Origin of the sequence: Paenibacillus sp. FSL W8-0186 (assembly GCF_037969765.1) — a bacterium.
GTDB lineage: Bacteria > Bacillota > Bacilli > Paenibacillales > Paenibacillaceae > Fontibacillus > Fontibacillus woosongensis.
In genome coordinates this window covers 2,077,670-2,193,012 of the sequence record NZ_CP150207.1, presented here as the reverse complement: position 1 = coordinate 2,193,012, position 115,343 = coordinate 2,077,670, and the positions used below count along the sequence as shown (strand labels likewise).

General features: G+C 47.5%; 116 protein-coding genes, 2 tRNA genes, 1 other RNA gene, 2 pseudogenes and 1 other annotated feature (2 of these 122 running past the window's edge). Of the genes and pseudogenes, 43 read left to right on the top strand and 78 right to left on the bottom strand.

Annotated elements, in window-relative coordinates:
• From MKX50_RS09775 to MKX50_RS09740, 8 genes are all read right to left on the bottom strand, one after another.
• Positions 1–1,641, bottom strand: partial view of a 3-hydroxyacyl-CoA dehydrogenase NAD-binding domain-containing protein gene (locus MKX50_RS09775; RefSeq protein ID WP_339159392.1) — the 5' portion only. It extends 420 nt beyond the left edge of the window; the window shows 1,641 of its 2,061 coding nt (coding positions 1–1,641); its start codon is at positions 1,639–1,641; its stop codon lies beyond the left edge, outside the window.
• Positions 1,642–1,796: 155 nt separating this feature from the next.
• On the bottom strand, positions 1,797–3,356 hold the full coding sequence (locus MKX50_RS09770; RefSeq protein ID WP_339159391.1) for a carboxylesterase/lipase family protein: 1,560 nt from the start codon (positions 3,354–3,356) through the stop codon (positions 1,797–1,799).
• 214 nt (positions 3,357–3,570) lie between these two features.
• The gene (locus tag MKX50_RS09765; protein ID WP_339159389.1) at positions 3,571–3,981 is read right to left on the bottom strand and encodes a hypothetical protein; all 411 of its coding nucleotides are present in this window, start codon (positions 3,979–3,981) and stop codon (positions 3,571–3,573) included.
• Positions 3,982–4,003: 22 nt separating this feature from the next.
• Positions 4,004–5,563, bottom strand: a complete 1,560-nt coding sequence (locus tag MKX50_RS09760; RefSeq protein ID WP_339159387.1) for a class I adenylate-forming enzyme family protein — start codon at positions 5,561–5,563, stop codon at positions 4,004–4,006.
• Between the two features lie 168 nt (positions 5,564–5,731).
• The gene (locus MKX50_RS09755; protein ID WP_339159385.1) at positions 5,732–6,844 is read right to left on the bottom strand and encodes a CapA family protein; all 1,113 of its coding nucleotides are present in this window, start codon (positions 6,842–6,844) and stop codon (positions 5,732–5,734) included.
• 39 nt (positions 6,845–6,883) lie between these two features.
• Positions 6,884–7,993, bottom strand: coding sequence for a CapA family protein (locus MKX50_RS09750; protein ID WP_339159383.1), 1,110 nt, complete (start codon positions 7,991–7,993; stop codon positions 6,884–6,886).
• Between the two features lie 217 nt (positions 7,994–8,210).
• Complete coding sequence (locus MKX50_RS09745; RefSeq protein WP_339159380.1) at positions 8,211–8,618, bottom strand: thioesterase family protein; 408 nt, start codon at positions 8,616–8,618, stop codon at positions 8,211–8,213.
• A 15-nt stretch (positions 8,619–8,633) separates the two neighbouring features.
• On the bottom strand, positions 8,634–9,410 hold the full coding sequence (locus MKX50_RS09740; RefSeq protein ID WP_019636442.1) for an IclR family transcriptional regulator C-terminal domain-containing protein: 777 nt from the start codon (positions 9,408–9,410) through the stop codon (positions 8,634–8,636).
• A gap of 293 nt (positions 9,411–9,703) precedes the next feature.
• On the opposite strand from MKX50_RS09740, the gene MKX50_RS09735 reads away from it, so the two are divergent.
• The 3 genes from MKX50_RS09735 to MKX50_RS09725 are packed head-to-tail and all read left to right on the top strand — an operon-like array spanning position 9,704 to position 12,284.
• A complete protein-coding gene (locus MKX50_RS09735; RefSeq protein ID WP_339159378.1) occupies positions 9,704–10,639 on the top strand; it encodes a fumarylacetoacetate hydrolase family protein in 936 nt (311 codons plus the stop codon).
• A 12-nt stretch (positions 10,640–10,651) separates the two neighbouring features.
• Complete coding sequence (locus tag MKX50_RS09730) at positions 10,652–11,140, top strand: DinB family protein (protein WP_339159376.1); 489 nt, start codon at positions 10,652–10,654, stop codon at positions 11,138–11,140.
• A gap of 31 nt (positions 11,141–11,171) precedes the next feature.
• Positions 11,172–12,284 (top strand): cupin domain-containing protein, encoded by a 1,113-nt coding sequence (locus MKX50_RS09725; protein ID WP_339159374.1) that lies wholly within the window; start codon positions 11,172–11,174, stop codon positions 12,282–12,284.
• A 181-nt stretch (positions 12,285–12,465) separates the two neighbouring features.
• On the opposite strand, the gene MKX50_RS09720 is transcribed toward MKX50_RS09725, so the two are convergent.
• The 6 genes from MKX50_RS09720 to MKX50_RS09695 all read right to left on the bottom strand — a co-directional run bounded on the left by MKX50_RS09720 (position 12,466) and on the right by MKX50_RS09695 (position 15,993).
• Positions 12,466–12,870, bottom strand: a complete 405-nt coding sequence (locus MKX50_RS09720; RefSeq protein ID WP_339159372.1) for a DUF1259 domain-containing protein — start codon at positions 12,868–12,870, stop codon at positions 12,466–12,468.
• Between the two features lie 142 nt (positions 12,871–13,012).
• Positions 13,013–13,789 (bottom strand): alpha/beta hydrolase, encoded by a 777-nt coding sequence (locus MKX50_RS09715; protein WP_339160068.1) that lies wholly within the window; start codon positions 13,787–13,789, stop codon positions 13,013–13,015.
• Positions 13,790–13,831: 42 nt separating this feature from the next.
• Positions 13,832–14,389, bottom strand: a complete 558-nt coding sequence (locus tag MKX50_RS09710) for a GNAT family N-acetyltransferase (protein WP_339159370.1) — start codon at positions 14,387–14,389, stop codon at positions 13,832–13,834.
• Between the two features lie 18 nt (positions 14,390–14,407).
• Positions 14,408–14,815 (bottom strand): hypothetical protein, encoded by a 408-nt coding sequence (locus tag MKX50_RS09705; RefSeq protein WP_339159368.1) that lies wholly within the window; start codon positions 14,813–14,815, stop codon positions 14,408–14,410.
• Positions 14,816–15,210: 395 nt separating this feature from the next.
• A complete protein-coding gene (locus MKX50_RS09700) occupies positions 15,211–15,345 on the bottom strand; it encodes a hypothetical protein (protein WP_339160067.1) in 135 nt (44 codons plus the stop codon).
• 225 nt (positions 15,346–15,570) lie between these two features.
• Positions 15,571–15,993: a hypothetical protein gene (locus MKX50_RS09695; RefSeq protein WP_339159366.1), complete on the bottom strand. Its 423-nt coding sequence runs from the start codon at positions 15,991–15,993 to the stop codon at positions 15,571–15,573.
• Between the two features lie 690 nt (positions 15,994–16,683).
• Here MKX50_RS09695 and MKX50_RS09690 point away from each other — a divergent pair.
• Complete coding sequence (locus MKX50_RS09690; RefSeq protein WP_339159364.1) at positions 16,684–17,928, top strand: MFS transporter; 1,245 nt, start codon at positions 16,684–16,686, stop codon at positions 17,926–17,928.
• Between the two features lie 146 nt (positions 17,929–18,074).
• On the opposite strand, the gene MKX50_RS09685 is transcribed toward MKX50_RS09690, so the two are convergent.
• The 4 genes from MKX50_RS09685 to MKX50_RS09670 form a co-directional block, all read right to left on the bottom strand.
• Positions 18,075–18,308, bottom strand: a complete 234-nt coding sequence (locus MKX50_RS09685) for a hypothetical protein (protein WP_339159362.1) — start codon at positions 18,306–18,308, stop codon at positions 18,075–18,077.
• 32 nt (positions 18,309–18,340) lie between these two features.
• Positions 18,341–18,883, bottom strand: a complete 543-nt coding sequence (locus MKX50_RS09680) for an AAA family ATPase (protein ID WP_339159359.1) — start codon at positions 18,881–18,883, stop codon at positions 18,341–18,343.
• A gap of 185 nt (positions 18,884–19,068) precedes the next feature.
• Entirely contained in the window at positions 19,069–19,800 is a 732-nt protein-coding gene (locus MKX50_RS09675; RefSeq protein WP_339160065.1) for an MFS transporter, read from the bottom strand.
• Positions 19,801–19,838: 38 nt separating this feature from the next.
• Complete coding sequence (locus MKX50_RS09670) at positions 19,839–20,261, bottom strand: MFS transporter (protein ID WP_339159357.1); 423 nt, start codon at positions 20,259–20,261, stop codon at positions 19,839–19,841.
• A gap of 137 nt (positions 20,262–20,398) precedes the next feature.
• Here MKX50_RS09670 and MKX50_RS09665 point away from each other — a divergent pair.
• A pseudogene (locus MKX50_RS09665) lies at positions 20,399–20,765 on the top strand (helix-turn-helix domain-containing protein).
• A 255-nt stretch (positions 20,766–21,020) separates the two neighbouring features.
• Positions 21,021–21,782, top strand: coding sequence for a glucose 1-dehydrogenase (locus tag MKX50_RS09660; RefSeq protein WP_339159355.1), 762 nt, complete (start codon positions 21,021–21,023; stop codon positions 21,780–21,782).
• 180 nt (positions 21,783–21,962) lie between these two features.
• On the opposite strand, the pseudogene rfbF reads toward MKX50_RS09660, so the two are convergent.
• Positions 21,963–22,744: pseudogene (gene rfbF / locus MKX50_RS09655) on the bottom strand (glucose-1-phosphate cytidylyltransferase).
• Positions 22,745–22,894: 150 nt separating this feature from the next.
• Between rfbF and ytxJ the strand changes: the two are divergent.
• Both ytxJ and MKX50_RS09645 read left to right on the top strand, forming a co-directional pair.
• A complete protein-coding gene (gene ytxJ / locus MKX50_RS09650) occupies positions 22,895–23,233 on the top strand; it encodes a bacillithiol system redox-active protein YtxJ (RefSeq protein WP_339159353.1) in 339 nt (112 codons plus the stop codon).
• Positions 23,234–23,406: 173 nt separating this feature from the next.
• Complete coding sequence (locus tag MKX50_RS09645) at positions 23,407–23,892, top strand: hypothetical protein (protein ID WP_339159351.1); 486 nt, start codon at positions 23,407–23,409, stop codon at positions 23,890–23,892.
• Between the two features lie 193 nt (positions 23,893–24,085).
• On the opposite strand, the gene MKX50_RS09640 is transcribed toward MKX50_RS09645, so the two are convergent.
• Genes MKX50_RS09640 through MKX50_RS09610 form a run of 7 tightly spaced genes read right to left on the bottom strand, consistent with a single transcriptional unit; the run spans position 24,086 to position 30,860 of the window.
• Positions 24,086–25,120 carry a hypothetical protein gene (locus MKX50_RS09640; protein ID WP_339159349.1) on the bottom strand — a complete coding sequence of 345 codons (1,035 nt, stop codon included), beginning with the start codon at positions 25,118–25,120 and terminating at the stop codon, positions 24,086–24,088.
• Between the two features lie 8 nt (positions 25,121–25,128).
• Positions 25,129–26,364, bottom strand: a complete 1,236-nt coding sequence (locus tag MKX50_RS09635) for a decarboxylase (protein WP_339159347.1) — start codon at positions 26,362–26,364, stop codon at positions 25,129–25,131.
• 41 nt (positions 26,365–26,405) lie between these two features.
• Entirely contained in the window at positions 26,406–27,887 is a 1,482-nt protein-coding gene (locus MKX50_RS09630) for an AMP-binding protein (protein WP_339159345.1), read from the bottom strand.
• A gap of 36 nt (positions 27,888–27,923) precedes the next feature.
• On the bottom strand, positions 27,924–28,193 hold the full coding sequence (locus MKX50_RS09625; protein ID WP_339159343.1) for an acyl carrier protein: 270 nt from the start codon (positions 28,191–28,193) through the stop codon (positions 27,924–27,926).
• Between the two features lie 2 nt (positions 28,194–28,195).
• Positions 28,196–29,032 carry a histidinol-phosphatase HisJ gene (gene hisJ, locus MKX50_RS09620; RefSeq protein ID WP_339159341.1) on the bottom strand — a complete coding sequence of 279 codons (837 nt, stop codon included), beginning with the start codon at positions 29,030–29,032 and terminating at the stop codon, positions 28,196–28,198.
• Entirely contained in the window at positions 29,029–30,045 is a 1,017-nt protein-coding gene (locus MKX50_RS09615; protein ID WP_339159339.1) for an LLM class flavin-dependent oxidoreductase, read from the bottom strand. The genes hisJ and MKX50_RS09615 overlap by 4 nt, the downstream gene beginning before the upstream one ends.
• A 38-nt stretch (positions 30,046–30,083) precedes the next feature.
• Positions 30,084–30,860, bottom strand: a complete 777-nt coding sequence (locus MKX50_RS09610; protein WP_339159337.1) for a class I SAM-dependent methyltransferase — start codon at positions 30,858–30,860, stop codon at positions 30,084–30,086.
• A gap of 194 nt (positions 30,861–31,054) precedes the next feature.
• Between MKX50_RS09610 and MKX50_RS09605 the strand changes: the two genes are divergently transcribed.
• Genes MKX50_RS09605 through MKX50_RS09595 form a run of 3 tightly spaced genes read left to right on the top strand, consistent with a single transcriptional unit; the run spans position 31,055 to position 35,473 of the window.
• Positions 31,055–32,017, top strand: coding sequence for a hypothetical protein (locus MKX50_RS09605; protein ID WP_339159335.1), 963 nt, complete (start codon positions 31,055–31,057; stop codon positions 32,015–32,017).
• The gene (locus tag MKX50_RS09600; RefSeq protein ID WP_339159333.1) at positions 32,004–33,752 is read left to right on the top strand and encodes an ABC transporter ATP-binding protein; all 1,749 of its coding nucleotides are present in this window, start codon (positions 32,004–32,006) and stop codon (positions 33,750–33,752) included. Before MKX50_RS09605 ends, MKX50_RS09600 begins: the two co-directional genes overlap by 14 nt.
• A complete protein-coding gene (locus tag MKX50_RS09595) occupies positions 33,749–35,473 on the top strand; it encodes an ABC transporter ATP-binding protein (protein ID WP_339159331.1) in 1,725 nt (574 codons plus the stop codon). Before MKX50_RS09600 ends, MKX50_RS09595 begins: the two co-directional genes overlap by 4 nt.
• 42 nt (positions 35,474–35,515) lie before the next feature.
• On the opposite strand, the gene MKX50_RS09590 is transcribed toward MKX50_RS09595, so the two are convergent.
• The 5 genes from MKX50_RS09590 to MKX50_RS09570 form a co-directional block, all read right to left on the bottom strand.
• The gene (locus MKX50_RS09590; RefSeq protein ID WP_339159329.1) at positions 35,516–36,655 is read right to left on the bottom strand and encodes a VanZ family protein; all 1,140 of its coding nucleotides are present in this window, start codon (positions 36,653–36,655) and stop codon (positions 35,516–35,518) included.
• A 103-nt stretch (positions 36,656–36,758) separates the two neighbouring features.
• Positions 36,759–37,340, bottom strand: a complete 582-nt coding sequence (locus MKX50_RS09585; protein WP_339159327.1) for a TetR/AcrR family transcriptional regulator — start codon at positions 37,338–37,340, stop codon at positions 36,759–36,761.
• A 31-nt stretch (positions 37,341–37,371) separates the two neighbouring features.
• Entirely contained in the window at positions 37,372–37,686 is a 315-nt protein-coding gene (locus tag MKX50_RS09580) for a multidrug efflux SMR transporter (RefSeq protein WP_339159325.1), read from the bottom strand.
• 1 nt (position 37,687) lies between these two features.
• Entirely contained in the window at positions 37,688–38,041 is a 354-nt protein-coding gene (locus MKX50_RS09575) for a multidrug efflux SMR transporter (protein WP_339159323.1), read from the bottom strand.
• A gap of 554 nt (positions 38,042–38,595) precedes the next feature.
• Positions 38,596–41,277 (bottom strand): adenosylcobalamin-dependent ribonucleoside-diphosphate reductase, encoded by a 2,682-nt coding sequence (locus MKX50_RS09570; RefSeq protein WP_213588806.1) that lies wholly within the window; start codon positions 41,275–41,277, stop codon positions 38,596–38,598.
• 690 nt (positions 41,278–41,967) lie between these two features.
• Here MKX50_RS09570 and MKX50_RS09565 point away from each other — a divergent pair.
• From MKX50_RS09565 to MKX50_RS09555, 3 genes are all read left to right on the top strand, one after another.
• Positions 41,968–43,731: an SNF2-related protein gene (locus MKX50_RS09565; RefSeq protein ID WP_213589436.1), complete on the top strand. Its 1,764-nt coding sequence runs from the start codon at positions 41,968–41,970 to the stop codon at positions 43,729–43,731.
• Between the two features lie 6 nt (positions 43,732–43,737).
• Positions 43,738–44,673, top strand: a complete 936-nt coding sequence (locus tag MKX50_RS09560; RefSeq protein WP_213588807.1) for a YqhG family protein — start codon at positions 43,738–43,740, stop codon at positions 44,671–44,673.
• Positions 44,674–44,804: 131 nt separating this feature from the next.
• Positions 44,805–45,869 (top strand): hypothetical protein, encoded by a 1,065-nt coding sequence (locus MKX50_RS09555; protein ID WP_339159320.1) that lies wholly within the window; start codon positions 44,805–44,807, stop codon positions 45,867–45,869.
• 79 nt (positions 45,870–45,948) lie between these two features.
• Here MKX50_RS09555 and MKX50_RS09550 read toward each other — a convergent pair whose 3' ends face one another.
• Positions 45,949–46,164 (bottom strand): YqzE family protein, encoded by a 216-nt coding sequence (locus tag MKX50_RS09550; RefSeq protein WP_339159318.1) that lies wholly within the window; start codon positions 46,162–46,164, stop codon positions 45,949–45,951.
• A gap of 159 nt (positions 46,165–46,323) precedes the next feature.
• On the opposite strand from MKX50_RS09550, the gene MKX50_RS09545 reads away from it, so the two are divergent.
• Positions 46,324–47,007, top strand: coding sequence for an N-acetylmuramoyl-L-alanine amidase (locus tag MKX50_RS09545; RefSeq protein WP_339159316.1), 684 nt, complete (start codon positions 46,324–46,326; stop codon positions 47,005–47,007).
• Here MKX50_RS09545 and MKX50_RS09540 read toward each other — a convergent pair.
• The 8 genes from MKX50_RS09540 to MKX50_RS09505 form a co-directional block, all read right to left on the bottom strand.
• Entirely contained in the window at positions 46,994–47,884 is an 891-nt protein-coding gene (locus tag MKX50_RS09540; protein WP_244996313.1) for a divergent polysaccharide deacetylase family protein, read from the bottom strand. The two genes, MKX50_RS09545 and MKX50_RS09540, sit on opposite strands and share 14 nt — an antisense overlap.
• 276 nt (positions 47,885–48,160) lie before the next feature.
• Positions 48,161–48,247: transfer RNA gene (locus MKX50_RS09535), tRNA-Leu, on the bottom strand.
• Between the two features lie 141 nt (positions 48,248–48,388).
• Complete coding sequence (gene sstT, locus MKX50_RS09530; RefSeq protein WP_339159313.1) at positions 48,389–49,618, bottom strand: serine/threonine transporter SstT; 1,230 nt, start codon at positions 49,616–49,618, stop codon at positions 48,389–48,391.
• Positions 49,619–49,770: 152 nt separating this feature from the next.
• On the bottom strand, positions 49,771–50,892 hold the full coding sequence (locus tag MKX50_RS09525; RefSeq protein ID WP_213588812.1) for an FAD-dependent oxidoreductase: 1,122 nt from the start codon (positions 50,890–50,892) through the stop codon (positions 49,771–49,773).
• Positions 50,893–51,245: 353 nt separating this feature from the next.
• On the bottom strand, positions 51,246–52,331 hold the full coding sequence (gene asd / locus MKX50_RS09520; protein ID WP_213588813.1) for an aspartate-semialdehyde dehydrogenase: 1,086 nt from the start codon (positions 52,329–52,331) through the stop codon (positions 51,246–51,248).
• A 115-nt stretch (positions 52,332–52,446) separates the two neighbouring features.
• Positions 52,447–52,708 (bottom strand) — a binding site (T-box leader).
• 96 nt (positions 52,709–52,804) lie between these two features.
• A complete protein-coding gene (locus MKX50_RS09515) occupies positions 52,805–53,464 on the bottom strand; it encodes a GAP family protein (RefSeq protein WP_339159310.1) in 660 nt (219 codons plus the stop codon).
• The gene (locus MKX50_RS09510) at positions 53,461–54,246 is read right to left on the bottom strand and encodes a MerR family transcriptional regulator (protein WP_339159308.1); all 786 of its coding nucleotides are present in this window, start codon (positions 54,244–54,246) and stop codon (positions 53,461–53,463) included. The genes MKX50_RS09515 and MKX50_RS09510 overlap by 4 nt, the downstream gene beginning before the upstream one ends.
• Before the next feature lie 27 nt (positions 54,247–54,273).
• On the bottom strand, positions 54,274–54,423 hold the full coding sequence (locus MKX50_RS09505) for a hypothetical protein (protein WP_339159307.1): 150 nt from the start codon (positions 54,421–54,423) through the stop codon (positions 54,274–54,276).
• A 220-nt stretch (positions 54,424–54,643) separates the two neighbouring features.
• Here MKX50_RS09505 and MKX50_RS09500 point away from each other — a divergent pair, with 220 nt between their 5' ends.
• The 4 genes from MKX50_RS09500 to MKX50_RS09485 all read left to right on the top strand — a co-directional run bounded on the left by MKX50_RS09500 (position 54,644) and on the right by MKX50_RS09485 (position 57,657).
• Positions 54,644–55,237 carry a DUF4097 family beta strand repeat-containing protein gene (locus tag MKX50_RS09500; RefSeq protein ID WP_339159305.1) on the top strand — a complete coding sequence of 198 codons (594 nt, stop codon included), beginning with the start codon at positions 54,644–54,646 and terminating at the stop codon, positions 55,235–55,237.
• 154 nt (positions 55,238–55,391) lie between these two features.
• The gene (locus tag MKX50_RS09495) at positions 55,392–55,772 is read left to right on the top strand and encodes a BlaI/MecI/CopY family transcriptional regulator (protein ID WP_339159303.1); all 381 of its coding nucleotides are present in this window, start codon (positions 55,392–55,394) and stop codon (positions 55,770–55,772) included.
• Positions 55,769–57,052 carry a M56 family metallopeptidase gene (locus MKX50_RS09490; RefSeq protein WP_339159302.1) on the top strand — a complete coding sequence of 428 codons (1,284 nt, stop codon included), beginning with the start codon at positions 55,769–55,771 and terminating at the stop codon, positions 57,050–57,052. The genes MKX50_RS09495 and MKX50_RS09490 overlap by 4 nt, the downstream gene beginning before the upstream one ends.
• 17 nt (positions 57,053–57,069) lie before the next feature.
• Positions 57,070–57,657 (top strand): copper amine oxidase N-terminal domain-containing protein, encoded by a 588-nt coding sequence (locus MKX50_RS09485; protein ID WP_339159301.1) that lies wholly within the window; start codon positions 57,070–57,072, stop codon positions 57,655–57,657.
• Positions 57,658–57,802: 145 nt separating this feature from the next.
• Here the strand turns inward: MKX50_RS09485 and MKX50_RS09480 are convergent, their stop codons facing one another.
• The 3 genes from MKX50_RS09480 to MKX50_RS09470 all read right to left on the bottom strand — a co-directional run bounded on the left by MKX50_RS09480 (position 57,803) and on the right by MKX50_RS09470 (position 60,214).
• Complete coding sequence (locus MKX50_RS09480) at positions 57,803–58,576, bottom strand: hypothetical protein (RefSeq protein ID WP_339159300.1); 774 nt, start codon at positions 58,574–58,576, stop codon at positions 57,803–57,805.
• A gap of 89 nt (positions 58,577–58,665) precedes the next feature.
• Positions 58,666–59,673, bottom strand: coding sequence for a DUF4367 domain-containing protein (locus tag MKX50_RS09475; protein ID WP_339159299.1), 1,008 nt, complete (start codon positions 59,671–59,673; stop codon positions 58,666–58,668).
• The gene (locus MKX50_RS09470; protein WP_339159297.1) at positions 59,639–60,214 is read right to left on the bottom strand and encodes an RNA polymerase sigma factor; all 576 of its coding nucleotides are present in this window, start codon (positions 60,212–60,214) and stop codon (positions 59,639–59,641) included. Before MKX50_RS09470 ends, MKX50_RS09475 begins: the two co-directional genes overlap by 35 nt.
• A gap of 212 nt (positions 60,215–60,426) precedes the next feature.
• Here MKX50_RS09470 and MKX50_RS09465 point away from each other — a divergent pair, with 212 nt between their 5' ends.
• Positions 60,427–60,648 (top strand): hypothetical protein, encoded by a 222-nt coding sequence (locus MKX50_RS09465; RefSeq protein ID WP_339159296.1) that lies wholly within the window; start codon positions 60,427–60,429, stop codon positions 60,646–60,648.
• A gap of 91 nt (positions 60,649–60,739) precedes the next feature.
• Positions 60,740–61,780 (top strand): NADH:flavin oxidoreductase, encoded by a 1,041-nt coding sequence (locus MKX50_RS09460; protein ID WP_339159295.1) that lies wholly within the window; start codon positions 60,740–60,742, stop codon positions 61,778–61,780.
• A gap of 95 nt (positions 61,781–61,875) precedes the next feature.
• Here MKX50_RS09460 and MKX50_RS09455 read toward each other — a convergent pair whose 3' ends face one another.
• The 3 genes from MKX50_RS09455 to MKX50_RS09445 form a co-directional block, all read right to left on the bottom strand.
• Complete coding sequence (locus MKX50_RS09455; protein WP_213588828.1) at positions 61,876–62,574, bottom strand: stalk domain-containing protein; 699 nt, start codon at positions 62,572–62,574, stop codon at positions 61,876–61,878.
• A gap of 116 nt (positions 62,575–62,690) precedes the next feature.
• Complete coding sequence (locus MKX50_RS09450; RefSeq protein ID WP_213588829.1) at positions 62,691–62,927, bottom strand: DUF3977 family protein; 237 nt, start codon at positions 62,925–62,927, stop codon at positions 62,691–62,693.
• Between the two features lie 173 nt (positions 62,928–63,100).
• Positions 63,101–63,184 (bottom strand) — tRNA-Leu (locus MKX50_RS09445).
• A 214-nt stretch (positions 63,185–63,398) separates the two neighbouring features.
• On the opposite strand from MKX50_RS09445, the gene MKX50_RS09440 reads away from it, so the two are divergent.
• A complete protein-coding gene (locus MKX50_RS09440; protein ID WP_339159294.1) occupies positions 63,399–64,307 on the top strand; it encodes a hypothetical protein in 909 nt (302 codons plus the stop codon).
• Positions 64,308–64,422: 115 nt separating this feature from the next.
• On the opposite strand, the gene MKX50_RS09435 is transcribed toward MKX50_RS09440, so the two are convergent.
• From MKX50_RS09435 to MKX50_RS09420, 4 genes are all read right to left on the bottom strand, one after another.
• On the bottom strand, positions 64,423–64,770 hold the full coding sequence (locus MKX50_RS09435; protein ID WP_213588831.1) for a carboxymuconolactone decarboxylase family protein: 348 nt from the start codon (positions 64,768–64,770) through the stop codon (positions 64,423–64,425).
• 70 nt (positions 64,771–64,840) lie between these two features.
• Positions 64,841–65,056, bottom strand: coding sequence for a hypothetical protein (locus MKX50_RS09430; RefSeq protein WP_213588832.1), 216 nt, complete (start codon positions 65,054–65,056; stop codon positions 64,841–64,843).
• A gap of 201 nt (positions 65,057–65,257) precedes the next feature.
• The gene (locus MKX50_RS09425; RefSeq protein ID WP_155609087.1) at positions 65,258–65,596 is read right to left on the bottom strand and encodes a hypothetical protein; all 339 of its coding nucleotides are present in this window, start codon (positions 65,594–65,596) and stop codon (positions 65,258–65,260) included.
• Between the two features lie 84 nt (positions 65,597–65,680).
• Positions 65,681–66,253 (bottom strand): xanthine phosphoribosyltransferase, encoded by a 573-nt coding sequence (locus tag MKX50_RS09420; protein WP_283927911.1) that lies wholly within the window; start codon positions 66,251–66,253, stop codon positions 65,681–65,683.
• A gap of 159 nt (positions 66,254–66,412) precedes the next feature.
• Between MKX50_RS09420 and MKX50_RS09415 the strand changes: the two genes are divergently transcribed.
• The gene (locus MKX50_RS09415) at positions 66,413–67,450 is read left to right on the top strand and encodes a hypothetical protein (RefSeq protein WP_213588834.1); all 1,038 of its coding nucleotides are present in this window, start codon (positions 66,413–66,415) and stop codon (positions 67,448–67,450) included.
• Here the strand turns inward: MKX50_RS09415 and MKX50_RS09410 are convergent.
• Genes MKX50_RS09410 through MKX50_RS09400 form a run of 3 tightly spaced genes read right to left on the bottom strand, consistent with a single transcriptional unit; the run spans position 67,447 to position 73,211 of the window.
• Entirely contained in the window at positions 67,447–70,746 is a 3,300-nt protein-coding gene (locus MKX50_RS09410) for an AAA family ATPase (protein ID WP_339159292.1), read from the bottom strand. The genes MKX50_RS09415 and MKX50_RS09410 overlap by 4 nt on opposite strands.
• On the bottom strand, positions 70,743–72,071 hold the full coding sequence (locus tag MKX50_RS09405) for a DNA repair exonuclease (RefSeq protein WP_339159290.1): 1,329 nt from the start codon (positions 72,069–72,071) through the stop codon (positions 70,743–70,745). Before MKX50_RS09405 ends, MKX50_RS09410 begins: the two co-directional genes overlap by 4 nt.
• Before the next feature lie 6 nt (positions 72,072–72,077).
• Positions 72,078–73,211: a glycosyltransferase family 4 protein gene (locus MKX50_RS09400; protein ID WP_213588837.1), complete on the bottom strand. Its 1,134-nt coding sequence runs from the start codon at positions 73,209–73,211 to the stop codon at positions 72,078–72,080.
• 235 nt (positions 73,212–73,446) lie between these two features.
• Between MKX50_RS09400 and MKX50_RS09395 the strand changes: the two genes are divergently transcribed.
• On the top strand, positions 73,447–74,910 hold the full coding sequence (locus MKX50_RS09395) for an RsmB/NOP family class I SAM-dependent RNA methyltransferase (RefSeq protein WP_339159288.1): 1,464 nt from the start codon (positions 73,447–73,449) through the stop codon (positions 74,908–74,910).
• 1,091 nt (positions 74,911–76,001) lie between these two features.
• On the opposite strand, the gene MKX50_RS09390 is transcribed toward MKX50_RS09395, so the two are convergent.
• The 6 genes from MKX50_RS09390 to MKX50_RS09365 all read right to left on the bottom strand — a co-directional run bounded on the left by MKX50_RS09390 (position 76,002) and on the right by MKX50_RS09365 (position 81,763).
• Positions 76,002–76,817, bottom strand: coding sequence for a Cof-type HAD-IIB family hydrolase (locus MKX50_RS09390; RefSeq protein WP_339159286.1), 816 nt, complete (start codon positions 76,815–76,817; stop codon positions 76,002–76,004).
• 27 nt (positions 76,818–76,844) lie between these two features.
• Complete coding sequence (locus MKX50_RS09385) at positions 76,845–77,597, bottom strand: pseudouridine synthase (protein ID WP_339159284.1); 753 nt, start codon at positions 77,595–77,597, stop codon at positions 76,845–76,847.
• 5 nt (positions 77,598–77,602) lie between these two features.
• A complete protein-coding gene (locus MKX50_RS09380) occupies positions 77,603–79,192 on the bottom strand; it encodes an RsmB/NOP family class I SAM-dependent RNA methyltransferase (RefSeq protein WP_213588841.1) in 1,590 nt (529 codons plus the stop codon).
• 166 nt (positions 79,193–79,358) lie between these two features.
• Entirely contained in the window at positions 79,359–79,832 is a 474-nt protein-coding gene (locus tag MKX50_RS09375) for a DUF309 domain-containing protein (RefSeq protein WP_339159283.1), read from the bottom strand.
• Complete coding sequence (locus MKX50_RS09370) at positions 79,819–80,637, bottom strand: GTP pyrophosphokinase family protein (RefSeq protein ID WP_213588843.1); 819 nt, start codon at positions 80,635–80,637, stop codon at positions 79,819–79,821. Before MKX50_RS09370 ends, MKX50_RS09375 begins: the two co-directional genes overlap by 14 nt.
• Positions 80,638–80,668: 31 nt before the next feature.
• Positions 80,669–81,763 (bottom strand): quinone-dependent dihydroorotate dehydrogenase, encoded by a 1,095-nt coding sequence (locus MKX50_RS09365; RefSeq protein WP_339160061.1) that lies wholly within the window; start codon positions 81,761–81,763, stop codon positions 80,669–80,671.
• A gap of 198 nt (positions 81,764–81,961) precedes the next feature.
• Here MKX50_RS09365 and MKX50_RS09360 point away from each other — a divergent pair, with 198 nt between their 5' ends.
• Positions 81,962–82,093 (top strand): hypothetical protein, encoded by a 132-nt coding sequence (locus MKX50_RS09360; RefSeq protein ID WP_269058915.1) that lies wholly within the window; start codon positions 81,962–81,964, stop codon positions 82,091–82,093.
• A gap of 3 nt (positions 82,094–82,096) precedes the next feature.
• Here MKX50_RS09360 and MKX50_RS09355 read toward each other — a convergent pair whose 3' ends face one another.
• The 3 genes from MKX50_RS09355 to MKX50_RS09345 form a co-directional block, all read right to left on the bottom strand.
• Positions 82,097–83,530, bottom strand: coding sequence for a L,D-transpeptidase family protein (locus tag MKX50_RS09355; RefSeq protein WP_339159280.1), 1,434 nt, complete (start codon positions 83,528–83,530; stop codon positions 82,097–82,099).
• A gap of 256 nt (positions 83,531–83,786) precedes the next feature.
• Positions 83,787–84,029, bottom strand: a complete 243-nt coding sequence (locus tag MKX50_RS09350; protein ID WP_155609101.1) for a ferredoxin — start codon at positions 84,027–84,029, stop codon at positions 83,787–83,789.
• A gap of 119 nt (positions 84,030–84,148) precedes the next feature.
• Positions 84,149–85,435: a DNA polymerase IV gene (locus MKX50_RS09345; protein WP_213588845.1), complete on the bottom strand. Its 1,287-nt coding sequence runs from the start codon at positions 85,433–85,435 to the stop codon at positions 84,149–84,151.
• A gap of 220 nt (positions 85,436–85,655) precedes the next feature.
• Here MKX50_RS09345 and cimA point away from each other — a divergent pair, with 220 nt between their 5' ends.
• Positions 85,656–87,272 (top strand): citramalate synthase, encoded by a 1,617-nt coding sequence (gene cimA, locus MKX50_RS09340; protein ID WP_213588846.1) that lies wholly within the window; start codon positions 85,656–85,658, stop codon positions 87,270–87,272.
• A 105-nt stretch (positions 87,273–87,377) separates the two neighbouring features.
• Here the strand turns inward: cimA and MKX50_RS09335 are convergent, their stop codons facing one another.
• Positions 87,378–87,950, bottom strand: a complete 573-nt coding sequence (locus tag MKX50_RS09335) for a TlpA disulfide reductase family protein (RefSeq protein WP_213588847.1) — start codon at positions 87,948–87,950, stop codon at positions 87,378–87,380.
• A gap of 87 nt (positions 87,951–88,037) precedes the next feature.
• Here MKX50_RS09335 and MKX50_RS09330 point away from each other — a divergent pair, with 87 nt between their 5' ends.
• The 5 genes from MKX50_RS09330 (at position 88,038) to MKX50_RS09310 (ending at position 91,758) form a co-directional block, all read left to right on the top strand.
• Positions 88,038–88,553: a M67 family metallopeptidase gene (locus tag MKX50_RS09330; RefSeq protein WP_213588848.1), complete on the top strand. Its 516-nt coding sequence runs from the start codon at positions 88,038–88,040 to the stop codon at positions 88,551–88,553.
• Between the two features lie 52 nt (positions 88,554–88,605).
• A complete protein-coding gene (locus tag MKX50_RS09325) occupies positions 88,606–89,037 on the top strand; it encodes a MerR family transcriptional regulator (protein WP_213588849.1) in 432 nt (143 codons plus the stop codon).
• 39 nt (positions 89,038–89,076) lie between these two features.
• Entirely contained in the window at positions 89,077–89,757 is a 681-nt protein-coding gene (locus MKX50_RS09320) for a zinc metallopeptidase (protein WP_213588850.1), read from the top strand.
• Positions 89,758–89,919: 162 nt separating this feature from the next.
• Positions 89,920–90,645 (top strand): response regulator transcription factor, encoded by a 726-nt coding sequence (locus tag MKX50_RS09315; RefSeq protein ID WP_244996316.1) that lies wholly within the window; start codon positions 89,920–89,922, stop codon positions 90,643–90,645.
• 6 nt (positions 90,646–90,651) lie between these two features.
• Positions 90,652–91,758 carry a HAMP domain-containing sensor histidine kinase gene (locus MKX50_RS09310; RefSeq protein ID WP_339159277.1) on the top strand — a complete coding sequence of 369 codons (1,107 nt, stop codon included), beginning with the start codon at positions 90,652–90,654 and terminating at the stop codon, positions 91,756–91,758.
• 59 nt (positions 91,759–91,817) lie between these two features.
• Here MKX50_RS09310 and MKX50_RS09305 read toward each other — a convergent pair whose 3' ends face one another.
• The 5 genes from MKX50_RS09305 to MKX50_RS09285 all read right to left on the bottom strand — a co-directional run bounded on the left by MKX50_RS09305 (position 91,818) and on the right by MKX50_RS09285 (position 96,975).
• Positions 91,818–92,624 carry a DUF4097 family beta strand repeat-containing protein gene (locus MKX50_RS09305; RefSeq protein ID WP_339159276.1) on the bottom strand — a complete coding sequence of 269 codons (807 nt, stop codon included), beginning with the start codon at positions 92,622–92,624 and terminating at the stop codon, positions 91,818–91,820.
• The gene (locus MKX50_RS09300; protein WP_339159275.1) at positions 92,621–94,246 is read right to left on the bottom strand and encodes a hypothetical protein; all 1,626 of its coding nucleotides are present in this window, start codon (positions 94,244–94,246) and stop codon (positions 92,621–92,623) included. The genes MKX50_RS09305 and MKX50_RS09300 overlap by 4 nt, the downstream gene beginning before the upstream one ends.
• Complete coding sequence (locus MKX50_RS09295) at positions 94,243–95,118, bottom strand: ABC transporter ATP-binding protein (RefSeq protein WP_339159273.1); 876 nt, start codon at positions 95,116–95,118, stop codon at positions 94,243–94,245. Before MKX50_RS09295 ends, MKX50_RS09300 begins: the two co-directional genes overlap by 4 nt.
• A gap of 247 nt (positions 95,119–95,365) precedes the next feature.
• Complete coding sequence (locus tag MKX50_RS09290) at positions 95,366–96,274, bottom strand: LysR family transcriptional regulator (protein WP_213588854.1); 909 nt, start codon at positions 96,272–96,274, stop codon at positions 95,366–95,368.
• Positions 96,275–96,372: 98 nt separating this feature from the next.
• The gene (locus MKX50_RS09285) at positions 96,373–96,975 is read right to left on the bottom strand and encodes a rhomboid family intramembrane serine protease (RefSeq protein ID WP_339159271.1); all 603 of its coding nucleotides are present in this window, start codon (positions 96,973–96,975) and stop codon (positions 96,373–96,375) included.
• 101 nt (positions 96,976–97,076) lie between these two features.
• Here MKX50_RS09285 and tpx point away from each other — a divergent pair, with 101 nt between their 5' ends.
• Positions 97,077–97,595, top strand: coding sequence for a thiol peroxidase (tpx, locus tag MKX50_RS09280; protein WP_155609113.1), 519 nt, complete (start codon positions 97,077–97,079; stop codon positions 97,593–97,595).
• A gap of 71 nt (positions 97,596–97,666) precedes the next feature.
• On the opposite strand, the gene MKX50_RS09275 is transcribed toward tpx, so the two are convergent.
• From MKX50_RS09275 to MKX50_RS09265, 3 genes are all read right to left on the bottom strand, one after another.
• Entirely contained in the window at positions 97,667–98,059 is a 393-nt protein-coding gene (locus MKX50_RS09275) for a DUF1499 domain-containing protein (protein ID WP_213588856.1), read from the bottom strand.
• Positions 98,060–98,201: 142 nt separating this feature from the next.
• Positions 98,202–98,391, bottom strand: a non-coding RNA gene (gene ssrS, locus MKX50_RS09270) — 6S RNA.
• 71 nt (positions 98,392–98,462) lie between these two features.
• Positions 98,463–99,323 carry a DUF624 domain-containing protein gene (locus MKX50_RS09265; protein ID WP_213588857.1) on the bottom strand — a complete coding sequence of 287 codons (861 nt, stop codon included), beginning with the start codon at positions 99,321–99,323 and terminating at the stop codon, positions 98,463–98,465.
• A 175-nt stretch (positions 99,324–99,498) separates the two neighbouring features.
• Here MKX50_RS09265 and MKX50_RS09260 point away from each other — a divergent pair, with 175 nt between their 5' ends.
• Entirely contained in the window at positions 99,499–99,603 is a 105-nt protein-coding gene (locus MKX50_RS09260) for a sporulation protein YjcZ (RefSeq protein WP_213588858.1), read from the top strand.
• A 73-nt stretch (positions 99,604–99,676) separates the two neighbouring features.
• Here the strand turns inward: MKX50_RS09260 and MKX50_RS09255 are convergent, their stop codons facing one another.
• Positions 99,677–101,257 carry a DEAD/DEAH box helicase gene (locus tag MKX50_RS09255; RefSeq protein WP_213588859.1) on the bottom strand — a complete coding sequence of 527 codons (1,581 nt, stop codon included), beginning with the start codon at positions 101,255–101,257 and terminating at the stop codon, positions 99,677–99,679.
• Positions 101,258–101,545: 288 nt separating this feature from the next.
• On the opposite strand from MKX50_RS09255, the gene MKX50_RS09250 reads away from it, so the two are divergent.
• The 4 genes from MKX50_RS09250 to MKX50_RS09235 all read left to right on the top strand — a co-directional run bounded on the left by MKX50_RS09250 (position 101,546) and on the right by MKX50_RS09235 (position 105,654).
• A complete protein-coding gene (locus MKX50_RS09250; RefSeq protein WP_213588860.1) occupies positions 101,546–102,373 on the top strand; it encodes a YitT family protein in 828 nt (275 codons plus the stop codon).
• Between the two features lie 184 nt (positions 102,374–102,557).
• The gene (locus MKX50_RS09245) at positions 102,558–102,746 is read left to right on the top strand and encodes a hypothetical protein (RefSeq protein WP_244996318.1); all 189 of its coding nucleotides are present in this window, start codon (positions 102,558–102,560) and stop codon (positions 102,744–102,746) included.
• Positions 102,747–103,021: 275 nt separating this feature from the next.
• A complete protein-coding gene (locus MKX50_RS09240) occupies positions 103,022–104,215 on the top strand; it encodes a putative glycoside hydrolase (protein ID WP_339159269.1) in 1,194 nt (397 codons plus the stop codon).
• Between the two features lie 68 nt (positions 104,216–104,283).
• Complete coding sequence (locus MKX50_RS09235) at positions 104,284–105,654, top strand: MATE family efflux transporter (protein WP_213588863.1); 1,371 nt, start codon at positions 104,284–104,286, stop codon at positions 105,652–105,654.
• A 1,218-nt stretch (positions 105,655–106,872) separates the two neighbouring features.
• On the opposite strand, the gene pfkA is transcribed toward MKX50_RS09235, so the two are convergent.
• From pfkA to MKX50_RS09220, 3 genes are all read right to left on the bottom strand, one after another.
• Positions 106,873–107,844, bottom strand: coding sequence for a 6-phosphofructokinase (pfkA, locus tag MKX50_RS09230; RefSeq protein ID WP_213588864.1), 972 nt, complete (start codon positions 107,842–107,844; stop codon positions 106,873–106,875).
• A gap of 155 nt (positions 107,845–107,999) precedes the next feature.
• On the bottom strand, positions 108,000–109,082 hold the full coding sequence (locus MKX50_RS09225) for a tetraprenyl-beta-curcumene synthase family protein (protein ID WP_213588865.1): 1,083 nt from the start codon (positions 109,080–109,082) through the stop codon (positions 108,000–108,002).
• Between the two features lie 91 nt (positions 109,083–109,173).
• Positions 109,174–109,494: a hypothetical protein gene (locus MKX50_RS09220; protein WP_213588866.1), complete on the bottom strand. Its 321-nt coding sequence runs from the start codon at positions 109,492–109,494 to the stop codon at positions 109,174–109,176.
• Positions 109,495–109,658: 164 nt separating this feature from the next.
• Between MKX50_RS09220 and MKX50_RS09215 the strand changes: the two genes are divergently transcribed.
• Together MKX50_RS09215 and MKX50_RS09210 are read left to right on the top strand one after the other, a co-directional pair.
• Positions 109,659–110,858, top strand: coding sequence for an MFS transporter (locus tag MKX50_RS09215; protein WP_213588867.1), 1,200 nt, complete (start codon positions 109,659–109,661; stop codon positions 110,856–110,858).
• 104 nt (positions 110,859–110,962) lie between these two features.
• A complete protein-coding gene (locus MKX50_RS09210) occupies positions 110,963–111,610 on the top strand; it encodes a nitroreductase family protein (RefSeq protein WP_155609124.1) in 648 nt (215 codons plus the stop codon).
• Positions 111,611–111,680: 70 nt separating this feature from the next.
• Here the strand turns inward: MKX50_RS09210 and MKX50_RS09205 are convergent, their stop codons facing one another.
• Positions 111,681–112,577: a hypothetical protein gene (locus MKX50_RS09205; protein WP_339159267.1), complete on the bottom strand. Its 897-nt coding sequence runs from the start codon at positions 112,575–112,577 to the stop codon at positions 111,681–111,683.
• Positions 112,578–112,671: 94 nt separating this feature from the next.
• Entirely contained in the window at positions 112,672–113,022 is a 351-nt protein-coding gene (locus tag MKX50_RS09200; RefSeq protein ID WP_213588868.1) for a hypothetical protein, read from the bottom strand.
• A gap of 179 nt (positions 113,023–113,201) precedes the next feature.
• Here MKX50_RS09200 and MKX50_RS09195 point away from each other — a divergent pair, with 179 nt between their 5' ends.
• Positions 113,202–113,552, top strand: a complete 351-nt coding sequence (locus tag MKX50_RS09195) for a VOC family protein (protein ID WP_213588869.1) — start codon at positions 113,202–113,204, stop codon at positions 113,550–113,552.
• 186 nt (positions 113,553–113,738) lie between these two features.
• On the opposite strand, the gene MKX50_RS09190 is transcribed toward MKX50_RS09195, so the two are convergent.
• The gene (locus tag MKX50_RS09190; protein WP_009222768.1) at positions 113,739–113,936 is read right to left on the bottom strand and encodes a cold shock domain-containing protein; all 198 of its coding nucleotides are present in this window, start codon (positions 113,934–113,936) and stop codon (positions 113,739–113,741) included.
• Positions 113,937–114,149: 213 nt separating this feature from the next.
• Between MKX50_RS09190 and MKX50_RS09185 the strand changes: the two genes are divergently transcribed.
• The 3 genes from MKX50_RS09185 to pepF all read left to right on the top strand — a co-directional run.
• A complete protein-coding gene (locus tag MKX50_RS09185; protein WP_155609126.1) occupies positions 114,150–114,383 on the top strand; it encodes a hypothetical protein in 234 nt (77 codons plus the stop codon).
• A 41-nt stretch (positions 114,384–114,424) separates the two neighbouring features.
• Complete coding sequence (locus MKX50_RS09180) at positions 114,425–114,595, top strand: hypothetical protein (RefSeq protein WP_196427037.1); 171 nt, start codon at positions 114,425–114,427, stop codon at positions 114,593–114,595.
• A gap of 254 nt (positions 114,596–114,849) precedes the next feature.
• Positions 114,850–115,343, top strand: partial view of an oligoendopeptidase F gene (pepF, locus tag MKX50_RS09175; RefSeq protein WP_213589456.1) — the 5' end (the start) only. It continues 1,297 nt past the right edge of the window; only the first 494 of its 1,791 coding nucleotides appear in the window; the start codon lies at positions 114,850–114,852; its stop codon lies beyond the right edge, outside the window.

Here is a 115,343-nt window from a genome sequence, read left to right as displayed (position 1 = left end):
GCCAAGATCTTTTCCTGCTTTGGCAGACAGTTTTTTTCCGGTAAAGGTATAATATTTGGTTAACTCCTTGCCCACATGGCGGTTTGTTCGAAGCATGCCGCCTAAGCCCGGATAAATACCCAAGCCGCTTTCAGGAAAAGCCATAGAGCCTTGCGCAGTTGCTACAATCGCTTGACACGCTAAAGCCAATTCACTGCCGCCGCCAAGTGACAATCCATCCAGCACAGCAATGGTCAATTTGGGTGAGGTTTCCAATCTTCTAAACAGCTTGTGGCTTCTGCGCGTAAAGGCTACGTTCTCATCGATTTGATCGGTCTTGATGCATTCGATGAAATGCTTGATATCCGCACCGGCCACAAAAGCTTTACCCGCGCCCCGTATCGCAATGCCCTTCACTTGCGGATCCTTCTCTGCGTTATCAAAAGCGGCTTCCAGTTGATCTACAACAATAGGATTTAGAGCGTTCATGGCTTCTGGGCGATTAATCGTGATGTAAGCGACACTGTTCTTGATCTCCATATCAATGTATTGGAAAACAAAAGGTTTCCCAAGCTCTGCCTGCTTCCTTATCACTTCAGGTAGATGAAACCCTGGACGTTTGGCGTACAGTTCCTGCACCATCTTGAAGGCTTCGTCCACACCCACCTTATTCATTAGCTCAAAAGGTCCCAACTTCCAGCGCAGGCCAATTTTTGCCCCGCGGTCCGTATCCTCAATACTGGCTACGCCCTCATCAACTTGAGCCCCTGCGGCTCCAAACACGGCCGCGTAGATTTGGCGGATGATCTGTTCAAATTTGCTCTCATCCACCTCTCCGCCGAGGTCCCAATCCTGCTTTAGCGCCACTTGCTTACTCAACAAGTCTGCAGGAGCATAAAACTCACTAATTTCTTTCGCCATGTAAGTAGCCGCATGCTCAGCAATTGGAACGCCCGTAACATTCATAAGCTCAAACGGTCCCATTCCAATTTCAAACCCTTGTCTAGCGGCCGCGTCAATGGTAGGAATATTCGCTGCCCCTTCTTGCAATAAATGAACGGATTCATTGAGAAAGCAGACAAAGTATCTATTGACAGCAAAACCAGGTGCATCCTTCACCACAATGCTTGTCTTGTTATGCAGCTTACTGATCAGGAGCGTTTTTTCAACGGTCTCCGGGCTCGTACCGTCATGCGGAATAACTTCTACGAGTCTATTTTTTGCCGGATGATAGAAATAATGCATCCCGATCACGCGATCCGGACGAGTAGTGAATTTAGCAAGGTCCTTCACATACAAGCTTGAAGTATTGCTTGCCAGAATCGTCTTCTCGTCACAGATGGCATCCAGCTTTTTAAAAACCTCGCCTTTTACTTCCAGGTTTTCAAAAACCGCTTCAACGACCAAATCTGCTCCCTTCAGCGCTTCATAGGATGCTGTTCCATGAATGCGGCTTAATGTTTCTTCAACCTGCTCTTCCGTAAATATGCCTCGCTTGACTCCCTCTTCCATGGTTTTGCTAATTATGGAAAGGCCTTTTGCAACCTGCTCTTGGGTTACATCAACCAAGGTAACCTCCAAGCCCTCTTGCGCCATTTTTTGTGCAATACCAGAGCCCATGTTCCCTGCTCCCACAACACCTACTTTGAATTTGTTGGACATATCCATTCTCCTTAATCGTAATTGCTTTATGTTTATTCAATTGTAAAATCTGGAGTAGTAGAAAAGTACGTTCACCATGCAGGAAAATAAATATCGAAATTGCTCGAGTATAAGGAAAATCAGCGGACCATATTACAGCTCCACCGTTCACATCGTTATGAAATGAAAAGTTGATCCAACACCCGGCGACCTTCCCGTCTGGGGTCGTTCACGATATTACACTGCTTGTCAAAAACCATAGTCGGCCGTTCCTCCAAATTATAGGGGGGCCAGACTGGCAATCCATCATGGTTCGGATTGCCCGAACGGGCAAAGCCGATCCAAGCCTGGCTCATATTGGCAGCTAGATCAGAAAGTCCCGGGTCGTCTCCAATAAAATCCGGTGTAGATTTATGTAAATTATCAAAGACAAAGGGGATTTCGAGCCCATGCAAGGATTTCATTTTCCCGCCAAGAATGGGGGACTCATGCTCGAACCGATACATGTAAACAGGGGCTCCCTTTTGAGCAATTTTTCGCTCGGCAAGCACGATGGAATCCTTGATGGTAATCACATCACTAGAAACGGCAACCAGCAGGTCATTGGGTGATGCGTTCGGTTCATCCTTCAAATATGCAGCAATCACCCTGTCTACGTTCTGTTCGCCAACATAATGCTTAAGCCATTGCCGCATTCCCGCCTCATCCACCTGGCCTAGACTGGGCTCGGAAGCTAAGAAGATAGTGGATTCATCCTTTGTCGTCCCAATCATAATAGGAATGTGGGCCGATATTTCTGGTCCGGCCGGATCAAATGGATGATGGGGAAGATGCTTGCCATCTACTACAGGACCGACATTCATAACATTTCGTCCTTTTTCAGCAAATGCGATGGGATCCCATTTACAAATATGGTAATAAGCATCCCACAACTGCTTGGGATGAAGCTGATGAAGCCGCTCAAGCTGATCTTTTTTTAACCCTAAGTCTGCTAAAATACGCTCTGTTGTTTCTGCAGCCGCCGAACTCTCCACCATTCTCAGCCCGTATGCCCCTTGAATGACCGCCCGATGAAACAAACCCTTCGCTGCAGGCATTGCGAGCAATGTACTGACTTTACCACCGCCCCCGGAATGTCCGAAAATCGTTACGTTACCCGGATCTCCTCCAAAGGCTTCAATATTGTCACCAACCCATTTCAGCGCCGCCACGATATCGAGCATGCCGGCATTGCCTGAGGCTCCATAATCAGAACCGCCCAATTCCTTCAAATATAAAAATCCGAGCGGCCCCAGCCGATGATTGATTGTAACCACCACAACATCGCCGCGCCTCGCTAAACAAGTGCCATCATTCACCGAATTTGAACCCGAGCCAGCAAAGTAACCGCCGCCATGACACCAGAATAGAACGGGGCGTTTCTTTCCGTCCCGCGTGCCCGGAGACCATACATTAAGAACAAGGCAATTTTCTGATTGAAGCTCTTCTGATTTTCTTGGCGGTTGAGTTCGGGTTAGCTCATTATCTACATTGATGCCGCCTTTCGTTTGGAAGCAGGCAGGACCATAGTCGAATACATCGCGCACCCCCGTCCATGAAGCTGGCCGGGTTGGGGGCATAAATCTGGCGCTGCCATCGGTAGGACCTCCATATGGAATACCTTTGTACACATTAATTCCTTCGATATTTAGCCCTCTAACTTTTCCATAGCCGGTTTCTACAACATCACTGTACAAAGCAAATCATCCTTTCTATTGTGCTTGGCATGTATTTTGATCCGGAGTAGGATGACGGCGTTTTCAATCGGGCGGGTACGATATCCTAAAATAATTATAGTTTTTATACTCATTCCAAAATATGTTCACCGTGTATTAATTTTCATATTTCATTTTGGTTATGGTAACGAAAAAACAGCAGGCCAGAAACGGACTGCTGTTTGCATCATATTTGCTAATGTCTTTTGGCGAGCTTCCATTCTTTTTCGAAAGGGCCATTCTCGTTTCCCCCTCGTACCCCCATCACCAATTCCTTGCCCGGACGGGAGGTGTTAAAATATATTTCTTGAATTTCTGCCGATTTATGAATAAACGTTCTGAACACATGAGCATGCCCCTCTGCAGATTCCTGTTTCTCACCTATGTAGGCGCCATTTTCATGCCCCATTTGGGCTGGATATACAAACAGCTTTTCGTTCTTGGCCTCAAATCGAAAGGTTTCCCAGTAGACTGTCATGCCTGCTTCATTTGAAGCTTGCATATTGCCGAACATCAAGGTGTATACAGGCTCGGAAAAGTCTAGGATGAATCCTTCGCCCTGCCACGCCCCGCTTATATACGCCAGCTCTCTTAACGGATTGTGCATCTCCTTCACCTCTCGCAGCTAGTTATTTACCTAAGTCGTCGCTTTTCGCATGGATGATGAGTTCACGCAGCTTGGACTTTTGAACTTTTCCGCTTGCTGTAGAAGGCAGTTCATCCATAAAGAACACTCTTGAAGGCAGCTTATAAGTAGCGATCATGGATTTCAAGTAATCAATGAATTCCTCAGGGGCAGCTCTTTCTCCCGGGCGCAGCCTTATTACGGCACAGGCGATCTCCCCCATGACAGAGTCAGGCAAGCCTAAAACAGCCGCTTCCAGTACCTTCGGATGCTTTTGCAGCAGGCCTTCTACTTCCTGCGGATAAATGTTAAAACCGCCTCTAATGATGATTTCTTTCTTACGGCCTAAATAACGCACATAACCGTCACGATCCATTGTGCCTAAGTCGCCTGTATAGAACCAGCCGTCTGCATCAAGCACCGTTCGTGTCTGCTCTGGCTGTTGGTAATATCCCTTCATAACCCCAAAGCCTCGGCAGGCGATTTCGCCAACTTCACCGTAATTAACTTCCTCCCTTTGACTATTCACTATTTTCACTTCTGCGCCTTCGACTGCTTTACCTATCGTTTGGTAAATATGCTCTTCTGTATCATCATAATTTGTAATCGTCACTGTACAGGTTTCAGTAGCACCGTAGGAAATGCTTAGGACCATGCCTATTTCTTCTCGAACTGCACGAATAACTTCAGGCGGACAAGGAGATGCCCCTGTCATGCCTGCCCGCAGGCTGGAAAGATCATAGCGTTTGAAATTAGGATCTTTCAGCTCCAAATTCAGCATCGAGGGTACGGCATGCTGAATGGTAACCTTCTCTTCCTGTATAAGCTCTAATGCCTTGCTCGCTTTAAATTTATCCAGCAAGACCATCCTTGAAGCGAAATAAATAGCGGATAATAGATTACATCCCAGCCCGAAGACATGGAAAATCGGAGCTAGAATCAGGAACACATCCTGATCCGTACATTTCATGCTTTTTCCAATGGCAATGCCCGACTTCACTAAAGCTTGGTGCGTAATGAGCGCGCCCTTCGGCGCGCCTGTCGTTCCAGAGGTATAAAGAATACAATAGATATCCTCTGCCTCGATCTGCACCTCCGGCAATACAGCAGGTTCAAACTCAGCAATCAATGCCTCATATGACCGGAATGGAGGCTGGCTATAACGAACGGTGATGATCTCGTTCACCAGCGGCTGAACAACTTCATACTCCATATTTTCAAATTCCTCACATACAAAAACCAGCTTTGCCCCTGAGTTGCTCAGAATATGCTTCATCTCATGTGAACGATATTTGGGATTGAAGGGGACAAGCACGGCTCCAAGTCTTGCGATGGCTAGATATAAAATTACAGCTTCATTCCAGTTTGGGAGCGATACCCCTACTTTATCCCCGGCCTTGATCCCGAGTGACATAAGCAGGGCTGCTGCCAGTTCCGATTCATGTAAAAGTTGTTCGTAATTCATTCTCCGTACCAGATCATATACCGCTTCTTTATCGAAGTTGGCTTGCGCTGTCCTTTCAAATACATCCCAAACCGTGAAGTTGTTACTGGCTGCTTTCATTTATTCCCCTCCCACCGACTGATAACGCTTCCATTTTACTTGTCAAGTTTTTTGGTTACTTATCATTATAGAAGCATTGAAGGCCGGCCTTAATGTACATGGTGGACCAAATTCAATCCTTTGTTTAGTTATCAGTGTAGCAAGCAGTTTATATCCCTGTATCCCTCTTTATAATATAATCTGCACCTCTTCCTTAAGTATATTAAAGTTAACATTTAAGCCTTGAGAGCTTGATATATCCTTAACATATGCCGCAATGCCTTCAAAGTCCGGATCATCATGATTAACGATCCGCGGTACATCATCCGCATCAATTTGAACAGGAATAATAGACACGCCTTTGATCGCTTTATCTTCAATGACACCCTTTACAATCATCGTTTTGTAGGAATCCTCCGGCCAGCCTTTGCCTGTCTTCCATGTCGGATTGAGTGAAGCGACCTCCTTGTGCGACTTGCGTTTTTCCAGATCCTTGTGGAACTTGATCGGAGAATCAATCGCAAAGTTCCCAAGGCTGTAAAATATCGCTTTTCCTTTATATACTTCAATCCCTTTTAAAATATGGGCATGATGGCCAATGATCATATCTGCGCCCGCATCAATGGCAGCATAAGCCATTTCCTTCTGATAATCCGCCAGCACAGCGGGGATAAAGTGAATACCCGCATGCATGGAGACTATCACTAGATCTGCCCCGGCTTTGGCTTTTCGGATGTCTTCAACCATATGCTTCAAGTCCTGGCGATGAGCAAAGGTATGAATCCTGCATGGCGTGCCCGGCTGATCATGTTCAATTTGTTCATATAAAGTATGCGCTCTTAAAGGCACACAGCCCTGCCGATCCTCAGTAGCCCAATAATCTTGAGGGAGGATCGAATTGTAGGCTAAAAAGGCGATTCGCAGTCCATCTTGTTCATAGTATGCGGGCTTTCGCGCTTCTGAGATATTCCGTCCCACACCTATCACTTGCAGATCCTCCTGCTTAAGAACATCAATAGTATCCTGAAAGGCTTCTCTGCCCCAGTCCATACAGTGATTAGTCGCGAACGATACGATATGAAAGCCAGCCTTTTTAATGGCAGCTGCTGCATTGGGGTGACTTCTTGCGGCTAATCTTGCTTGCGGCAAAGGTGTTCCGCGTTCAGACAATACGGGCTCAAGCTGGCAAAAAGCGACATCCCCTGATTGGATTAATGGAGCCACTTGTTCAAAAATCGTATACGGAACCTCCCTTGTCGGTCCTACATCACCAACGGCATAGAAGACGGTCTCTTTTCCCATGAATCTACACCCTCCCCTGTGAGTACATTCAGCCCGTTCTCAGCCGGTCACAACAATTTCATCACCTGACCATGCATACTTCGCATTCATTCGCGCTTTTTGCGTGATCGCTTCCATATAATCAAAGACCTGCTGCCCCTGTTCATCGCGTTTAAGAATAATGGGTTTGCCACTCTTATTGATCAGGCAGGGCAGAAAGCTGTTACGAACAATTTTCGCATCTTCAATTTCAGTTTTAGCAATGATCGTATAAATGGCCTCTGGATGAAATGGATATGTCGGGTACTCCGGGTCTGGCGCAAATCCAAAAAATTCAATTCGTTTCATAGCCCATGAATCGGGATCTTTATCGTCAGATGGCGCGAGCAGCGGTACCCAGGTTACAAAATTACATAAACCATGGTAGATCGCTTTACCTTTGTAAAATTCGATGCCTCTTAAAATATGTGCGTGATGCGCCACGACCAAATCAGCGCCGGCATCGATCGCCGCATAGGACACCTGCTGCTCATATTGGGCAATCTTCGCAGGGGTATGTCCAATTCCTTTATGGAAAGCTACGACCAATACATCACATTGGGAGCGCAGTTGACGGATGTCCTCCTCCATTAGCTTCAAGGTAGGCTGGGTTGCCCAAGAATAGATCGTCGGCGGTCCTCCAGGAGTTTCATGCTCTAACTCGTAATGCGTAATGACCTCCAAATACGCATTCCCCGGCTTGTCTTTGGATGCCCATGTCGATTTTGGTCCTACACAGTTATAATTCAAGTAACCGATACGCGTACCGTCTTGCTCTAAGATCACAGGGCGCCTGGCTTCCTCCAAGTTCATTCCAGCCCCGACATAAGAGATGCCGTGCTGCTTCAGCCAGTCCATCGTGTCTTCAACCCCCTGGGAGCCTGCATCCATAAGATGATTCCCAGCCATCGTTACTAAATCAAAACCGTTCGAAGCAAGCGGGCTTAAGTTTTCGGGCAACCGGTCCAGTTCCACCGCTTTGGCATCACGAGCGGTATGGGTGACCTCCAGCTGTCCCACCACGAGATCCGCCTCCAGCAAGACAGACTTTACTTCCGAAAAATAGGATTCTGGATCAGGACCCAGAATGATATCGCCAACATTAAGCAAAGTAATGCCTTTCTTCCCCATTGTATTTCCTCCCTATATGTACACTTAGTTTCAGTTTAGTGTAGTGAACAAGGTTAAAACACTTCTATGATGAACAAATTGGCAGGATGAAATTAATACACCATGAACAATCCTCAGCCTCCATTAGAGACTTGAACCCTTAAGACAACGTCATGACTGGACGTAGAACGAAAAGAAGCACAACCCGGACTTGTTGGGCTGTACTTCTTTGATTAATTCATTTCATAAAAACTTGCCTTAAATCATCCGGAATGGCTTCTGCCTTCAGGTTCCCCTCTGCGAATGATACCCAAACCCTGGTTTCCTGCCCTTCAGCCACCACCTGCTGATCCTCTTTTTTAATGAAACGATGCTCAATCACGACGACTTTGTTTTTAACATCCTTCACCTTCGATATTACCTGAACTTCATCGTCAAATCGGAGTGAATGATAGAACTTGCACTGCGCCTCAACCAGAGGAAATCCCTTCTTAATCGACGATAGTATGGTGGTTGGATAACTAGTTTGCCGCAGCATTTCATGTGTAGACGAATCCATCCATTGATAGAAATTAGGATAGTATACAATCCCGGCCATATCCGTTTCTCCGAAACGCACTTTAAATTCCCAAGTTGACTCCATCATGAACTTCGCTCCCCTTTATTTCAATTTTCGTTTGATATTATAACCGAAGGCTTCAGAGATCTCGTTACGCATTTTGATCAGATACTGACTCATCATATCGTCCAGCTTGTCAGCAATCGTATTAGAAAAACCAACAACCACGACTACACCAAGCAACCGACCCTCAAAGTTCAATATAGGAAATGCTATAGACGAAATACTTGGAACGAGAGGCTCCCTTGCGAAAGCGATCCCGTTGGAACGAACGAATTGAATTTCCTGGTCAAAATACGCCTGCTGTGCTTCGTCCATCCGTTTGAGTTCTTCTGCCTTCCATTCATCCATTAAATTCTCCTCTAAAAAAGCTAAAAACACCTTGCCTGCAGCGGACATGGACGGCAGCACCGTACCCAGCTGGGCTCCGATATTCAACCCTTCTTGGGAATTAATCAATCTAACCACCATCGGGCCGCTTTGGGACCAGGACGTCAAAAGTACCGTATTTTTGCAGGTTTGATTCATTTCCTGCAGGAAGGGCATGACGCGTTCTACTACATTTTCTTGATTCACTGCTTTCATGCCGTACTCTACAAGCTTGCTGCCCAAAGAATACAGTCCGCTGCTTTTATCCCGATAGAGCAGTCCCACTAAGGTCAACGTATGCAGATATTTATGCAGATTGCTTTTAGTCATATGTGACAATTCATAGATCTCATTATATTTTAACGGCTTGCCGCTAGATGCTATGAGCTCAAGTATATCACAGCCTACCTGAAGCGATTGTATGACATTTGTTGCTTTGATTTCAGCCATATTCAGAAGACAACCTTTCCAGACGAATTATAGAGACGCGTCCTTCTTGTAAAGCCCTGTAATTCTTTGTTCTCAAATAGAGAACTAAGGCGTATTTAATTATATGATAATCATAAAATTTTGGAAGCGCAAGCTATATATCCTATAATCAAGGCATTTTACATCCACCTCATATTATGTATTGACAAATGAAGGCGTTTGCATTTCAATATCATGTAAGAACTTATTTCACTATTTGTGTAGATGAATACGAATTTTACTGATTATGATGCTAGAGGAGGCTGTTGTCCAAAATGAAACTAGTAAGCTACAGCACTGCAGGTGCTGTCCGTATCGGCTGCATAAATGGAGAGCAAGTGGTGGATTTAAATTATGCCTGCCTTGCTCAACTTGAAGCAGACGGCGCCATTCGCGCGAAACAAATCGCTGAAGCATTCGTTCCAACCAATATGGTTGAGTTCCTGCAAGGTGGAACAGAAAGCATGGAGTTAGCCAAGCGTGCCGTCGATTACGCACTCAACCATGTGGATACCATTCCCTACCCCGTAATTCATAACACGGAAGACGTAAAGATTGAAGCACCTGTCTTAAATCCAAGCAAAATAATATGCGTTGGTCATAACTATCGTGAGCACATTCTTGAAATGAAGCGCGAGCTTCCCGAATTCCCGGTTATATTCGCCAAATATCCGAATACGATCATCGGACCTCAGGATGATATCCCCTATTTTTCCATTTCAGAGCAGTTGGATTATGAAGCGGAGTTCGTCTTTGTGGTCGGCAAACGTGCAAGAAATGTATCCCAAGCTGATGCGCTTGACTACGTGGCCGGTTATACCATCGCTAATGATGTGACTTACCGGGATATCCAACGAAGAACCATTCAGTGGATGCAGGGCAAAGCTGTTGACGGAAGCGCTCCCATGGGACCCTGGCTGGTAACGTCGGATGAGCTTCAGGACCCGTCCGGCTTAGAGGTTGTCCTCACGGTCAACGGCGAAGAGCGCCAGCGTTCCAATACGGCAAATTTAGTATTTACCGTACAGCGCTTGGTAGAATTCCTTTCCGGACTAATGACACTTGAGCCAGGTGATGTGATCCTTACTGGAACACCAGGCGGTGTAGGGTTTGCCCGTGATCCGCAAGTGTTTTTGAAGGACGGAGATGTAGTACGCATTGAAATCGATAAAATCGGCGCACTTGAAAACAAAGTGAGCAAAGCAAATTAAGGAGGTATTTACATGAACATGCAGGTTGCGATTGAAAGCACGCAGCGCTCCTTAGAGCAAATCATTACAACCTCAAAAGGGTTGTCCCCAGAACTTATAAAATGGAAGCCTGCAGAAGACAAATGGTCTGTAATGGAAGTACTGGTCCATGTGGATGAAGCCCTCCCGTATTGGCTGGATGAAATCACTAGACTGTTAGGTAAGCCCGGGACGGAATGGGGACGCGGCCTTCAGGATGAGAAGCGTTTGGCTGCATTAGCTTCGGCCGGCCAGCGTTCCCTTCACGAAGTGCTGGCTTCGCTTGAACAAATCATACAGCGGGTTGAGCAGGTATTAGGTCCGATCACAAGCGATCAGCTTCAACAGGAATCCCCGAGCCGCAACCCGCGTTTTGGCACAAAGCCCCTGTCTTTTGTCATTCAACATTTGGTAGTGGACCATGCCAATTCGCATGACAAGCAAATTAAACGCAATATCGAGCAATTTAACACAGCGAAATAACAACATAAATTGAAAGAGAGGCGTGACACGAATGGCTGAAACGAATGATTTTTTTCAAAGTAAAATCGTAAAGGATTTTAATGAGGATATAGAGCGTTATCACCTGGGTCCGTTATGGCATGCCATTCCTGCTTTAATGAATCATACCCCAAAACCTCAGGCCATTCCTTATTTGTGGAAGTGGGAGCTGCTGCATGAAAAGCTAATGGCTGCAAGTGAAATCTTCACCCCTGATCGAGGCGGCGAGCGGCGAGCGATTTATCTTCAAAACCCCGGATTAACAGGCCGCCAGCCCTGGGGCTGGGCCTCTACCACTCATACCCTTTATGCTGCCGTTCAGTTAATCCTGCCTGGTGAAACAGCACCGTCACACCGCCATACCCAAAGCGCGCTTCGCTTTATTATGAAGGGTGAGGGCGCATACTCGATCGTACAGGGCGAACGTATATTTATGGAGGAAGGCGATTTCCTGACCACCCCGAAAGGCTTGTGGCACGGTCATTCTCATCCGGGAGATAAGCCGATGATCTGGATGGATTGTCTGGATATCCCGACGATCTATGCGATTGGCGGAACCTTCTTCGAACCTTATCCAGACAAAATTGAGCAGCCGCAGATGCCGGACAATTATTCTGCTCGCCGCTACGAAGGCGGTATGGTGCGTCCGATTTCCGACCGTCATGCGAAGGTTGCACCGCTCGGATCCTTCAAATGGTCTCAAACCGCTGCTGCCCTTAAAGGCTTGTCACAATACGAACCAGATCCTTACGATGGATTTGCGGTTGAATTTATTAACCCATCCAACGGCAAAACAGCAAACCCTAACATTGCTTCGTGGATGCAAAAGCTGCCAAAAGGATTTCACTCGAAAGCGCATCGCCATACCCATTCCGTCATTTATCAAATTTATAAGGGTTCTGGCTACTCCGTGATCGACGGCGTTCGATTCGACTGGTCTGAAGGCGACTTCCTAGTGATACCGAACTGGGCGCTGCATGAACATGTCGCAGAGGAGGAATCCTATCTGTTCTCAGCAAGCGACCTGCCCATTATGGAAAAATTTGAACTGGAACGCGAGGAAGCTTACGAGGAAAATGGAGGTCATCAACGGGTGACAAGCCATTTCGAACCGCTGCTTCCCTAGGGCATTATGCTACTAGTTTTATAGCCCCTCCCTATACAGCAAAAAAGGCCTTGAACTGGGCCTTTTTTGCTTTGACTATACCCGGTATCAATCAGAATCGTTACATTCTCATCCGTTATCAAAACAGGATGGATAAGGAGACCATGATAGTTTTGTGTCGTCTGATTCATCTTGCGTTACATCATTCAACTGGATAACTGCTTAAGGCTGAAAATGAATATGCCATTTTCTTTGCAAAATTTAACGGAGGCTCAACAGATTGGATGTGTATATACATGATTAAAGGTCTCGTATATAACCAGTGGTTATGCAAGGCACTAACAATCAATCCTTGTTGGATTATCGAGTACATAAAGCGAGGAATTTCTTCTTCTAAAATTGCAATTTCAGCCAAGCATAGCGCGTTACCGCTTTGATCCAGTGATTCAAACATGACTTCAGCTGGCGCAACAGACCTACTCATGCGCCCTTGAACAGTTACCTTAAAATTGCGATGCAATGATACAGAACAAGCATCTTGGTTTATGGTGCTTTTTCCTTTAAGAATATGAGCAAATTGCTCGCAAACAGAATTAAAGTTATTCATATAAATAAACCTCCTTTTACAGAGATAATCTATAATATATATTCAATGGAAGCCTTGAACATGTAAGAATTCCTGTAATAATAAAAGAAGGCGCTTTAAAGTGGTTTAGCCACCTCAAAATGCCTTTTTCAGTCTTAACTAATTAAATATTTCGTTCTAAAAAGTGCTTCAAATACTCATTTACCTGCTGCGGGTTATCCATATTGGTTGCATGATGAGCTCGATGTACTACTTTCAATGTAGTGTTTTGAATATGCTTTTCCATGTACTTTTGTTGTCTCATAGTCATCGAATCATGCTCCCCGCATAGTAATAAAGTCGGGCATTGCACGGAATGCAAATCATCACCACTTTCCATGCGAGTGATCGCATCCCACAGCCGAATCCAGTTGTTGTGTGGAATCATTTGCACGGCCTCTAATATATAAGCTTTGTTTTCCGGGTTGAATTTGGATAATGCATTGGCAGATAGTTTTGCTAGGGTCTTCATGGAAATGAAGCAAGCAGACCAGCGATTGATCGGTACGGCCAATTTTTCATACAAATTAAATGTGTTTGTAAAAGGTGTGCCAATTAGAATAAGGCCCGATACTTTCTTAGGATATCGAATTGCCGTTTGCAAAGAAATATGGCCTCCCAAAGATAAACCGCATAACGCCGCAGACTCTATCTGGAGATGATCCAATAAACCAAGCAAGTCTTTGCTAAAATCCTCAGAATCTACTCTACCTTCAGGCAAAGTAGATTTCCCATGCCCCCTTACATCCCATACAATAGTTTGATAAAACTGCGAGAAGTATTCTACCTGTTGTTTCCACTGTTTATGATTCCATGAAGCACCATGCGTAAAGACAATGGGTTTTCCCGATCCAACTACTTCATAGTAGAGCTGAACCCCGTTTACAGTAACAACACTCATCATAATACTCCTCTCAGGCCGCGATGTGTGAATAGGGCATGCTTACAAATCGTCTTTTACTAATGAATATATTTTCTGATCCGCATAATTCCCCTTGATCTTCAATTGTTTTCGTAGTATTCCTTCAAATTTCATCCCTAATTTCTCCATAACTCGTCTTGATCCTACGTTATCATGATTACATCTTCCCTCAATCCGGTTTAACCCCATCGTATCGAACCCGTAGCGAAGGATTTCCCGAGTAGCTTCTACTACAATCCCTTGGCCCCAATATTTTTTAGAGATTGCAAAACCAATCTCAGTTCTATCATGATTTACATCAAAACTAATAAATCCTGTTCTCCCAATGAGTTTTCCACTCTTGCGTTCTATAATACCCCAATGATATGCTTCCTTGTTATTATACTTTCTCAGCACGGACTCGATGTAATTTTGACTTTCTTCAAGGGTGTGATGAGTATTCCACATCGTGTATGCTGTTACATCCGGGTCAGAGGCAAGATCATAGTAATCAGTAATGTCTTTCAAGATAATACGCCTTAGGTGTACCCGATCTGTATAAAATTCAGGGGATTCACTGAATAATTTATCTACATCCATGAATAAGCCTCCAATTTATTAACAGTTCCTCAACTTCTCCCTGCTTACTTCCATAACTACTGGTTTCTCCGTTGAGACAATGTTAACGATATGATTCAGACAAGACACACCATAATGTTTGAAGGGTCCTGGATACTCTTCCGAAGCTATTGTCCCAGCACCAATAAAATCTAAGTACCTCGACTTACTATAAATTCTAAATGCTCTTCCCTCAAACTCTTCGTAATCATCCCAAACGGTGAACGATTCGTTTAACACCGAGTAGCCAACATAGCTATTAAAATCAATTTGAATTACTGGCGATTTCTCGTCAATTGTAACGGCATAACCATCACCAATATTATTATCTCCAATTAATATAGGTTCTGGTGTTGAACTTGTAATACTTCTTCTAAAGAAAAGACAGTTGCCCTCCATGATTGGCATGATGGCGGCGATGGCCTTAGGAATGACTATTGGCTTGGCAATGGGCGGTTTAGTCGCTGTATGGCTTCTGGATCAGTTTTTTCATTCTACTATGATCGGAATGTTGATTGGCGGGGCAGTTGGAATAATGGGCGGCATATGGGAACGATGCTTATGGTGATGATGCCCTCCGATTACGTGGCCATCACAATCAAATTGATGTCGGTTATTTGCAGTGGCATTGTTTTTTTAGTGTTCGTTATGCTTCTTGGGGCAGTGAGTCCCGATTATTTAAAAGATAAATCATTTATAGTGTCAAAGCCTATCGCCATGTTTTTCGTAATTGTTTTCGCACTTATCATAATTTAGGCAAACTGATTATATGATCGGCAAATAATATGTCCAAAAAGGTTTTTCTATTTTCTTATTATTAAACTACATTGAAATCGTTCTACTCCAGGATACTTCTGTCCTAAACTTGTTATATTAAAACCGAGCCTTCTATAAAAATCTACCGCATCCTTATCTGTTTCCGCTTCAACTCTTCTTATTTGGTTCTCTCTTATATATTCCTGTATTAATTTTTTTCCTAATCCTCGTCTGCGATTAAATTAAATATTTCCTTTTGATCTTTATATTCTTTTAAGTTAATCATCATTTTGATTCACCTTTTTCTGTATTCTTCAATAATGACTTATAAGCATGGATTTCAGATAACGTTGGAGGCGATAGCCTCCATGTATGAATACAGTTAGATGATGCATATGCTGTCTTAATTAATCATTAGGAATCTCTTTAAAAAGTCTCCATTGTTTCAATAATATTTTTATAACTACTCCTATGCTAGTTCCCAAAAAAACAAACAAGTAATTAAATCCAATAACAAAGAGGATCAGCAATCCAGCCCCTAAATCCTCTTCTCCTAACGGAAATAATATACCTGCTGCAAATATCGATAAAATAGTGCAAATTGGAGTAAATACCAATATCAATAATAGATATAATAGTTGCTTTGATTTATATAAAAGAATAATAGGGACAGAATATAACACAACCAGAATTACTGACATAATGTCTAAATTATTTCCAAGGGAACTGACATTATAGTATAGTCCGAAGAATATTATTTCGCCTACGATAGAGTGATATAAGCTTAGAAAAAAAGTCACTATAATTGCCTTGAAACCTGTGTTTATCATTTATTATTTTGATCCCTTTCAAGGATTGTCTGCTGGTTCCGCTTCCTCTCATCGAATAAATTCTCATCCAAGTAATTAAATATTACTTCACCGAATGTTAATGGACTCCAAGCTCCAGGTCCGATAGGCTTAGCCTCGAAAGATTGATCGCATGACTCGCTCCCATAACCGATACAAGGAGCCGAAAGGTCCCGCTTGAGAATATGGTGTTATTTCCCCGCCTTCGAAGCTATTTTTCGAGCCAACCACTCCAACACTTGTCCTACACCCTGTTTTTTTGACTGATCTACCATTTCCCAGAAATATTGAGGCGTCATAGAATTTAATGTCTCCTTGTAGTTATTTTTTATAATTGCGGGGATTTGTTATAGCGTTCTTGTATTCATAAAACGACCCAGCCAAGGATAGCTCTTAACTTAGGCTAGGTCGTTTGTTGTCTGAGCTTCTTCCATGATTACACATATGACAACCAAGAGGTGGAACCCCCAGCGTGAATGCAGTGTTATAGGATGTCAGCTACTTACCAAAATACTACTACCTGCTGCTGAAACATAATTCGATTATTACCCTATTCAATTATAGTGTCCTATGTTAGGATTAAATTAATTTTCCATTGATCGGAGGCAAGACCGTTGTAAGCTCTCATTTCCTTTTCCCATAAACAACTGAATATTGGAAAGGATAAGGCATTTGCTTACAAAATCATTCCACAGACTCTGGCTCAGTCAGGCTCTTTCGACTTTAGGAGACGTCTGGTATATTTTAGCACTTGTTACTACACTATTTCATCTATCCGGCTCGGCAATGATAACCGCGCTATATCCCCTGCTAAGGGTTTTCGGCATGACGGCCGGCAGCACCTTTGCGCCTGTCATCACACCCAAGTTTAACTTGAGTCGTCTTCTTGTCATTTGCCTTGGAGGGCAAGCCCTTGGGCTTAGCGTACTTGCGATGTACATGTTTACTTTTGGCAAAGGCCATCCAAATATCGCCATACTGGTTGGCATTGTATTCCTGATCTCGATTCTGGAAGGTGTAGCAGGGCCGGTAAGATCGTCTTTAGTTGCTGTAACTGTGCCCGAAGCTTCTCTGTTGAAAGCTAACAGTGTACTCGCGAGCGTCGTACAGACCTTCTCACTTGCCGGATGGGCTTTAGGGTCTATCGTCGTCTCTTGGCTCGGCGCTGGCCAAGTACTGGTCCTTTCAACCTTATTGCTTTGCGCTGGATGGTGGGTCTCTTCCCTGATCCGCGAAAATGAAACCACCCTACCCAATGTAACTACTGCCGGTTCTTCGTGGTTCAGTTCGATCCAGACAGGTTGGCGACACTATTATCGCGTTCCTAAACTGCGCGTACTGCTATGGATAAACGTTTGGGAAGGACTTTTCATGGCCGTGTTTGCTGGTGCACTCCTGCTCGTATTCGTAGGCGAACGTCTGCATGTAAGCGAGATGTGGTGGGGATGGATAAACGGCGCTTACTTAGGCGGGTTCGTCATCATGAGCCTTCTCATTAGCCGCCTATCGGGGCAAGTACTGAATCTCGGCATTATGCTCGTAGTAGGCAGTGGTTGCTTTACCGCGTTTACTTTCGGGTTTGGTTTTCTAACTAGCCCCTTGGTGGCGCTAAGTGTAATGCTTGCACTTGGGGCCTCGCAAGCAGTAAAAGATTTGGCGGAGCGTACGTTATATCAAACAAGCATTCCAACTGCAGAATTGCCACCGCTGTTCGCAGCCCAATCTTCGCTTATGTCTCTCCTCTATGGGGTCTCATTATTATTGTCGGGATGGATTGCAGATAATTTGAGTATTCAGGCGCTGTATATATTTGCAGCAATCGCTTTTACGCTTTCTTTCGCAGGGGCACTTGTATTCCAGTATAGATTTGGATCATTACAAAAAGGAGCAAGAACGAAGGAAGAAATAGTGAACTAGAGTTTGCCTTCACAACAACTTGGGCTTTACATGTTAGATATACCTAATATGTAAAGCCCCCTATTATTTTTACACGTCCATATCACCCCATCGTTTCGACGACATTTCGTTCCTGATCTTTAATCTCAAAAATCGTTGAATCTATATCATCGGCTTTGGCGTAAATAACCCACCGATATAATTCCGAAATTAAACCTCTGGACGGCCGCCTTTCGGTTAGCAATGAAGTGATTATAATCTTTTATCTTGTGATTTCTTCTCATCATGAGCGATAATTCATCCTCACGAAGAGCAGTAATCATATTTTCTTCCTGTGGTGTAATATCCATTACTGCACCTTCCCGTTCTTTTAGAAATAATATTTTCACAGCTAGGGTCATATCAATAAACGTTCTCCATAAAAGGCATTTATTTATGAAATCAATGCCTCGTTGGACAGTCTCGCGAGAATTTCATTCACGGTCTCTTCAGGGGACAACTCTGATGAATCCAACCATAGTCCGATACGAGGCGTTTCATTTCGCAAAACACCGTCTAGCTCTTCAACGCTCCAAACACCGTACCCTTTCTTTGTTCGAGCAGCCTCCCTTGCTGCAACAACCTCCGTATTTGGACAAAGCACCACTACATAAAATGGGCGTTTACCGATATACGAGATAAAATCATTTAGCAAAGGTCCGACAACTACATCTTGAACTACAACTGTAAATCCCGCTTGATAATACGCCTCCGCTGAATGTGCGGCCAGCCGATATCGCAGCCGCAACTGATCCAACTCATCATTTCCCGAATCTGGATGAATCTCTTTGCGGTTATTTACAATCATTTTCCGAAAAATATCTCCACGTAGATGCACCGATTTCTCGAATTGCTCGGATAGCAACTGCGCTACTGTCGATTTTCCGCTTGCCATGATCCCGGTAATCAATATAATGCTGGGACTTTCCGTTAACATACGATCACCACCCTTTTACTCATATTATTCATTTCCATTTTTCTTTTACCTATAGGGGAAGCATTTTACGAAACGACCCAGCCTTAGATAACTCTCATCCTAGGCTGGGTCATTTGTTGTCTAAGCTTCTTCCACAATTATACACGATCATTTCAGTTTACTGAATTCAACTTTCATATATCGAATTATGCATTACGCACTATGCCATCTGCTTGTTTCATAGGTTTCTTGGACACGGCCAAATACTGAAACCCCATCATGAGCAGATTTACTATGATCATACCAATGATGGCTGCTGAGAAGCTGTGCGTCGTATCATGTATCCAGCCAAGGATCAAGGGCCCTGCTGCACCTATGACGTAACCGACAGATTGAGTCATTGCTGCCCAAGAAGCAGCTTCCTGCGGATTGCCGGTCATATCGATGGGTAGCAATAAATTCAATGAAAACAGCGTTCCCGCTCCTAGTCCGATCAACATGGCTGCGATCCAAGGCTGTATGGCGAACATAATCATGATGAAGCCTGCTAATTCAACCAGGGATGCAACGATGAGCCAAAGCAACCGGGACGTGACTTTTTTCAATAAGGAACGCATCAACAGTCCTGCGGGAATTTGAACTACGGCAAAGATCGTTAATGCGTTAGCCGCATACCATTTACTGTAGCCCATACTTTGAATCATCGGGGGCAGCCAAGCCGTTACCGCATAAAATAACATAGCCAATAAGCCAAATGATAACGTTAGAAACCATGCTTTGGTATTTCCCCAGGGAATTTTCCCTGAGGAATGATTGGTTCCAGAATCTGTACCGTGCTTGATTCGACGCAAAAGAAGTGCCCACACACCAACAGCTATGATCCCCAATATCCCCCAAACCGCGAGCGCCCCCTGCCATGAATTTAGCCAAGTTTGCAGCGGTGCAGATATTCCCGAAGCAAGCGCTGCACCTATCGTTAAGGCGAGTGTATAAACGGCATCATGGACGGAACGGTTGAAACGAAGTACCGCTTAATAAATCCGGACAGTAGCGGACCTACTGACGCAATGCCTGCCCGGGCTATAAGAGCCGTTATAATTAACGAAATCGTGGAATTTGCAAAAAATCGCAGTAACGTCCCCGCTCCAATCAAAAGCAAAGACCAACTGATCACACGCTCCAGTCCCCAGCGGCCGCTAATTTTAGCGGCCAACGGCGAGAAGATCCCCATACAGAGTACGGGAATTGTTGTGAGCAAGCTTGCCAGCGAAGCGCTCATGTTTAACTCATTCCGGATCGACTCCAATATCGGTGAAATAGAGTTAATGGACAATCTTAAATTAAGTGCAGCCAAAAAGAGAGCAGCCATCAGTAAGCCGCCTGATACTGTTTTATTCATTTCCTTCACCCCTATATGTTAAGTAGTTGCGATCGCTACTGGGGTCATTATAATATCGAACTTTCTCAGGTGAAAGTACGCACAATAAAGTGGTATTGTATCCTAAATGATACTACAAAAGAGGTGAGGTGAAGGTAATGAAGGTCGTACCATCCTTATGCAAAGTAGAAAAAACACTAAGTATCATCTCAGGTAAGTGGAAGTCCATTATTTTACTGCACCTGCTCTACGGCGGGGACCAAACGGTTCAGTGAATTGAAGCAGCTTATTCCATCGATTACGCAAAAAATGCTCACCAGTCAGTTAAGAGAGCTGGAGGAACAGGGCCTAATTCGACGCATTGTTCACCCGCAGGTACCGCCTAAAGTTGAATACTCCGTCACCGGGTATGGAGAAACATTAAAGCCTGTATTGTTCATGATGCATGAATGGGGGCTTGCTCATTTGGATCGTTCCGAACATGATCAGCTACAACAGATGCCAAATTTACAAGTCAAAAGCTGAACGGGTATGATATGTATCTTTGATTATATGGATAATAAGTATTTGCTTACCTCTGGCCACGGATTACTCCGTGGCCTTAAATTTATCTTTTTTATAACTGTGTTTACCCATAGGGATCAGTTAACAAAAGTTGGTTTATTTAATGATGGAATCCTCCTTAATTGATACGAATATTTTTTTATCAGTATTGTTCTTGTTCGTATGAAGCAAGATAAGAAAATAACAATCATCAGGATTTCACTGGGAGGTCTAAGTATGGAAAAATTAGTTGATAAAGTTGCAATCATTACAGGCGGCGCTGCTGGGATTGGGAGACAGACGGCATTACTGTTTGCAAAAGAGGGAGCAAAAGTAGTCATTACAGATGTCAACGAAAATGAAGGCGAGAAGGCCTTGCAGGAAATAAAGGCGATTAACGAAGATGCACTCTTCATTAAACATGATGTTAGCAACGAGGGGGACTGGAAAAATGTCGTGTCCCAATCAACAGAAAAATTCGGTAAAATTGATGTTCTGTTTAACAATGCAGGCATTTATATTATCAAGCCGATTCCTGAAATTGAGCTGGATACATGGAATAAACTCATGGGGATTAATGTCACCGGTGTATTCCTTGGATTGAAACACGTTCTTCCAGTAATGGAGAAGCAGAATAAAGGCTCTGTTATTAACGCTTCCTCCATTGCCGGTCTAATGGGAGCTCCTGGTCATCTGCTTTACGGCGCAAGTAAAGGAGCTGTACGAGTTATGACGAAAGATGCAGCTGCGGAATATGCATCAAGAGGAATTCGCATTAACTCCATTCATCCTGGTTACATCACAACAGGTATGGCAGAATACGCGTCAGAAGTCACACACGCTTCTAAAGAGGAATTAGATGCCGCATATCCATTAGGAAGAATGGGAAATCCGAAGGAAGTAGCACAACTTGTACTATTCCTTGCATCTGATGACTCCTCCTTCTCAACAGGAGCAGAATTTGTTGTTGATGGTGGGGCAACAAATATCTTGTTATAAATAGGAATTAGAAAACAGGAACAATGTTATCGTGAATCCGTCCCTATTTGTTTTGGCGTAATTCGATTCCAGCCTTTTCCCGGAAACAAGTTATAGACGAACTAAACTGTTCGCTCTATAACTTGTTTTATTGGAAGGGGTTCTTGTCAAGGTTCAAAAATAGATGCAATCAATAGGATATTATTCCTCCCACACTTTCCACTTCGCATTGCCGTTTGCCCAATCAGCTTCGAGCGCGCTTTTATCCCGCGCCGTATCCATGCAGGCCCAGAATTTATTATGCTTATATACACCGAGCTTGCCATTTGCGCTCAAGCGCTCAAGCGGGCTGCGCTCAAAAATCGTTGAATCTCCATCGATATAATCAAAGACTTCAGGTTCCATCACCATGAACCCTGCGTTTATCCAAACACCGTCCTCCTGCACTTTTTCGTGAAAGCCAGTAATTGTCCCGTCTCGGTCGTTGATGCTCAGAATGCCAAACCGCCCGCCTGGTTGAATCGCCGATAATGTGACGGTCTTACCTGACTTTTCGTGTGTTTGTACCAGTTTGATAAATCAATGTCACTAACTCCGTCGCCGTAGGTCATCATAAACCGCTCATTGCCAACATAGGGCGCGATACGCTTAATACGTCCGCCGGTCTGTGTATGCAATCCCGTATCCACGACGGTGACTTTCCACGGCTCCGCGACATTCGCGTGTACAATCATCTTGTTCTCGTCAGTAAAATCAAATGTCATATCGCTGCGGTGTAAATAATAGTTGGCGAAGTATTCTTTAATCATATACCCCTTGTATCCGCAACAAATGATGAATTCGTTGAAGCCGTAATGAGAGTAAATCTTCATAATATGCCACAAAATCGGTGCATCGCCGATCTCTATCATCGGCTTAGGACGTAAATGCGATTCTTCGCTTATGCGAGTTCCGAACCCTCCCGCGAGAATGACTACTTTCATATAAACCTCCGTGTTTGCCAGAAACGACAAAAGGAGTAATCCCTCCGAAGTGTGGTCTCTAACTTGACTACAGGCGCGATCATGTTAAAATTCAATCATTCGAAGAATAATTATGCTTAAAAATACGGCTACCGAGGAGAGTGTACTTGTATGAACTGGAGAGAAATAACGACACTTGAAGAGTGGAATGAAATGTTGGCTAAATCAACAGAGCGCGGACAGGTGATTTTAAAACATAGCACAACTTGTCCTGTTAGCTCCAATGCGCTTCATGAATATGAGCAATATTTGCAGGATGCGCCCAATCCAGATTTGGATTATACGCTAGTGAAGGTTATCGAATCCCGTCCGGTGTCAAACCAAATTGCCGAGGATTTGAATGTTAAGCATGAGTCGCCCCAAATTATATTTATCAAGGATAAAGCCAAATACTGGACCACCTCCCACTGGTCGGTCACGAAGGCGCATATGACCGCAGTATTGGACTAATAGTAAATCAGACAGCCCGGTTGATGCCTCCATCACCGGGCTGTCGACCTCTATCAGAATATTTGCGCCCTAATTGGTAAATAATCAGGGTGACAGCCTTTTTTCGCAGACCGATAAGTCCTCAGGATCATAGGCAACAAACCGTTAAACTTTCTTGAAGGGAGACGAAGAATTTGACTGAAGATATGAACCCATTGCCAGAACTTGAGGATTTCCAAGTTGAAGCGATGTTTGAGAATCATGCACATGAGCTGCTTGAATTCACTTTTAAAGTGGATGGCGAAGAATTCAAGGGACATTTTCATGGCGATGAGATTATCTGGTTTAACCCACACCCCAAGCAAACGATGGATGAAAGTAGAGTAAAGCGAATTGAATCTGCCATATACTCATTAATAAGACATCATGGAGTTTCGAATGATATTCAAGATTTTGAAAAAATAAAACCTTTATTTGAAGATACCCCTCATGAGCGCAAGCAATTTTCTTTGCAGATGCAGGGAAATGAATACAAAGGGTTTGTTCATAAAGGAGAGGTTCACTGGTTCCATCCCCAGCCTCACCAGAAACTTGATGACGAAGTTTTAGAGGTATTGGAGTCTAAGATTCATGAGAAAGTTGTTCAGCATGAACTAGATCATGAACGTAAACAGGATTAGAGCATTTTTCAACCAAAAAAACGGTCAGATGCATTGAATGCTCCCTGACCGTTAACCATAAAAGAGAAAGTCCATATTTCCGAGAGCACTATCGACGACATTTACCGATACTCAATCGGCATAGCACCACTAATTAACACAGTGTTCATTTGTTCTTCGTCAATATCCCTAAGAACACTCCTCTAGATTATCATTATGATAAACTATGAATTAACTTAGTTAACATGCTATACTCTTTTTCTCCTGTCTCTTCGATCGTGCAAACCATTCTATGAATGATTTCTTTATTACCGGTTACCTCAAATTTCTGTGTTAGATTTCTTAGCTTCTCGAACGTTGTTTTCAACAACATCATATCGTCTATAGACTCTTTGAGATTGATATCCGGGTAACACTTTTCAATAAATCTCAATCGTTTGACCATCAAATGCTTATGCTCCATGATAACATGCAATGGTATTGTTAATTTTGTCCTTAATTGTTCCGTATTCCCGTTTATAAACTGCCTAAGATTTTCAAGCAGACTATCGTAGACGTTTAGGCCGTAACGATACTTAAAGTCGGAATGGTAATCAAAAACATTATGGATCACTCTTTTAGAATCTCTGAACGAAATCAGTTGATCAATAATATGGCTGATGTCCAAATCCAGTTTAAACCCTTCGTCCTCTCGCACTTTCAGCAGAAACATCCGATTCTCATACCGTTCATAGTCATATTTATTGTTAAAATACGCTATCTTCAGCTGATCAATATGGATTACCCTTTCTGTAAACTGCCGCCTCGAATCGTAGCCTTGAAAATATACTTCTTCAGTAGCTGCATCATATCCATGCAGTAAAATATGGTGATTGTTGTCTGTCTGACTTATTGCTGCAGGTGTATTGGGTATATATTTATTATTTACATATAAAAATACATATTGCTTCGTACTAAAAGCATTCTTAATAAGTTTATGAAAATCCAAATTGTGCTCAACTACGAAATCTCTAGTAATAACTTGGTAATCAAACCAAGGGGTTAATATACTCCAGTTGTAACCTATATAATCAGGTAAATAATAGGTAACTGGAAACTGGCTATTGCCGATCTCAGATACTAATTGGATATAGTTCATGTAAATCCATACTTTTGCTTCTTCTATATGTTCTAGAATGGATAGCTGATAGGCATGATTAAGGTAGCCTCTAACCGTCGGCATGCAAATAGGTAACTTTACTGAATCCAAAGTTGCCTTCACCCCTTTTTATTGTCGATGGTCTGTCGATTCAGAATAATTTGAGTCGCATTACAAACAGTATGATCCTCATAAATGACCTCAACCGGAGTTTCTCTACTTAAAAAACCCATTAAACTAGCCGTCAATCCGTAAGCGCCAACGTTAGGAATGACAATAATGTCTTGAACGCATAGGCTTTGAGTTTCTTGGCTTCTTCTCAGCAAGTCTAATGGGGTACACAAGGGACCTACCATGGCTGCGGAAATCGTGTCAGTAGAAGCATGATCATTCTGGCAAATATAATCCATATCAAACTTTTGCATTCTTCCCAAACCTGACATCCCGCCTAAGTGGTTAATTCCACCGTCAAGGATAATAAATTTTTCACCCTTACTCTCCTTAATTTCTTCAACTGTGCACACATATTGGCCACACGCCGCAACCAAATTTCTTCCAGACTCGAAAGCGATTTCCGGTAATTGCTGCCTCCAATCGGCAAGTTCCAGATCGAGAACAGCACTAATCTCTGTCTTAATAGAAGAAAAGTCTGCGGAATTCCCTTTTTTAGCGTACGGATGCCCAAATCCCCCGCCAAGGTCCAAAAACTTAAGACTGATTCCTAGTTGTTCCGATAATCGTTTAGCCATCTGTATGGAGTATGTGAAGGACGAGATCATGCTGTTAACGTCATTCGAGTTGGTGCCATTAAACACATGGAACCCAATAATATCCATATAGGGAGAAGAGATAAACTCAAGAGGTATTTCCGCGACTTTGTTTTCATCAATGCCGAACTGAGACGCTACACCGGTCATAGACAAACTAGAGCGAAGATATTTATGATTAGGGTTCACACGTAAGATGACTTGAACCTTCTTCCGGTGTTTATCAGCCAAACGTGAAAGTTTGTTCAGTTCATTCGTCGATTCACATGAATACTTAATTACGCCAAGTTTGAGTGCTTCTTCCATTTCATTGTTCGTTTTGGCCGGCCCGGTATATAATATTTGTTCCGCTATACCTCCTGCTTGCAAGGCTACTCTTAACTCTGCTATTGAAGAGACCTCACAACGGCAACCCTGCTTTACTAATTCTTTGACTATATAAGGATTTGGATTTGCTTTTAATGAATAAAATAATATGGAACCGTCGGGTAACGAATTGAATAATCTCTTAAAGGCCGACTTCAATTCAGCCAAATCGTATGTATATAACGGACTACCGTACTTACTAACCAAGTGTTGTAAATCCATAATTACGCTCCTTCTAGCATCATGACCTTGACATCTTGACTCTAGACTTCGCTAAAGAAGGTTTTAAGTTTCTTCTTATCTACCTTGCTGTGTGATGTTAAAGGTAATGAAGGCACGATATTAATTTTGTTAGGCATCGCATATTTATCAATTCGTTCGCTTAGCTCTTTACGGAGATCATTCTCAGAAAGATTGGTTACAACGAATAAACAAGTGACTTCTTCAGCTACAACTAAAGCGGCTTGGACGACATTCGGAATTTCCATTGCCGCTGTCTCGACGTCAATTGAACTGATCCGATAACCGTTCTTTTTGAAAATATCATCCTCTCTACCATGGAAATAGAGGTAACCGTGTTCATCTATACTACACATATCACCTGTATACAAGACATTTTCATCGTTCCATGTGCCAAAGTTAATTTTTGTATTTTTATTACTATTGTTCCAATAGCCTTTCATCACATGCGGTCCCTTAACGACTAATTCACCAATTTCGTTTGGAGGCAGTTTCTCCCCATCCCTATTAATAATCATGCACTCGGTTCCGGGCAGAGGTTTTCCGATGGAATCGATTTTTTCAATAATCTCTTCGGATGGCAATATCGATACTCTCTTGCATTCTGTAAGACCGTACATGGAATATAAGAGTAACTGGGGAAACATGGTAAGCAATTGATGTATATTTGCTCTCTTGAGCTTCTCGCCGGTGCTTGTAATGAACCTCAAGCTGTTAACCGGCCGGTTTTCCCTATTGAATTGAGCCGATATAGATTGGACCATAGATGGAACGATAGGCAAGCCCGTAATACCAAATTCATGAATCGATTTAATCATCTTCAAACCGGCAGTTTCTATTGGAAATAACACAAGCTTGGCTCCCACTTGGAACGTCAGGAAAATCTGGTACATTCCATAATCGAAGGAAAAAGGCAAAAATAGCCCAATGATGTCTTGTTCTTTCACATGAAGGCAATTCTGAATCGCATTAGCGGCAAAGGTTACATTGGCATGCGATGACATGACTGCCTTAGGCTTACCTGTACTTCCCGATGTGTAAATTAGGCAAACCAAGTCCCCCTCTTCGATATGAGTTGTGACTTCGGAGCTTATTTGATTCGATGGTACAGTGCAATCATATAACTCTTCTTCAACTACGATGAATCGATGCCACGGAAGGGAGTGCTTTGCTTTATTTTTTGTATTCGTAACGATCACTTTCGGTTCGCAATCTTCGATAATATGCTTTAAGTTCTGAGTGACAATTTCTTCATTGAGATGAACGAAAACCGCCCCTAACCTAGATGACGAGAATATGGAAACAACCGATAGAAAACTATTAGGGAGCAAAATGATAATTCGATCACCCTTTGTAACTCCTTGATTACGCAAGTAAGTTTCAAAGCGAATGACTTCGGAATTTATGTCCTGATAAGTATAATAATTTGAACCCGCTTGAAGCGCACATTTTGTAGGATGCTGTCGACTAGACCGTTCCAGAATATCATGCACAAATTTGATCATATAACGTGATCCCCCATTACTCTTTTCATAGATTGCCTAGATCGCGTTGTTTTCTATTACGAGTTTGCTTTTTACTATGTCAACAATTTTAGGTATGGTGTTGAAATTTTCGTACAACAGTTCATCGTCATCAATTGATATACCAAAAGCATCTTCTAATTGCACAATAAGTTGAATCGCATTTAACGAATCCAAACCAATATCATAAAGATCGGTTTGATTAGTTATATCATCCGGGTTGCTGTTGCTGAAAAGGTTGAATAAAATCGCCTTCACTTGGCTCTCAATATCTTGTACATGATTCATCGTTAATGTAACCCTCCTATAAATTTTTCATATAGATCATATGACCTGCCTACATCTACAACACTGTGACTATCTGAACCGTATACTAATGGAATTCCTAGTGTTAATGCTTCTTCAACAATCCACTCGGAAGGATACGTGTCCCCGCAATGAGGCTTGTATAAACCCGCTACATTAACATCCAGCTCGTAATTTTTGGCTTTGATTTTTTTTAACAATTTTACTATCCTGTCCCGGCACGCATCTTGATTTTTTAGCGGATATATTCTCTTGAATTTTTCTACCAAGGTAAGATGAGAGATTCGTTTTGGTTTGTAAGGACCTAAGTCCGCATCAATACTTTCTTCCACTGCATCAAAGTACGCATGATATACGTTCTCGACACTCCCGTAATAGTCGATCAATCCCTCCTTAAAATCGATGGGGTTTGAATCGACACATCTCCAACCATTCTTTCCTATTAGAAAATGTACGGACAGGATACTATCCTGCATTCTATGACCATACTGATCCAATAACTCTCGGGCAAATGATTCCATTCCTTGTATGAAATCAAGCTCAAGTCCAATCATTAAATCAATAGTTGAGCTATACTTATTTCGCAGCCCTTCGCACATTTCCAAATAGTTGTCAATATCACCATATTTCATTGCCAGGGCATTCACATAATCACGGTCGTTTGGCAATGACTTCACCAGTTTCTCGGGCAACGGGGAGTGTTCTGTGAAACTGTACTGGTTAAATCCCTTCTGAACTGCCTGTTGAACAAACCGTTCTGCATGCTCACCAGAACCATGAAAGCAGAAGTGGGTGTGCGTATGACCATCCCTACGAATCAACTAATCGCCTCTTTTCGTGGTGCTTCAAGCATTTTCAACGTTTTATTGATATGAATAAAATCTTCTTCGGTGTTCAAATCACCGAAGAGAAACGTTGTTACCCCGCAGTCAACATATTGTTGCAAATACGCTGCTAATTCTTCATAGCTCCCTACGAGGAAGGGATCCTCCGTTAACCCATTGAGATATGCCCCCATCCAATAGATGTTGTCGTAAACTTCACCTGATAGAGCTAGTTCTGCCATTAGCTTTGTATTGTGAGATAACATATTTTTCCTTATTTTAGCCTTTACGACTCCTGATCGATTAGCTGGAAACTTACGGCGAGCAGCTTCCCATGCCTCTGCTGAATTGGATCTGCTAATCACCGAGATTCTTATCCCTAAATTAACGGAATCCGTGATGAATCTACTACAATACTCCTCCTTAAATGTATGTATTGGGGCTGGTCTCAATAAAGCTGTATCGCCATGCGCCTGTGCGATTCGGATACTGTCCTTCGAGGAACCCGGCACAAATAATTCTGGAATATGCTCTTGTCGAATATACGGAGCTAATCTTAGCTTATTAAACTTATAATAGCTGCCATCGAAGGTAAGAGGCTCCTTAGAATGCAATAGCCCTTTTAAAACTTGAATATACTCCTCCAGTCTTGCATATTTCATCGTTGGATCCGTCGCCTGATGTACACTTGACAGTTCCATTTCACTGACACCGGTAATGAGGTTTAAATTCACTTTTCTATGAAGTAGATTCGAGATTGTCGAGAGCGTTTTCACTAAACTGAAAGGTGGAATAGAATAGGGCTGCGTAGCAACTAACGGGAGGAGTTTTGTTGTCGTATGTAATACTCGAGAAGCCAAAAACCAAGGATCCATCGATCCGTGATGATGGAATATCAAAGTCCCGGTAAAATGATACTTTTCGGACAACTTGGAAATACTGTCTATCTTATGTAAAGAGTTTTCGTTCTCCAAAAAACCGGGCAATTCACTGTAGTACATTAAGTCCATGCTTGACCCCCTATAATATTATTTACCGATCGCTAGAACTATTTCTTTTCACAAACAAAATAGTATCGCCCTTGGTCATCAACCAAATTGAACGTTTCAGACGATTCGAACATGTTTATGTTTGTAAATCCGACTCTGCTAAGCTCTTCTATGATTTCTGATTGAGTATAACACTTCTCTACAATACAGACGTCTTTCCTCACCCACTCATCCTGCAGTAGGAATAAAGTTACATTGTTAGTTCCAATTCTTCTATCTCCGTTATATCTAAAGTGTTCTATGCAAACATAATCCTGTTGGACAATTTGATTCAGACGATTATTCCATCTGCTTTTAAAGCCATCTTCCATGTTTAAGTCGAAAATAAACACACCGTTATTTTCTAATACCCCATAAACGCTTTCGAAAGCGCTTGCAAGATCTTCCAGGCATAGAATATGATTTAAGCTATCGTAGAATGAACATGCTACATGGAATTTTTCTTGAAAAGGGAACGGGACTCTGATGTCACCCACGACAAAGTTTCCATCTGTACAATTTTGAGACGCTAGTTGAATCATATCGGATGAGCCATCAATCCCAGACAGCTGATACCCGTCTTTAGACAAAATCTTCGCCAACTGCCCCGATCCGCAACAAACATCTAAGACGCGAATTCCCTGAGGCTGCTTTCCCAGAACTAATTCTTTTACTATTGGAAGTACCCGCCTTGCCGACGTTCGCCCCCAGTATTTGTTCCAAAACCATGCGTAATTATCGTATTCTTTATACCTATTTGTATCCTCCGATAATGTGCGTTCACTAACCATCATCATTCCGTGGCCCCTTTGACAATAGTAATGATTTCATAGTCATCATTCTAACGAAATTCCTTCTTTAGACCCTTTTAATAAAAAAATACAACATAAGTTATATATGGTAATCTGTTCGACTACATGCTACAATACTCATTGTCTTTTGTCAACGAATTGTTAAGGTTTTGTAAATTTACAATTTTTCAGGAGGTTATATGCTTAAACATGTTGCGGTCCGCCAATTTTCACATGATTTAGGCAGCGGACAGAGTAAACCTCTCGCAGTTGTTGCCGATGATAACATGAAGTATGTGATTAAGACGCCTTATATTTTTAATCAAACCAAACAGTTATGGGAGCATTGGAATGCTGTCATGATACAAGAAATTTTAGTTTTTCACTTGGCCAAATATCTCGGCATCAAAGTACCGACCGCAGTCGTAGCTAAGTTGGACTCATCCATACTTCCAGTTCAGTATCAAGAGGCTTATCGCAGTGGCCTCTACTTTGCCAGCGAATGGATCCCGGATATTGAAGATAACATACGGGATGGTACCCGACTCAAGCAATCTTGGATGCAGTTCTTATCAGATCTTCATAATACCGACGACATACCGAAAATCGTTGCGCTTGACCTGTTAACCGCTAATTTCGACCGGTTTGGAAATGGCGAAAACCTTATAGTTAGCAAACAAGGGGAACACCGCCTATTGCAAATTATTGATCAGGGCGATTGCTTCTGGGGATATACATGGGAGGGGAGCTCAAAACTCAATGCGATGAAACTAGCCGGCGATAATGAGCAGTATAAAACTATTTTCTACAGAAAATTAATGGTTTCAAGCGGCAAACGCTATGCAATGTGTGGATTAGGAGAAGTATTTCGAGCATTTGATCAGCATATTGATGTTTCTGATTCCTCCAACCATAGTTTTGTGAGCGTTTACAATCATATTTGCTCCTTAACTGCCTCTCAAATAAAAGATTGGTTGGATGAAATACCGGAGTCATGGTTTTATGATCGTTCTCTTCAAAGCCATCTATATATTGACTTTCTCGTTAAACAAATCAAACTTCTCCCCGACTTAATATCAACAATGGCAAGTTACGGTGCCTTTAGCAGCTGGCGCGGGAATGAACTTCATTGGGACAAGGAGGTGGATTATGTTGAAGAGTAAAGGCTCGATTAAATACAGCGATTTTTTCATCCAATTTTTCCGGCCGCTTTTAGCAAAATATATCATGCTGTTCATAGTTGTATTAATAAACATCGGGCTACAGCTCTACAATCCTTATTTGCTTCGGGACTTTATAGACGGGGCTTATTCACAAAAGCCCTATCAATATTTGATACTCATTGCCGTCGGTTATACAGGAGTCGCTTTATCACAACAGCTTGTTTCTCTTCTAATTACATATGTCGGGGAGACGCTTGGGTGGAGATCAACCAATTCCCTACGTACAAAATTGGCTTCACATTACTTAAAGCTTGGTATGGTTCATCAAAAAAAATATACATCGGGCGAAATTATCGAACGGATCGATGGAGATGTTAACGTTTTACAAGGTTTTTTCTCGAACTTATTTATTGAGTTATTAGGAAATATTCTTTTAATCGTTGGTATTAACGGCATCATGTTCTTCTTGGATTGGAGAATCGGCACTCTTCTTGCTATATTTACAGTTTCAGCTCTATTTTTGCTATCAAAGGCTAGACAAGTAGGAATTCCTTATTTTCAAAAGTTACGAGCTACTTATGGGCATTTCTACGGCTTTATTACAGAGTATTTTGTCGGATTGGAGGATATTCGCTCGAATGGATCTAGTCCGTTTGTAATGAAGCGGTTTTATAGTTTTCTCCATAAACTTTTGTCGGCGAGCATTGCTGTCAAATTAAGCAGATACTTGATACAGTCTACTTCTTTATTGTTATTCTCAATCGGTAATATGATCTCATTTATAATCGGCGCTTACTTATTAAGCACAAATCAAATTACAATGGGTACGCTATTTATGATTTTTAATTTTACGAATCTCCTTGTACAGCCAATTGAGAGTATCCGACTGCAATTTGAGGAATGGCAAAAGGCAGATGCAAGCATCCACAGGGTAAAAGAGATATTAGATATTCAGCCTATGACATTTGGTCACAAAGAGCTTGAACATGAGGTTAGTGCTTCTGTTGAATTCGAGAATGTCATATTTCGTTATGAAGATAATCAAATCATCTTAAACGGAATCGATTTTTATTTAGAACCAAATACAAAACTAGGTTTGTTAGGGCGAACTGGCAGCGGTAAATCCACGTTAACAAAACTGCTGCTCCGATTCTACGACCCTACCGAAGGCAGTGTGAAGATAGACGGTATTGACCTTCGTGATATTTCGTTACGATCACTAAGAAAATCTGTAGGGATAGTTACACAAGACGTCAAGTTGTTCCGTTCTACTTTACGCAATAATTTATCCGTGTTTGATCCAAGCATAACCGATGACCGCATCCATCGGTTAATTGAAGAATTAGCATTAACGAAATGGTATAAATCATTACCCCAAGGCCTTGATACTCCGTTATTGAATAATGGCATTGGTGTCTCGGCTGGCGAAGCGCAATTAATCTCCTTGATGCGTGTATTTTTGATCAATCCTAGGGTTGTGATTCTAGATGAAGCATCGTCAAAGCTAGATCCCGCTACTGAATTTTTAATACATTGCGCAACTACTAGGCTTTTACATAATCGAACAGCAATAATCATTACACACCGTTTAGCAACGGTCGAAAAAACCGACAAAATTATGATTGTTGAACGAGGCAAAATCGTCGAGTTTGGTTCTCGCGATGCACTGGCAAGAGACATACATTCACAGTACCACAAATTATTGATTACCGGCGGAATGGAAGTGTTGATATGAAGACTTATCAATATATGTGGACAATGATCCGCTATCGCCCTTGGTTATATACATTAAACGGAATCGTATGGATTCTTATCCATTATGGACCTATCATCCCAGGCCTAATCATAAGTAAGCTGCTCGATACGTTAGCCAATGAATTGACATTGAATTCACATGTTTGGATGCTTACTGCGCTCCTGCTGGCAACAGCGCTCGCAAGAATTGTTTTACTGATTTGCGGAGGATTAACAGATGTCCATCACCGCTTCTCCATGAGTTCTTTATTGCGAAGGAATATGCTGGAGCAGTTAATCACATCCAATTCCGAGAAAAACTCGGTAGGCGACACCATCATTAAATTCCGTGAAGATGCGGATCAAATAGAAACCTCCATTAGTTGGACTCTTGATGTCACAGGCAAAGTGATTTTCTCAATGTTTTCGTTCATACTTCTCTTTACGATCAGCAGTAAAATCACCTTGTTAATCTTCTTACCTTTAATTTTTATTATTACCGTATCCAACTTGTCGAACCGCAAATTGAAAAAATACCGCCATGCGAGCAGGAACTCTTCTACCGAACTTGCCTCTTTTGTTGGAGAAATCGCAGAATTGACACCGGTTATCCAATCGTTCCAAGCTGAACAACGGGTAGTTGACAGATTCACCAAACTGAACGATGAGCGTAAAGGCTTCATGATTAAAGACAAAATGTTTTCTTCGTTCTTAAATTTATTAGCATCAAATACAGTAAGCATTGGTACTGGTCTAATCTTAATAGTATCCGCCGGAGACATTCAAAGTGGAACGATTTCGATCGGCGATTTTTCATTGTTTGTATATTATCTAGCTTTTATTACAGAATCAACTCAGTTTTTCGGAGTGTTCCTAGCTTCCTATCGACAAGCCGGCATCTCATTTTCAAGAATGGCACAGTTCTTCTCGCCACAAACCGAGTCTGCATTGGTAAAGCATCAATCGCTCAAAACTGAGAATGTTAGTGAGGTCAAGGTTGATAAACACGATCCCCTTCTACTTCTTGAAATTCACTCATTGTCATATCAGTTTAAAGAATCCGAAAAAGGAATTTTCGATGTTAGTTTTAGGTTGCCAAAAGGTAGCATCACCGTTATCGCTGGCAAAGTAGGGTCAGGAAAGACGACATTACTTCGTACCATACTTGGGCATTTACCTATGCAAAGCGGAGAAATTAAATGGAATGGCGATATCATCAAGACGCCGCACTCCTTTTTTGTGCCGCCAAAAAGTTCATACACACCGCAAACACCGATCCTGTTTAGCGATACCATTAAAGAGAATATAATTTTAGGCATGCATGGCGACAACGTCATCGACCGAGCAATTTATACAGCTGTTCTCGAAGAGGATGTACCGGAATTCAACAATGGGCTCGATACTCAAATTGGTCCTAACGGTGTAAAGCTTTCGGGAGGACAAATTCAACGTACCGCTCTCGCGCGTATGTTTGCCCGAGATGCCGATCTTTATGTTATGGATGACATTTCAAGTGCAGTGGATGTAGTAACAGAACAAAAAATGTGGGCAAGAATTAAGGAATTGTCGAATAAAACCTTCTTAATTTCCTCCAATAGGAGAGAATGCCTTCAATACGCCGATCAAATCATTGTATTGAAAGATGGAAAAATCGTGGACATAGGATCCCTTACAGATCTTTTAAGTAGGTGTAAGGAATTTCAAGAATTGTGGAACGTTTAAAATAGCACAATTCCATAGAAATCGGATAATATAACAAAAGATTTATTTTTTCCTTGGTACTAAATCAGCTACATAGTCAAAGTAAAAGTTCCGTCTCCCTCTTTTAATTAAGATGAATACAATATGGATAAATAATACGGCCCACATCATGATGAGAAACGCAAGTATAATCATAGTGATCCATACGTGATAGGGATTAAGAGTTATATCTAACTCAATACCAGAAAATATATTTAGGGCCCATGATGTTGCCAAAGGTAAATACAGCGCAAAGGACCTTTTCAGCACGGACTGCCACGGAGGTGCTTCACCATCAACATGAATTAGTTTAAAATGCAGTATATTTGTTCCAATTGTTTTTCCCTCCCAAATCAATGGAACTACAAAGAACAGAATAAAAAAGCAAGTCGTTTTATAAACAAATTCTGCGAATCCACTTGTTGTAAAAAGTCCAACTGTAAGGTTCCAACTAATCTTTATCAATAGATAGTCTATAAATACAGCCAGCAATTGCGACAAAGGAGGTACGAGAGAATTTTCTTGCATTTTTTCTCCCTTAGCAATAAGGCTCTTTCGAGATGGAAATAGAGCAAGCAGGACAGGAGCAATGACAAATCCAAACAAAGCACCAGTACTATTTAATATAAGATCATCCACATCAAAGATACGATATGGGCAATTATAGATCCCATAAATACCTGTTATTTGTGTTGTCTCAAAAAAAAGAGATAAAGCAAATCCAAAACCAAGTGCTCTCTTCCAAAATCGTTTCTGTTGGAAAAAATACCTTAGATAAACACCTAGAGGCAGCAACAATAGGAAATTGAATACCGCCTGCAAAAATGCACTTTGCGTTAGTAATCTAACATAGGTGGATGGCTGTGACCAAACAACGGAACCGCTATTAATAATATCCCTAATGAAATTAAAAGGGACCAGATTATAATGCACCGTATCAGGTGATTGCAAAGCACATGTATTTCGAGTAACCGGAAGAGGCAATAGAACTAAAAATAAAGCCGATAACATATAGAAAGTAAAGGAATAAGCCACTATTGAAGCCCAAAGACTTAAATAACCATATTTTCTATAACTATAAATTAACCAAGGGATAATAAGAAAAAAGCTGAATGCACTAAATAAAATAAATGCGATTTTTATTGGAATTAAATATACAGACATACCGGTACCTCTTTATTAGAAAGATTCAGTTCTTCAGCAATATACATATTTCCCTATTGTTTCTTTTCTTATACCCCTTTAATAAATTCAGGGAAGCCGATAATCAAGCATGGATACCCTTCCAAAATACAGACCAGATCATATTTAATCTGCGTTCATATTCTTGATAAGGAGAACTCATCATATGGAAAAGCATACCGTCTAATATGATTGTAAAAGAAGTAACGATGATCTCCTCATGGATGAGCTCATGCTCTTCGGTGTTTCTTAAGATGGAGAAAACAAGTTCTCTAATCCCTTCTTCTACCTTCTTATTTTGGGCTGTTATAAGTTCTTTAAAATTATCTGGAGGGTAAATCCCATACCTTTTGAGAAAAGAACCTTTATCATTCATATAATAGTATTTATTCAATTCAACTAAAACATGATATAATTTTTTTTCTAACGGAAAATTTTCTATCACATAAAATTGTTGTTCGATAAACTTTAAATAATCTTCAATAACAAAACTTACAATATGTTCAAAAAGATCTTGCTTACTTTCAAAATAAGCATAAATCGAAGGGGTTTTAATGTTTACATTTTCAGCTATATCTTTAAGTGCTGTTTCCTCGTAACCATACGAGGAAAACAGCTTTAAACCTTGTTCTAGTATCCTTCTTTTCGTTTTTTCTCCCTTTTTCAATTCACTTTTCACCTCATTTTATTTGCATTCATCAGGATATCAATTTTAAGCTTACTATGCTAAAAATAATTCCTGCAACTAAAATAAGTTTCTTCGCATTTTTCGGTTCTTTAAACAAAAACATCCCAAGCAGAACACTTCCTGACGCGCCTACTCCAGTCCATATACCATAACCTATACTAATGGGTATTTCGATTAATGAGACGGAAAGAAAGAAAAAACTTAAACATAAAAATACAATAAAAAAGATGGTTGGCTTTAATTTTGTAAATCCTTCCGCTAACTTCAGATTAATAATACCTCCAACTTCAAACAATCCAGCTAATATTAAACATAACCAATACATATTACACATTCCCCCTTGCACTTTCTTCTTCTTTTGGTTCGTCCGTAACTAATTTTAGTCCGATAATACAGCTAATTAATAAAACAACTAGCATAATCTTGGCTGGACTCACGGGATCTCCTAAAAATGTCATGCCCACTAAAGCCGTACCAAAAGCACCCAAACCAGTGAATACTGCATAAGCCGTCGATACGGGAAGTATTTTTAATGTTTTAGCGAAAAACCACCAACTAAGGACTAATAATATAACTGTCGGAATAACTATATCTATTCTTGTAAACCCTTCTGAAAAGCCTAGACCAAGTGCCCAACCTACTTCAAGTATTCCACCAATAATTAAGTACAGCCATGCCATGATAACCTCTCCTTTTTTAAAATTCTAAATCTAACTAATGATCGTTAGATTTTTTATATAAAAATTTTTATCGTATTGTTGTTAAATATTACGATCTTTAAACACCCCTTTTCAATATAATCTAACTAACGTACATTAGATTTTATGATGATTAAGCTGATTTTGCAAGAGTAAAATTTAATATTCAATCCAAAAAGCAAATCTACATGCATTTGCGGATTATAATTCTTTGCCGCTTAATCACTCTTCTCTGTAAATCCATTTGTTAATAAGTAAGTATTATCCACTATTTGTTATACAACCTTCTTCATTTCGACTGCTTTATTCAGCATCTGCTTTCCATCTTCTCAACGTTCTCTGCCTTCAATTTATAATTAGTATTACAACTTAAAACGATAAAAATCCCCATAAATATAAGGGGATTTTTATCGTTTTACATATCTATGCATACTTATACATCTTCTCGTTAATTCTGAAAATTAACTTTCAACAATGATGAAAATATTCTCAACAATTCTGACAACAGTATGCAAATCTCAGAATATCCTTCTAGCTTACGAACACTTGCTATACCCGCAGTTGGCGCAGGTTTTGCAGCCTTCCACGTTGAGCAGCGAGGCCGAGCCGCAGGACGGGCACAAGTCCCGCGAGGACGCTGGCGCGCCGCCATGATGTCCGCTGCCGGCAGATTGGACACCAGCCGTTATGCTCCCCGCAGAGCCCACACCTGCTTGCTCTTCGTGGTCAGCCACGGTCGCAGCTACCGGAGCCGGATCATGATCGTCATACGGGCCATGCTGCACGTGGATTTCCAGTGCTTTGGCAACGGCATCCGCGATCGACTCGACGCGATTCGGACCAAAGCCGATGGCGCCGGAACCGCCAATGCCCTTCAGATGCTTGATCAGCAGTTCCACCTTCTGGCCATGATCGCCGTAGCGCAGGAACAGGGAGCATACCCGGCCCAGAGCCTCGGCCATCGCGAACACGTCTGAGCCCGCTTTGCCGACATTGAGGAAGATTTCGCTCGGAATGCCGTTCAAATCGTTAATCGTAATATACGCCATGCCAAATGGCGTATTAATTTTATACGTTGCCCCATGCAGGACCTGCGGACGCTTCTTATACTGCTTATCGAACACCGTCTTCTCGCTTGGATCCACCCCGGCGGACAGCGTTTGATCCAGTCCGTTTAGCGCAGTTTGCTCCGCGCCCGCTGCCGGACCTTCAGCGCCAGCCGGAGCACCAGCAGCAGCGCCGCTTTCCGAAGAGTTTACATTTTCATTTGCTTCCGCTTTATCGTCTTTCTTCTCCGTCTGCAGAACCTGCACATCGCGGCTGCCGTCACGGTAAATCGTTACGCCCTTGCAGCCGAGATCGAAAGCCAGCTCATACAGGCGCTTCGTCTCTTCTACTGTAAAGTCGGCCGGACAGTTCGCTGTCTTCGAGATCGAGCTGTCTACCCAGCGCTGGATGGCCGCTTGCGTGCGAATATGATCCTCGGCGGAAAGGTCCATCGCCGTTACGAAATAATCTGGCAGCTTCTCGCCCGGATGAGCATCCATCCATTCCTGCGCAATCGGAACGAACTGCTCGTCAAAGCCCAACCGGCTCTGACGGTAATATTTGAACGCGAAGTAAGGCTCGATCCCTGTGGACGTACCAACCATTGTACCCGTACTGCCCGTAGGAGCCTGGGTAATGATCGTAACGTTGCGGATGCCTTTCTCGCGAACCGCTTCACCGACCTCAGGATATACCTCGGTCATCACTTTCATGAATCCGCTTTGCAGATATTTGTCGGCCTCGAATGCCGGGAATGAGCCCTTCTCCCCTGCGATATCCGCCGAGGCAAGGTAAGCCTCCTTCGCAATGAAGCCATATAATTTATCAAGAAATTCCAGCGATTCCGGACTGCCGTAACGGACGTTCAGCTTAATCATCAGCTCGGCCAACCCCATCGTACCGAGGCCTACGCGGCGCTCATTCTTCTGGTTCTTCTCGTTCTCTTCGAAATGATAAGGTGTTTTATTGATGACATTGTCCAGGAACCGCACCGAATAACGCGTGGTCAGCGCCAGATCGTCCCATGCGACGTCATGCTTGTCCTCATCATAGAATTTGGACAGATTTATCGCCGACAGATTGCACACTCCCCAAGCAGGCAGCCCTTGCTCCCCGCACGGATTCGTACAAATGATCGGATTGAAATACCAGCTGTTCGACATTTGATTGTAGTATTCCATAAATACGACGCCCGGCTCGGCCGATTTCCAGGCCGATTCAATGATCGTATGCCAGATCTCCCGCGCCTTCACCGTACGGAAGTGATTCACTCTCCGTCCGGCAGCTTTCCATTTGTCCAGGTCGCCGTCCCACACCTCATTGTAATCTTCATAAGTCGTATCCGGGAAGACAAGCTCCCAATCCAGATCTTCCTTCACAGCCTTCATGAAGTCATTGCTAACGCAAACCGACAGATTCGCGTTCGTCACTTGGCCCATCGTTTGCTTAACCGTAATGAAGTCCAGCAAATCCGGATGCCAGTCGTTAATCATTAGCATCAGCGCACCACGCCGGCTGCCGCCCTGCTCGATTAAACCTGTCGTATAACTGAACAGCCCGCCCCAGGATACAGCACCGCTGGATGAGCCATTTACGCCTTTGACGACAGCCCTTCTCGGACGCAGCGAACTCAGGTTGATTCCAACACCGCCCCCGCGCGCCATAATTTCGGTCATTTCGGACAGCGTCTCCATAATGCCGCCGCGGCTGTCCTTCGGCGATGGAATCACGTAACAGTTGAACAGCGTCAACTCATCGCTGGCACCGGCGCCAGCAGCAATACGTCCGCCCGGCACTAGTTTCCAATCGTCGAGCACGTAACGGAATTTCTCTTCCCATTGCTGCTGCAGCTCTGGCGTATCCTCCACCGAGGCCATGGCAGAAGCCAGGCGATCCCACATTTCTTCCGGTGTTTTCTCGATATTCAGCGTCAGCTTCTCAACATCGGACTGCACGAGCTCGCCGGACCGGGTCTTCACCGTAACCGTCCGCCCCTCTCGCGCTACGACCTCGCCTACTTCTTTCGTAGGGAACTTCGGATCATCCTTTGTCAGTACAAGGACCACGTCGCCGACCTTCGCGTGGCTCGGATCAGGATTTTTCCAGGCGTACCGATCCAAAAAGATTTTTTCACTAAGTCCCTCCAGACGTTGCTTCTGCTCTGTTTTCAAAGAAAACACCCTCCTCATAAATGATGATTCGCGCCCTAATTCTACATCACCGCAGACTAATTGTCGTTTCTTGTCGCAGTGTTTATCACCGCATCTTTCCTCTGCTGGACGCAAAAAAATGTCGGTAGCTGCGCAGATGCCACACCTGCACAAATACCGCCGATTCCTGTCTGTTCTCTAACCTTTTTCTTATTTATTCATTACCCTCATCCACATCACATAAACGATCTTTATATGTATAAATCACAATATGTAGTGGGCGAGTACCATTATACTATACAACATCTCGATATTACAGCTTGGCTTCCCTGAAAATTAAGGCAGATTAATGGCGTTTATCCCCCATGATCTCCTCTTTCCTTTGAATCCCTTTATATTTCGTTTCTTCCTTTGAAAAAGAACTGAAAACCATTCCATGCCAGACCTGCATCCTCCCGCCAGCTGCCATGGCTTTAGCGTTGCCTGTTTCCTGACATATCATCCTTATCTCAAATCAGACCTGACGCCACATTTATACCACTTCAGCCAGCCCGTTCTTTCAAAATCATAATTCCGCCGGAGCCAGATTGTGACATTTTCCGACAGAATGCCAAGATACACAACCACTCTCGAAGTTATGAATTTCTACTTATTCGTCCATACTACATCTACACGAAATTTAGAAGATGACAGAAAAGGGAGGTTTACATGATGAATCCGCACCCTCCAAATTCCCTGCATTCTTCCTTGCAGGCCGGTCCCCCCATCGAATTCAACCGCTCCTGGTACGAGGATTTGAACTGCCGCCTGGACAAAGGCGGGCCTTGGGACGACTGGAAGCTGTTTAACCTCGCCATGGAGGCAGAGAACGCCTCCCTCGTATCGAGCTTTGAAGAGATTCTCTGCCTCTCTCACATCCACGGAGTAAAGCCGCTCCCGCATCAGACAGAGACCGCCCGCAAGGTGCTGTTCGAAATGCGCGGCCGGGCGATCTTGGCCGATGAAGTGGGACTTGGCAAGACGATCGAAGCCGGGCTGATTCTCAAAGAGTATATGATTCGCGGACTGGTCCGCAAAGTGCTAATCCTAGTTCCGGCCTCTTTGGTGCTGCAATGGGTGCGCGAGCTTAACCAGAAATTCGCCATCCCCGCCATAGCTCAGAAAAAACAGCATTCCTGGGATAACGATATCGTCGTGGCCTCCATGGATACGGCTAAGCGCGATCCGCATAAGGAAATTCTGCTGAACAACGAATACGATATGGTCATCGTCGACGAAGCGCACAAGCTGAAAAATAAAAAAACGACCAACTACCAATTCATGATCCAACTGCGCAAAAAATACTGTCTTCTGCTCACCGCCACGCCGGTTCAGAATGACCTCAGCGAGCTGTTCAATCTGATCAATCTGCTCAAGCCGGGCCAGCTCGGCGGGCAAGGCGATTTTGCCGCCAACTTCGTCGTCGATAAGCGGATCCCCAAAAATGAGGAGAAGCTCAAGGAAGAGCTCTCCAAGGTGATGATCCGCAACCGCCGCAGCGACGGCGACCTAGAGTTCACAAAGCGGATCGTCCGCAACATTCACGTCGAGCTCTCGCCTGAGGAGAAGCAATTATACGATGGCGTTACTTCCTTTGTCAAAGACCAATATCATGCAGCGGGTGGAGACCTGAGCAGCATGCTCTCGCTCGTCACGTTGCAGAGGGAGGTGTGCAGCAGCCGGGACGCCGTATTCGTTACGCTTGTCAATTTATCGAAGAAACTTGCCCCCGATTCCCCGCTTCGCGACCGCATTTGGGATTTGGTCGGCATCATCAAGACGATCCAGGCGAATAGCAAGGCTGAGAAGGCGATGGAGCTGATCCGGGAAATGAATGACAAAGTCATCCTGTTTACCGAATATCGGGCGACCCAGGAATATCTGCTGAAATATTTCCGCGAGCGCAATATGACGGCCGTGCCCTACCGGGGCGGCATGAACCGCGGCAAGAAGGACTGGATGATGGACCTGTTCCGCGGCCGGGCCCAGGTGATGATCGCTACCGAAGCCGGCGGCGAGGGGATCAATCTGCAGTTCTGCCATCAGATGATTAATTTTGATTTGCCTTGGAATCCGATGCGGGTCGAGCAGCGGATCGGCAGGGTGCATCGTCTGGGCCAGAAAAACGATGTAAAAATATACAATCTATCGACCAAAGGCACAATTGAAGAGCATATTCTTAACCTGCTGCACGAGAAAATCAATATGTTCGAAATGGTCATCGGCAGTCTTGATGTCATTTTGGAGCGTTTCGAGAAGGAGCATTCCTTGGAGAAGAGCATCTACAAAATTTTGCTGGAATCGCAAAACGACGAGGAAATTGCCAGCCGCGTTGCTTCCCTGGGCAATTCCCTGCATCAAATCAAGGATGAACTTGGCAAGAATCCTGCGGACGATTCTTCAGGCGCCAATCTTACAGAACTCATGGGAGGCTGATGAACAATGACCATGACCATGGAGCAAATCCAGCAGTATGTGCTGGCTTACCTCGACATTACCGAGTGCCAGATCATGGAGAAATCGCCGCATCACGTAACCGTCAAACTGTCTCTTCAAGCAGACAAGGACTTGACCAACCGCCCTTACTACTGGAGCTTCATCGAACGTACGGGAGCCGAACCGCAGACGATGTCCTTCAAATTCGTCTTTGATGCAGAGCGCCATGATGCCGAATTAGCCGCAGCGGAGCAGGATGCGCCCAAGCCGCAGGAAGATCAACTCCTCGGACGCCATTACGGAGCCATCCGCCCTCTGCCTGTGCTTGGCCCGGCACGGATTCAGCGCGAGGATCTGGCCTTCGGCAGCCCGCGCCTGAAGCAAATATTCGACGCCGCGCTTCGGCGGGGCCGCTGCGTCTACCTGTTCGAGAGCGCCTCGCCAAAACAGCGGATGACCCTACTGCCTGCGGCTTACGAGCCGTGGCTTGGAGTCAATTTCAAAATCGAGTTTTGCTGTGATATGAAGAGAGAAGAGATCCGCACGCTGGGCATTTCCCTGCTGACCGGGCACATCGACAGCTCCTTCAGCTCCAGGCTGCAGTCCCTCTCCCTCGTCCCCCGGGTACCAGAGAACGTCCATATCGAGCCAACTAGGCTATCCTTAACAGAGGGCCGCGATATGCTCGAGCAAATCATCCGGTCAGAAATCGAGGCTTATGACCAGACCTGGGCCGAAGAAGCCAACGAGCGGCTTCAGGAGGAGCTGCTGCTCATCGACAGCTACTATACGGACCTGCTTCGCGATCCGGACGAGGAGAAGAAGAAGCTAGTTCAGGAGCAATACGAATCGCGCCGTGGTGAAATCCGCTGGCAGTACGAGCCGAGGATTGTCGTATCCGCAATAAACTGCGGCATCTTCCATTTGCGTCTGCGGCGATGACGAATAATTGACCCTTCTCGCTAAAAGACCGCAAAAATAGAAGCCGTCTCGGCCAAGCCCCCGCGACAGGTTGAGACAGCCTTCTTGGCGGCGCTCTTTTAAGATAGAGGCAAGTCAAAAGTGTAAATTATATGAAAGCTGGTGATCGCTTGTCCATGTTCCGCTTTCCTTATAAAATAAGCCTGGTTTTGCTGCTGGGCCTGACTATCCTTGCTGCTCCCTTGCCAAACCTGCAGCATGTACAAGCCCACGCTCAGGAGGGCTTGCTCATTCCGCCGGACTCGTTTGTCATTGCTCAGACAGCACCGGCTCCAGAGGAGGCCGTCCGTTTCGCCGAGCAATTGATCGGCAAGCTCTCCGCGAGCAAGCCGTTCACAGCGTGGAAGGAAGCCCGCCCGGAATTCCAGCCTCTGGGGCCTGGCATGCACGCGTGGCTTGTGACGCTAACCCAGGATGGCAAGCCCATAGGCTATCTCATCCTCGGCGCCAAGCCATCGGGCGGCTACGCCCTGATTGAATACGGCGCCGGGCCGGAGCCGCTATTCGACACGGTAGCACTGCAGCGGGCACTGGCAGCAGAGAGCGGCGTGTCCGCTCACTCCGCCTCGCTCCCGCCGCATTCAGCAGCGCTCCAGGTCGAACAGCTCTACGCCGGGCCAACGCTCGCCGAATGGCGCATCGTCGACAGGGCGGGCCAGGCCGCGGGCCTGCAAGTACAAGCAGCAGACCGTGGCGATTCGCTGCCCTTGCAGTACCGGGATGCCCGTAACGCTGATCCGCTGCCGGATAATGAATCCATATGGCGGAGGCTGCTGGCCTCGCCGCCCCAGCTGTCCTCGGCCACCGTTGCCAGCGGATCTGCGGCAGCCATTCCTGACCGGCCGACAAAAACGGCTGACAGCTTTGACCCGAACGACAATCTGCTATGGCTGGCAAGCGACCAGCTTAAGCTTACAGCTTCCTCCTTAACCCAGGAACTCCGCCAGCACAAAGCTCTCATCTTCGCAGCCCGCAGCGAAGACCGCAATTATACTCTGCCATTGCCCGTTTATGGCTATCAGACCTGGGAACAAGGAGACGATACCGCAACTATTGAACACGTATATGTCATGACCGGCTCGGCCGCCTCCCCCCGCTTTATTGCTTTCGATGAACTAGCGAGAACAGGGCAATTTTACAACAGCACTGGCCAGTAAAAACTGCAGAACCGCTAAACAGTAGCTCAGTAAAATAAAGCCTGGAACTTAGCTTCATTCGCTTAAGCTCCAGGCTTTTTCAACTTTTATTACGGGTTCGCACGCTTTTCCCTTTTCTGCCGATATGTGCCGTCTGTCCCCACCACATGCCAAGACTGAATGGAATCATCCCGAACCACCTGCGGCTCCAAGGCTCCTTCCCCTTGACCTGACTGCGCCGGACATCCTTCGGTGTCTCTATATAATTTACGACTCGTTCGGTAATGTACTTGACCAGTTCGTCGCCCTTAGCCATGTTGCAGCTCTCCTTTGTTATGTGAATCGTCAGCATATTTCTTTTTTACGATTATTCTGCACCGTTTATCGTCACCATAAACCTTCTCCACCACGAAATGCATGTTTTTTCATATTATGGCTCATTCTAAGTTACAAACATCCCGGTGGAGGTGAATCCATGAGACGCAAATGCCTTTCTATGCTAGCTATAATTTTTGCTTTCAGCAGTATGTGCGGCACAAGCGTAATCGCCGGGGATCATACCTTCCGGTACGCTTTTCCCCAGCCCGTCATTCTCATCGATGCAGGACATGGCGGAATCGACGGCGGCACTTCATATGGCGACATCCTGGAGAAGGACATCAATTTAGAAATTGGCCGCCGCCTTTATGTCATACTTCGCAGCCATGGATATCGAGCGATTCTAAATAGGACTGGCGATTATGCGTTAAGCGACGATAACCGCTGGCTGCGAAATCGTTCGCGTCACATTCGTGATTTGGCCCAGCGCAAGCAGTTAAGCGAAGAGCTTCCGTCGGAAATCGTCGTCAGCCTTCACGTAAACTGGGGCAGAAACAGAGCAAAACGCGGTCCCATTGTACTTCACCAGAACGAAGGCCGCAGTGCCATACTGGCATTCTCAATCCAGAACTCCCTGGACAGCCTGTATGCCGCTTCATCCTTACCTCAAGTCGGCAAGCCTTTTTATCTGCTGAATCATGTGGATTGCCCCGCCGTCATCGTGGAAACTGGCTTTCTGAGCAACGCCGAAGACCGCGCCATGCTTATCAGCAAACGCGGTCAACAGAAAATTGCCGAAGCCATTTATGGCGGAATCGTCCAATATTTTACGGCAATATGATCCCGCCTCCCGGCCATTGTCCGGGAGTTTTTGCATCGCGGGCCATTTCCGAAATACCTACGAATTCAATGCCCTGCCCTTGAAGCTTGGGAATATATTTTTTGATCACCGCGGCCGTCTTCCTTCCTTTGGTTCCTACATGGCCGATCGTTACGCATTTTCCTTCGGCATGCACCTGCTCTGCGACTTTGTCCATCTGCCGGGAAATATGAGCCTCTGTATGCACATCATCGAGAAAAATATCGTTCTTGATTTGCGGCATGCCTTTCTGCTTGCATAACTTAAAAATGATGGATCGATAATTCGTACGGCTATCGACGAAAAATAACCCCCGCTCGCGGCATACATCCAGGATGATGGACATTACACGCTCATCCCCGGTTACTTTAGATCCCATATGATTGTTGATTCCGATCGCATAAGGAACGTTGTCGATGGCGGCTTCCACCTTCTTCCGTACTTCCTCGTCGCTCATTTTAGTGAGAATCGCTCCGGGGCCCAGCCATCTCGTTGGTCCCTGCTTCGGCTCCAATGGAAGGTGAATCAGCACATCATGCCCGACTTCGTGAGCCTTTCGCGCATCCGCTTCCGTCGTTGGCAGGAAAGGCATAACTGCTACGGTTACCTTGACTGGCAGGGCCATTATTTCCTCTGTACCCTGCATTCCGTTGCCCAGATCGTCGATAATGACCGCCAGCTTTTTACCTTTTGCCGATTGTCTGCCCTCATCCTTTATAAGCTGAGCCGCAGGCTTGGAAATTGATGCGATCTGCCCCGCCGCTGCAAGCCCAGGCAACATATTGAGGGAACTTAAGCTTAGCAACAAACAACAACATATTTTCCCGAAAACCCGCCAATTTGCCGTATTTCGATCCATGTTCACCCTCCTTAGCATTTTCACTTGCCGTGATCGCTCCGTTTCCTTAACGTCTTTCCTATTATGACTGTCCTTGTCCCGATTATTCGCCGCATGCATATTGTTTCTCTGCTGGCAAATCGTTGCATCCATGATGAAGCTAATATTCAGAGGCTAGCAGTTCGAAGGCAATCGGCAAAAACAGGGAACTGCGAACGGATCTTTGCAAATCCCAAATATACAAAAAAGCTCCTGATTCTCCACAGAGGAAAATCAAGAGCTTGTTCATTGTTAGGTTGGTGCGGTCGAGAGGACTCGAACCTCCACGGGGGTAAGCCCACACGGACCTGAACCGTGCGCGTCTGCCAATTCCGCCACGACCGCTTAAGATAGTCACCGCGGGAGCCAATCTCCCGAGCAACAAAATAAATGTTACCATGTTACTGAACTCGAGTCAATTATTATTTTGGCATCCCCTAATTTCTGCAACAAAAAAGCAGGGGCACATCCGCCCCTGCTTTTATTCTAGGCACTAATACTAGCACTATTCGCTTCTTTTCGTTTTTTGGCATATTCGGCCGTAGCCGTAAATAGTACGTCAGAGGATGAATTCAACGCCGTCTCAAAGGAATCCTGCAAAACTCCGATGATGAAGCCTACGCCCACGACCTGCATAGCGATGTCATTGGATATGCCGAACAGGCTGCAGGCCAAAGGAATAAGCAGCAGCGACCCGCCGGCAACGCCCGAAGCCCCTGCAGCGGATACGGCGGACAGGACGCTGAGAATCAGCGCTGTGCTAAAGTCTACAGGAATGCCAAGCGTATGGACGGCCGCTAGCGTTAAGACGGAAATTGTAACTGCCGCCCCCGCCATATTAATCGTAGCCCCTAATGGGATGGACACCGAATATGTGTCTGGATCCAGCTTTAATTTTTCACATAATCGCATATTAATCGGAATGTTGGCCGCAGAACTCCGGGTGAAAAATGCCGTTATCCCGCTTTCCTTCAGACAGCTCAACACGAGAGGATAGGGATTTTCACGCGTGTTCACATATACGATCAATGGATTAACGACAAGCGCTACAAAGAGCATACATCCTATAAGCACGAGCAGTAATTTCCCATAACTAAGCAAGGACGAAAGCCCGCTGGTTGTAATGGATTCAAACACAAGGCCCATGATCCCAAGCGGCGCAAATTGGATAACCCATCTGACGATTTGCGTTACGGCATCCGATAAATGCGTGAGCATGCTTTTCGTGTGATCATTGGCCCCTTTTAAAGCGGCCCCAAGCAGGATCGCCCAAGCTAGAATACCGATATAGTTAGCGCTCATCAGAGCATTGACCGGGTTGTCTACAATCTGAAAGAGCAAATTGTTCAGTACTTCAACAATACCTCCGGGGGGAGTCAGCTCTACCGCATCCGTTACTAGAGACAGCTTTACCGGAAAAATAAAACTTGCCCCGACAGCGGTAACCCCTGCCAAAAAAGTACTTAAACCATATAGAGCGATAATCTTCTTCATGTTCGTCTGGCGACCTTTTTGATGATTGGCTATCGCAGACATAACCAGAAGCAGCACCAATATGGGTGCAACCGCCTTTAGCGCGGAAATAAACAAGGAACCAAACATAGCGATTCCTGCAGCCTTAGGAACGGATAAGGCCAAAATAACCCCGAGTATAATTCCCAAAAAGATTCGTTTTACGAGACTCAGTCTATTCCACCTGAGCATAAGTGTCTTCATTGTTATTCCTCCGGGTATGCATGATGAGAATATAATTAGCGCCCATCGGCGCTTTAACGAGGCATAGCGCTAGCGCTAGTGTACCACGCCTATGGACGTCTGTGAATGCATGGAAATAATTGTGCGATATCGTTCATATATATCAAAGCGGGTTATTGGCCAATGGCTCCTTCTACCTTGTAATCCTCCAGGGAAATATCGATGTCCAGCCCGAGAACCAGCTTGGCTAGCTGGTATCCGATGTAGGGCCCCATCGTTAAGCCCGATGCCCCCAAGCCGTTGGCCACGAAGATGCCGCGCCAGCCGGGCAAAGCACCAATTACTGGCAGAAACCCCGGAGTGAATGGACGAAAACCGACTCTTGCCTCCATATAAGTGCTGTTGGCCAACCCCGGCGCATGCGCCAGCGCTTTACTGAACACCTCTTGCAGACCACCTGCCGTAATGCGGGTGTCGAAACCTTGCGGGTCGTTTTCATGGGTTGCACCGATTACAATCCGGTTATCGTCAAAGGCCAGGATATACTGATCTCCGGGCGGCATGACAACCGGCCAGCTGCCCGTATCCATATCCGGATATGCCAAGTGGACGATCTGCGCTTTTTGGAAGGTCGCTTTGAATTCTACGCCTAACGGTTCGAGCAGCGGATTAATCCACGCGCCAGCACATACGACGACGGCGTCGGCATGGATCAGCTCATCCTGGATTCGTACTCCTGTAACCAAGCCCCCGGCAAAGCAAAGCTCGGCTTCCCCGTTCAGCAGTACGGCGCCCTTTCTGATCGCAGCGCGGAGCAGCGCATCCCGGAGCGCGCGTCCATCGACGCGGGCGGCCCCACTGATATGCAGCGCGGCATAGTCATCGGCGAGCGGCGCAAATAAACGCTTCACCTCGCTAGGGGTGAGCAGCGTAATGTCGCCCATCTCCGGGGCATCATGCTTGCGAAGCTCAGCACGTTTTTGCAGTTCAACCAGCTTGTCCTGTTCCTTATGGATGCGAAGCGCCCCGACACGCGCATAGCCGGTTTCGGTCTCTCCGTCTCTTTCCAGCTCCTCAATCAGAGCCGGATAGAAACGTGCCCCTTCCCTGGCTAATTTATACCAGGCCTGGTTGCGCCTCTGGGAAATCCACGGGCAAATGATGCCCGCTGCGGCGTCCGTTGCCTGCCCCAGATCTTTCCGGTCGACAATGGTCACCTCTGCTCCGCTTTTAGCCAATTGATACGCCGTAGAAGCGCCTAAAATCCCCCCGCCGATCACGATAAACTTTTGCATGCAACAACTTCCTTTTGTTTGAGGTAAATGTGTAATCTAGATGTATTTCTAGTATCTATTCTAGCTCAATTGAGGCAAATCACGAAAAAAGCTGGATTTCATGTATCTAAAACTTGGTTTTCAGCTTTGTTAGCCTAGAAGCCTCAGTTTAATGACATGAAATCCAGCTAATTGTATATTCAAAAGGCGAACGTGGTTTTAAATACAACCAATCCATCTAGGGGGCAATCACTACGTTAACCACTACAATTCGTGGTAACCCCTATTTTTCCCTTAACCACTGCGTTTCGCGGTACCTCTACGCTTCACCGAAGCTCAGGTGGGCCCATTTTCCCAAAAGGACAGGCAATTAATTACTTCGGTTGAATATAACCTTCCGCTTTCAGCAGCTCGGCGATCAGTACGGCGCCCCCGGCCGCTCCGCGCAAAGTATTGTGCGACAGGCCTACGAATTTATAATCGTACAGCGAATCCTCGCGCAATCTGCCCGTTGAAACGCCCATGCCCTGCTCGATGTCGCGGTCGAGTCCGGTTTGCGGTCTGTTTTCTTCTTCAAAATAAGTGATGAACTGCTTCGGTGCGCTTGGCAATTCAAGCTCCTGCGCTCTACCTTGGTATTGCTGCCAGCGCGCAATGATCTCCTCTTTGGAAGGCTTGTTTTTGAATGATACAAACACCGTTGCCAAATGTCCGTCCGTTACGGGCACACGGATACATTGCGTCGTGATCAGGGGAGCGCTGGCTTTAACGATTTGGCCATCGTCAACGCGGCCCCAGATGCGCAGCGGCTCCTGCTCGCTCTTTTCTTCTTCTCCGCCGATATAAGGAATGACGTTGTCCAGCATTTCCGGCCAATCGGCAAAGTTTTTACCGGCTCCAGAAATGGCCTGATACGTCGACGCGACCACAGTTGTCGGTTCAAAATCCAGCAGGGCATGCAGAGCAGGCACATAACTCTGGATGGAGCAATTCGGCTTAACGGCGATAAACCCGGTTTCCGTTCCAAGCCGTTTGCGCTGTGCAGCAATGACTTCAAGATGCTGCGGATTCACTTCAGGAATGACCATCGGCACGTCAGGTGTCCAGCGGTGAGCCGAGTTATTGGAAATGACAGGGGTTCCCGTCTTCGCATAAGCCTCTTCCAAAGCTTGAATCTCTTCCTTCTTCATATCCACCGCGCAAAATACAAAATCGACCCCAGAAGTAACCTCTTCTACTTTCGCTGCATCCTGAACGACGATATTTTTTACGCCTTCCGGAATTGGCGTGGACAGCTTCCATCTGCCCTGCACGGATTCTTCATAAGTTTTGCCTGCGGAATTTGCGCTGGCTGCGATAGCCGTCACTGTAAACCAAGGATGCCCATCCAGCAGCTGAACAAACCGCTGCCCGACCATCCCCGTACCGCCAACAATACCTACCTTTAATTTTTCTCCCATGTGATATCTTTCCTTTCCAAGTTTGTTTAGTCTGTTTTGTCTGTACCTCGAGCGATCCTGCCCCATTACTTCCATGAATTAAAAAAAATCCCACCCCCAAGACTTCTCGATCCGTCTTGGGGGCGAGATTTGTATACCCGCGGTACCACCCCAGTTTTGTTAATATGTCGCCATATTAACCTTTTCAAGTACAGCATGCCATTGCCGCTTATACTCTAGCTCTATAACAGGAGCTCCTGGCACACCATCCTGACGATCGTCGTTCCGATGTGCTGCTCAGAGTCTTTTTTCAATAAAGAAATGCTTTGCTCCTTTTCAGCGAACGGAGCTCTCTGTAAAAGATTTCATTTATCTACTCTTCTCATCATCGCATTTAAATATTGCGATTATATTACCAAATAACTGACCGAACGTAAACCCATTTATGAAAATTAGGCTGTTTCGTACTAAAATAATTTTAAAAATAGCATCCACTATAAATAATCCAAGCTATTTGCAATCAGAATAAGTCCCACAATACACAGCACCCAGGACAGGACCGAGCCGGATTGTTTGGCGATGCTCATCTGAAGCCGTTCCAGCGGCCTCTGCATCATCCGCCCGAATAGCAAATACAACATGAATAGGATCAACGAAGGCAGAACCATAATCAAATTATAACCGGACATCACCGGCAGCCACTGATAAGGGGTCAGATCTGCCGTCGTCATCAGACCAATTGCGGCAAAATAAGGAAATGCCGTGCCCACCTCAATCAATGCTGTTGTAAATCCCAACGCAACCATCGAGAAGAATCGGCTTTTGGACTTCGGACGGGGCAATTCCGTGTTACCTTTTTGCGGAGAATAAAAACTGGCTATAAATAAGCCTACCCCCATGATGAAGATCACCCAGCTTACCGCCCTGCTCTGGAATAGTGAAGCCACCGAATCCAGCAGCACCCCCATGCCCAGCATGAGCATAACGCCCACCGAAAAATAAAAGCCGGCGACCGTCAGCAAATAAATCAGCAGCCTTGAAGCAAGGCTCTTGGTTTCCGTTAACAGCAAATATACGGTAACCCCTATAGTGGCTGGACTTAATGTATCCAGCAGGGCCAGTCCGCCTATCGAAAGCAGCAGCTCTATACTCACATTTCTTCCTCTCCCTGCTCTTGGTGAGGAGCCAGCCTTTCCTTCAGCAATGACATGTAGTATTCATAGGCTTGCTCCATAAATTCAAGTACTTCCCGATCAATTGGATAAAACCCAAGCTCCTCCGATTGAGACGGTGACATCCTTACGTCCCATAATTTTTGGATAAACTCCTCCTCGCCCGAGAAATTCTCCTCTTGTTTTTCAAGCATGCGTCTGACGATACTCTGCACCTTCGGCGACGATACGCCTTCTTTCATATGCCGCTTAAGTTGACCTATAAGCGCTATCCATTCCAATGAGTCGGGATCATCTCCCCTCATATGCGGCACCTTCTGCAGCAGCTCCAATTCTTTATCGTTAAACAGGCTTTCTTTAAACGAATGCCGTCTTTTCCTGTCCTGGCTCGCTAATTGAATGAACTTTTGGATCGCAAGGGCATCCTCCCCTCCCTCTACGACGAGCCCGCCAATGAGTTCGCGCAAGCCCTGCTCGATTAATCTAAGCCTGGCTTGCTCCTCCAGGATATAAGCGAGCTGGGCCTTCAGGCTGGTCGACCAATTCCATTTGGGGTCAGCAAGCATTTCTTGTATATCCTTCAGACTGTACCCGATCCCTTTAAAAAATTGGATCTGTTGCAGCTTGCGCAAGTCCTCTTCCGTATAAAGCCGATGTCCTCCTTCCGTTTTGGATGCAGCCGCCAATAATCCGATCTGGTCATAATAACGCAGTGTCCTCACTGTAACCCCGGTCTGTTTTGCTAACTTTTGAATCGGAATCAATCCCTGACACCTCCCGGTCAATTCTCTTTATTCCTCTTTATCCTTATACAAAGTCTGCTTAATCAGATAACCTACGCCTAAACCGACCAAGGCGCCTGGAAATGCTTGATCAAGAATCAGTCCAATTCCTGCTCCTATAATGACGCACGCATAAATCAATATATCCCCTTTGTTCACAGCACATTCTCCTTCGTCCCAGTGGTTAGGGACATTATACAAAATGACGTAACGTCAGTTTCAAGCCTTTTTCAAAAACCACTTGAAGCTGACGTTACGTAAGCTTATATAATCTCTCTCATAATAGAAGCAAAGTGAGGAGTTAAACATGAGAAAATTCTGTATTTGTATGCTGATGTTTTGTATGTTTTTTCTAATGGCCTGTGGAAATGAAGGAACCATGAATCTGCAGAGCATGAAGCTGGAAGGGATAGATCGCTTGTATATTGATCATGGCAGTACCCCTGTTCATATCGAATCCGCCGAGGTAGAGGCTCTCGAGGCTTTCTTATCGATAGACCGCGGTAATTCCGGAATAGTAATGACCCCAAAGAACAAAGAGCTGAAAATTCAATTGAAAAGCGATATCAGACGGATCATCAACATTGGAAGAAAACCATGGTTAACGATCCGTGTTCCCATGAACTTTGAAGGGGAGGTATTACTAAGCGGCTCTTCAGGAAACGTAAAAATCAACGATTTACAGGCAAGCAAGCTAAATATTGATAGCAAAAGCGGAAATGTCTCTATGGATTATCAGCAAATAAACCAGGATATCCGTGTTTCCGTCTACAGCGGGAACGTAATTTTAAATCTGAGGGATAAGGATTCCAATGTAAAATGGCGGCTTAAATCAGGAAGTGGACGACGCTCCGTGGCTATTCCTTGGGACGAACGCCAGGACAAGCAGAAATCGACAGAGGGACTTACGGGGAATGGCTCCTATGAGGTGTATATTGAGACGCGTTCAGGAAATATCAGCATTAAGGAATAATGCAGCAGGCGTTTATTCGTATAGCGAAGTACTGCAGAAGGGTGAAGCCGCCAGTTTGAAACATATGGAAATTTAAACATTGACACCTGCGACAACTTGTCGTATATTCGATCTACGACAAGTTGTCGTAGTAAAAAATTGAGGTGCGCGCCCAATGAAAAACTTAGGAAGACTATCCGAAACTGAATTGGAAGTTATGGAGGTGATCTGGGAAACCGCAACAACCGTAACGGTTAATCAGCTTTTGGACATTTTCGAACACAAAGGCTGGAAAACATCAACGTTGTCAACCATACTGAATCGGCTCATCGAGAAAGGGTATTTGACTAAATCCTTGAGCGGCAAGACGAATTATTACGCTCCCGCTTTGACGTTGAGCGAGTATAAGAAATACGAAACCCGCTCCTTTCTTGGCCGCTTATACAACGGGAAGTTAAAGAACTTTATTGCAGCTCTGGTTGATGATGAAGAACTCAGTCAAGACGATATAGCGGAGCTTAAAGATTGGTTTGCCCGCAAGGATGGCAGGAAATGATGATGGGCTTCGTTTCGTTCCTCTTCATTGCCTCATTCGCCGGCACAATCCTTTGGATTTTGCAGTACAGTCTAAAGCCCGTCACGCAAAAATGCTTCTCCCAAACATGGCATTATTATTCCAGCTTGATTCCCGTATTTTTTCTTCTTGGCGGATCAGAGATCATGAGCAGACTAGTCTCTTTTATTCCCTCTGCCTCTTCTGGTTCAAACCATATTCAGGCTGCCGGAATGATTGCGGAGCCATACGCCCAAGTCTCAACAATTGAGCAAACCGCGGCCAACGTCTCCTTCTGGATTACACAACGATTTGACGAGCTGAGGCGCTTCAGCAGCACAAAGGAATTTATGCTCATTGCAACACTGATTTGGACTGTTGGAGCCACTGTTTTTATCGTGGTAAATATCCGAAAGTACCGGGCGTTTAAGCGTTCCATCTTCCGAGGGAGCCAAGTACGGCATATTGTACAATGCCCTGTACAAGTCATTGCAAGCCCTCATGCAACCACCCCATTGATTATGGGGTTTTGGAATCCGATTGTTGTACTGCCGGATATCTCCCTTAGTCAAAAAGAGCTTGACATGATTCTATCCCATGAACTCGTCCACTTAAAACGCGGCGACTTGTTTATCAAGTTGATTGTTTTTGCGGCAAATGCAATTCATTGGTTTAATCCTGCAGCCTACATACTGAACAGGCAGATTTCCATGTTTTGCGAGCTCTCCTGTGATGAACAGGTCGTTCAGCACATGGATATAGAGGGCAGAAGAAGTTACGGTGAAACATTGTTATCTATGCTGGAATATGGCGTTATGAAAAAGAATGTAGTTGGCACAAGCGGTCTATGCAGCCCCAAGGAGCATATGAAAAGGAGACTTATTCATCTTATGAATGTAAAAAAAATGAACAAGCCGGTAATGGCACTGTCTATTGTCGCTGCTATCGCTTTGGTTGGCGGAGGCGGTGCTGCCGCTTTTGCGGCGGGATCTGCTTCAAAAAACCCGACCGATCAACAAGTTGCAGGTTATAATGTGACCGTTGAATATCCAGATGGAAAACTTGAAGCTTTTGATAAAGACGGAAATCGGGTTGCCGCGAAACCGAAAGAAAGCTATGCCCCTAAGAAGTTAACTACTGAAGAGATTGTGGATCGAATAAAAAAACATATTGAAAAGGGAATTACTGTGCCGCAAGGATACATCGACGAGCTTCCGCAGCAAAACTTGGATGCCATCAATGAGAGTTATCGTTTGAAGCTTCAAAAATCAAATAGGAATTAAAGCTGGAGATGATGATCTTGTTACAAACAAAATGGAAATTTACCACAACCATCAGTTTACTTGTAATCCTTATGACCGGAAACTTAGCATATGCTGCTGAGGATTTCTTTTGGTCAGATGTGGAACCAATCCTCACTTGTCATAAGAGCCGCGACGGAAGCGCTCCTGAAATAGGTATAGAGGTAGATGGTAAGAGAGTAAGCCAAGATATTCCCTCTTGTGAAGATGCTAAGAAAAATCGTGTATTAGTTCTCTTGAATGGGAAATATCTTAATACCTATGCCGGAACCGGGGCAGATCCGTTTATTGAGAATGGGCGGACTATGATTCCACTGCGAGCACTTGCGGATGGATTCGGCTTTGAAGTGCACTGGGATCAAAACGATAAAAAAATCACATTAAATAAAGATCATAAAAGTATCCTTATGCAGGTCGGAAAATCGGAAATGCTGGTTGATGGAGAAAAAGTGAATTTGGATGATGTCGTGCCCATGGTTAAAAATGGCGTTACATTCTTACCCGTCAGACAGCTTGCTGAAATACTTGATGTTAAAGTGGATTGGGACAGCACAACAAGAATAGCAAAGTTTACGGAAAAATCATAACAGAGTAGGTTTTACGATTCTTACAAAAATAGCCTTAGTCCAGTGGAACTGAACTAAGGCTATTTTTTTATCTGAAGTACATGGTCCAGTAATCTCATTTTTCGTCAAAGAACCTACTAATATACTAGGCAGTGAACCCTCCGAACTACTCCTGCAGAATACTTTCCGCAATCGCTACGAGATCTTCCTTCGTCAGAGGACTTTTCCTATACGTAGCAATCTCGTATTCCAGCTGGTTTTCCGTATCCTCCCAGGTTAGCTTGGTCGAGTAGACTGCATTGGAACCTGTAGAAAAGATCGCTTGGATTCCGTCCAAGCTCAGCTTTTCAAATTTCTCGCCCTTCCCTGGTACTCGCGTGATTTCTGTAATTAGCGGCTGCACTCTTTTGGCGCTGATTCGGATAATGTCCTTCTCTTGCGCGAAGACAATGGCCGCTTCCCCGGCTTCACTCCAATTTAATTTCTTCGCAACATATTTTTTCCCTTTCGCCTCTGTTTTCAACTTCTCTAGCATATCTTGATATGCTTGACTAAGAAAATGGAAGTATGGCGGCGAAATTTCGCCGGATTGAAAAACATATCCCTCCGGGAGCCATGCCGGCTGCTTCAGTTCCGGCGCTTTGTGATCGGACAGCAAGTTCAAATAATCCTCGTATTTCGCGCTGTTGATGGATAGAAAATTATAAGAAAGCGTATTGTCTGTCCCGTCATACATGACGGTTAAATCACCCGGGTTCTTCGGACTGGAATGGATGGCCATAGCCTCTTTTTTCTGCAGCTCGAGATTGTTTTTGCCCGGTGTCGCTTTTGTCTTTGACTGCGGTTTTGCTGCGGCAGCTTCCGCAGGGATTCCACTTGCTGAGCTTAGCGCTAGCAGGATGCTTGCAGTGGCGATCATCGTTTTTGTCGTAAGGTTCATGAGTAAATCTCCTTTCGGCCAGACAGGCACATGGTTTGTTTACTTGTATAACGCCTGAGCCTTCCGGAAAGGGACACTCCGGAACAAAGTCATTTCAACGCGCTCTCTACAATGCGGACAAATTCAGACTTGGACAGAGTACTGTTTTGGTTATCGTAAATGGAATAAAAGACCTCTGCCTCCTCATCCAGCCATTCCAATTTGTGCTTATAGTGGGCTTCCGCTACCTCCTCCGTCTTCGCTTCCATATAAACCATCTCTTGTCCGCCTGCTGTCAGCTTCTCCACGAACACGCCTTCGGGATGCATCGTTGTTACCGAAGATGGGCTCTTCTTCCGTACATAAGCATTGATATTGATCGTATCCTCCCCATTGGCGTATCTCGCATTTGCACTGCCGGCTGTATTCCAAGACAGCGGTTTGATGAACAATTTGGAGTCACTGGTGGAGGTCTCAGCCATACGGATAAATTCTGGCTCCAGCCTTTTCAGATTTTCTAGACTGGCCTCCCCTTCCATCATACTGGGAAATACATTCCCCACTTCGAAGGAGAACCCTTGGGGCAAGTATTTGGGTTTCAAGAAAAGCGGTCCCTTTGTCATTTCAAGCTGCTTCTCAAATGCCTCATAACTGCTGTGCTCCATCGGTTTATATACGGATTGAACCTTATTTCCGGTGTCGTAAGCATTCAGCGTATCGTCATGGACATAGTACGCCACAAGTTCACCTGGCTTAAGCATCCCTAAGACATGCTCTCTATAGGCAGACCTCATTTCATGATAAGTCTTGGCATGGGGAGTAAACGCATCTTCCTTAATTCCCTTGGTTTCAACAATCACTTCGCCTTTGGGGTTCAATATTTGCACATAACGGGAAGCCGCGAGACCTGTTAAAGAGGTCAGCACAATAATGAGGCTGGCGATCATGACTATTGCTCCCGTCTTACGCCGAACTGTTTTTTTGCCGCTGCTCCGTTCATGGATTTCCCGAACCCGGTTCATAACGCTCAGGCGTACATCGATGGTATCCTGAGCCTCTGCGGTCAGAAGCTCCTTTAGCGTTTCATCTTGAAGAATAGTGCCGCTCTTTCGCATCATAACCTGCTCCCCCTTTCTGCTCCATCAGCCTCTGCAGCTTCAGCTTCAAGCGGCCGTATTTTTTCTTGACCGCTTCCGTGCTTTTTCCTGAAATTTCTCCAATCTCGGCAAATGACTTCTCTTCAAGCGCCCGTAATATTAGCAAACTGCGCTCCTCCGCGCTTAAGGTTGTTATGGCGGACGCGAGTGGCTCTGCGAATAATCGGCTGGTTATCGTTTGTTCCGCGCTTTCGGCAACCGTATTCTGCCGGAACCAGCTCTGAAATTTATGCTGGACACTGCGCTTGCGAAGCAGATTTAGGCAATGGTTATGAGCGATCTTATACAACCAGGATGAAAAGCTGCCGCTGGGCTCATACATTCCAATTTTTTCGAACCCTTTGACCAGAATGTCCTGCACCGCATCCTCCGCTTCTTGCCGATTCCCCAGCATACGGCTGCAATAGCGAAAAATCGGTGCCTGGAACGCTTCAACGATATGTACATATTGATTAATTTCGCCTGATTTGACTTCCATGACGCATTTTTCCACAAACTCCATAACCGGTCCTCCTCTCTATCTACTGTATAACACTTAAGCAGCAGGAAAAGGGACATTTATACTGAATAACGTTTAGAGACTTGGGTTGTCCAGCGGATTGCGAATGCCAATGCGGACGGCAAGGCTCATGTCTGCCTTTCATTTATAGAAACAAAGCCTGTGCCTGCGTTTCACTTCCTGAAGAGAGCGAAATTATTTAACAAGGCTGCCTCATGGTCAATTCCATTTTAGAATTCGGAACCAAAGACCAGGAGGTAACTAGAGAAGTTGAGATGATGTTGTTCAAGGTTGAACAAATACTTGAAGAAATCATCCGATGCGGTCAGGAACAAAAAGTGATTACCAGCCGCCTTACCAGTAGAGAACTAGCTGCATATTTGAAAAATTTATTTATCGGCGCTAAAATATTGGAAGGATATGGTATACGGCAATAATTTTTTGTTTAGTTATTGACCGTATAGTCAATAATGAACCGGATGGTTAAGTCATAAAGTTTCATTAATAATTACTGTTGGAGGTAAAAGTATGAATGATATGCAGTCCGTTCAATCGTTATTTGAGCCATTTTCCTTTGGGGGTACAACACTATCGAATCGCATCGTAATGGCACCGATGACAAGACAATTTTCCCCCGGTGGGGTTCCGGGTCCGGATGTAGCTGCTTATTATCGCCGGAGAGCAGAAAACGGCGTTGGACTTATCATTACCGAAGGGACAGTGATTAAGCATCCCGACTCATCCAATCAGAGCAACGTGCCGCATTTTTTTGGCGCAGATGCCTTGAACGGCTGGGCAAACGTAGTGACTGAGGTACATAACGCAGGCGGGGAGATTATACCTCAGATCTGGCATATGGGGGCCCGGGGCCACGTCAATGATTACTCCGAATCGGAGATAAAGGCCATCATCCAGGCCTTCTCTGAGGCAGCATTTGAAGCCAAGCGTCTGGGGTTTGACGGTATCGAACTTCACGGCGCACACGGATATTTAATAGACCAATTTTTCTGGGAGGAAACAAATCGACGTAGGGATCAGTACGGAGGGGACTTTGTAGAACGTACCCGGTTTGGGGCAGAGGTCATCTCAGCGTGCCGTCTTGCTGTAGGCCCCGAATTCCCGATCGTGCTGCGGTTCTCGCAGTGGAAAGGAACGGATTACACCGCCAAATTAGTGAAGACGCCAAATGAGCTGGAAAGGTTCTTAGCCCCCTTGGTTGACGCAGGCGTTGACATATTCCACTGCTCAACTCGCCGATTCTGGGAAGCTGAATTTGAAAACTCCCAGCTGAACCTTGCCGGCTGGACCAAAAAACTGACGGGGAAGCCGACAATCACCGTAGGCTCAGTTGGTCTGGATCGTGATGTGACAAGTTTCTTTGCTGAAGGAAAGGGAGCCCGTCTTAGCCGAATCGACCAACTCATCGAAAGGTTTGAACGTGAAGAATTCGACCTGGTGGCCGTAGGAAGGTCGTTAATAGCTGATCCAGCTTGGGCCAGTAAGCTCCGCGAAGGCAGAATTGACGACTGGGTTCCTTTTGATCCCGAACAAGTAAAGAAATTGTATTGAGATTGTTATTGAGTGTGTCTCTTCACATATAATCGCCAGAATGCCCCCTGATCACAAGTTCATCAGGGGGCATTTTCTTTATTACTAGTTGTTCCTTAATCCAGTTTACCCACACTCACAGCGACCTGCTCGATTTGGCTGCTGCTCAGGGAACCGTCTGGGGAGCTAATCGTCACCGTCCGGTCATCCAGTTGGAAACCCAGCATCGGCGTATCGGAAGGTGTATACCATTTCGCAATGACGCCATTGGACAACTTGACCTCCTTGGATGCATAGCCGGTGGAATAATCCCGTGGCGAGACAACAACAGTCATATGCTCAAAGATCAAATGGACTCCATCGTCCGTAGCTGCCGCTTTAACGTAGCTGTCGTTTGCGGTCATTTGCTTAGGAGCATAGGCTGTCTCGAAGGATTCGAAAGTGGCGTAAGCCTTTTTGATCGCCTTAATCTGTGTTTCATTATAATTGATAGTTATCAATTCACTTGCTGGCTGATGATCCTCGCCGTGTTTCGTTTCCAGCCGAATTTGCTGGCTTGCGGCATCGAACTCCACATTGATTCCAGCCATGTTGGAAATAGCCCGCACAGGCAAATACGTCGTATTTTGATAGGTGATGGGCACCAGCTTTTTGCCATTACTGTCTGTTAAAGATTGTACGGCTCCGTTTACTTTAAAGCTAATGTTATGATTCAGATAAGCGCTAATCTTCTCCAGCTTGCTTCCAGCATACACACCAGCGGCACCCGATAAAGTCATTCCCACTACGATCAGGCATAAAAGTGATTTTTTCATCACGTCTCTCCTTTTCTTATGCTTTTTCTGAACATTTTGTTATGAACATCTTCTCGAACGCTTTGGTACCATATATTACATCAAACAAAAGTTTCTGTAAAAAATCAAGTGCATACTTATAGGCTTACTATACCAAAAATGATTTTAAATTCATTTCGGTTCTTTTTGGTCACTTTCAAACCTTGTTTCAAATCAATAATCAGTACCGTTTTTCTTATCCAAATTCGTATGTATGCTGATTGGAATTGTATAGGTCGGACTATTCCTTTTACCTCAAATTCCGCGCCGTCATTTAATTCTGTTTCCGTCCTAATGAGCCACTTGTTGCCTATTCCAAATTCTATATACCTCAAATAGAAACACCTCTTATCATGTATTTAATGATTCCTAGCTACCTGAAAAGGGATATTTGTCATATGGCAAAAGACTTTCCGCTATCGGTACAAAGTTAGTGCTGTCTCGGGTAACAAAAAAAGGTTCCCAATCTGCTGAGTAAGCAAATCAGAAACCTTCCTGTATAACCTGATGCGGTCGAGAGGACTCGAACCTCCACGGGGGTAAGCCCACACGGACCTGAACCGTGCGCGTCTGCCAATTCCGCCACGACCGCATGTTGTCTTGTCTTGCAGAGTGTTTTCCGCAGCGACAAGATATATAATATCATGCTGGGCTAAGAGAGTCAACAACCTTTTTTTTATTTTTTTGACCAGGCTGCTAACAGCTCGCCCCTCATCCCCCGGACCAATTGGCAAATAATACCTCAGACCGATGCAGCCTGATCTTGTCTTCCTATACAGTGGGAATAACTATGGTCTGGAGGTTGAATGATGAATCAAAAATTAACCAGCTACAACAAAAGCACTGCCGTAAAATTATTCGAAGGAGAGCGGGTGCTTGTCTGGATCGGTCTGCTGGGCTTTGTGCTGGCAGCAGCTTGCGGTATTTGGGTGTTGCTGTATGGAGGCGCAACATCACCGGACGGTGATGTGTCCAGAGCCATTTCCTTTGATGCCGCGTTAGGTATTTTTCTCATTTCTACCGCAGCGATTAGCCCTCTTTCCGGCATGAGCTCCAAAAGGCGAGCGTTCTTCCGCTGGACCTTCATTATCCTGGCACTATATTGTTATGGAGCAGAGACTATCCAAAATTTTCGCGGCGTCAACCCGCGTTTTGTTGAGGATGGCTCCTTCTTTGATCATTTCGTCGCCAACGGCTTTGGTCTGGTTGCAATCCTGCTCGTAATCATCTATATCTCCTTCTCCATCCCCTTCTTTCGCCCAAAAGCTTCACAAACCCGTCCAGAAATCGTGCTGGCGATCCGTTACGCGCTGCTGGCCACGATGCTTTCTTTTGCCGCGGGCATCTGGATTTCCGTGAATCAAAGCCGGTTTACGGGCCTTGAGGGAAATCTCATTTGGCTGCACGGTCTCGGCTTCCATGGCCTTCAGGTACTTCCGGTTATTGCTTGGTTAACCGAACATTCCACGATTACTATAGCAATACGACGAAAGGTCATTCATCTTTCCGGCATCCTTTACTTTCTTGGAGTAATATTCATTGGTTGGCAGACTGCGCTTGGAAAATCGATTTGGGAATGGTCCTGGCTTCCTTCGCTAGCCTGCGGCTGCTTTATTATCACGATCGTTATCGGAGCAATCGTACTATACCAGGCCAAGCACATCTTATCCCCGGCATATTGGCAGAGGGTCGGAAATAGGGACGTCGCCTCTTGATCCAGGTTGACCTCCACTAAGCTTTGCCCTGCAAAAAAAGCTGTCCTCGGGGCCTTCAAAGCCTCAAGGACAGCTAATTGAATTACAATACGCGCTACACCCGCTAGCATCAACACTATTGCAGCGCCGATTTTGCCGCCAAAGCCTGCTGCACACGGGTGACCCCCTGCGACAGAGCATTGCCTGCGAGCGCGGCGGAGGCCACGGCAACGGTCTCCAATATCTCCTCGTCGGACGCTCCCTTGGCCCGCGCCTCGTTGACATGATAGAATGTGCAGACTTCCTGGTTCATGGACAATGCGATGCCTATGGCGATTAACTGCTTTGTTTTGGCATCCAGCGCCCCATCCGCGAAGCTCTCCCCTGTAAAAGCGTGGTATGCCTCCGTCACCCCGGGCATAATCTCGCCGAAACGGTGGATTTCCTGTTTGTATGCGCTTATTTTATCGCTCACCAGCGACATGGACGGACATCCTTTCCTCTGTGAAGTGAAGTTTCCACTTACTACGTTGTCCCGTCCAGCCAAAAATATGCTATCCCTCCGGGGAAATTCGCGGTTCGCGGGAAGGTTGAATGATATAGCTCCGATCCAGCTTGACGACATTGCGGTTTGGTCTGCGAATCAGCACATGCGTATCGTCCCAAGCCACGACGATGCCCCGAATGTCATTCTCCGGAATGGCATCCCGCACGACTCGCACTTTCTCGCCGGATAATCGGTAAGCATCCAATTGTTCATCCGAAATCACGGGACAATCACCTCCTTCTTCTTATTTTATCACAACCTTACAAGCCCTATAAGAAGTTACGGTCTAAATATAAATCTCTGACCGCACAGCACGATCGTACATCGCTTACAGCGCAGAAAAAGACCCCGCCCATGGCGGAGTCTCATTATATCGTTCACCTTATGACCAAGCTACGAACAAAACCAGCAAATTATCCCTGATTTAACGCTGCGCATGCTCCCGGCTGTCGTTCTTCTCAAACCAGAAATCAAGTACTTTCGCCGACATTACCCGCTGCTCCAGATAAGCCACCTGCTGTGGACTGAACTGATCCTTCCAAGGTATGGACAGCTCCTCGCACAGACCCGCGATCGTCAGAAGCTGCGACCAGGCTACATAGCGTTTGTACCAGAAGAACTGGGGATGCTCAAGCATATAGGGATAAAGGTCGTCAAATTCCGTATGTTTGCAATCCAGGGCACGTTCAAAAATAACCTTGGCATCAGACAATTTGGAAATAAAGAAATTCGCGTCTACAACAGATTGATTTTGATCCCCCATCGTTTTTGCCTCCTCTCCCTAGTGCTCCCATTATATCGAAAAAAAGAAGACCTGCAAAGGATTGTTGCAAAATTGGTACAATTTTTATTCGGCAAAAGTGATCTTGCCGCCCGCAAGCGAGCCGATTTGCACGAGCGATTCCAGCCGGATTCCCTGCTCGCGAATCGCTTTGCCGCCGGCCTGGAACGTCTTCTCGACAACAATACCCGCCCCAACCAGCTCGGCGCCGGCTCGCTGAACAATTTTGATCAGCCCCCGTGCAGCATCGCCGTTTGCAATGATGTCATCAATGAACAAAATTCGATCATTTTCCGAAATGAAATCTCGAGAGATCAGAATGTCCGTCACAATTCCTTTCGTAAACGAAGGAACCCGTTCACAGAGCATATTGTTCTCGGCGAGCAGCGTCTTCTTCCGCCGCGCGAACACCAGAGGAACCCCAAGCTCATAGGCGGTAGCGAACGCCACGGCGATCCCGGAGGATTCCACCGTGACCACACGGGTGACGTTATCCTCTTTGAAACGTCTGGCGAATTCCTTGCCCATTTCCATCGTCAGCTCGGGATCGACCTGGTGATTGAGCAGAGCGTCCAGCTTGAGTACCTGCTCCGAGACAATAACGCCTTCCTCGGCAATCCGTTGTTTTAATTTCTCCATACTATTTCCTCCCGGGTCATCTCGTTTGTAACAAATTAACACATTCAATTCTTCGCTTCAAGCACGGATTTGCTGGAGCGGCCGGACAAGAATAGTCATGTCCCATTCCCCTGCAACATACCTTGTACTATATATAGCACATCACCCAGGGGGAAAACTATGAAAAATGCCTTAAATGCACTTAAAATCGCCTTCACTTATGTCGGTACCGTCGTGGGCGCCGGTTTCGCCACCGGCCGTGAAATATTGCAGTTCTTCACCCAATATGGCAAATGGGGAGTGCTGACGATCCTGCTGGCGACATCATTATTCATATGGCTAGGCGCGAAGATGATGCTGCTGGCCCAATCCATCAAAGCCGCTTCCTATGAAGATTTAAACCGCCACCTGTTCGGGGACGGCTTCGGCCGGTGGCTTAGTTTTTTTACCATGATCGTTCTGATCGGTGTCAACAGCGTTATGCTGGCCGGTGCGGGATCCGTGTTCGTGGAGTACCTTGGACTGAACTACCAAATCGGCCTCTGGTTTACCCTGATTGGAACCTTTATCCTGCTCAGAAAAGGGATTGAAGGCGTCATGCAGCTCAACACGATCGTCGTACCCATGATGCTGATCCTCTCCATGGCCATTATCGCCTCAACGGCAAGCTCGCCAGCCGCCATGCGCTTCGTCACCTTGACAACCGATAAAGGCTGGTTCATGGCCTGGGCCTCTCCCTTGTTATATACCGCCTTCAACCTCTCTATGGCTCAAGCCGTGCTCGTTCCTATCGGAGGACACACCTCGGACCGCCGCACGATTATATGGGGCGGAATCCTAGGCGGCGTGGGTATCGGCTTCATGCTGATGGCGGCCCATTTTGCGTTATCGGCCCACATGCCGGGAATCAACCAGTACGAGGTCCCGATGGGCAGCATTGCCGCGCAATTGGGCAGCGCCGTCCAGCTCATCTACATCCTGTTGATTTTCATGGAAATATTCAGCACCTTCGTGGCCGACGTTTACGGCGTAACCCTTCAGCTCAGGCAGCATTTTCAAGTTCGCCCCTACCTCATTTTCATCGCCGTGCTTATGATTTGCTATGTAACGAGCCAATTCGGATTCAGCTCGCTTGTATCGGTTCTTTACCCGGCCTTCGGCTTCTTCTCCCTGCTCTGGATCTACGCGCTTGCCGTCTACAAACGAAAGCCGAATTAACCCAAATTCACAATTTGCGCTTCTGGGATTTGCGCCTGAATGCCTTGAACGACGTGAGCGTGGCAGGTCATCATAATCATCTGGCGTTTGGGAGCAATCTCCTTAAGTACCGCAATGACTCCTTGCAGGCGCTCCGCATCGAAATTAACGAAGAGATCATCCAGCAGAATCGGAATGCTGCGCTGATGAGAGACCGCTTCGGCAAGCGCCAGACGCATGGACAAATACAGCTGCTCCGCCGTCCCCCGGCTTAGCGCTGCGCTGCCAATCGCTCCATGATCGCGATGCTCCGCCTGCAGCTCCTGACTGCCCATCTTGAGAACGATTCGCTCATACCGCCCGTTCGTCATCTTCCGCAAGTAAGCCGAAGCCAGCCGCAGCACCTCAGGCTGACGCTCCTCTTCATATACGCGCCGGGCCCTGGAAATCAGCTCCTGGCATACAGCCCTCACCGCATACTGATCCAGCGCATCGCGAAGCGCCGCTTGCTGATCCGCAAGCTTCTGGCTGACCTCCTCCTGCCTGCCTCTCCGCTCTAACGCTTCCTGCTCCTGCAGGAGCCGTCCCCTGCGCTCCTGCAGCTCCCTCCAGGTTTTCTCCTTCGCTGCAGCGGCCTTTTCCGCTGCCAGCAGCCGTTCCTGCAGTTCTTCCTTGGAACAGCTGCCAAGCAGCGCTTCAAGCCGGCTCTGCTGATCAGCGGCAAACCCGGAGAACATGACCGTTTCCAGCTGCCGGATTTCCCTCTCCAGCTCGGCGCGGCGGCTAGCCTCCGCGCTACGGCGCAGAAAGTCCTCCCCGTTCGCGGCGTTTCCTTCCTTCAGCAGCGCCTGCTCTCGAATTCCGATCCGGCCCAGGCGGTCATTCAGCCGCTCCAGCTCTTCGCTGAACGTCTCGAGCTTGGAGGCAAGCAGCTCGCGCTGGGCGTAAATTTTCTCCGCAGCAGAGAGCTGAGACATCGCTTCGATCACGACTCGCCCTAACGAAGCCTTAGGCAAATCCGCGAGTTCCGCCCGGGCTCCCGCTTCGGGTTCAGACGCGTAACTGTTAAGGAAAGCGCCTGAACCATGGTCGGCAACACTTAGTCCTGCCTGCGCCGCCGGCTCGCCGTCCAAATCGCTGCCGATCACCTTCACTTCATGTTCATAGGCCTCATTGGCTGCCGATAACATGGCTGATCTTACCGCCAGTTGCTCAAGCCGGTTCTGCCACTCCTTGCCTTGCTGAGCAAGGCGGAACACGTCAAGCGCAGCCTCAGGGGACAGCTCGGCTGAAAGCTTGCGCTCGCGCAGCCACAGCTCCCATTCCCGGGACAGCTCCCCGAATTCGGCTTCCCGCTTGGCCAGCTCCCGCTCTGCATGCTCGCAGCGCTCCAGCGCGGCGGCTGCCCGCTGGCGAAGCAGGGCGATTTCCTCCCCAAGCGCGGCATGCCGCTGTTCCCATAGCTGCCAGCGTTCCATCAGCTGGCGCAGCTCCCGCTCCCGCCGATCCCATTCCTCGGGATGCAGCGGCGCGGCGGCTCCATCCGTGCGCCCAGCCGCTGTCAGCGGATCGGAGACAAGCCTGTCCAGCAGGGTGCGGAGCCTGGCTTCAGCCCGGGAAGAGTCATCTTCTCCAGGATAGCGGCGGGGTCCGCCGCGGCGGTTCGAGTGAGCTGCCCGGCCCATACCAAGCCATAAGTACATATCGAGCCCGGCAAAAAGCGCAAAAGCCGCAATCAGCCCCCAAACCGAGCGGGAGGACAGCCAGATCACCCCGGGCACAATTACCGTTAAGGCAGCACTGCCTATTAGCAGCTTGCGGTACAGTCCCTGAATCCGCTGCCCAGCCAAAACCTCGGCTTCCTTGGCCCGCATCTCCCGCAGCCGGGATGAAGCATCTTCATGCCAGCGCTCCAGCTCCCGGCTTAACTCGCTCCAGGCCTGGCGAATTTCGGCGGGGCGCTTCGGCACGAGCATGGCGAACTCCCTCCGGCCGGCTTCCGCGCTCTCCTCCAGCCGGGACATCGCCGCCGAATAGGCCTCCTTCGCTGCCGCAGCCTCCTGCGCCAGCTTATGCTGCTCGCTGTACACAAGCTCCATCTCTTTCTCGTAAGCGGCAAAACGCGCGCCGAATTGACGGACGGCTTCCCGCTCGCCAACCGTCCCGGCGAACGAAGCGAGCTCCGCCTCCGTCCAATGCGCATCAATGCTGCGAAGACATTCGCCTTCAAGACGCTGGCGCAGCATGCGGATCTCCGCCTGCAGCTCCGCGATTTCAGTCTTGCGCGCCTCATATCCTGTTAATTGCCCATGCAGAGCCCGCACGGCCTCCGCCTTGGCCAGCAGTGCCAGGTTCGGAGCAAGCCTGCTGATTTCCGCAGACATTGCCTCCATCTTGCGCCTCATCTCGGCCTGATCGAGCAGCAGCCGCTCCTTCTCCTCCTGCAGGGCATTCCAGCGCGAAAAGCCTTCCTCGGGAAACCCCTCGTATTCGGGCAGTGCCTGCAGCTCAGCCCTTAACCTCTCGCGGGCGAGCCAGTCCTCTCGGATCAGTGACGCTTTGCTCAGCTTCGCCAGCTCCCGGCTGCAAATCTCGCGCTCCTCCTCGCAGACGGCCAGCTCGCTCACGATCCGCTCCAGCTCGGCGAGCGCCTCATTGTAGCGCGGCAGCAGCTTTCTTGCAGCCTCGGCCTCCTGCGCCAGCCGCTCATAGCCCTGCAGCAGTTGAGCCAGCTCCTGCGTGCGCCCGCGGGGCCTGTAGAGCTTGTCCATCTCCTGGCCAAGCCTCTTCTCTCCGCGCAGCACAGCAGCCCCGCCGCCGATGCCGGCGTGGAACAGGAAGCGGCTCAGCTCTTCCGACTGAAGCGCGGCTACCTCCTGCAGCTCGGTCAGCGAGATGGCAAACAGCTGCTTGAACATATCGCTGGAGAGGCCTCCCAGCAGTTCGCGCTGCATCTCCTCCTGAGCTGCTTCAAACAGCCTGCCCTCGGAATCCGTCCGCGTAATCCTCAGCCGCTCGCCCCTCGAGCCCGCCGCCCTGCCGTCGCCTTGCTGGGCGTAACGCTCGATGACCCAGCGGTCGCCTTCCTCGCCAGACAGGATCAGCTGACCGCCATGGGCGCCGCCCCGGGCCGGCTCGTACCGCATGGGCCCATACGTCCGCGAGGGTATGCCAAACAGCATGGCTCGCACGAAGCCCAGCAATGTGCTCTTGCCGGCCTCATTCGGTCCGTACAGGACGGTAACCGGCCCTTGCAAATCCAGCTCCAGGCCGCTCAAATGTCCAAACCCGCTTACCTGCAGCTTGTCCAGCCTCATCGCAGGGCACCTCCCTTCGCCTCTTGTTCGGTCAGCAGGCTCACTGCCATCTCAGCCGCTTGACGAACGAGAGCAGCCTTTTCTTCAGCCCCGAGCTCTCGTACGAGCCGGCGAAGCCTGCGATCCTCGGCGACCGCAGCAAGAGCGGAGCCGACGATCTGCTCCAGCAGCTCTTCCTCCTGCTCAGCCAGATCCGCCATGCGCAGCAGTTCGCCGAGAAAGCTGTCCTCCTGCTTCAGCGCCGCGAGGTCTGCATCTGCCCCCGTCCTTATCTTCAAGCCTGCCGGCCAAACGATGGAAGCTGCCGGGTCAAGGTCAAGGCCAATTCCTTCACCCTGAAGCCGCTGGCTTTCCCTGCGCCGCAATTCCTGGAGCAGCTCCTCGCCCTCGGTTCCCGTTTGCAGCAGGCCATGCAGCGGCCCCCTGCCGGTTAAGACGAGGCGTACGACCTGAAGCTTCCCCTCAGATTGCTCCCTCAGCTCCTCCAGCAGCTCTTCGGCCAGATCCCGCAATTTCTCCTCGCTGCGTAATCCGTCGATGGACAGCTCCGCCTCCAGCCAGCGGACATGATCGAGCGCCCGGAACGAGAGCTTGGCTCCCCCATGCTCATCGACGTTCACGAGGTAACAGCCCTTCGGGCCAGTCTCCTTCATACTGCGTCCCTGAAGATTGCCCGGGTAGACAATCCAAGGGGATTTGTGCAGAATCTGACGCTTATGAATATGGCCCAGCGCCCAATAATCGTATCCGCTTTGCTGCAAATCCCGAAGCGAGCAAGGAGAATAGGCATCATGACCCTCCTGCCCGTCCACATTGGCATGCAGCAGCCCGATATGAAACAAGTCGGACGCAGGGTCTTTGCGAAATTGCAATGCCGTATTCTCCGTCACCGCAGCGGTCGGATACGATATGCCGCTGACGACCGCTACAGGCTGGCCGTCGCTGCGCCTCCTCGCTGTGACGCTCTCCACCACAGGCCCAAACACCGTAACATGCTCGGGATGCGCCAGACGGAGCCTGCCCGCATTCAGCGGGTCATGGTTGCCGTGAATAACATAGACCGGGATGCCATGATGTCCAAGCCGGTCCCAGGCTTCCCGCAGCCGGAGCTGCGCCCGCAGCGAAGAATCGGAAGCGTCGTATACATCCCCGCTCACGACGAGGAAATCCGCCTGCTCCGTTATCGCCAGCTCGACCAAATGATCTAAAGCAGCAAACGTGGATTCTTGCAAATGGCGGCGCAGCACGTCCGGGATGCCGGTCATGCCGGCAAAGGGGCTATCCAGATGCAGATCCGCCGCATGAATAAATCGAAATGGAATCATACGCCCTCACTCACTTGATTGCTTGAATTGCAAATAAATATTTTTCAGCTCATCCACAACCCTGTCCAGCGAATAGCAGTTCTTTGCTTTGTCCAGCCCGGTTCCGGCGAGCCGGGAACGATATTCCTCGTCGGCAATCAGCTTCTCCAAAGCCCCGGCCAGAGCCAAATGATCCTCGGGCTGGACGAGCAGGCCGTTCACGCCGTCCTCGATTTGCTCGGCAATTCCGCCGATCTTCGTGCCCACCAGCGCCAAATTGCACAAGGCCGCCTCGGCAAACACCGAGCCAAACGCCTCTGCCCGCGACGGCAGCACAAATATATCGAAAAACGGCATGAATTCTTCGGGATGGAGGGTGTAGCCGTAAAAAATCGTTTCATCGTAAATCCCCAGCTCCATAGCCAGCTGCTCCAGTTCCTCGCGGATCGGACCGTCGCCGATAATATGCAGCACATAGCTGATTCCCCGTCTTTTCAGTTCAGCGCAGGCCCGCAGCAGCACATCCAGCCCTTTCGCAGGCACCAGCCGGCAGACCGTCACCAATTGGACGACATCATTATGGTGCGGGATAGGCTTGAATCTTTTATTATCGAAGCCGTTGCGAATGACCCCGATTTGCTCGGGATGGTCCACATGGGGTGACAAATATCCGCGAAAAGATTCAGATACCGTAAACATCCGGTCAGCGCGGTGCTCCAGCTCCTTGTATAAAGAACAGAGGAAGCGGTGCTCCGGCCCGCCCTCTTTAATTTTTCTGTTAAGAATCAGCTCCCGCTCGTAACTGGAGTGAATGCTCTGAATGACGGGCGTGTCCGGGTAGACCTCCTTCATGGCCAGCCCGGCGATCGGATGATGCGCGTGAATCAAATCGTAGGACTGCTGCAGCCGCAGCTTGGTCCACCATAGATAATCGCGATAGGTTTGCATATATTTCTGGACGATTGCGCTGTACTCGTACTGGCGCCAGTCAAAAGTATGGAACTTAATTTCATCCGTGCCCTTGCCCCGGATCCGCTTCGGCAGGGAGAACAACTCCATCTCCCACTCGGGAGGCTCGAACTTGTCTTGCAGGTAGGGAATCATCGAAGATACGCCCCCAGGCTGCTCTGGGGGGAAGAATAAGGCCTGCAGCAATTTCATACTCGTTCTCCTTTACATGCTGTATTCTCTGTATTTGTTCCTCATCATAACGCATAAGAAAAACGTCCATAGACGTACTTATCTGAGCTATCCGGTATCTAAAGACAAATCAATCCTCTTCAATTATGACACAACGAAGAAGGAACATCCATTCCCCTTTTGAGATTAAATCCGGTTATGGTAAAATTTCCGATGTACATTTTTATACTATGAAAAAAGGAGTTTTCAGAAGCATATGTCCATGACAGCATTGCCGGATTCCTTCCGTGAACGCATGATTGCGATGCTTGGAGTGAAGGAAGGGCAAACGTTCTTTAACAGCTATGCGATGCCGCGAACGTACGGACTGCGAATCAACACGCTGAAAATCAAGCCCGGATCACCAGCTGAACGCGACATCATACAGCGCTTCGGACTGGAGGGCATCCCTTGGTGCGAGGAAGGCTTTTATTACGATGAAGACAAACGCCCGGGCAAACATGCTTACCATGCCGCGGGATTATATTATATTCAAGAACCGTCCGCCATGTCTGCCGTTGAGCTGCTGGACCCTCAGCCCGGAGAGGCCGTGCTGGATCTGGCCGCCGCGCCGGGAGGCAAAACGACGCAGATCGCAATGAAATTGAACGGCAAAGGCCTGCTGATCAGCAACGAGATCCACCCCCAGCGCGCAAAAATACTAGCGGAGAACGTCGAGCGCTTCGGCGTGCCCAATGCGGTCGTTACGCAGGCTGCTCCGGGCGAGCTGTCCCCGCGATTCCCGCTCGCCTTTGACCGGATCATGCTCGATGCGCCTTGCTCCGGCGAAGGCATGTTCCGCAAGGACCCTGACGCCATAACTGAATGGTCGGAGCAATCGGTGGAGTTTTGCGCGGCAAGGCAATGGGACATTCTGCAGGATGCCGTTGCGATGCTGAAGCCGGGAGGCCAGCTTGCCTACTCGACCTGCACCTTCAACCGGGAGGAGAACGAGGAGACCATCGCCCGGCTGCTGGCGCATTATCCCGATATGACGCTGTTGGCAGAGAAGCGGATTTGGCCGCATCGACACAAAGGTGAAGGGCATTACGTCGCCTTGCTGCAGCGCAAGAGCGAGGTTGACGAGAAGATGGGGGCGTTAGCGGCTTCCTCCCCAGCATTCCGCGCTGCACCGGATAAAGCCCGTCCCAAGAGCAAACCGCACGGTAAAAAACGCAGCAACGGGAAGAACACCGAAAAAAATACCGCAGCCGCCTATGAGGCTTTCACCGACTGGGCGGAAAGCGAGCTTCCCGGCTTCGGAGGATGGCTTGGGGATCGGGCAGGAGAAGGAATCCCTATTTTATTTGGGGAATCATTGTATTTGCTGCCGTTCAGCACAAAACTGCAATTGACCCCTGACATCCTTGCCGGGCTAAAAATCCCCCGTGCCGGCCTCCATCTGGGCGACTATAAAAAAGGGCGCTTCCAGCCGGCCCATGCGCTGGCTATGGCCATCCGCCCTGCGGATGCCGCTCTAACCTGGACGCTGAAGCCGGACTCGCCTGAATTGACGGCTTATTTGCATGGAGATACATTGGCGGTTCCCGCCGATTACCGCGGCTGGTGTCTCGTTACGGTGGAATGCGGCGGCGGCAGCTTCCCCCTCGGCTGGGGCAAAGCAAGCGGCGGCCAGCTTAAGAACCATCTGCCCAAAGGGCTGCGCCAGCTGTCCGTGTAGCAGCAGACGATATATCAGTCCATGGCAAAGATGGCTTTCTAGCCAGATAGGGATTCCCCAAATATAAGCCGGATGGAAAAACGCGATGCTTTCCGTCCAGCTTTTTTACACACTTGCTTATGAAGAAAATTAGAAACCGTGCGCCTGCTATTCTTAGTAATTGTGCGCAAATGCCACTCTAATACCACCGAAATACCACTGTAACACGACTGAAGTGATACGACTGCAGTAACACGACTGAAATACCACTGTAATACGACCGACAGAAATGCAACTCTAAGGTACTTAAGCAACACTAAGCGACTCAAGGGTATTTTACGCAACTCTAATGCGGCCTTAAGCGAACTTTTTTTAGCTTTAGGTAACTCTAATGCAACTTTAATGCAGCTATCCCAAACTCCGCTTGCACCTTGTCCAGACTGAAACTATATCATCCCATATGACCGTCTATCATCAAGAAATCCAGGAGCAACAGCGCCGCAGAAATACTTTATTTATTTACCTTACACCCACTTTAATAGGTCAACTAATTTAAATGGATTTATAGTAGTTAGATTCTTCAACAAAGAAAGAATGGTAGAATTAAATGGATTTCATATCGTTAAAAGAAGGGAGATAGCCATTATGGACTGGAATCTTGATTTTAAGTACATAAAGTCCATCTAATCTCCTGCAACATTCGTTTAGAGCATAATTAGTTACATGAATTCCATTTAGTATACGACACAGCAGGTATATGGTGTCCGTGTATCCGGCTTAGTGTGCGACACAACTTGTGCTTCAAGTTCTGTATCCGACTTAGTGTACGACACAGCTTGTGTATCGCGTCCTTGGATCCGACTTAGTCTGCGATTAGTTTGGCGTGTGTTTTGGTGTGTGTTTTGGTGTGTGTTTTGGTGTGTGTTTTGGTGTGTGTTTTGGTGTGTGTTTTGGTGTGTGTTTTGGTGTGTGTTTCCGCGCGTGGTTTTGGTGTGCATTCAGAGAGCGACAACTTCGTGCAAGAAAAAAAGGGGCGCCCCTCCGTCATCTTTGATGACTTGGGACAGCCCCTTTTTCGTAACCGGCGTCAACCGACAGCCGTTTTAATCAAATTAACGCACAGATTCTTCCAAGCAGTATTTCTCAAGCGCCAGCTTCACGCCTTCCTCGTTGTTCGAAGCAGTAACCGCTTTGGCGGCCGCCTTGACCTCCAGCGGTGAGTTGTCCATCGCAATGCTGAGCCCGGCATAAGTAAGCATCGATATGTCGTTGTAGTAATTGCCGACGGCCATGACGTTCTCCGCAGATATCCCCCGCTTCTCCGCCAGCTTCCGCAAGGCTGCGCCTTTGGAGGAATCCTTGTGGGTGATGTCGATAAAGAAGTCGCCGCTGCGCAGCACATTAAATTCCGAGTTATCCCATTTGCTCCAGTCGGCGTACACTTTATCCAACTCGTCCTTATGGCCGGACACAGTCACTTTTACGATGGGCTCGCTCAGGTCGGCCCAGCGCGGCAGTTCCTTAGGCACCATCATGAACTGTTTGTACATATCCAGCGCCTCCTGGCTTAGGCCGGCCGCCCCCTGAACATAGAGCGCGAATGTCGTGTTCACGTCAAAGTGAACGCCGTTATCCCGGCAATAGTCCAAATAAGGAGCCAGGGTCAGCGGGCTGATTTCGAATTCATGGACGATCTCCAAAGTCTCAATGTTGACCGTTGCCGCCCCGTTATGCGTAATGACGTAACCGCTCAGACCCATTTGCTTCATGAACGGTATAGAGTTCCCCGGAGCACGGCCGGTGCAGAGCACGAATTCCGTGCCCTGTTCCGCAACTTTTTTGATCGTCTCCGCCGTTCCCGGCGTCAGCTCGTGATCATCGTTCAGCAATGTACCGTCTACGTCCAAAGCGATCAGTTTGTATCTCATCTCCATGTCTCCTTTGTTTATCTATAGCTATTTCTTGTACGTCTTAAGCAGCTCCACCTCGGCCTCCGTCAGCTCGCGGTATGAACCTAGCGCCAGGGAGTCATCCAGCGTGAGCGGTCCCATGCTAATGCGCTTCAAATATACAACCTTCGATCCGGCGGCCATGAACATCCGCTTTACCTGATGGAACTTGCCTTCGGAAATGGTCAGCCGGATGCGTGACATCACGCCCTCTTCCAGGCGCTCGTGCCCAAGCACCTCCAGCTCAGCAGGCAAGGTGACGTAGCCGTCATCCAGAGTAACCCCTTCACGGAACAGCGCGATTTCCCGCTCCCCGATCTCGCCCAGCACATGAGCCTCGTACGTCTTGGGGACATGCTTGCGCGGCGATAACAGATCATGGGCCAGCTGCCCGTCATTCGTCAGCAGCAGAAAGCCTTCCGTATCCTTATCCAAGCGTCCCACCGGAAAGGGAGAGAACACGCGCAGCTCCGCCGGAATCAAATCCAGCACCGTCCGCTCGCGGTAATCCTCCGTCGCGGAAATGACGTCTTGCGGTTTGTTCAGCATCAAATATATGAACTCGCGGTAATCGATGCCCTTTCCGTCCACGGTGATGCTGTCCTCGTAAGGATCGGCCTGAATTCCGCTATCCTTGGGAACAGTGCCATTCAGCATAACTCTCCCCTGCTTCACCATTTTTTTGATGTCCGATCTCGACCCATAACCAAGATGGCCGAGTATTTTATCCAGCCTTTGTGTTTTCTTGCCTTTGCCCACGTTTCCTATGTCCACCTCCACCCTGCGGGATATTCGTTCTTGAGCATCCCGTCTATCCATTTCCCCCAGCCCAGCGATACGCCGTCAACGCAAACCAGTACGTATCCTTTAGGGAAACCCTGGATACCCCGGCATTCGATTCTCGATGCCGGGACATTCAGGGTTTCCCCTTTAAGATACCTGACCGCTTCGCCGTTCTCCTGGGATAAATTCAATACCCGGTTTGCTTCCCCTGCGGATAAGGCGGTCGCAAGCGGATGACCCGGGGCAAACCGGCCATTCTTTACGGTGCCGGCATACCACCCGGGACGAACGGTCTTCAGTCCGGCGAGCTGTTCCTTCGGCAGCGGGGACTGGTAGACATGGCCGCCGAACAACAACGGCTGTCCGGGGAGCTTCGCGGTTACATGCTCGCTTGCAAATTGCTGCCAGCAGTCCAGAAGCTCCCGTTCGCCGGGCACTTTCCCAGCACTCTCCCGCCCTTTGAAGGCCTTCCCCGTATGAGAATGGCCCGCAGGCCTCCGGTTCGTTTTGCCCGGCTTGCTGCCGGGGCTTGTCTGTTGCGGCTCTCTGCCGCGTACGGACATCCGTTCGCCACGCGATAGCTGCCCCTCGGCTCCATTGTCCCGGTTTACTGCAGGGCCCTTGTGCTGCAGCACGGCCAAAAAATGTCCCTCGCCTTCAACCTGGTGCGGCCACAGCCTGCCGCACTGTGCGGTCAGGCTAGCGGCTTCCGAGGAGAAGGCAGCATCACCGCCTTCGGCATTCAACCGGTACAGCCACTCCGGACGACCTGGCGAGAAGCCGGGTTCCTTCGGCAGCGGAACAAGCTCAAAATCCGGGTACCGATCCAGAAACCAGGCAATCATTGCCTCATTCTCTTCAGGAGCAAATGTACAGGTTGAATACACGATTCTGCCGCCCGGCGCCAGCATGGCCGCAGCGGATTTCAGGATGTCCTTCTGCATTACGGTACACTTAGAGGTCGAATGAACCTCCCACTGCCGCGCCATGTCCTCGTCCTTGCGGAACATGCCTTCTCCAGAGCAGGGGGCATCGATCAGAATTTTATCGAAATAAGCCGGGAAGGCATCAGCGATACGCTCCGGCGATTCATTCAGCACCACGGCGTTCCGGACACCGTACAGCTCGACGTTTTTGGCCAGGGCCTTCGTCCGATCTGCATGAATGTCGTTGGCAACAAGTACGCCTTCCCCTTGCAGCTTGGCCGCGATTTGCGTCGTTTTGCCTCCGGGCGCGGCACATAAATCCAGCACTCTCTGGCCAGGCGACACATCAAGCATCTCCACAGGCGCCATCGCGCTGGGCTCTTGGATATAATACAGCCCCGCATGATAATACGGGTGCTTTCCCGGCTTCTGTCCTTCCTGAACATAGAATCCGGTGGGACACCAAGGTACGGGCCTCAGTTCAAACGGAGAGAGGCGCAAGAACGACTCAACGCTTATTTTAAGCGTATTAACCCGGATACCGGCGTAACGGGGATTGTCATAAGACGATAGAAAAGCGCTGTAATCGCTGCCCAGCAGCTGCTGCATCTTTTCCAGAAAAGCCATCGGTACATGTACTGCCATATATTGAACCATCCATCCTTATGCAAGAATATGTTTATTGTAACATACCAGTATCATCAGATTGTAAAGCAATCCGCCATCCCCGTCCAGCCTTAACCGAATTAATCGCATTCCGCACATACCAAAAAGCCCTTCCACCATACTTCGCATGAAAGGGCTATATTATTCATTTGGACTTGCCCTGCATCCGCAGGTCATGCTTGGCGCCTCGCTGAGGCCCTCTGCGCTGCGGAATGTTAGGGGTTACCGCCGGTGACGCCTGCTTCACAAGCTCTGATAAGTGCTCATCCTGTATTTCGATGGTCAAGTCGTAATAAGAAAAGGGGGATTGCTCATATTCCCCCAACTGAGCAGCATATGCTCTGGTCTCGTCAAGCAGCTTGGCAAGATTAATGCCAAGGGAATCCGGCGGATAGGGAGTGAGCCTCTGCACAGCGGACTCCATCATTTTCCTCCCGCCAGTCACATTCCCGTTGCGAAAATGGTACAAACCGACCGCAACCTGGAGCAGCCCCTTGTATAACGGGTCCTTATCCTGCTTCAGCCACAGCTCCTCCATGACTTCATGGCATTCGAAGTAATCCTGGTCGCGATTGAAATAGATCAGGAAGGCTACGTACAGAGGATCATACGTTGTCATCGCCGGACTCCAATGCTTTTTTAGCCGCTTTGATCTTTTGCGTAACTTCGGTATGCATCTCCTTCAGCGCTTCCATATCCCGGGCCTCCCACAGCTCGTTGAAGCGCTGCTGAGCCTCGATGGCCTCTGATACCATATGGTAAAAATAGAGCTGATGAATCGCCGTCAACAAATGGTTCACGATGCTGGATTCATCCTCGAAGCTCTTTTGTGCCAGCAGAATCTCCTCGCGAATGCTGGACATCTCATTATCGAGGACAAAAGCGGCCTCTGCGGCCTTCTTCAGCCTGCCGCGCATTTCATCGGGCAGGCTCTCCCGGTATTTGTAATTCAGGGAGTGCTCGATCGTGGCCCAGAAATTCATGGCTAGCGTGCGAATTTGAATTTCAGCCAGCACGTTTTTGAGTCCCAGGGCAGTCTGAACCGGATATTCGATAATCATATGGAAGCTGCGATAGCCGCTTTCCTTATAATTAGTAATATAATCCTTCTCGTAAATTACTCTGAGATCCTTGCGGGCCCGGATATACTCGGCTACTCTGCGAATGTCCTCAACAAACTGGCACATGATTCGAATGCCGGCAATATCCTCGATCCCCTGCTCCAGCTGATCCATCGGCACGTTCAGCCGCTTGGCTTTATCGAGAATGCTTGATATTTTCTTGACTCTTCCGGTAACGAATTCAATCGGGGCATATTCCTCCAGCTTCTTGAGCTCGGAGCGCATCGTTTTGAACTTGACCTTCAACTCTTCCACCGTTTGCTCGTACGGCAACAAAAATGCTCCCCAGTCTCTACTATCCATTCCACTGTGCCTCCTGTCTTCTGTGGCCCGGTTAGCGATGATCTGCTCCTACTGCTTCGGAAATGTGGCTAAATCCGTCGCGGTGCAGCAGGTCCAACAAACCGCGATGCACTTCCCGATTCAGCTCGGGACCTTCATAAATTAGAGCGGTATATATTTCTACCAGACTGGCGCCGGCACGAATTTTCTCATAGGCATCCTCAGCGTTAAAAATTCCGCCGGAACCGATGATCGGAAGCTTCCCTTCCGTCAGTCGATAGACATGGGAAATAACCTCCGTTGATCTGTCCTTCAGCGGCTTTCCGCTGAGACCGCCGGTCTCCTGCGCGTGCTGATGCGTAATGCCTTCACGCGATATCGTCGTATTGGTAGCTATAATTCCCGATACGCCGCTATTCATGATCGTCTGCACCATGAATTCCAGCTCCGTCATACTGACGTCCGGGGCGATTTTCACGAGAACATGCTTCTTCTTGCCATGCTTCTCCGCCTGCTTCGCCATCTCACTTTGCACGGCCTCCAGCAGGGACGCCAGCTCGCTGCCATGCTGCAAATTGCGCAGATCGGGCGTATTCGGTGAACTGATATTCACGACAAAGAAGTCCGCATGCGGATAAAGTTCCGCAATGCATTTCTCATAATCAAGATGAGCCTCTTCATTGGGAGTAACCTTGTTCTTGCCGATATTGACAGCGACCGGAATCCGTCTGCTCCGCAGCGCTGTAAGCTGCCGGGCCATATAATCGGTACCCTGGTTGTTGAACCCCATACGGTTGATCAGCGCTTCCTGCGGTTTAAGGCGAAACAGCCTCGGTTGATCATTTCCCGGCTGGGCCTTCGGCGTGACCGTCCCGACCTCCATGAATCCGAAGCCGACTGCCGAGAACGCCTCTACCGCTTCCGCATTTTTATCCAACCCTGCCGCCAGCCCTACCGGAGTAGGAAAATGAATATCAAATAAATCAACAGCCAGCTCCGGAACCTCTTTAACTCCGTACATTCCGTGCAGTAGAGGTATGAACCCCGGCACTCTAGCTGCCTTATGTAATCCTCCAATCATGAGATGGTGAGCCTTCTCAGCATCCAACCGGAAGAATAAATGCTTGCCAATATTGCGATACAACACGTCTATCTTCACTCCGTTCATCACTTATGCCATACAATGCCTCGCTTTTTAGTTTATCGTTTTCTCGCTCAAAAGAAAAGTTTAACCTTCTTGCAAACGTAACGATTTCGTCTCCCGGAGGTGATAGCATTTTAAAATGAAAGCTATTACAATAAATATGTAGCTCTTTGAACAATTTAGAAGGGAATGATTGTTGTCATGGCTGCCAAACGCAAACCGCCGACGCTCCAGCAAAAGAAAGAGGAAGTCAACAAAAAAGGGCTCATCTGGGCCATTTCTATCGTTGCTGGACTCATTATTCTGTTCACGCTAGCACTCGTATTCAAATAATGGCTAATGCAGCCAGCGATACGTCCGGTGAGGATTGCTCTGATCCTGCCTGTCCCCAAGCGTAAACCGCTCTGCCGGGGTAAGGTCCTGATCGGGCAGTCCTCCCTTGCCTATCGTCACCTTCGTTCCGACCGGAAGAAGGTCGAATAGCTCTTCCACGTCCTTTTTCCCCATCCGGACACAGCCCAGCGATTCATCGGCGCCGATACTGTCCGGCTCATTCGTGCCGTGGATCGCGTAATTGGTATCGGACAGCTGCATTCCTCTGCTGCCGAACTCCCCGTCCGACTTGCCGTTCGGATTTATGACCTTGTCAGTAATATGAAACGTCCCTTCCGGCGTCCTACCGCCGCCCAGCCCAACCCGGTAGCTTCTGAGTATGACCGAGCCGCTTACTACTGCCAAACGATAATTACTCGTATCGACGATTACCTCCAGCGGCTGGGTAAAAAAACGATCGCCATCATTGGCATTCTTCCCCCTCGTACCGCGGGATTCGCCTGAGCCCGCCTCGCTGCCGCCTGCCTGCTGTTCCCGCTGTGCGAACTCCCGCTTCAGCGGCCCGAATGCTTCTTTCATATGATCATTGGTTCCTGCCAGCCAGTTGTCCGGGAACGGCTGTGTGAGCTCGTCCAGACTGACCGGCCATTTCCCGTTTTTCTCCTTATACCGCAGCATTGCCGAGGAAAGTACGGCCAAGGATTCCTGCCGTTTGATCCACTCCCCCGCCTCCGCCTTCAGATGTCTCGATTCGGGCGGCTTACAGAGACACGCCGCCGGGTCGTAGGACTGCACGCTGGTTTGGCCATGGCCAAGCGATTGGATGCCATAAACGACCGGCATTTTATGAGACCAGTTCAGCCATTTTCCTTGTTTGCCCATACCCATCACGACCTGATAGCCGCCATCCGTAGTGCTTCCCTGCAGCAGCCCGCCGATATCGCCCGTTACTCCTCTGCCTCCGGGAACATAACCGATCGCGGTAAATTTCGGGCTATCCTTCACCGGCTCCGCAAGGGCTGGCGATGGTTCCGCTTCCGTTATAAGCTGGTCTGGCTTGCTCTCCTCAGAAACGCTATCCGCATGCCCGGGCGCAGGAATTTCCGGAACTGTTGCTGCTATTTTGCCGGGAGCCTGCGCAGAAGGAAGCCACAGAAACAGCAAAAGCAGCAAAATAAAGCCTGCCTTTCGAACCAGACGGCTGCGCTGCTCCTGCCTGCGCGACTCCTGAAGGATGCCTGCCTCATACCCCATCCATAAATCATCGGGTATTTTGCTGGCCTCGAACGCTTCGTACACGCTTCCTGCCTGAATGTAACAATAATGGGCTTTGCCTTCCTGCCCGCTTTGTTCATATTCTTTGCCAAGCAAATACCAAGCCATTTTATTGTTTGGGTGGTTCTCTACGTATTTTTTGAGGTAAGCCGAATTTTTCATCGTAAACCTCCATTGGAATCAACTTGTGTATGGATTGCATGAACAACTTCTTTACTTAATATATCGGCTGAGGAGCGCTTGTTTCAAACCATTCTTTTGAAATTGTCAAATTCATGACCTAATACCTAACTATATCGCGATCGCGGCCAGGATGACCTGGATTGGGATGGGCAAAAAAACAGCAAAAAGCATCCCGTGCCGGAAGCGGCGGGATGCTTCTCCAAAAGCGTGATGTAGATCGGTCTTTCTGTTCTGTTTAACCTTCCATATTGAACGGAGTATCTGCAATCTTGATGGAATCGGTTGGGCATCCGTCAGACGCATCCTGAAGGTCGTCATGCAAGTCTTCCGGAATTTCTGTTACACCGCGGTTACCATCATTATTGTAGATAACTTCGGCCAAGCCCTCATCGTCATAATCGTAGATATCCGGTGCCGTAGCGCCGCAAGCGCCGCAAGCGATACAAGTATCTTTCTCTACCCAAGTATATTTCGCCATCTTTATCTGCCTCCTGATAAACGGTACAAGTGCGGTGAATTGCTACCACCATGACCAATATAATATAAAAAGAAAGCAATTTCAAATCATTTGTTACCAATTTCCATTGATAATTATTATCATTCCTCCCGATTTTCCCGGAGAAAATCCGTTTGCAGCGAAGTGCCGCGGATTTTATGATTCCGGATCAGCGCAGAAGGATCGTCGCTGAGCATACCAGCCGTCAGTATGGCATCTTCACCAAACTTGTCCCGGAGCAAATCCATTGTCCTGGTCAGCGATTCTTTCTTCGGCTGCTGCTCGTAATCAAATAAATCTAGCTGCAGGGCCGAGTTCTCCCTGGGAACCAAATTTTGCAGCGTAATGCCGAGCAGCCGAACCGGCTTGCCGTGGCCCCAATGACGAAGATACAGCTCGCAGGCCTCCTTGTATATTTCATCGGCCTGTTCCGTCACGTTTCCTAGTGTCTGGGACCGGGTTATTGTCTTCATATCCGGCGTCCTGATCGTGATTTGCACCGTTTGCGCCATCAGCTTCTGGCGGCGCAGGCGCCTTGTCACCTGGTCGGCCAAATTTAGCATGACCCGCTTTACGTCCTCCAGCTCGGTCAGGTCTTTCGGGAGCGTCGTCGTATGCCCGATGGATTTATTCTTCTCCCGCTCCTCCTGCACCGGCGAATGGTCAATGCCGTGCGCAGCCTGCTTCATCCATAGGCCGACAACGCCGAAGCGCTCCGACAACAGCCGCTCGTCAGCCGCCGCCAGTTGGCCAAGCGTGTATATGCCCATCTTCTTCAGCTTCTCCCCCGTCTTGCGGCCGATGCCAAACAGCTCGCTGCACGGCTTATCCCATAGCAGTTCGGGAACGTCGCGCAACCGAAGCACCGTAATGCCGTTTGGCTTCTTCATATCCGAGGCCATCTTGGCCAGCAGCTTGTTCGGAGCAATGCCGATGGAGCAGGGCAATCCCAGCTCCTTGGCAATGCGGGACTGGATTTCCGCCGCAATTTCGAGCGGAGTGCCAAACTGCTTCGAGCCGGTGATATCCAGATAGCACTCATCAATCGAGGTCGCCTGCAGCAGCGGGGTATATCGGTAAGCGATGTCCATGAATGCCCGGGAGTAACGGCGGTACAGGTGGAAATCCGGGGCGATGAGAATAAGTTTGGGATATTTCTTTAACCCCTCCCTCACCGTCATTCCTGTTCGGATTCCCATCGCCCTTGCCGCATATGAGCAAGTAACGATCACGCCTTTGCGCAATTCCACGCTTCCTGCCACGGCTGTCGGTTTGTTCCGGTATTTCTCCGGCTCCTCGGCCTCATGAACAGAGCAATAAAATGCGTTCATATCGATGTGCAGCACAACCCTGCCGTTCACAGGATAATATTCGTCGATATTCCTCACTAGTGTTCCCTCATTTTATTTATACTACAACATGAATTTTTACGCCTTGCACTCGATGATCATGATCTAAAAAAAGCATACCTTTTGAGCCAAATCGGGTCAACAACCCTTGTGCAATTTCATAAAAACGGTGTTACATTTAAATTGCAGATGCTATAATTAGAAATTATACTAATCAGAGCTCACACTCAGACGATATCCAAAGGGGGACATTTTCATCATGTCAAAGGCTGTAACCATCTTCGACACAACATTACGTGACGGCACTCAGGGAGAAGGCATTAGCCTGTCTGCGGACGATAAGTTGAAGATAGCCAAGAAGCTGGATCAACTGGGTGTTCACTATATCGAAGGCGGCATTCCTGGCAGCAACAGCAAAGATATCGAGTTCTTCAAGCGAGTACAGGAACTCGGATTATCCGCGACAGTCACCGCTTTCGGCAGCACCCGGCGCAAAGACAGCATCGCCGAGCATGATCCTAACTTGAAACGCATCCTTGAATCCGGTGCCAAAGCCACATCGCTTGTTGGGAAATCATGGGATTTCCACGTGCATACTGCGCTCCAGACAACATTGGAAGAGAACCTGGCCATGATTTACGATTCCATCGCCTATTTGAAGCGGGAAGGCATGGAAGTGCTGTTTGATGCCGAGCATTTTTTTGACGGTTACAAGAACAATCCAGAGTACGCTCTCGCCGTCATGCGCAAAGCGGAGGAAGCCGGGGCTGACTGGCTCGTCATGTGCGATACGAACGGCGGCACGATGCCGCATGAGGTACATGACATCGTCTCTGTCCTTGCTGGACGCGTAACGACAGCCCGGCTTGGCATCCATACCCATAACGACTGTGAATTGGCCGTAGCGAATGCATTAAATGCTGTACGAGCTGGTGCGGAGCAAGTCCAAGGCACCATGAACGGTTACGGAGAGCGCTGCGGCAATGCCAACCTGTGCTCCATCATCCCGAACCTGCAGCTGAAGCTGGGCTATGATGTTATCGAGCCAGAGCAGCTCCAGCAGTTGACCAATACGGCCCGTTATGTCGGCGAAATTGCAAACGTCCATATGCCTGTGGGACAGCCGTTCGTCGGTACAGCGGCATTTGCCCATAAAGGCGGCATCCACGTCTCGGCCATTCTGCGCGACTCCCGGACCTATGAGCATATTGCTCCGGAAACCGTCGGCAACCGGCAGCGTGTTCTCGTATCCGAGCTTGCTGGACAGAGCAATATTCTGTCCAAGGCACAGGAAATGGGCATCAAATTTGACCCGGAAAACGAAGAGACACGCCAAGTCATCTCCAAAATCAAGGATTTGGAGCACCAAGGCTACCAGTTCGAGGGCGCAGACGCGTCCCTGGAGCTGCTGCTTCGTCAGGCTAACGGCGAAATGAAAGAGCTGTTCGTCTTTGAATCCTTCAAAATGCTCGTCGAAAAGTCCGCAGGCAAGCCGGTTGTCTCGGAAGCCTTTATCAAGCTGAATATCGATGGAAACAGCCTGTACACAGCTGCGGAAGGCAATGGCCCGGTGAACGCGCTCGACAATGCCCTGCGCAAAGCGCTGATATCTTATTATCCTGCATTAAAGAACATTCACTTGTCTGACTATAAGGTCAGAGTTCTAGACGATAAAGATGCGACGGCCTCCAAGGTTCGAGTTCTGATTGAATCGAAAGACGCTGCCAATTCGTGGAGTACAGTCGGCGTATCCGGCAACGTTATTGAAGCGAGCTGGGAGGCGCTTGTCGACAGCTTGCGTTACGCTCTGCTTGGCCAGACCAAGATGGAGCATGAAGAGGTCGTGTCGGCAAGCCAAGGGCTAGTTAACCATTAATCCATGATGTACATCGGCAATGCCGATATTTAGCGCAGGAAGGCCCGGAGTTCCTTTAATCTAAGGACTCCGGGCCTTCCGCATTCCATTATTTACAGTGAATCCTTACGAGGACTGCAGCAGCTTCTTAATCTTGGCCTCCAAATCCTTCGGCGGGAGTATGCCCACGATTAAATCCTGGATTACGCCATCCTTGTCAATTAACACATTCGTTGGAAACGCCACGCCGTTGAATTTTTTGTAGGCCTCTTCCTTCTTGTCCAGCAGCACCGGGAATTCAATTCCATATTCCTTGACGAAGGCTTCGGCTTTCTCAACCGTGTCATAAGCCGTGACATTGACTCCGTAAATGTCCAGCCGATCACCGTATTTCTCGTACAGCTTAACAAGATCAGGAGCTTCATCCTTGCAGGGATCACACCAGGAAGCCCAGAAATTAACCAGTACCGGCTTGTCTCTTTCTCCCCCCACCTTATAGGTGTTTCCATCCAGTCCTTGCAAAGCAAAGGCCGGAGATGGAGAACCCGGCTTCGGGGCACCTTCTGCGAGCGCGGCGCCCAAGGTTTTTTTATCACTCCCTGCGCCAAGGAAAGAGCGCACCTCGTTTCCGTAATTTTGGTACAAGGCGATGCCGAGCAGGACGATCAGGAGCGCAAGAATCGGTATGTTTTTTCTCATGTGTATTCTTCCTTTGCTATTTGTATATGTTATTGTACCCTGTTTACCCGTTTTGTTACAAACTGAGGAATGAGGTGAACATCATCTATGAACGATTACTTCCGGAAGCAGGTTTCCGAACCGAGACGGATCATCCTTCCATCTGTATATAAGCAGCTGGAGCAAGACAGCCTGACCCGTTATCCCCATGAGGCATGCGGGATTCTGCTGGGTGAAATAGCGGCTGGAGCGGTTGTCATAGACGGCTACGTTCCGGTAACCAATGCTTCTGCCCAACCGGACCGGCACTTCTCGCTGGACCCGCAGGAATGGGTTAAGCACAGCTATCATCCGAAGCTGTTGGGTCTGTTTCACAGCCACCCTACTGCCCCCCCGGTCCCTTCAGCGGCGGATTTGCGGGAGCTGCCCTTATTTGCCAGCCTGCTTAAATTGTATGTTATCGGTTCTTGCTGCAATATCGAGCCGGCAGCCGGACAAACTCCGGGGAACAATCGGCCTAGCTTTTCGCTGCAAGGGTATGAAATTATAAGCAGCGATAGTAACTATAGATTGGAAAGCATAACGTTTGACTGTATAGTTGCCGATCAGGTATCATTATTTTAGAAAAATAAATATATACTAAAAATATCCTTAGGAGTGAGGTGAGCCTAGCAGGATGAAACTATACAGAATCGGCGAACTAGCCAAGGCTGCCAGCGTAAGCGAGAGAACGATCGACTATTACACCAAGCTGAAGCTCATTGCGCCGGAGGCACGCACACAGAAAAATTACCGCCTATACAGTGCTGAAACCTTAAACCGTTTGAAACGTATTAATGAATTAAAACAGGAGAAGTATACATTAGAGGAAATTCGCTCGAAGCTGGAGCTGTGGAATAAAGTAAGCCACGAGGAACAGGTTACGGAGAAGCTGACTTCCCTCGAAATCCATATGCAAAGATTGGAACGGGAGGTCAAGGAGCTGGAGCCGCTTATTTCTAAAATGAAACCTGGCCAAGCAAGAAAAATGTTCTCCAGTCTCATGCCCCAGAGCCTCGCCTGCATCGATGCGCTGTATCTTCTAATTAATCAAGGGCCATTTACGTAAAGTTCTAAACAATTAACAACAGGGGGATGGAGAAGAAAAATGAGCTCAAATATTATGTTTATTCCATTATTATTTGCCTTCGGCCTATCGATATGGGCCCAGTTCAAAGTAAAGGGAACCTTTAACAAATACGCCAAGGTCCATAATATGTACGGCCTAACCGGCCATGAGGCAGCCCGCCGCATGCTGGATGCAAACGGTCTGTACGACGTACCGATCGAACCTGTACGCGGCAGCCTGACGGACCATTACGACCCGACCAAACGCGTCGTCCGCCTCTCCGAGCCGGTCTATTACGAGAATTCGGTATCGGCCGTAGCGGTAGCCTGCCATGAAGTCGGGCACGCCATACAGCATAAGGAATCTTACTCCATGCTGGTTCTGCGCCACAAGATGTTCCCGATCGTCAATATAACGTCCCAAGTATCGCCGTTTTTAATTCTTGCAGGCTTTCTGTTCGGTTCACTGAACCTTCTGGGCGTAGGCATCGTGTTCTTCTCATTGGCCGTGCTGTTCCAGCTTGTCACCTTGCCCGTAGAATTCGACGCATCCAACCGGGCCCGCAGAGGCATGCTAAGCATGGGCTTAGTTTCGCAGAATGACGAACGCGGCGTAGGCAAAGTCCTTAACGCAGCCGCATTGACTTATGTAGCGGCAGCCCTTATCTCCCTTATTGAACTTCTTCGTTTTATCATGATGTTCTTCCAAAGCCGGGACTAATTATTCAATCCACGGAGAGATTACAACCAGTAATCTCTCCGTTTTTGTATGCTTCCATGCACCTTAGTATAATCCGCCATATATTGAAATCATTAGGATGAACGGGGTAAAATAGAGTGGTATTTTTACGTTGAAATTTCATTGTCTAGGAGGAATTCGATTTTGCTCAGAAATGAGAAAATACTGATGGTCGATGATGAGGAAGGTATTTTGAACCTGCTGGAGATTATTCTCAAAAAAGAGAGGTTCCATGATATATATTCCTGTACCACGGGGGAAGAGGTATTGAATTTGCTAAGTCAGCATACGTTTGATGTCATTTTGCTGGATATCATGCTCCCCGATACCCATGGATTCGACTTATGCCATAAAATCAGGAGCATCACAAACTCCCCTATTATTTTCATCAGTTCGTGCTCCAGCGATTTTGACAAATTAACAGGCCTCGGAATCGGCGGTGACGACTACATTACGAAGCCTTTCAATCCCCTTGAGGTAGTTGCTAGAATACATAGCCTGCTGCGAAGACAGAACCTTACCCGAGCCATGCTGCGTGAGAACCATGAGCCGTCTAAAGAATACCGTTATGGCAACCTTGCCTTGAAACCTGCCGAGGCACGGCTTGTTGTCGACGAACGAGTTATTGAATGTACGGCTAAGGAGCTGGAGTTACTGCAATTTTTCTTCAAAAATCCAAATCGCCTCTACACCGCTACGCAAATCTATCAGCTCGTATGGGGAGAGGAGCCAAACTATGGCGAGGAAAAAACCGTGACCATGCATATTTCCAAAATCAGAAAGAAGCTCGAAAGCAAGCCGAAGTCTCCTGAAATCATCATTAACATAAAAGGAATTGGATACAAATTCGTGCCCCCTAAAGAAAGGTAACGTATCATGAATATTAAGCTGCGTTTCAGCATTCATTTTATCGCCGGATTATTTGCCTGGATATTAAGCATGGGAATCGTCGTCATGCTGATCATCGACGGCATTCTGCCCATGCTGGGACTTTATGAAGGGATGCCCGGCTACGACCTGATCCTGCTTGTTCTTTTCGCGGTCAGCATCATTGTTTCGAGCCTGATCTTCAGCTGGTATTTCAGCCGCCCAATCTGGCTGATCATCTCCTGGATATCCCGCTTATCGCAGGGTATTTATCAAGAGCCTGCCGACAGCGATAAAATGTATACGAAGCGGAATAAGCTCAAAAGACCCTACCGGCTTTTCCGCGAAATTATAACCAACATTTATGAATTATCCGACCAACTCCGAAAATCCCAGCAGGAAAGAGAGAAGCTCGAGCAGTTAAAGAAGGACTGGATCGCCGGCATCTCCCATGATTTAAAAACACCGCTTACCTATATATCCGGCTATTCTGCCCTGCTCTTGAACGAGGAATATTCCTGGAGCGAGGAAGAGAAGCATTCCTTCATGCAGGAGATTCTCAAAAAGAGCAAGCATATGGAAGCCCTGATTCAGGATTTTAACCTGTCTCTCCGGCTCCAGGAAACAAAGGCGCAGATCCCTCTGCGGCTGGAAGAGGCGAACCTGGTGGAGTTCCTGAAGAGCCTGCTGGCGGATACCTGGAACGACCCCGATTTACAGGAGTATGATTTAAGCTTTCACTGCGAAGAGGATTTGATTCCGTTCTCTTTTGACCAGCGCTTGCTGTACCGGGCGATCCAGAACCTGCTTCTCAATGCAGTCATGCACAATCCCCCAGGCACGGCAATTTCGGTACAGCTAACGAATGTACAGAACGAATTCATTAAAGTTACGATTGAGGATAACGGGGTTGGAATGGACCGCGCTACTGTGGAGAATTTGTTCAAAAAATACTATCGCGGAGCAACGCCGGACTCATCTTCCGCTCATCATTCCATGGGCCTTGGCCTGTCGATCGTTAAAGATTTGATACTCGCCCATCGGGGGCATATTTCCGTAAACAGCATCCCGGAGAAGGGGACTACCTTCTACATCACCATCCCCTTTGCCAAATAACAATACCCGCCCTTCTCCGTCAACAATCAACAGTCAACGATGGAGCAGGGCGGGATGTTTTATTTAATATAAATACTTCCTGAAGATGATTTGATGGTTAGATTCGGCGCGTCGGCAGCAGAGCCGATCTTAGTCTTTAATTCCTGCCCCGCTCCTGCAGCGTTCACTTCGGACGCCGAAGTCAGGGACGACTCGATCCTGCCGGATTCTGTCGAAGCGTCAATCTCCAGGGCGCCAGGTGCATTCTCGAAAGCCATCTCGACTTTTCCCGTTCCGGTTCTAATACTGCTTCCTTGACCCAGCTGCCCGTTATGGGATACCTTCACATTCCCTGTGTCATTCTCGATATGGAAGTCACCGGTAATCCCGGTAAGCTCAATGTCTCCCGAAGCAACTTTGCCTTGAATATGATTTCCCTCAAAGCCTTTAATTTCAAGCCTTCCCGAATCTCCTATAAAAACAAGCTCATCGGCTTTCAAATCTTCGCCTTTAATTTGCCCAGCCGACGCCGTCAGACTGATTCTGCGGAATTGCTTATCCGGCAGCTCAACCTGCAAGGTGTCTGTCTTAAAGTTAACCAGACTCGAGGAACTGCCATAGTTAACATCCAACACACTGCCGTTCAACTCGGCGATGGCTTCTTTTCCGCCTTTTGTGCTGACCTTAATTTCAGAGCTGCCTGCAGGCCGTATTTCAATATTTTGGCCGTCCGTATTTAGGATGATTTCCTCCACTTGCGTCCCATCGAAGGTCTTGCCCGCACTATTTACGCTTGGTTTGGAATCGCAGCCTGAAAGAGACAGGGACAAGACCGCAGCCAACGCCGTAGTAATCATTTTTATATTACGGTTAATCATCAAATTCATGATACCCCTCCTTTATCGTAGTGCTTCGAGTTATTTCCTTTCGCAGCGCTACCTCCCAGCACTCCTGCTTTGATCTGCTGGCCAACAAGAGCCATGATCAGCAGGAGGCATGTCAATATGCCGTATAGTAGGGATTGGCTTGTCCCGGCGCCCAGGAAGTTAAGATTAGGAAGGTTGTTAACCGCTCCCATATACCACCACAACATATAGACGACTTCAAACATTTTCCTCGTCCCGCTGAGTGTTCCCAAAGCCATGGCCAGCGTCGGAACGAATAGAACACTCACCAGCCAGGCCGTCAAGTGCGCCCATTGTCCATCCAGAATGAAGTGGACTAATGCTCCCGAGAATACGAGCAGGGTGATGAGAATTCCTGAAACCCAAACTGCAAAAAATCTTTTGAGCGGAGAACAGCTGGACATCAACAATTCCCGGGTAAAATAAAATTTCTCCCGTGTACCCATTTGCGACCAGATGGCAATCGGCCATAACGCTAGTACGGGCAGCCAGCTCTGTACGTTTTCCAGCGGAATGAGAAGGCTCGCGGCCATACTGCCCAGTACAAGCAGATACCACCAAATGGAACAATCTTTCAGCATCATGCATATCTCCGCCCGAACTAGTCTCATCATGCGGACTCTCTTCTCTTTCTTGACAGGGGACAGCCTATACTCATGGCTATGATCCGGCTTGGCAGCAACACCCTTCTTCGGTTCATAAATAACCGGGATGTGACTGCGTTTGGCATTCTCTTTTGTCCTGAAGCGGTTGAATACGAGGGAAGAAACAAGAATAAGCAGCACTGCGATGCCTACCCAGGCCAATCGGTAAATAAGCAGGCTCGGGCTCCATTCTACGCCATGCCAGACAAACGTAGGGCCGATGCTTTCCACCGGATAATATCCGAAGCTTCCGCCCTCCTCGCTCGCAGTCAGGAACGCATATTTTAGCGTAGCTTCCCGTACCATATCCGAACGAATGATATCAAGACCGAATACATCCAGCAGACTATTCGGCGTAGCGATTGACACGATACTACAGCACACCCATAGGGCAAAAAAAATAATATTCCCCACGACACCCTTCAAACCGGGCATCACGTCGAACAATACAGTCAATGCCGCCAGTACGAGCAGCGAGGGCATGACAATGAAGGCGAATGGCTGCAAGTAATCGGCGATATGAATATAATAGTCTTCCCCGCGGATTAACTGCATTCCCATAAACGCCAGAAACAACAGCAGCTCGATCACAAGCAATACAACATAGTTGGAGATTGCTTTGCTAAAAATGTAGCGGAAATTAGAAACCGGCGTCGAAGCAATGATCTGCCCGACCTTTAGCCTCTGATCCTCGGAAACCTGGCTGCGCAGCATAAAGAAGGCAAACAGCCACAACAGCAGCGTGGACATCATCGTGACCATCCCGCCTAACCATGCGGAATTGTAAATGCCTCGTACTCCGCCAATATAGAACACCTGATACCCGCTGGAAGGGGATGGCACGCAGGCATAACCCAGGAACAACGTCAGCAGGACGACAATGAGGAAGGAGTAGCTTCTCATTTGCTTGATCAGGTTGTTCTTAATCAGACAGTAGTAGGTGCTCCATGCATTGCTCATGACGCCCCTCCTAATGGAGAGACGGCGTACAGGTACGCATCCTCCAGCGTAGAAGGAAGCAGAACAGCATTCTGGGAAGGGCGGAAATCAGAAACGATCCGGGCATGCACCCCGTCGCTACGGTGTATGGCGCTGCTAATAATATACTTCTCCTGCATCTCCTGCAGCTCGGAAGAAGGGAATATGCTTAGCCACACCTTGTTATCTGCCCTCTGGATCAAGCCTTCCGGCGTCGTAAAATTCACGAGTCTGCCTCTGAAAAGGATTGCGATATCCGGAGCAATCGACTCGATATCCGTAACGATATGCGTAGAGAGAATGACGATCCGGTTGGAGGACATCGTCGATAGCAGATTTCTGAAGCGGATGCGTTCCTCAGGATCAAGACCCACGGTCGGCTCATCCACGATGAGCAGCGAAGGATCATTTAACAGTGCCTGGGCGATACCTACGCGCTGCTTCATCCCGCCGGAAAATCCCCCCAATAGCTTCTTGCGGTCATTGGATAAATTTAAAATTTCGAGCAGTTCATCGATCCTCTTCCTTGCCGATTTTAGCGTTAACCCCTTCATCGCAGCCATATACTCCAGAAATTCCACGGGGGTCATATTCGGATACACGCCGAAGTCCTGCGGCAAATAGCCGAGTTCGGCGCGCAATTCATCCGGATGCTGCGCGATATCCACACTGTTCCAAGTAATTACTCCGGAAGTAGGCTTTTCTAACGTCGACAGCATTCTCATCAAGGTTGATTTACCTGCCCCATTCGGTCCCAGCAGTCCCAGAATACCCGGCTTTAGATGCAGGGTGACCTGGTTTAGCACTTGTTTTGAGCCATAGGATTTGGTTACATGCTCAATCTTCAACTCCATTGCTACTCTTCACCACGCCTCATTTGTTATTCGCACAATCATTACGTTTCAGGTCTTGAACCCTAGTATACTGTGCGAAAATAAAAGTATAGTAAAATAAGAGCAAAACTAAAATAAAATACACGGAGTCAACAACAAACCCGCTCAAGCTGCGGAAAAGCCCAGCCATACGGCTATTTCCGTATAGGCTGGGCTTTATTATGGTTAATTATTTGGGATCATGCCTAAGAACAAACGCCGCCAGTTATTAACTTGGCGGCGTGTCCGGTTGCAGTCCGAAATATTCTAGCAGAAATATGCGGAAGGATTGCGCGACCAGCGGAAGTTTATCGTCGGCTCGGTGAATCAGCCCGATCGTTCTCGTTACTTTCGGCGTAGAAATGCGAACCCGGGCCGGCTGCAGCGTGAAGCTCTGGAATAGCGCCACTTCAGGCAGGAGACTGACGCCCATCCCGGCAGCGACTAAGCCGCGGATCGTATCCGTCTCCTCGCCTTCAAAGGCGATTTTCGGCGTGAATCCGGCTTCCAGACAAGCATGCCACACGATAGGTCTTAAAGAATAACCTTTGCTGAACAAGATGAATTTATCGTCTTTCAATTGGTTGAGCTTAATGCTCTGCTCATTGGCGAGCGGATGGCCCGGCGGCAGAATCGCCACCAAATCCTCCGTCAGTACGACGTTGCCCGCAACCTGATTATGGTTCTCTGGAAAAGGAGAGATGAAGGCCAAATCCACTTCGGCTGATACGACATCACGAATGAGTGTCGGGTACATTCCCTGCTTGAATCTGAACTTTACATTCGGATACAACTTACGGAATTCGGCAACTACACTAGGAATAACATGAACACCGAGGCTATGTGGAAATCCGAGACGAATTTCGCCTTGCTCTGGATCAATAAACTCGTGAACTTCATTTACGGCGCGATCCAAATCTTTGAGGATCGTCTCCACCCGGCTGCAAAATAGCTGTCCTACCGCAGTCAAATGCAGATTTCTTCCCTTTTGCATGAACAAGTCAACGCCAAGCTCCTGCTCCAGCTGGTGGATTTGCCTGCTTACCGCAGACTGGGCCACGTGAAGTTCTTCGGCTGCCTGTGTAACATGCTCCTTCTTCGCCACCTTCACAAAGTATTGCAGTTGTCTTAATTCCACGAATCTGATCGCTCCATTTCGATTCCTGTCATAACCCATATGGGTAACTTGCCATTATTTTTGCTCTAACATAACTTTACCATTTACCTTCAAGGGGTTCAACGTCGTTTTAGCAGGCGAATGATCAATCCATAGATGAAGAAGCCGCCGATAAATCCGCCTAAGTGGGCGATCCAGTTCACCTGCGGCACGAGGAACGAGAAGACAATCCCGACGATAAGCAGGCTGTACAGCGTCTTGCGGGAAGCTTCGTCCATAAATTGCCGTTGAAACAATGCCACATACAGGAAAGCTCCATAAATTCCGTAAATGGCGCCTGATGCCCCTGCAGAAATATGCACCATGGACGAATGCTGATAGATTCCCATCGTGATCAGATTGCCGACAATGCCGCTGCCTAAATAGAGCAGGACATACCGCCAGGAGCCGAGCAGCCGTTCCATCGGAGGCGTAAAGATCAGGATCCCGAAGCTGTTGGAAAACAGATGCCCGAAATTGAAATGCAGGAATATCGAGGCGACAAAGCGCCACCATTCGCTGGTATAAGGCTCTCTATTTATCATAGCCCCGTATTCAAGGATGGCTTCCTCCGGCCCGACGGCAGTTAGAACAAACATTACAATATTGATTGCGAGAATAAGGCAGGTCACCGGGTACGATTTCAAATAGGTTCTCCAATTCTCATAGCGAATAAATATCATACGATCCGAACCTTTCTTCCTAATGTTGGACAATCTCTTTATAAAAAGATTATAATTAAAATTAGGTGCTTTCACAAAATTGTTTTAGGAGGAGATACATTTTGGCACAACAACGTACAAATGTGGCAACATTTAAAGGCAATCCAATTACTCTGGTAGGTCCTGAGCTGAAGGTTGGCGATACGGCTCCAGACTTCCGTTTAAGTAAAAATTTGCTCGAAGAAGCAACTCTTCAGGATTTTGCAGGTAAAATCAAGCTGATCAGTGTTGTCCCCTCCCTGGACACCGGCGTTTGCGATGCGCAAACTCGCCGCTTTAACGAAGAAGCTGCCAGCCTTGGCGACGACGTCGTTATCCTTACTGTCAGCGCGGATCTCCCATTCGCTCAAGCCCGCTGGTGCGGTGCCGCAGGCGTTGACCGCGTCGTAACACTGTCCGACTATAAGGACAATTCCTTTGGCCAGGCATATGGCGTGTTGATTAATGAATTCAAGTTGGATCACCGCTCCGTGTTCGTTATCGACAAAGACAATAAAATCACTTATGTCGAGTACCTGAGTGAAATGACTGAACATCCGAACTATGAAAATGCAATTGCTGCAGTTAAAGCCCTTCTGTAATAAGTTGCAATAACCCTATTGAACAAGAAAAGCGAGTAGGAGGATAAACCTCCCTGCTCGCTTTTGTTTAATTATGAAGTTACTTTATAAGCCCCGAGCTTCTTGTCCAGTGCCGCATAAAGATTGAGGATATTGCGATAGTTGCTGCCCAAATCCCCCAACGACCCCCTCGTCGCCGAGTAGATGTCCACCGCACTGCGAAGCGGCCCTGTCGACACGATCGATACGGTAATATCCATCGTGCGGCCCAACGCGGTTTTCTTCTCCAGCGTAATTTCGCCGACAGACTGCACCTCGTGCAGCACTTTATACCCTGGAATTTTCTTTAACGTCGAGGAGACTTCCTCCCAAATTCGATCCTTGGATAGCTGATAATACCTTGTTTTCATTTCGGGCACTTTCGCACGGTCGCTCGTACCTTCCTGGCTGCGGAATATGCCGATGAGGGTTCTCTTGATTGACACTCTACTTCCTCCTTCGTTACTCGTCACGAGACATAGGGTGTATGTACTACATTTGTATCTAGTTTAACATTGTTGCGTAACAAACAAAAGCACCCTGGTACCTTTACTCCATAAAGGGACAGGGTGCTGTCATCATTGAATATGTAGACCCGCCTATGCCGTCCGGTTACACTGTCTCGAACCTGCATCAGCAGGTGGGTGACCGCAGCAGCGCCTTTGAAGTCCCCTGATCTAATAGATAGGGCCTTTCAGCAGCGAAGCAATTTAAGTCTCCCTGGACATTGTCATTGGTTCAAAACAACTTGGAACCGAAACGCACATCGCAGGACGTAAACCTATTATAGTCCTTCTATTTCTAAATGTAAACCTAATATAGGCAGTTTGTAAAATTTGTAAACTCGGCCTAGGATTTTGTCTGATCCTTACTGCTGTCATCCGGCAGCTCAGCCGTTGGCCCTTCTGTATTTCCGGCATGCTCACGGTCTTCGCGGTCATTCCCGGCTCCTTCGTTTCCTTCAGCGTCGGTGCTGTCTTCTTCGCCGTCTTTCGAGCCTTCCTCCGCTACGCGCATCTTCTCCACCTTCTCCTGAAGCTTGTTATAACTGACATTGAAATTGTAGAAGGCAACGAATGCGGCAAGCGTACCGAAGCCGAACAAGATCAGCCATGTGAACTGCATCGTAATGAATCCCAGCGCAATGACGCAAAGCACCGTCGATAACACGCGGAACGGACGGAGGATGGTCAACAAGATCGCATTCTTAATAAGAAGCGAAGTTTTCAAATGATAGTGGGCAACCAATGAAAAGAAATTGAATAAGGAAACCGACAGCAAGATCAAGAAAATCAACATGATGATGCCGATAATCTGCATGTTGGCGAACTGCTTCATATATACGTTATAGTCGACGATCATGACGATGATCAACAAAGTGTAGAAGATTCCACCGATCATGCTCTGCTTGTAGTTCTCTTTGTACCCTTTGAAGTACACTTTAACAACGCTCACATCCGTATCGCCCATGACCCATTTACGTGTCACCGAGAATAGCGCCGCTGTAGCCGGGAACAATGTAAACGGTGCCAACACGGCTAAAATCCAAGCGATTTGAATCCACATTTCGATGTCCGGGGTTAACAATCCCGTTAGCACGAAAAACCAAAAAGGCGACGAACAGAGAAGCCAGAGCAAATTGCTTCCCGATATTCTCATGATCCACTCGGTTACTTTGTAGAAACCGCTCATTAGTCCTTTGTATTCCAAAAAAAAATCTCCCTCCAGTAAGGTTTATGTCTATTAATAATACTATACATGATTAAATGAGCACTATCCAGCGCCTATTTTAACATGTTCTAGGTAAGCGTCTAAACTAGATGAACGATATTGCCATAGTATATACCGTAACTTCTAAACAAACATCTTTAAAGGAGGTTATCTCATGTCGGGTGTAGGTCCAACTTGTGGCGGTTTCTGGACTTCCACAGGTACTATTCTGGTGTTGTTCATTCTGCTCGTTATTGTGAGCCGTTCTATTCTGATCTAATCTCCTATAAGCAAGAAGACGGAGCGCCAGCAGGCGTCTCCGTCTTCTTTGCTATATACGTGCTTATTGTTCATTAAGCGTCGTACGAAGGATTGTCATTGCGTCTTGGCGGTCTGCGATCCCCGCCGCTGCTTGCAGGACGCGGCTTTCGGTCCGAAGAAGACTGGTAGTCCCTTCCCCCGTCTCTGTTATAGCCGCCTTTGCTGCCGTAACCTCCACGGCCGCCACCGTCGCGATTATCTCTCCGGTATCCGCCGCCTCCGCTGCGGTTGCCGCCGTAGCCATACGGCTTGCGTCCGCTGGAACGGATGTCCGGCTTGCGGCGTTTAACGCGAATCGGCTCCTCCGGAGTCAGCTCAATACTCGCTTTATCCCCTTTGTCTCCCGTAATCAGCTTAAACGCGGCTGCCAGCAGGTTGACCGAATCATATTGCTCCAGCAGCGAAATGGCGATTCCTTTGTATTCGTTCAGTTCGGCTGCTTCCACAAGCTCGATCAGACGCTCTGCCGTAATGCGCTGCTTCCCTTCGATCGCCTCAGCAATGGATGGCAGCGGCTTGCGGGCGATCTTCTGGCGGGTGATCCGCTCGATGAAGTGAAGATGGTCGATTTCACGCGGCGTAACGAAAGACCAGGCTACGCCTTCCTTGCCCGCCCGTCCTGTACGGCCGATGCGGTGCACATAGCTCTCCGGATCTTGCGGTAGGTCGAAGTTGACGACATGGGTTACGCCGGATACGTCCAATCCGCGTGCTGCCACGTCGGTAGCCACAAGCACGTCGATGCTGCCATCCCGGAACTTGCGCATCACGTTATCGCGCTGGTTCTGGGACAAGTCGCCATGAAGGCCGTCCGCTGAATAGCCGCGTTTCTGCAAAGCTTCCGCCAGTTCGTCCACGCGCCGCTTCGTCCGTCCGAACACGATAGCCAGTTCCGGTGATTCCATATCCAGCAAACGCGTAATCGCGTCGAATTTCTGGCGCTCATGTACTTCAATGTACGCCTGATCGATTAGCGGTGCGCTAACTTGTTTTGGAATAACGGAAACATGCTCCGGGTTTTTAAGAAATTGCTGGGCAAGCTTCTGGATATTTGCTGGCATTGTAGCGGAAAATAGCATTGTTTGGCGCTCTTCGGGGACAAGCTTCAGAATCGACTGAATATCGTCCATGAAGCCCATATCCAGCATTTCATCGGCTTCATCCAGTACGACTGTCTGTACATCGTCAAGCTTAATCGTCTTGCGATTAATGTGGTCGAGCAAGCGGCCAGGGGTGCCGATAATGATTTGAGGCTTCTTCTTCAATGCGCGAATTTGGCGGACGATGTCTTGTCCCCCATAAATCGGCAGGGAACGAATGCCTTTGAAACGGGACAGCTTCCCAATTTCTTCTGCGACCTGAATAGCAAGCTCCCGGGTAGGGGCCATGATCAGCGCTACGATACGATCCTCATTGGCTGAAATTTTGTTGATCAGCGGAAGACCGAACGCCGCCGTCTTACCTGTTCCCGTTTGTGCTTGTCCGATGAGGTCGCGACCTGTCATAGCAATGGGAATCGATTTGGTTTGAATCGGGGTTGCCTCTTCAAAACCGAGTTCTGTTATTGCCTGTAGAACTTTAGGCTCTAGGCCGAAATCTGCAAATGTGCTCAAAATATTCATACTCCTTCTATACAGTGGACTTCCCACCATCTTGACTGTATTCTTAAGTAGCATTGGAACGTTTATAGGCTGTCCAATCAGCCCATAAATTTTACATAGCATACGGATCTTCAGAAGATTCGGTTCAGATCACTAATACATTCTTTCCCATTTAACATGGAAAAGGATACCTACTCAAGAATATCTCAAACATTATAGCACAAAACATGAAAAGAACACCAGCAAGCTGCCTGGCTTATTTTCACAACCATTTTCACAACCATAAGAGGTGATTTTACGATGCTCAAAACAATCTGGAACAGCCTAGTCATCGTGTTCGGAGCGGCATTGATCGCAGCCGGCTTCAATCTATTCCTCGTCCCGCACCACCTGCTTAGCGGCGGGGTCTCCGGATTATCGATGCTGACCGGTTACTTTACGCCCTTAAATATCGGGACGATGTATTTCGTATACAACATTCCTATTCTCATTGCGGGACTGTTTCTGCTTGGAAGGCGCTTCATCCTGCTGAGCATTCTTTCCGTCGCGGCGGTAACCTGGTTCATCGCCCTGATCCCTGTTCACGAAAATCCGATTACCACCGATGCTTTTCTGTCCGCGGTCATCGGAGGCGTGCTCGTCGGGGGTGGCAGCGGAATATCGTTTCGGGCGGGGGGATCATCCGGCGGCTTTGATATCATAGGTTCGATTATTACGAGATACCGCGATTTCCCGGTCGGCAGCGTGCTCGTATCGATGAACGCCATCGTCATTTTGGCCATGGGTTATATCGAAGGGGACTGGAATCTGGCCCTTGCTTCCATGGTATCGATTTACCTCAGCGGCAAAGTGGTCGATCTCCTTCATGTCAGCCATATTAAAGTTACCCTGTTCATAATAACGGACAAAACCGACGAATTGCTAAGCAGACTTTTGAAGCTACCGCGCGGGGTTACTCTCATTAAGACACAAGGCGCATTCTCCCACAAAGAAAAGGATATGCTGATGACCGTAACGACCCGCTACGAACTGACCGAGCTTAGAAATATTATTAAACAGACCGACCCCACAGCGTTCGTGAACATTGTAGAAACCGTAGGCGTTATGGGTTCGTTCAGAAAAAAGTAAATTTTCCCACAGGCCTGTACTCGATGCCAAAAGATATTTGATATGATATAATGAATTATGCGCGGTTCCTTCGTCAATTTCATAAGATTTCAGCTTTACCCGATTTCACAGGCTTTGTGCTTTTCCATTTAAGAATGATTCTCTACACGAATGATTCTAGAAGGAAAGGGTGATTGATGTGGAAATGGAAACGGTAAAACTGGCACAAATCGTCATGAAGTGGTTCCCCGATATGCTTCCTTTCTTTAACGAGAAGGAGCTTGACTCCATGATCATCCTTCGGGACGGTATGAACTTATTGGAACCGAATGATGCGATGGAGATTATTCAATTCAGCATTTGCGAGCTTCAAGATACTAATTTGCTTCATTAAATATTAGTTTCGGCGAGCTTCAGCCTTATAGCACTACCCAGGCCGCTTTCTTTTGTCTTGGCAGAAGAAGCGGCCTTTTTTTGGAATTTTGAGCTTGTACTTATGAGGATCTCCTTGGGTGCATTTCTGGTTATCGGTTTCAACCAGGCATTGCCGTGTTAATGAGTAAAGCACGCGGTTATTTTTTTCGCAAACAATAACAAAACTGTTTATTATGAGTAACAAACATCCATTATAATCATCTTAGAACGTGTATCTTATGGGGAGAGAAGACGATGAACATCTTTTGGACGATTTTATTGCTGGCTCTGAGCGCGGGTACCGGTGGGGATGTTTCCCCGGCTCACACTGACGCTTCAAACAGCAAAATGCCGGGCATTATGCAATCCGCCTATCATACCTTCCTGGCCAATGCCGCCGAGGGACGGCTGGACGCCCCGCTTTCACCTACCATGCTGGCAGTGCAGCCTCAAACAGCCGCTCCAGTCGTAAAGGGGATTTACGTAACGGCTTACAGTGCCGGCGGTTCCCGCATGGACCAACTGATCGACTTGCTGGACAGCACCGAATTGAATTCCATGGTTATCGACCTCAAGGATGATCATGGCTACATTACTTATAAGACAGACAATACCAAGCTTCAAGAGCTAGGTCAGCCCCAGCCCTTCATTCGTGACATGGGCGCGCTGATGGAGCGTCTCGATAAACATGAAATTTACCCTATAGCTCGCGTTGTCGTGTTCAAAGACAGCGTGCTTGCGAAGAAACATCCGGAATTATCGTTTGTACATAGTGACGGCTCCGTCTGGGCCAATGGCAAGGGGGAAGCCTTCGTCAATCCATACAGCAAGGAAGTATGGGATTATAATGTGGAGATAGCCAAAGAAGCTGCCAAGCTGGGCTTTAAGGAGGTACAGTTTGATTACGTGCGGTTCCCCGAAGGGTTCGAGAAAAGAGCCGACACTTTAAAATATCACAAGGATGAGCGCAGCCGCGTGGACGCGGTAACCTCCTTTGTAAAATATGCAAAAGAAGAGCTTCAACCGCTTGGCGTCAAGGTATCTGTCGATATTTTCGGTTATGCGGCTTCCGTGCCTGCTGCCGAGGGGATCGGCCAGGATTTCGTGAAAATATCGGAAAATGTAGACATCATCTGCCCCATGATCTATCCTAGCCATTATACAACCGGCTGGTTCAATGCCAAGGATCCAGACATGGCCCCCTATCAAACGATACGTGGAGCAACGATCGATACGCAGAAGAAGCTGGAGCCGCTAGGCGACAACCAGCCTGTAATTCGGCCATGGATTCAGGACTTTACGGCAAGCTGGCTCGGCAAAGGCCACTACACCAAGTACGGCAAGCATGAAGTGGAAGAACAAATCCGCGCGCTCAAGGAATTGAATGTCGATGAATATCTGCTATGGAATGCATCCAACCGGTATACATCCGGCGTAACCTATAAATAAATGCCATCCGACATGGCCCGGGCGACCCGCCCGGGTTTTGGTTTGGGCGGACTAAGGAGAAATCAGGCTTGAAAGAAACTAACAATCTTAGGCAAAAATATGCCCAGTTTATTATCATACTTATTCCTATTCTAGTAACGCAAATTACGATGTCCCTCATGACCTTTTTTGACACGATGATGTCGGGCCATGCCAGTCCTGCCGATTTGGCTGGCGTTGCGATCGGCTCCAGCCTGTGGGTCCCTGTCCAAACCGGTCTTAGCGGAATTTTGATGGGTCTGATTCCGATCGTATCGCAATTGATCGGCGCCGGGCATAAAGACAAAGTAGCGTATCATGTCATTCAGGCGCTTTGGCTCTCGATTGCCATCGCCGCGGCCGTCGCGCTTATTGGCATGTTCACCGTAACACCGGTGCTTAATGGGATGGCTTTGGAGCCTAAGGTGCATCATATCGCCCAATATTTCCTCGTGGCGATATCGACCGGCATCTTCCCGCTGTTTGGATACATCGTGATGCGTTCGTTTATTGACGCGCTTGGCCAGACCAAAATATCGATGATCATTACGCTGATTTCCCTGCCGCTAAACGTCGGAGCCGGGTATGTGCTGGTTTTCGGAAAACTCGGTTTCCCAAGACTAGGAGGGATAGGCTCCGGGATTGCCACTGCTTTTGCTTACTGGTGCATCTTTTTGATATCGGTTCTGATCGTCCATAAGGCAGAGCCTTTTGCCTCCTATGGCGTGTTCCGCAAATGGTACGGCGTATCGCTTGCGAAGTGGAAGGAGCTTATGAAGCTAGGCGTGCCAATCGGATTCGCGATCTTCTTCGAAACCGCCGTCTTTGCAGCGGTAACGCTGCTGATGAGCCGTTTCGATACGCTCACCATCGCGGCGCACCAGGCTGCCCTTAACTTTGCCAGCACATTGTACATGATTCCGCTTAGCATCTGCATGGCGCTGACGATTCTGGTCGGCTACGAAACCGGCGCGTCACGGTTAAAAGATGCCAAGCAGTATTCATACATTGGCATCGGATCAGCAGCCGCTTTATCGGTGGCCACCGCCTTGATCATTATGCTGTTCCGTCAAAATGTAGCGCAGATTTATGCCAGCGAGCCGGAGGTCGTGCAGCTGATCATGCATTTCCTGATCTACGCGATTTTCTTCCAGCTGTCCGATGCTATTGCCACGCCAATTCAAGGTGCGCTGCGCGGTTACAAGGATGTGAATCCTGCGTTCTGGATCACCCTGCTCGCCTTCTGGATTATCGGCTTGCCGCTGGGCCACGTGTTGGCTAATTATGCGAATCAAGGCGCCTATGGTTACTGGGTTGGGCTCATATCCGGACTGGCCGTAGCCGCTGTACTGCTCACCGGCCGCCTTCTGGCCGTCCAGCGCAAATTCGCGAGGCGGGCGCTTCTGCCTGAATCGAAGTAATGAATGAGCCTAATAGAGTAACAGGCTTAAGAGATTAGAATAGATTAGAGTGGATTAGGTTAGGTTTCGATTAGGTAGGTTAGGTCATTCATACAGAATACTGAAATAATGGAGTCTGTAAATTAGTTTGTGTAAACTCCTAAGCCCATTAAAGTGGAAGTAACAGAAAGATAGGGAGAACACGTGGGACTTTGGTCAAAAGAACAACTGCGGGCTTTCATTAAGGACAATCAGCTGGTTACTGCCCGGGAGGTTGTGGTTGGAAGTGATCGGAAATCCTAATGGTCGTGAGCTGCAAATTCTAACGGTTGTGAGTGACGTTATTTGGGCAAAAGTGGGGTTTAACAAAATGTAACGGTTGCCATCGAGCCTATTTACGGTTTTTCGTAGGCAGAGGGGCTATTTCGTCCAAATAAGCGCTCATACAACCGTTAGAAAAGCCCCCCCTCTTTTAGGGACGATTAAGCGCGATGACAACCGTTAGCGTAGCCTCTTCAGCCTCTTCCAAACAGGTCGCTCGTACGAGGCTAACATGTTGGTCACTAAGTGTTCCATACCATCTATATTCGGAGTGCCGTGCGATGGTAGGATGTTCTCCGGACCGAAGGGCAGATCATCGGTCGTATTACTGACTGCTTGAATACTAGTTTCTCATCGTATGACAATTACTAGGTCAAGTCCAAAACTGGGGACAGATGCTGCTGGGCTGGAGTTCTCCATCTTTTTCCCGGAACGCATCGGTAACCATTTACGTTAAGCAGGCTAAATCCCCCTCGGAGAATTACTTGAAATGAGTTTACACAAAAATCTTGACAGACCCCAATAATGCAGCTTTCTAGGCCATGAGTTTATATTCGTAACGTATTTTAGTTCGAAATGTATTTTATACATCTAGTTAAGCTCTTTTTTAAAAAATACTTGCGCTAAATGTAAAACATGCAGTTAGTTTTCCTGAATGGAGCTAATTCGTCGAAATAGCTTAAAACTAAATGTAGGGTTTGCAGTTAGTTCTCATTAACACGGCCAAAGCCGATGAACTAACTGTATGAAATACATCTAGTTACCACCTGATCCTGACCGGCTGGGAACAGTCGCGAGGCTTTTGCATTAATCGCATTATAAGGAACGCAAAAAGGGAAATCCAGTGAGTGACTTGACTCACATGGATTTCCCTTTTGCATTTCTCGGTTATGCAATCAGCACGCAACCGCCAGCCCATTACTGGGACAGACGGGATGCCAGCTCATACAGTGTCATATCAAACGATTTCTTGGTCGATACGACCTTCTCAATATCGGTCAGGATCATTTCGCCGCCGATCATGCCGCAGGCCTTGTTGGATTCACCTTCAATCAGCTTGCGAACTGCAAAGTCTCCAAGGCGGCTCGCCAGATTACGGTCAAACGGAGTCGGAGACCCGCCGCGCTGAATATGGCCGAGAACCGTAGCGCGAGGCTCCAGAGACGGCTGGCGCTCCTTGATAGCCTTGACGACTTCCTCTCCCGTTCCTACGCCTTCCGCTACGATAACGATACTATGTCTCTTGCCGTTATCGAAATTCGATCTCATCCGGTCCGCAACCTCGTTCAAATCAAACGGTACCTCTGGAACCAGAATCGTCTCCGCGCCAGCGGCCAATCCCGCATGCAGGGCAATGTCTCCAGAGTGGCGCCCCATCACTTCAACGACCGATGCCCGTTCATGGGAAGACATAGTATCCCGCAGCTTATTAACAGCGTCAACTACGATGCCTACCGCAGTATCGAAGCCGATGGTGTAATCGGTAAAGGAAATATCGTTGTCGATCGTGCCTGGAAGGCCCATCGTTTTGATTCCCAGTTGGCTAAGCTTTGCAGCGCCATGGTAAGAGCCGTCACCGCCAATGACGACCAGGCCGTCAATGCCGCGATCCCGCAAAATTTGAGCACCCTTCTGCTGGCCTTCGGGCGTTTTGAATTCCACGCAGCGCGCCGATTGAAGAATCGTACCTCCGCGCTGGATAATATCGCCTACGCTTCTTAGATCCATGGAGAAGATGTCATTATTGAGCAGCCCCTGATACCCCCGTTGCACTCCGAATACTTCAAGCCCGTAGTACAATCCGCTGCGTACGACTGCGCGTACGGCGGCGTTCATGCCTTGGGAGTCACCGCCACTGGTGAGAACTGCGATTTTTTTTACTGCTGACATAATGATTCCTCCTAAAAGTTTTGTGAAGCAAAACTTGCCTCGTAAGCATACGCTTAGTTTTGTGAAGCAAAACTTGCCTCGTAAGCATATGCTTAGTTTTGTGAAGCAAAACTTGCTTCGTAAGCTCTCGCTTAGTTTTGTCATGTAAAAACAAGCTATTTCAAACGTTTGCGGATCCATCGGCTGTTCACGAAGAAAAATAATCGCATGAGCGAGCTTCGTCTCATCAATTGCCTGGAAACCCCTCGAATTTCTTGCTGCTCACTGACTTTGGGGTCGGATAGATACAAAGCCAGCAGTCCTTCGATAATCATCACGTGAAACGACGAAGCCGGCAGGACGGCGACATCCCTCCGGGCCTCATCGACCATAAATACAATGCGTTGAAGCATAGTTTCTTTATTATCGTAATAGCTGCAGAAATTCAAATCTCCGCCAATTTCATCCTCTGCCTGGTCTATCAAATAGTCAAGCATTATATGTACTCCGCATACATAAGGAAAATAAGCATCCTGGATCTTCTGTGCGCTCGTCTCGCTGAGATGCTCGTCGCTTGCCGACAGAAACAGCATAAATACGCCTAGGGTTGAGCCCGTTGCCGCAGCAAACTCGTTCCATTTCAACTGGGGCGCCCGCGACTGGTGAAGCTCCCACCATGAAAGGAGTGCAGCCTCGCGGAGACTGGGATCAATATGCTTGTACACCTGTAAGTCCGTGTACAGCTGCACCAGCTCGGCAACGAATGGCTGGGCTGCATGATATCCGGGCAGTTCCCTAATCCGGTCTTGGCAGGTTAAGACAAGGCGGTGCAAATACCCTCCGTCCTCGCGTTCCTCCCGAAGCGCGTAATAATCGGTTAGCTCTGCCTGCGGGTCAATGGCGTCCAGCATGCTTTGATGAAGAAGGCGAAAGTCCCCCTCATCCATCGATGTACTGCGGTCACAAAGATTATCCAAATAATCACTGATCGTCTGAAAGGCTACGATTAAGGGGATCAGAATATGGCGCTTCGGCAAATTGGCAGCCGCATAAACCGCGCCCCCCTGGCAGTGGAACTCCTTCGTCTCAATACTAGCAAGCGCTTGTCTTCTTAGCTCAGGATCGGGGATCATTCCCGCTTCCTTCCTCCAGCCGTTAAGCTCCTTGCGAACATCGGGCAAAATGAACTTGTATACCCGGCTCATCAGCCTGATCGGCTCTCTAGGAAACTGGTTTCGACTTTGCTTAAGTTCAATCAATGGCCTGCCTCCACTAGGTTGTTTATATATAGCGAGTTTTAAATCAGTCTATATTATAATATGATCCCTCTCTTTGTACAAATTAACTAAATCACAGATGCGTTCTGGCCGTCGGCTCATCCTGAGAGACCCGGTACCATATCTGGAGATCGTGAATCTGGCTGGCCAATTCCGCGATTTCTCCATTGATTTGACAGCTCTTCTCAAAATCGTTCTCATTCCCCATCTCGGACAGCTTCCGCTCGATCAGACGCTCCAGCGCCATGACCTTGGTCGGTATCCGTCCCCGAATGTTCTCCCAGCTTTCGATCATCGCCAGCCTTTCCTCAACGCCGTAATCTTCAAAAGGCCGATCAAGAGACGGTACATGAATATCCAATCTTTCGTCGTACACAAAGCAGGATTGATACACGCTGATCCTCCCCTACCCGAGGTTGTATATTGCCAAACTATATTATAACGAATTTAATAGGTTTACAAAACTTATTTAGTTACGGTTATGATATACTATCCATGTTGCATGTCAACCCTAGAGATGTATGACTTAAATTACCGGAACGGAGTACGGATCTAAAGATGAAATCACAACACTTGGCCCGCTCAGAAGTATCCTGGCTCAGAGCTCTTATTTTTACGATTTATGGAACCAGTGCGCTGGTGGCTTCTTATTTCCCTTTGTTTTATGCAGACCTGGGATTTTCCAGAACACAGATCGGCTACATCTACGCCGTCGGCCCGATGATCTCGTTAATATCCAATTTGCTGTGGAGCTATGCAAGCGATCGCTTCCGCACCATTAAGAAAATACTCCTCATCCTGCTGGCAGGCCAGCTGCTAATGTCCTTTTTCCTTTCGATGACGACGAAATTTGCGGTCATTATGCTCATTATTACATTGTACTATTCCTTCTTCTACCCCGTGCTTCCGCTATCCGACTCGATCGCGATCTCGACAGCAAACCGCCACAAGAAGAACTTTGTGTCGATCCGCATTTTCGGTTCGATCGGCTTTGCAATTTTTGCACTGCTGATCGGTTATGTCCTGTCAACCATACCTTCCATCACAACCATGGGGGTATCGATGATTATAGCGGGTACGGCGTTGTTCCTGACGCTATTCGTCAAAGATCAGGCAACCAGCGTAGCGAGGGTTAATTTCTCCGGCGTCTTATCGATCCTGAAGCAAAGAGAGCTGCTCTGGTTCCTGGGCTGCGTATTTTGCCTTGCTCTTGGCATGAGGATGAACGATGCTTTCCTGTCCATCTCGCTGCATGACCTCGGAGCCGGACAAGAACTAGTCGGCTGGGCCATGCTCCTGTCAGCCTTCTCGGAAATTCCGATCTTTTTGCTGCTCACCAAATATGGTGCGAAATTCAAGGAGCTTCCTCTGTTGCTTTTAGCAAGCCTGATGTTCGCTCTAAGATTCATGCTGGTAGGATTAGCAGATTCGGCAACCGGCATACTGCTCATTCAATTAATGCATGGAGTCTCCTTCGGCATTTTCTATGTTACGGCCATACGCATGCTCTCCCGCCTCATTCCGGCTCAATTTCAGGCTACCGGACTTGCCCTGTTTACGGTCATGTGGTCCAGCTTGTCGGGACTATGCAGCGGGGCATTCGGCGGCATGGTATTTGAGCATTTTGGCAGGGAGAATTTCTATTTTACGGCCATGGGCACCTCTTTACTGGCTTTTATCGGCTTTGCCAGCCGTTATTTTTACAGATCCAAGGCAAAGGTGCACAGCAGTCACTCGGCTACTCATCATGACCTATAAAAAATACGCCAAATAAACCGTCTTCTGTTCAAAGCCCGCCTCATACGTTATAATTAAGAGCAGATTATAGTACCTAGTGTTAAATGAAACGAAGGTGGGATATTATGGATTTTTATCAATTCCGGGACATCATCACGACCCGCCGAAGCATACGGGACTTTACGGAGGAGCCTGTTGCCATTTCGGATATCGAAGAAATCATCGATTGTGCCCGCTATGCCCCTAGCGATACGAACTCACAGACTTGGGAATTCATCGCCGTAGTCAATAAGGAGAAAATCAAGCATATTGAGGATTTCACCTGGGAGAAGCTGCATGAAATTGCCGCGCGTGCCGAAGGAAATGGATTGGCAAGGGAAGCCAAGCTGCTGGTCAAATCCTTTGGACCGTACGCCACCGCTTTCGCGGGAGCCCCTGTGCTGATCGTCTGCCTCTCTACCCCGTATACGTCTAAGTTCAGGGAGCGGATCTTCGATCCTATCGCATTCGTAGAGCCAGAGGTTTGGACGGAGGAAGGCTTGAAGAGCAGCTGCCTGGCTACGCAGAACTTAATGCTCGCAGCCCACGCGAAGGGACTGGCGACCTGCCCGATGACAGGACCTGTTCTGCTGGCAGAGGACAAGCTTCGGGAATACCTTGAAATTCCGGAAGACCGCGGAGTGAACATGGTCATTGCGCTGGGCCATCCCGCTATCTCGCCGAAAGCGACGCCCCGCAAGGAAGTCGCGGAAATCCTGCGCATTGTGGAATAAGAGAAATAACGACGGACTGATCAGGGATGCATCCTTTGACCAGTCCGTTTTTTATTCCTCAACCCGTATTTTACAATCGCCCATATGCGCGAAGCGTCAAGAGATGATTTATCGTCACGTATCCCCGCCACTCCTGCTCTGCAGCAGTACTTACGGCCGGCCAGGAAATCGGCCACCCGCCGTCAGGCTGCTGCTGGCGCTGAAGCTCCTCCAAATGCAGATTTACCTCGTCCGTCGTAACAAAGCGATGGGCATAACTTGCCGGTGTAGGAGCATAATCAAGCACCTTCTGGACATACCCCTCGGCAAGCGGATCGCGCTCAATAACACCGGGAGAGCCCAGCCATTCATCAAGCACGCCATAGTACCTGGCTGCCCGATCAGCATCCGGTGCGTTAGCCAAAAACACGCTCCACTGCTCTCCGTCATGATAATCGCCAGGAGGCCCCTTCTCCAGGGAGCTCCAAATAAACGATATGTTGGTTTGGAACCACTCCTTCTTCAGCAGCGGCTTCCGAAACGGACTCTTCAATAACAGGCCGATAATCTTCCCCGTAGGGTTCAAGGAAGGTATGCCATCCCTTTGTGTCTCCCACCACGGAGCATGGCCATAACGATTAACTGCAGTCGTCGCCCGCGGCAAACCTCCGCCAGGGAGAGTAAGCTCCTGCAAATAAGACAGGAGCAGGGGCAGGAGCTCGGAATCCCAGCCGTCCATTTCATCGATCAGTGAAAGAGCCATTTCCGTAGTCACCGGCTGACTGTCGGGACAGCGCATATCCGGTTCAAGGGCATGGCCAAACCCGCCGTCCTCATTTTGATAAGGTTTGAGTGCTTGAATAACCTTCTGTTTGGAGCCATGCTCAAAATGATAAGCAAAGCGCATCCGATCCAGCAGCCGTGCGCTGTTATAGATAAAGCTTCTGGCCCGGTCTATTGTTTCACTGCCATTCAACCGATTGCTCACAACCGGCCTCCTCCCTTCAGAGAGTGCCTGCATATCTTGCAGCACTGTTCGCCTAAATACCTCGAGTTGCCGGTTTAGGCTTGCGCCGTACCGGTTACCGCGAGATTTTCATCCCTTCCATTTTCTCTGCTTTATAGTATAAACCATCATCTTGAACTGCAATATAATCATTCGTTTCGACATTTTTAATTTTAAACAATTTAGTTCCTTTGTTGTATTTATTAGAAAACAGATTCGGCAGCTCACTGGATTCATTTGTGGAATATTTTTTTATTGTGCCAATTTCATCATCAATTTCAGTAACAGCTTCATTTGTAATTTTATATACTTCATGGTTCCATGTCACAACATCAAATGCCCAACTTTGTAAGTTGTGTTGGTTTGAACATGACCAGAGCCCAAGAAAAATTGGCACAGCAAGTATGATTACTAACGCTTTTTTCATTCAACGTCCTCCTAATTAAGCGCATTTCAATAATGAGGCTCTTCCGATCTTTTAAATGTTGTATGCGTAAATAAAGAAGTAAAGATGAAATCCATCTTATTATATAATATATTTAGGAAGAGTTAACACAAATGGAAAGAATACCTGGTCACAGAATAAAATTTTAGGAGAATATGAAAATGAAAGTCAAAAGAATTATTGCCAACATTGAGACACAGGATATTGCCAAAGCTAAGCACTTTTATGGGGAAATACTTGAACTTGATCAATTGATGGATATGGGATTTATTGCGACCTACGGTTCACATGAAAAAATGGATACTCAAATCAGTTTTCTTTCAGAGGGGGGTTCTGGAATGCCTGTGCCTGATTTGTCCATTGAAGTTGATGACCTTGAAGATGTTTTAACTCGCATAACAAAGGCGGGGATTCCAATTGAGTATGGCCCCGTTGATGAGCCGTGGCAGGTGCGGCGTTTTTTTGTAAGAGATCCTTTCGGGAAGCTTGTCAATATTCTTGTTCATCTTTAATGCACAATACCTCTTAAAGTCCCCCTGTTCGGGAATTGATGTTCATTTCAGCCATTTTATCATCCCTTGATATACGAGTTAACAAGTAAACAACAAAAAAACACAGCCCGTTAAGAGCTGTGTCTTTCATATTTAAGCCTTCTTGAAACCAAACCTTATAAGTGATCCGCTAGTGCGGAAGAGATCTTATAATTTGATTACGTTAGCGGCTTGAGGACCACGGTTACCGTCGGTGATTTCGAACTCAACGGCTTGGCCTTCTTCTAGTGTTTTGAATCCTTCGCCTTGAATCGCGGAGAAATGCACGAATACGTCTTCGCCGCCTTCAACTTGGATGAAGCCATAGCCTTTTTCTGCGTTAAACCATTTAACTGTACCTTTCAAATGAACAACCTCCTAAAAATAATCGCCATCATTGACGAATATCCATATTATACTCCATGGTTTGATACAATGCAACGTATCATTTGCCATGCACACAAGCATTTTTTTAATGAACCGCTTCCGGTGTTTTTATTTGCTTTCGTACCGGGCGTGAGTTATCATTTTACATAAAAAACACAACCGCCAATAAACGATGATCGGAGAACGACAAAGATGATCAAAAAACACGAAATATACAAAAGAGACAAATGGAATATGATGACGGTAGAAGTTCAAGGCAAGTATATCGTCCTTCGGGAAATTTCCGATCAATGGGGCGAGGAATGCCATACGTTTCTTAGCCGGCCTGCCCTGATGAACTGGGCCGAAAGCCGCTTCCCCAAAGAGGAATTCGCTGGCAGGGAAGAGGAATGGAACGACATCATGAACGCCTTCAAGCAAGTTTAAACCGCCTGATTACCTTATATAAAGGAGAACCTATCAAGACCATGGACAGTTCAAACCATCTGATCTTTATCATTTCCGCGTTCGCTCTTGGTATCGTGCTAATTCTGAGCAAGAATCAAGTTCAGCCCAAAATCCGGCGTTGGCTTGCCATTTTTGCCAGCCTGATGATTGCCTTTGCATTCGGTCTTATCATTTACAGTTTTCTGGTATAGCGCGCCTACTCAGGAGGAGGATGTGACAGGGACCATTTATTCCTCATTCGCTCTTTGCGGAGTAGATTCCGGGACAGAAGGACATACTAGAGCAATCTCCATAAGTGATTCCGAGGGAGGTTCCTATGAAAATAAAAAGCATTTCCCTGCTCCCCCTCCTGCTGTCCTCCTCCCTGCTCATAGCGGCTATACCCGGCGATATGGCCGGCGCAAACACCCGGCCGAAGGCTTATCCAATTCAAAGGAGGATACCCATGACCACATTACCGAAACGTTCTGAAGTTCAGCCAGAGAACAGCTGGCAATTAGAAGATTTGTTCCCGAGCCAGAAAGACTGGGACGCTGCATTTGAAGAGCTGAAGCAGTTGAAGAATAAGGCGGCCGAGTTCGAAGGCAAGCTGAGTACGCCTGATAACGTCAAAGCGGTATTCGCTTTGGAGGACGATCTTTCCCTGCGTATTGAACGCCTGTATGTTTACGCCCACCTGAGCCATGATCAGGACACGACAAACCCTACATATCAAGCTCTTGTCCAGAAAGCCAAAAAGCTTAGCGTCGAAGTCAGCGAAGCCCTGTCGTTCATTACGCCGGAAATTCTGGCTCTGCCTGAGGAGCAGCTGGACAGCTACATTAGCGATCCGCAGCTTGCCGACTACAAATTTACTTTGCAGGAAATCAAGCGCGAAAAGGCCCACATCCTCAGCAAAACCGAAGAGGCTCTGCTGGCCCAGGTCGGCAATCTGTCGCA

Coding starts and splice junctions, on each gene's coding strand:
- MKX50_RS09470 (WP_339159297.1), bottom strand. CDS start 60,214: ATGGAGTTTGTGGAAAAATGCGTCATGGAAGTCAAATCAGGCGAAATT.
- MKX50_RS09330 (WP_213588848.1), top strand. CDS start 88,038: ATGAACGATTACTTCCGGAAGCAGGTTTCCGAACCGAGACGGATCATC.
- MKX50_RS09595 (WP_339159331.1), top strand. CDS start 33,749: ATGAAGACTTATCAATATATGTGGACAATGATCCGCTATCGCCCTTGG.
- MKX50_RS09590 (WP_339159329.1), bottom strand. CDS start 36,655: ATGTCTGTATATTTAATTCCAATAAAAATCGCATTTATTTTATTTAGT.
- MKX50_RS09635 (WP_339159347.1), bottom strand. CDS start 26,364: ATGGATTTACAACACTTGGTTAGTAAGTACGGTAGTCCGTTATATACA.
- MKX50_RS09435 (WP_213588831.1), bottom strand. CDS start 64,770: ATGTCGCTGGTGAGCGATAAAATAAGCGCATACAAACAGGAAATCCAC.
- MKX50_RS09440 (WP_339159294.1), top strand. CDS start 63,399: ATGATGAATCAAAAATTAACCAGCTACAACAAAAGCACTGCCGTAAAA.
- MKX50_RS09405 (WP_339159290.1), bottom strand. CDS start 72,071: ATGATTCCATTTCGATTTATTCATGCGGCGGATCTGCATCTGGATAGC.
- MKX50_RS09560 (WP_213588807.1), top strand. CDS start 43,738: ATGACCATGACCATGGAGCAAATCCAGCAGTATGTGCTGGCTTACCTC.
- MKX50_RS09260 (WP_213588858.1), top strand. CDS start 99,499: ATGTCGGGTGTAGGTCCAACTTGTGGCGGTTTCTGGACTTCCACAGGT.
- MKX50_RS09600 (WP_339159333.1), top strand. CDS start 32,004: ATGTTGAAGAGTAAAGGCTCGATTAAATACAGCGATTTTTTCATCCAA.
- MKX50_RS09425 (WP_155609087.1), bottom strand. CDS start 65,596: ATGGGGGATCAAAATCAATCTGTTGTAGACGCGAATTTCTTTATTTCC.
- MKX50_RS09720 (WP_339159372.1), bottom strand. CDS start 12,870: ATGAATAACTTTAATTCTGTTTGCGAGCAATTTGCTCATATTCTTAAA.
- MKX50_RS09415 (WP_213588834.1), top strand. CDS start 66,413: ATGAAAAATGCCTTAAATGCACTTAAAATCGCCTTCACTTATGTCGGT.
- MKX50_RS09550 (WP_339159318.1), bottom strand. CDS start 46,164: ATGGCTAAGGGCGACGAACTGGTCAAGTACATTACCGAACGAGTCGTA.
- pfkA (WP_213588864.1), bottom strand. CDS start 107,844: ATGTCAGCAGTAAAAAAAATCGCAGTTCTCACCAGTGGCGGTGACTCC.
- MKX50_RS09575 (WP_339159323.1), bottom strand. CDS start 38,041: ATGGCATGGCTGTACTTAATTATTGGTGGAATACTTGAAGTAGGTTGG.
- ytxJ (WP_339159353.1), top strand. CDS start 22,895: ATGAACTGGAGAGAAATAACGACACTTGAAGAGTGGAATGAAATGTTG.
- MKX50_RS09680 (WP_339159359.1), bottom strand. CDS start 18,883: ATGTTAACGGAAAGTCCCAGCATTATATTGATTACCGGGATCATGGCA.
- MKX50_RS09540 (WP_244996313.1), bottom strand. CDS start 47,884: ATGGATCGAAATACGGCAAATTGGCGGGTTTTCGGGAAAATATGTTGT.
- cimA (WP_213588846.1), top strand. CDS start 85,656: ATGTCAAAGGCTGTAACCATCTTCGACACAACATTACGTGACGGCACT.
- MKX50_RS09195 (WP_213588869.1), top strand. CDS start 113,202: ATGAAAGTCAAAAGAATTATTGCCAACATTGAGACACAGGATATTGCC.
- MKX50_RS09185 (WP_155609126.1), top strand. CDS start 114,150: ATGATCAAAAAACACGAAATATACAAAAGAGACAAATGGAATATGATG.
- MKX50_RS09320 (WP_213588850.1), top strand. CDS start 89,077: ATGAGCTCAAATATTATGTTTATTCCATTATTATTTGCCTTCGGCCTA.
- MKX50_RS09745 (WP_339159380.1), bottom strand. CDS start 8,618: ATGATGGAGTCAACTTGGGAATTTAAAGTGCGTTTCGGAGAAACGGAT.
- MKX50_RS09500 (WP_339159305.1), top strand. CDS start 54,644: ATGAATCTGCAGAGCATGAAGCTGGAAGGGATAGATCGCTTGTATATT.
- MKX50_RS09350 (WP_155609101.1), bottom strand. CDS start 84,029: ATGGCGAAATATACTTGGGTAGAGAAAGATACTTGTATCGCTTGCGGC.
- MKX50_RS09395 (WP_339159288.1), top strand. CDS start 73,447: ATGTCCATGACAGCATTGCCGGATTCCTTCCGTGAACGCATGATTGCG.
- MKX50_RS09580 (WP_339159325.1), bottom strand. CDS start 37,686: ATGTATTGGTTATGTTTAATATTAGCTGGATTGTTTGAAGTTGGAGGT.
- MKX50_RS09685 (WP_339159362.1), bottom strand. CDS start 18,308: ATGACCCTAGCTGTGAAAATATTATTTCTAAAAGAACGGGAAGGTGCA.
- MKX50_RS09625 (WP_339159343.1), bottom strand. CDS start 28,193: ATGAATCATGTACAAGATATTGAGAGCCAAGTGAAGGCGATTTTATTC.
- MKX50_RS09630 (WP_339159345.1), bottom strand. CDS start 27,887: ATGATCAAATTTGTGCATGATATTCTGGAACGGTCTAGTCGACAGCAT.
- MKX50_RS09240 (WP_339159269.1), top strand. CDS start 103,022: ATGAACATCTTTTGGACGATTTTATTGCTGGCTCTGAGCGCGGGTACC.
- MKX50_RS09670 (WP_339159357.1), bottom strand. CDS start 20,261: ATGAATAAAACAGTATCAGGCGGCTTACTGATGGCTGCTCTCTTTTTG.
- MKX50_RS09305 (WP_339159276.1), bottom strand. CDS start 92,624: ATGAATTTGATGATTAACCGTAATATAAAAATGATTACTACGGCGTTG.
- MKX50_RS09295 (WP_339159273.1), bottom strand. CDS start 95,118: ATGGAGTTGAAGATTGAGCATGTAACCAAATCCTATGGCTCAAAACAA.
- MKX50_RS09525 (WP_213588812.1), bottom strand. CDS start 50,892: ATGCAAAAGTTTATCGTGATCGGCGGGGGGATTTTAGGCGCTTCTACG.
- MKX50_RS09480 (WP_339159300.1), bottom strand. CDS start 58,576: ATGAACCTTACGACAAAAACGATGATCGCCACTGCAAGCATCCTGCTA.
- MKX50_RS09755 (WP_339159385.1), bottom strand. CDS start 6,844: ATGGGAAAAGAGACCGTCTTCTATGCCGTTGGTGATGTAGGACCGACA.
- MKX50_RS09465 (WP_339159296.1), top strand. CDS start 60,427: ATGGTCAATTCCATTTTAGAATTCGGAACCAAAGACCAGGAGGTAACT.
- MKX50_RS09200 (WP_213588868.1), bottom strand. CDS start 113,022: ATGAAAAAAGCGTTAGTAATCATACTTGCTGTGCCAATTTTTCTTGGG.
- MKX50_RS09730 (WP_339159376.1), top strand. CDS start 10,652: ATGAACATGCAGGTTGCGATTGAAAGCACGCAGCGCTCCTTAGAGCAA.
- MKX50_RS09715 (WP_339160068.1), bottom strand. CDS start 13,789: ATGAGTGTTGTTACTGTAAACGGGGTTCAGCTCTACTATGAAGTAGTT.
- MKX50_RS09420 (WP_283927911.1), bottom strand. CDS start 66,253: ATGGAGAAATTAAAACAACGGATTGCCGAGGAAGGCGTTATTGTCTCG.
- MKX50_RS09740 (WP_019636442.1), bottom strand. CDS start 9,410: ATGGCTGAAATCAAAGCAACAAATGTCATACAATCGCTTCAGGTAGGC.
- MKX50_RS09310 (WP_339159277.1), top strand. CDS start 90,652: ATGAATATTAAGCTGCGTTTCAGCATTCATTTTATCGCCGGATTATTT.
- MKX50_RS09735 (WP_339159378.1), top strand. CDS start 9,704: ATGAAACTAGTAAGCTACAGCACTGCAGGTGCTGTCCGTATCGGCTGC.
- MKX50_RS09250 (WP_213588860.1), top strand. CDS start 101,546: ATGCTCAAAACAATCTGGAACAGCCTAGTCATCGTGTTCGGAGCGGCA.
- MKX50_RS09475 (WP_339159299.1), bottom strand. CDS start 59,673: ATGATGCGAAAGAGCGGCACTATTCTTCAAGATGAAACGCTAAAGGAG.
- MKX50_RS09460 (WP_339159295.1), top strand. CDS start 60,740: ATGAATGATATGCAGTCCGTTCAATCGTTATTTGAGCCATTTTCCTTT.
- MKX50_RS09695 (WP_339159366.1), bottom strand. CDS start 15,993: ATGATAAACACAGGTTTCAAGGCAATTATAGTGACTTTTTTTCTAAGC.
- MKX50_RS09615 (WP_339159339.1), bottom strand. CDS start 30,045: ATGGACTTAATGTACTACAGTGAATTGCCCGGTTTTTTGGAGAACGAA.
- MKX50_RS09215 (WP_213588867.1), top strand. CDS start 109,659: ATGAAATCACAACACTTGGCCCGCTCAGAAGTATCCTGGCTCAGAGCT.
- MKX50_RS09605 (WP_339159335.1), top strand. CDS start 31,055: ATGCTTAAACATGTTGCGGTCCGCCAATTTTCACATGATTTAGGCAGC.
- MKX50_RS09360 (WP_269058915.1), top strand. CDS start 81,962: ATGGCTGCCAAACGCAAACCGCCGACGCTCCAGCAAAAGAAAGAGGAA.
- MKX50_RS09705 (WP_339159368.1), bottom strand. CDS start 14,815: ATGCCAATCATGGAGGGCAACTGTCTTTTCTTTAGAAGAAGTATTACA.
- MKX50_RS09660 (WP_339159355.1), top strand. CDS start 21,021: ATGGAAAAATTAGTTGATAAAGTTGCAATCATTACAGGCGGCGCTGCT.
- MKX50_RS09370 (WP_213588843.1), bottom strand. CDS start 80,637: ATGGATAGTAGAGACTGGGGAGCATTTTTGTTGCCGTACGAGCAAACG.
- MKX50_RS09355 (WP_339159280.1), bottom strand. CDS start 83,530: ATGAAAAATTCGGCTTACCTCAAAAAATACGTAGAGAACCACCCAAAC.
- MKX50_RS09335 (WP_213588847.1), bottom strand. CDS start 87,950: ATGAGAAAAAACATACCGATTCTTGCGCTCCTGATCGTCCTGCTCGGC.
- MKX50_RS09325 (WP_213588849.1), top strand. CDS start 88,606: ATGAAACTATACAGAATCGGCGAACTAGCCAAGGCTGCCAGCGTAAGC.
- MKX50_RS09390 (WP_339159286.1), bottom strand. CDS start 76,817: ATGAGATACAAACTGATCGCTTTGGACGTAGACGGTACATTGCTGAAC.
- MKX50_RS09495 (WP_339159303.1), top strand. CDS start 55,392: ATGAAAAACTTAGGAAGACTATCCGAAACTGAATTGGAAGTTATGGAG.
- MKX50_RS09710 (WP_339159370.1), bottom strand. CDS start 14,389: ATGGATGTAGATAAATTATTCAGTGAATCCCCTGAATTTTATACAGAT.
- MKX50_RS09210 (WP_155609124.1), top strand. CDS start 110,963: ATGGATTTTTATCAATTCCGGGACATCATCACGACCCGCCGAAGCATA.
- MKX50_RS09565 (WP_213589436.1), top strand. CDS start 41,968: ATGAATCCGCACCCTCCAAATTCCCTGCATTCTTCCTTGCAGGCCGGT.
- MKX50_RS09765 (WP_339159389.1), bottom strand. CDS start 3,981: ATGCACAATCCGTTAAGAGAGCTGGCGTATATAAGCGGGGCGTGGCAG.
- MKX50_RS09725 (WP_339159374.1), top strand. CDS start 11,172: ATGGCTGAAACGAATGATTTTTTTCAAAGTAAAATCGTAAAGGATTTT.
- asd (WP_213588813.1), bottom strand. CDS start 52,331: ATGGGAGAAAAATTAAAGGTAGGTATTGTTGGCGGTACGGGGATGGTC.
- MKX50_RS09400 (WP_213588837.1), bottom strand. CDS start 73,211: ATGAAATTGCTGCAGGCCTTATTCTTCCCCCCAGAGCAGCCTGGGGGC.
- MKX50_RS09555 (WP_339159320.1), top strand. CDS start 44,805: ATGAAAGCTGGTGATCGCTTGTCCATGTTCCGCTTTCCTTATAAAATA.
- MKX50_RS09180 (WP_196427037.1), top strand. CDS start 114,425: ATGGACAGTTCAAACCATCTGATCTTTATCATTTCCGCGTTCGCTCTT.
- MKX50_RS09750 (WP_339159383.1), bottom strand. CDS start 7,993: ATGGGGAAGAAAGGCATTACTTTGCTTAATGTTGGCGATATCATTCTG.
- MKX50_RS09610 (WP_339159337.1), bottom strand. CDS start 30,860: ATGATGATGGTTAGTGAACGCACATTATCGGAGGATACAAATAGGTAT.
- MKX50_RS09410 (WP_339159292.1), bottom strand. CDS start 70,746: ATGAGGCTGGACAAGCTGCAGGTAAGCGGGTTTGGACATTTGAGCGGC.
- MKX50_RS09455 (WP_213588828.1), bottom strand. CDS start 62,574: ATGAAAAAATCACTTTTATGCCTGATCGTAGTGGGAATGACTTTATCG.
- sstT (WP_339159313.1), bottom strand. CDS start 49,618: ATGAAGACACTTATGCTCAGGTGGAATAGACTGAGTCTCGTAAAACGA.
- MKX50_RS09760 (WP_339159387.1), bottom strand. CDS start 5,563: ATGAAAGCAGCCAGTAACAACTTCACGGTTTGGGATGTATTTGAAAGG.
- MKX50_RS09300 (WP_339159275.1), bottom strand. CDS start 94,246: ATGAGCAATGCATGGAGCACCTACTACTGTCTGATTAAGAACAACCTG.
- MKX50_RS09545 (WP_339159316.1), top strand. CDS start 46,324: ATGAGACGCAAATGCCTTTCTATGCTAGCTATAATTTTTGCTTTCAGC.
- MKX50_RS09245 (WP_244996318.1), top strand. CDS start 102,558: ATGGAAACGGTAAAACTGGCACAAATCGTCATGAAGTGGTTCCCCGAT.
- MKX50_RS09375 (WP_339159283.1), bottom strand. CDS start 79,832: ATGACAACGTATGATCCTCTGTACGTAGCCTTCCTGATCTATTTCAAT.
- MKX50_RS09285 (WP_339159271.1), bottom strand. CDS start 96,975: ATGATATTTATTCGCTATGAGAATTGGAGAACCTATTTGAAATCGTAC.
- MKX50_RS09380 (WP_213588841.1), bottom strand. CDS start 79,192: ATGGCAGTACATGTACCGATGGCTTTTCTGGAAAAGATGCAGCAGCTG.
- MKX50_RS09490 (WP_339159302.1), top strand. CDS start 55,769: ATGATGATGGGCTTCGTTTCGTTCCTCTTCATTGCCTCATTCGCCGGC.